Raw genomic sequence first — 113,135 nt, 5'->3', positions numbered from 1 at the left:
ACCTCGATCTTGTCGATCGACGGGCTGTTGAGCGGGAACGTGCGCTCCACGCCAACGCTGTAGCTCACCTTGCGGACCGTGAACGTCTCGCGGGCGCCGCCGCCCTGGCGCCGGATCACAACGCCCTGGAAGACCTGGATACGGCTGCGGCTTCCCTCGGTCACGCGCACGTGAACCTTGAGCGTGTCACCCGGGCGAAAGTCCGGTACATCCGACCGCTTCGCGGCGTTCTCGATCTCCTGGATCAGGGTGTGCATGACTGAGGTTCCTCGTGTTGGACACGCGCGCGGCACACGGTGCCACAACGCGATGGGGTCTTCTGGGAAGTCTGGGCGCGCCCAGCATGAAGCCGGGCCGACATCTCAGTGTGCCATATGTTCGCCGTCGATCGGAAAACCGGCGTCCGCCAGGGTACTCCGATCGGCGTCGTCCAGGGTGTTGCGGGCGATCAGATCGGGTCTCGTGGCGGCCGTACGGCGCAGGGCCTGGTCGCGCCGCCACCGGGCGATCGCGCCGTGGTTGCCCGACATGAGCACCGGGGGTACCTCGCGTCCGCGCCAGGTCGGAGGCTTGGTGTACACCGGGCCTTCGAGCAGCGCCGCCATCCGGCCCGGCGCGAAGGAATCGTCGCTGACCGAGTCGGCGTTGCCCAGCACGCCCGGCAGGAGCCGCGTCACCGCCTCGACGATGACGAGTACGGCCGACTCGCCTCCCGCGAGGACGTAGTCGCCGATGCTCACCTCGTCGACCGGCATCCGCGACCGCGCGTCCTCGATCACCCGGGCGTCGATGCCCTCATAGCGACCGCACGCGAACACCAGCCACGGCTCCCCCGCGTACGCGACGGCCGTCTCCTGGGTGAACGGGCGCCCGCTCGGGGTGGGCACGACCAGCCGCGGCGTCGCCCCGGCCGGGGCGATCGCGTCGAGGGCCTCGCCCCACGGCTCGGGTTTCATCACCATGCCGGGGCCGCCGCCGTACGGGGTGTCGTCCACCGTACGGTGCCGGTCGTGGGCCCAGCCGCGCAGATCGTGTACGTGGACGTCGACGTCGCCGCGCTGCCGGGCCTTGCCCAGCAGGGAGACGCCGAGCGGCGCGAAGTAGTCGGGGAAGATCGTGATGATGTCGAGTCGCATGGGGGTCTTCTCTAGTCGAGCAGACCGGCCGGCGGGTCGAGGACGACGCGGCCGGCGGGGACGTCGACGGTCGGGACGATCGCGCTGACGAACGGCACCAGCGCCTCGTCGCCACTCGGGCGGCGCAGGACCAGCAGGTCCTGGCCGTGGTGTTCGACGTCCACGATCTCACCGAGCGCGGTGCCGTCGGTGGCGACGGCGGCCAGGCCGATCAGCTCGTGGTCGTGGAACTCCTCCGGGTCGCCGCTCGGCGGGATCTCGGTGGAGTCGACGAGCAGCAGCAGGCCGCGGAGCTCCTCGGCGGCCGTGCGGTCCTCGATCCCGGCGAACCGCACCAGCAGGCGCCCCGCGTGCGTACGGACCGTCTCCACGGTCAGCGTGCCCGCGTTCTCGGTGCCGAGTGCGGCTCCGGGGGCGAACCGGGCGGCCGGGTCGTCGGTGCGCACGTCGACGCTGACCTCGCCACGGACTCCGTGTGCGCGGCCGATGCGGCCGACGGCGAGCAGCATCAGACCCCGCCTCGTACAGATCGGGCCGCCCCGTCGCGGAAGGAAGCCGAGATCCCCGGCCGCACGGTGGCAGCCGGGGATCGGACGGGCGCGGATCCTTCGCCGGGCCGAAGCGTCGGCGGCCCGGGCGCCGTGGCGCGGGCCGGGGATCCGGAGGACACCGTCAGCGCGCCTCGTTGAGGTCGAGCAGGTCGACGCGGACGTATCGTCCTCCGGCGATGGCGCTCATGACGGTGCGCAGGGCCTTGGCCGTACGGCCGTTGCGCCCGATGACCTTGCCCAGGTCGTCGGGGTGCACGCGTACTTCGAGGACCCTGCCGTTGCGCAGCCGACGTGCCCGCACCCGAACCTCGTCCGGGTGCTCGACGATGCCGCGCACCAGGTGCTCGAGCGCCTCCTCGAGCACGCTACGCCTCGCTCTTGGCTTCGGCGGCGTCCTCGGCCGGCTGCTCCTCCGCCTTCGCCTCGTCCTTCTTGGCCTTCTTCGGCGCGGCCTTCTTGGACTTCGGCTGAGTCGCCTTGCCCTCGGGCTCGTCCGCCGTCTCCTTGAGGGCGGCGGCGAAGACCTCGGCCTTGTCCGGCTTCGGCTCGGCGACCTTCAGCGTGCCCTCGGCACCCGGCTCGCCCTTGAACTTCTGCCAGTCGCCGGTGACCTTGAGGATCGCGAGGACGGGCTCGGTCGGCTGGGCACCGACGCCCAGCCAGTACTGCACCCGCTCGGAGTCGACCTCGATCAGCGAGGGCTCCTCCTTCGGGTGGTACTTGCCGACCTCCTCGATGGCGCGGCCATCGCGCTTGGTGCGGGAGTCGGCAACGACGATCCGGTAGTACGGTGCCCGGATCTTCCCCAGACGCTTGAGCTTGATCTTGACTGCCACGGGTGTGGTGTTCTCCAGATTCGAATGGATGAGCGGACGGGCGCCGGGTGGGGACCTGCGCTGCCACTCGGAAGGACACGGCTCGCCCGGGTTGAGAGAGGGTCCCTGGCTGACCGCGGTTCCAGCCTGCCATTCTGCCAGACGATCGCGGCGAAGTCGCAATCGATCAGGTTCTTGTTTCCCCCGACCAACCGGCCCCGACCGACCGCCCGGTTTCTCCGGCCGCCCTCCCGAGGTCGTTTTCACCGCCGGTCGTGCGGCGAAGCAGACGATCACCGCACGATCAGCGGAATTCGGTTATTTCCCCTTCTTGGGGTCCTGCAGCTTGGACAAGTCCGGCATCTGGAAGCCCGGGGGCAGCTGTCCCGGCAGGCCGCCGCCCAGGCCGGGCGGCAGGCCCTTCGGCAGGGCGTCCTGGCCGGCGCCGCCCTTTCCGGTCGCCTCCTGGGCGCGCTTGCGCGGGTCACCGCTGCGCTGCCGGCCCTTCTTGTTCTTCTTGTTGTTGGCCTTGACCGCCTTGCGACGAGTGCCCGGCATACCGGGAATGCCCATGCCGCCGGCCATCTGGCGCATCATCTTCTGCGCGTCGAAGAAGCGGGTGACGAGGTTGTTGACCTCGGTCACGGAGACGCCGGAACCCTTCGCGATGCGCGCGCGCCGCGAACCGTTGATGATCTTCGGGTTGCGCCGCTCGTCGGGCGTCATCGAGTTGATGATGCCGCCCACCCGGTCGAGATCACGGTCGTCGATCTCGTCGATCTGCTGCCGCATCTGCCCCATTCCGGGCATCATTCCGAGCAGGTTCTTGATCGGCCCGAGCTTGCGGATCATCTGCATCTGCTCGAGGAAGTCCTCCAGGCTGAAGTCCTCGCCCGAAGCGAACTTCGAGGTCATCTTCTCGGCCTGCTCGGCGTCGAACGCCTTTTCGGCCTGCTCGATCAGGGTGAGGATGTCACCCATGTCGAGGATCCGCCCCGCCATCCGGTCGGGGTGGAAGACGTCGAAGTCCTCCAGCTTTTCACCGGTGGAGGCGAACATGATCGGCCGGCCGGTGATGTGGCGCACCGACAGCGCGGCGCCACCGCGCGCGTCGCCGTCGAGCTTGGTGAGCACGACGCCGTCGAAGCCGACGCCGTCGACGAACGCCTGCGCCGTCGTGACCGCGTCCTGACCGATCATCGCGTCGACGACGAAGAGGATCTCGTCCGGCTTCACCGCGTCGCGGATGTCGGCGGCCTGGCGCATCATCTCCTGGTCGATGCCCAGCCGGCCGGCGGTGTCGATGATGACCACGTCGTGCTGCGCGTGCCGTGCGTGCTCGATCGAGCGCCGGGCCACCTCGACCGGGTCGCCGACGCCATTGCCCGGCTCGGGGGCGTACACCGGCGTGCCGGCGCGCTCACCGAGCACCTGCAGCTGCTGGACGGCGTTGGGCCGCTGCAGGTCGGCGGCGACGAGCAGCGGCGCGTGGCCCTCGTTCTTCAGCCAGCGCGACAGCTTGCCCGCCAGCGTCGTCTTACCCGAACCCTGCAGACCCGCCAGCATGATCACGGTCGGTGCCGTCTTGGCGAACCGCACCCGCCGCGTCTCGCCGCCGAGGATGTTGATCAGCTCGTCGTTGACGATCTTGACGACCTGCTGGGCGGGGTTCAGCGCCTGGGACACCTCCGCACCGGCGGCCCGCTCTTTGATCTGCGCGATGAAGTCCTTGACGACGGGCAGCGCCACATCGGCCTCGAGCAGGGCGATGCGGATCTCGCGCGCCGTGGCGTTGATGTCCGACTCGGACAGCTTGCCCTTGCTGCGCAGTGAGGAGAAGACCGTAGTCAGCCGGTCGGAAAGCGTCTCGAACACGTCTTTGGCCAGTCCTAGGAAGCTTCGGGGATCGACCTACCACACTATCCGTTCGACCGGCCTTGGGCATGACGCTCGGCGCGCGACCCTCGTCACCGGCCGCTTCTCAGCGAAGTCCCTGGTAACGCAGCAGCCGCGGCCGCACCGCGCCGCAGGCACAGCGGGTGTACAGGAGCACGCCCTCCGACGTGAGGTGACGTGAGACGACGGTGTACGGGGGTTCCTGCGGGCTGCCGCATCGGTGGCACCGGTTCATGCCCGCCAGTGTCGGCCGCGCCTACAGTTGAGGTCCAGCTCATCTTTTCGCCCATGACCGTGTGAGGAAATCGCATGATCGAGTCGATCGACCTGCGGCGCCTCCAGATGCTGCGCCTCGTGCACCGCCACGGCACGGTCACCGCGGCCGCCGACGTGCTCCACCTCACCCCGTCCGCCGTCTCCCACCAGCTGCGCCAGCTCGCACGCGAGACCGGCGTCGCGCTGCTGGAGCCCGACGGCCGGCGCGTGCGCCTCACACCCGCCGGCCGCGTGCTGGTGGCCCACGCCGACGCCCTGCACGCCGGCTGGGAGCGGGCGCGTGCCGAGCTGGCCGCGTACGCCGACGGCAGCTCCGCGTCTCTGCGCATGTGCGGGTTCCCCTCCGCGGTCGCGGGGCTGCTGGCACCGGCGGCGGCCCGGCTGCGCGCCGCGGACCCCGGGCTGGCCGTCCACGTGGCGGAGGAGGAGCCGGCCGACGCGCTGGACCGGCTGCTGGCCGGGGAGACCGACATCGCCGTGGCCGTCCTGGGCGGGGCGACGCTGCCGCTGGACGACGCGAAGTTCGGCCGCCGCCCGGTGCTGGCCGAGCCGTTCGACCTGATCGTGCCCGCCGGCCACCCGCTGGCGGGGCGGGAGGAGACCGCCCTGGGGGACGCCGCGGACGAGCCCTGGGTACTGGCCGCCGCCGGCAGCTGCGACCTGTACGAAGTCGCCGTCACGGCCTGTTCGTCCGCGGGCTTCACGCCGCGGGTCGCGCACCACGCGCGCGACTACACGGCGGTCTCCGCCCTGGTCGCCTGCGGGCTCGGCGTCGCTCTGATCCCCCGTACGGCCACGGTGCCCACCCGGCACGCGGTCGCCCGGCTCCCGCTGCGCGACGCGCCCACACGCCGCGTCCTGGCGTGCGTCCGGCTCGGCAGCGACCACCGTCCCGCGATCGCGCGGGGCCTGGCCGCGCTGGAGGAGGCCGGCCGGGATCTCGTGTCACTGCCGGAAGGGCCGGATCGGCGGTGAGCCGGCCGGCGGTGACGTACGCCGACGGCGACTCGCGGACCAGGCCTGCCCCGCGGTCCTCCCCTCGGTCCCGGCGCCACGACCCGCCCGACGCGGGTACGGTCCGGACGGCCGTCGGGCACGATCGGCGGAGACCCGTGCGAGGCGGGCCCCGGCGACGCGGTGGTCGTGCCGCCGGGGTCCCGCTCGCGCTGGGCGACGACGGGTCTCAGCACGCCCGGCCGGTGGTGTGCACCTCGGTGAACGGGCGGACCGTCGTGCCGGCCTGGTCGGAACGGCTCAGCCGGTGTAGAGGACCGCGGTCGGCGCGGCCTTGGTCAGCGTGGCCGGGGTCGCGCCGGACAGGAATGACTGCTGCGGCTCGTCGTCACGGCCGAGGAAGAACGCCCGGTTGACCGCCCGCACCTCGATCGTCGAGCCCGGGTCGGCGGCGGAGGTCGGCACCCGGATCGCGGTGATCTCCGCGATGTCCGACGATGTCGTGCCGGGCGGGAGCTGCACGGTCGTGGCCGCCGGCACGTCACGCTGGATCGACCGGTCCGGGAACAGGTGGTCCGAGCGGTACAGCGTCGGGTCGCCCTTCAGCCGTACTCCGATGGACAGGCCCACCCAGTCGGTGGCTCCGTTCGGCGGGTTCGCGGTCACCTTGCGGACGACCAGGTAGAGGTAGTCGCGCGGGTCGGCGATGGACGTCGTGGAGGAGGTCGGCGGGTCCGCCTCCACCTTGCCCTCGCGACGCGACTCCGCGTCGGACACCCAGTACGTCCACGGGTTGCGGTCCATGATCTGCTCACGGGCCTCAGTGGCCGCGTCCAGCGACGCGGACGTGGACAGGAAGAACCGCATCGGGTCGTCCACCGTGTCGCAGATGTTGTTGTTGAGCGTGCAGGTCTGCATCAGCGGGTGGTCGCCCTCGTACGTCCCGCCGAACGGCTGCGTCACGTGGTTCGGCGCCTGGATCACGGCGGTGCCCGGCACGCGGCGGCCCTGCGCGTCGACCTCGACCTGGTAGATCCACTCGATGTCGGTCGTACGGCCCCAGCGTGCCATGAGCTGCGGCGTCGACGTGCCGCCGTCCTCGTTGCTCCAGATGTAGGAGTACGTCAGCAGCCGGTGTCCCGGGACGGCCGCGGGCACGTCCTCGTGCCAGGCGACGAGCGGGGTGTCGGTGTAGGAGTTCTGGAACGGCCCGCCCCAGTCGGCCCCGTTCCGGCCGTACAGGATCGGCGCGTGCGCCAGGTCGAGGTAGGCCTGCCCGCGGCTCACCACGCGGACGGCGGTGCGGGAGACCTGGACGCGCGTGCCGCGCGACCGGTCCGCGGCGAACCGGAGCGTCAGCCGGTGCCGGCCCGCCCGCACGTGCCCGAGCGCGAACTGCCGGGTGATCGGGAACGCGGCCGGCACCACGTCGTCGGTGGCGTACCGGCCGTCGACGTAGAGCGACAGCACCGCCGACTCGTGTCCCTGGTTCGCCCAGGAGACCCCGGGCGCGGCGGCCGTCACGTCGACGAGGGCCTCGCCCGCCCGGTCGGCCCGGAACGTGAGCGTACGGTCGTGACCTCGGTCGACGGTCTTCGTCTCCGCGGCGGCGGCCGGCACGGCGGTCAGAGCGGCGGCGGACGCCGCACCTGCCAGCACGGCGGCATGGACCAGCGAAAATCTTCGCACAGGAGCCTCCCAGGTATCGCGAAACGCAAGAAGCGTCATCGCGGCCCACGGGCGCGGTCAATGATCGCGACGGAGGTTCCCGTGATCTTCACTGGCCGGTCTGGGCCAGGACACCTGTGTCAGGGACTCAGCGCACCGCGTCGAGCACGCCCGCGCGGATCGAGGCGCGCAGGCGCTCGTCGGTGACCGGGCGTCCCTCGGCGTCGACCACGTAGAAGACGTCGACGGCCTCGGCGCCGAGCGTCTCGACGCGCGCCGCGCGTACCTGCAGGCCGAAGGAGCCGAGCACGTGCCCGACGCGCCACAGCAGGCCCGGCCGGTCGTGCGCGCGCACCTCCACCACCGTCGCGGTCGCGGACGCGTCGTCGATCATGGTCACGCGAGGCGGCGGCACCGGCACGCCCTTGCGCGGGCGGTACGAGCGGGCCCGGCGTTCGAGACGTTTCTCGACGTCCAGCCGGCCGGCCAGCACGCGGCGCAGGTCGACCTCCAGCGCGGCGGGGTCCGGCCCGGAGCCGTACTCCGGCACGGCCATGAACTCCAGCAGCGCGGTCGGCCCCTCCGCGCCCTGGCCCCAGGACACCGTGCGAGCGCCGCGCACGGCCAGGCGGTGCAGGGCGAGCACGCCGGCGGCCTGCCAGAGCAGTCCGGGCCGGTCGGGCGCGACGACGGTGATCCGCGACCCGACGACGCGTACGGACCCGCCGCCGTGCCGGGCGAGGGCGAGCTGCTCCGGCGTCGGCTCGGGCGCCACCGGCGGCGGCGCGCCGGCCAGGACGGCGGCGACGCGGCGGGTGAGCTCGGCGACCAGGCCGGCCTTCCACGGCCCCCAGGCGGCCGGTCCGGTGGCCTGGCCGTCGGCGACCGCCAGCGCGGCGAGCGTCTCCAGGACGACGGAGTCGCCGACCGTCTCGGCCACCGTCTCGATCGTCACCGGGTCGTCCAGGTCGCGGCGTGTCGCGGTCTCGGGCAGCAGTAGATGGTGCCGTACGACGGCCTCCAGCACCCGGACGTCACCGTCGGCGAAGCCGAGCCGCTCCCCCAGGTCGCGCGCCATCACCGCACCGGTCTTGGAGTGGTCGCCGGGCCAGCCCTTGCCGATGTCGTGCAGGAGCGCGCCGACCAGCAGCAGGTCGGGGCGGGCGACGTCACGCGTGTGGGCGGCGGCCCGCGTCGCGGTCTCCACGAGGTGGCGGTCGACGGTGAACGTGTGCACCGGGTTGCGCTGCGGGCGGTTGCGCACGCGTTCCCAGTCGGGCAGCAGGCGTTCGATCAGGCCGACCTGGTCGAGCGCCTCCCAGACGCCGATGGCGGGCGATCCGGCGCCGAGCAGTGTCACCAGCGCGTCGCGTGCCTCCGCCGGCCACGGCACCGGCATCGGCGACGTCTCCCGTGCCAGCCGCTCGACCGTCGAGATCGCCAGCGGCAGGCCGGCCTGCGCGGCGGCCGCCGCGGCGCGCAGGACGAGCGTGGGGTCGCGCGGGTCCGCGCCGCGGGCGAGGACGACCTCGGAGTCGTGCTCGACGACCCCGTCGGCGAGGGGCCGGCGCACCGGCCGGCCGGACGGGGAGCAGAAACGGTCCACCGCCCGCCACATGTGGTCCACCGCGAACGTGACCGAACGGGCGGCCTCGACCACCGTGCGCAGGAGCACTTCGGCGTCGAGCAGGCCGAGCGCCTCGGCCACCGCGCCCTGCTCCTGCAGGACGAGGCGGTCCGCCGCGCGGCCGGTCGTCTCGTGCAGCGCGTGCCGGACGTCCAGGAGCAGCGCGTAGGCGTCCTTGACCCGTGCGGACGGCGCCGGGGCGATCCAGGCCGCCGCGACCGCCTGGATGGCGTGCACGTCGCGCAGTCCGCCGCGCGACTCCTTCAGGTCCGGTTCCAGGAGGAACGCCAGCTCGCCGGAGTCGCGCCAGCGGGCGCGGGTCATCTCCCGCAGCTCGGGCAGCCGGCGGCGCGCGTCGGAGCGCCAGTCGGCGAGCACCGTCTCGCGCACCTCGCGGGTGAGGTCCGGGTCGCCCGCGACGTGCCGGGCGGAGATCAGGCCGAGCACGGCCTTGAGGTCCTCGCGCGCGACGGCGCGCGCCTGGGCGGGCGTGCGCACCGAGTGGTCGAGCCGGAGCCCGGAGTCCCAGATCGGATACCAGACGCGGTCGGCCAGGGCCGCGACGTCGGGGCGGTCACGGTGCAGGAGCACCAGGTCGACGTCGCCGCCCGGGGTGAGCTCCTCGCGTCCGTGGCTGCCGACCGCGACCAGCGCGACGTCCGGTTCGGCGCCGACCAGCCGGGCCAGCCGGCGGTCGAGCTCGCCGGCGCGGCGCGCGCGTTCGGCGCGCAGCCGCGCGCGGGCGCCGTCGCCGCCCTGCGCGGCCGGGCCCGGCTGAGTCGTCGCCTCAGCCGGGCCGTGCCTCCCCCCGAGCGTGTCCGTCACCCTTACAGTGCCTCCGGCCCGGTCTCACCGGTGCGCACGCGCACCACGGTGTCGACCGGCACCGACCACACCTTGCCGTCGCCGATCTTGCCGGTCTGCGCGGCCTTCACGATGACGTCGACGATGTCCTCGGCGTCCTCGTCGTCGACGAGCACCTCGACCCGCAGCTTGGGCACGAGGTCGACCTTGTACTCCGCGCCCCGGTAGACCTCGGTGTGACCGCGCTGGCGGCCGTACCCGCTGGCCTCGCTGACCGTGAGGCCGTTGACCCCGAAGGTCTCCAGCGCCGCCTTGACGTCATCGAGCTTGAAGGGCTTGATGACCGCCGTGACGAGTCTCATGCCTCAGCCTCCACCTTCTTGTCGCCCGGCTCCGCCGAGCCCTTGGCGTTGTCCGCCGTCAGTGCGGCAAGGATGCCGTGTCCGCCGCCGGAACCGCCGTGCGACGTGCCGATCTCGTACGCGGTCTCCGCGTGGACGGCCAGGTCGATGCCGGACACCTCGTCCTCTTCGCTGACCCGCAGACCCATGATCTTGTCCAGCACCTTGCCGATGACGAAGGTGAGGACGAAGGAGTACACCGCCACCAGCACCACGCCGATGGCCTGCTTGCCGAGCTGGCCGAACCCGCCGCCGTAGAACAGGCCCGCCGGTCCGTCGCCCTTGGCCGGGGTGAGGATGCCGGTCACCGTCGGGGTGGCCAGGAAGCCGATCAGCAGGGCGCCCGCCGCGCCGCCGACCGCGTGCACGCCGACGACGTCGAGGGAGTCGTCGAAGCCGAATTTGGTCTTCATGCCGACCGCCACGGAGCAGAGCGCGCCGGCGATGAGGCCGAGGATGATCGCGCCGACCGGGTTCACCGAGGCACAGGCGGGGGTGATCGCGACGAGGCCGGCGACCGCGCCGGAGGCCATGCCCAGGGCGGTGGACTTCCCGTAGCGGAACTTCTCCACGATGATCCAGCCGAGCGCCGCGGCCGCGGTCGCCACCTGGGTGTTGATGAACGCCACGGACGCCTGGGCGTTGGCGGCCAGCGCCGAGCCGGCGTTGAAACCGAACCAGCCGAACCACAGCAGACCGGCGCCGAGCAGCACGAACGGCACGTTGTGCGGGCGCATCGGCTCCTTGGGCCAGCCGACCCGCTTGCCGACCACCAGGGCCAGGGCCAGACCCGCCATACCGGCGTTCAGGTGCACCGCGGTGCCGCCGGCGAAGTCGAGCGCGCCGATGTGGTCGGCCAGGAAACCGCCGTCCTTGGTGGTGGACAGGTCACCGAAGAAGAACACCCAGTGCGCCACCGGGAAGTACACGACCGTGGTCCAGATCGCCACGAACGCGCACCAGCCGCCGAACTTCACCCGGTCCGCGATGGCACCGCTGATCAGCGCGGGGGTGATGATGGCGAACATGAGCTGGAAGGAGACGAACGCCAGTTCGGGCGACGTGCCGGACGCGGAGATCAGCGTGTCCTTCAGCCCGACCCGGCCGAACCCGCCGATGAAACCGTGGTTCCCAACGTCCTTGGCGAATGCCAGTGAGTAGCCATAGAACACCCACAGCACGCTGACGATGCCGATCGTGGCGAAGTTCATCATCAGCATGTTGAGGACGCTCTTCGACCGGGTCATACCGCCGTAGAAGAAGGCGAGACCCGGGGTCATGAGAAGCACGAGAGCAGAGCTCGCCAGCAGCCAGGCGGTGTCGCCTGAATTCAACATCTTGAGAACGTCCGGCGGCATGCGGCGTCCCTTCGGGTGAGGTGGTCGATACTGCTCTGGAGCTTCGAGCAGAGCCGTTTCACCTACGGGGCATGAGTGTTTCGACGGTGTGAAACCCCGCCCGTCCATGTTTCCGACGTGTTTCGAAGTGTTACGCCCTGCTTCGTAGGCGTTCGCGGTCGGTAGCGCCGGCGTCGTGGGCCGCGCACACCGCCGGACGTACAGTGTGAGGACAAGTTCCCAGGTCATCCCTACCAGGACGGGGACCGGCAACGGTGTCTGCGGTGTCGCACCCCTCCGCCCGGTGGCGCACGCGCGGGCTGCCCGCGGAGGTGACGAGCTTCGTCGGACGTCGGCGTGAGGTGGCCGACGTCAAGCGTCTGCTGCCCGGCTCCCGGCTGGTGACGCTCACGGGTGTGGGCGGGGTGGGCAAGACCCGGCTGGCGTACCGGGTCGCCGCGGAGCTGTGCCGCGCGTTCCCCGACGGCGTGTGGCCGGTCGAGCTGGCCGAACTGGAGAACCCCGAGCTCCTCGCGCAGGCCGTCTCAGCGGCGCTCGGCATCGAGGACCACTCCGGGCGTCCCCCGCTGGAGGCGCTGACCGAGCACCTGCGGGACATGACCGCGCTGATCGTGCTGGACAACTGCGAGCACCTCCTGCCGGAATGCGCCGTACTCGCCGACGCCCTGCTGCGCGCCTCGTCCTCCGTGCGCGTCCTCGCCACCAGCCGGCAGCTTCTGGGGATCCCGGGCGAGCAGACCCTGGACGTGCAGGCGCTGCCGCTGCCCGGCGCGGATCCGGGATCGGTCGAGGCCTCGACGCGATACGACGCGGTCCGGCTGTTCGTCGACCGGGCGCGGGCCGTACGCCCCGGCTTCGCGCTGACCGAGGACAACCGCCAGGCCGTCGAGCGGCTCTGCCGCCGCCTCGACGGCGTCCCGCTCGCGATCGAGCTGGCGGCCGTACGGTTGCGGGCCCTGTCGGTCCAGCAGCTGCTCGGCCGCCTCGACGACCGGTTCCGTCTGCTCGAACGCCGTTCCTGTACGGCGGTCGAACGGCATCGGACGCTGTGGGCTCTGATCGACTGGAGCCACACGCTCTGCACGCCGGAGGAACGCCTGTTGTGGGCGCGGGCCTCGGTGTTCGTCGGCGGTTTCGACCTGGAGGCGGCCGAGGAGGTCTGCGCCGGCGACGGGATCGCCCGCGAGGAGGTGCTGGACCTCGTGGCCGTGCTCGTGGACAAGTCCGTGCTGATCACCGAGGAGACGCCGTTCGGGGTCCGCTACCGGCTGATGGAGTCGCTGCGAGAGTACGGCCGGGAGCGGCTCGCCGAGTGGGGCGGCACCGACGCCGTGCAGCGGCGGCACCGCGACCACTTCGCCCGGATGTGCGCCGACACGCTCGCGTCGGAGTCGTGCCAGCTGAAACTGCTCAGCCGGGTGAAGCTGGAGACCGCCAACCTGCGCTCGGCCATGGACTACTGCTTCGGCACGGCCGGCGACGCCGGGTACGGCCTGCGCATGGCCGCCGACCTGCGCAACCACTGGCTCAGCGGCTACCTCGGGGAGGGCCGGCAGCGGCTCGCGCAGGGGCTGGCCCTGCACCACGCGGCGGACGAGGCGAGGGGACGGGCCCTGGCGGTGGACGGCTGGCTGGCGGTCGTCGACGGCCGGCCCGACGAGGCGACCCGGTTGTTCGACGAGGCGCGGGAGATCGGCGAGCGCCTGGGGCACGGCGTGATCCTCGCCGACGTCGCCCTCCAGCAGGGGCTGCTGGCGCTGGACCGGGGCGACGCGGAGACCGCGATCACACTCTGCCGCGCGGCCGACGCGCGGCACCGGGCGACCGGCGACATCATGGGCCGCATCCGCGCGTCTCTGTGGCTCGCCGGGGCGCTCACCCTCACCGGCGACCTGGACGCCGCCGTCCGCACCGCGCAGGAGGGCATCGCGCTGTGCGAGGCCCACGCCAAGAGCCTGTACCGCGCCCACCTGCTGACCATGCTCGGCGTGGCGTTCTGGCGCCGGGGCGACACGGGCCGGGCCGGCACGCTGGTGAAGGAGAGCCTCACCTTCCACCGTGAGCTCGGAAACTCCCGTGGCATCGGCCTCAACATGGCGGTCCTCGCGTGGATCACGGCGGCGGACGGCCGGTACGAGCGGGCGGCGCGGCTGCTGGGGATCTTCGAGAGGTTCTCGCGGGAGCCGCGGTCACGGCAGGCGATCGGCGCCCAGGTGGCCGGATACCGGCATCTGCGCCCCTACCAGGAGGAGTGCGTGGCGGAGATCCGGCGCGCGCTCGGCGAGACGGACTTCGAGGCGAAGGTACGCGGGAGCGCCCGGCTCGACGTGGACCAGGCCCTCGCCTACGCGCTGGAGGAGAGCGCCGGGGACGACGTCGCGGAGGCGGCGGGACCGCCGGCCGGCGCGTGCTCGACGCCCCTGACCCGGCGTCAGACCGAGGTGGCCCGGCTCATCGGCCGCGGGCTGACCAACCGCGACATCGCCGCCGAGCTGGTGATCTCCCAGCGCACCGCCGAGGGCCACGTGGAGCAGATCATGCACCGGCTCGGCTTCGGGTCGCGCTCGCAGATCGCGGTGTGGATCAGTGAGCACGACGGCCGGAACGGCACCGAGGTGGAGCACCGGGACCGGCACCTGCGATGACGGGTGCCGGCCCCGGTGTACCTGCGATGCGGGTCCAGGGCCCGCATCGCCGGGGCGGCGTCGCGGGGGGCACGACACCGGCGTGTGGCGCTGGGGGATGGCACCACCGTTTCCCAGGGGAGTTGGACGGGACGAAGGGTGTCCCGGCGAGAGACCGGCGCCCGGCCGGCGGGCGTACGGCCTTCATTGACGACCATGCCACCGGAGCAGGCCGGGCGAACGGGGAGAAATACCCGTATAGGTACCTATTCCACCGAGCCGGTGGGTAGAGCGGCGCCGATCGGGGTACCCGCCGTGCCCCGCCGGGGCGGAGCGTCGCTCAGTCGCCGAGGATCGCCTCGACGAAGGCCTCCGGCTCGAACGGGGCCAGGTCGTCGGGGCCCTCACCCAGGCCGACGAGCTTGACCGGCACGCCCAGCTCGCGCTGGACCGCGATGACGATGCCGCCCTTCGCTGTGCCGTCGAGCTTGGTCAGCGCGATGCCGGTCACGTCGACGACCTCGGCGAAGACGCGGGCCTGCTGGAGACCGTTCTGGCCCGTGGTCGCGTCGAGGACCAGGATCACCTCGTCGACCTGCGCCTGCTTCTCGATCACCCGCTTGACCTTGCCGAGCTCGTCCATCAGCCCGGTCTTGGTGTGCAGGCGGCCGGCCGTGTCGACGATCACCGTGTCGACGCCGGCCGCGATGCCCTGCTTGACCGCCTCGAAGGCGACGCTCGCCGGGTCGGTGCCCTCGTCCCGGCGTACGACCTCCGCGCCGACCCGTGACCCCCACGTCTGGAGCTGGTCGGCCGCGGCGGCGCGGAACGTGTCGGCGGCGCCGAGCAGCACCGTACGGCCGTCGCCCACGATGACCCGCGCGAGCTTGCCGCACGTGGTCGTCTTGCCGGTGCCGTTGACGCCCACGACGAGGACGACGGCCGGCTGGGCGCCGTGCGGCTCGGTGCGCAGGGAGCGTTCCCAGTCCTTGCCGATCTGGCCCAGCAGCTCTTCCTTGAGCAGCGCGCGCACCTCGGCGGGGTCGCGGGAGCCCAGCACCTTGACCTTGGTGCGCAGGTCCTCGACGATCTGCCGGGAGGGCGCCACGCCGACGTCCGCGGTCACGAGGGTGTCCTCGATCTCCTCCCACGCCTCGTCGTCGAGCGCGTCGCGGGACAGCAGCACCAGCAGGCTGCGTCCCAGGGCGTTCTGCGACCGGGACAGCCGCGCGCGCAGGCGTACGAGACGGCCCGCGGACGGCGGCGGAAGCTCGATCTCCGGCGCCGGCGGTGCCGGGACCTCCACCGGAGGCGCCTCGACGGTCGCGGTGTCCTCTTCCAGGACGGCGGTGCCGCCCGGCGAGACGCCGCTCTCCGGCGGGGCCGGCGGAGCCTGCGGTGGCGGAGCCGTACGGCCGCGCCCACGCAGCAGGAACAGGCCGCCCGCGACGACGGCGACCACGACGATCGCGATGGCGAGGATCAGGTATTCCATAGCGTGTCCCAGTGTCGCAGAGGCTGGAGTCGGTCACCGCAATCGGGGCGGCGGGGCGGGCAGCGCGTCGTGCCCGCAATGCTCCCGCTCGACGGCCGGGCGGCGATGATGTTCCGAACCAGCAGACCAGAATCATCGGCGGTTGGTGACACCCTCAACCCACCGCTCGCTGATTCGGGGTCAGAGCGGGGCACGAACACGTAGCCGGTGAACGAACTCCCCGACGTCCGGTTCGCTGCGAATATGGTGGGACGGCAACCCCAACATGGCGAGCCGGTTCAGTGCGGCCATGACCATTTCCCCGGGCCCACAGACGAATGTGGCGGGGAAGTCCAGCACGTCGAGGGGCCCGACCACATCGGCGGCGGTCTGAGACGGCAGGTGGGAAGGATCAGCCGACACCGCGGTGATGAGACGGAGTCTCCCCGGCCCCGATGCCAGGCGTACCAGGTCGGCGCCGTCGTAGAGTTCCTGTTGCAGCCGCACACCGTGCACCAGGGTGATGTCAGGGTTTCGCGAAGTCCGCAGTGTCTCCTCGATGATCGCCTTGAGAGGGGCGAGTCCGGTGCCGCCCGCCACGCACAGCAGCCTGTTCGGCCGTGGCGCGGGCAGCGTCATCACCCCGCGCGGCGGGCCGAGGAGCAGTTGGTCCCCCACGGACGTCCGGTGGACCAGCGTGGTGCTCACCCAACCACCCGGCACGACGCGCACGTGGAACGTCAGCAGGTTGTCCCGCCGGGGGGCGTTGGCGATCGAGTACGGCCTCCAGACCCGCGGCCAGCGGCTGGTCTGGATTGTCGCGTACTGACCTGGGTCGTACGGGTAGGGCTGGTCGGGCTCGACCGTGAGAACCGCGATGTCGTGCGTTCTCTGCTCGTGGGCGACGACCCGCGCGCCCCAGTAGGGCGGTGATGTGGCCGCGTCCACTTCGGCGGCCTGAATCATGACACCGGCGATCAGATCGTAGGCCGCCAGCCACGCCTCGTCGTACTCCGGCTTCCACGCATCTCGGGCGTTGGCTCGCATCGACGCGACCAGGCATCGGCCGATGGCGGGATAATGCTCCGGCCGCACGTCGAACTTGCGGTGATCCCTCGCGAGATCGCGGAGGTACCTGGTCACCGTCGTCATGTCGTCGACGTGGAGCACAACGTAGGTGAGAGCGTTGAGCAGCCGGTCCCGCTGCGCATCCATCATCGCCGGGAACAGCGCGCGGATCGCGGGGTACCTCGAGAAGAGCAGGCCATAGAACTCCGACGCCACCTTGTCGGAGACGTCCGAGACGAGTGCCCAGCTTTCTCGGAGGACAGCGACATCCACTGTCACAGGGGCGGCGCCTGCGTACTCGAAATCGGCCTCCCCTGGGGAACGGGTGTCCGCGGAAGCGCCGGCCGATCCGGAATCGGTTCGCTGGGACTCTGCGTGCCAGCCGTCGACCTCTCCGAGGACGGCTCCAGAGCGCTCTTCGTTTTCTCCCCGGTGAAATAGCCGGAGCCAGCCGGACGGACGGACCGGTCGGCGATTTTCGCTCTGCGGTCCTCCTTCATCAGCAGCGGGATGTTCTTCGCGCAATGGATGTAAGCCTCCTCGACCCTCACGGCGATCCAACGTTCGACACGGCGCGGCGCGGTCTGCTCGTGGGGCAGGTCCCACCCCGCCGCCTCCGCGTCGCCGAGAATCTGAGCACGTCCGTTGACGTGCAGACCGACCAGGTCCTCGAAAAAATCGACCATCAATATCCCGACGTGGCCGTTCTCCACGATGTTGCCCATGCTCGCCATGACGCCATTGCCGTGATATTCGGGATAAGCGAGTGTTCGGTCATCGATGACACAGATAAAACCCGGTGGGCCGGCACGGAAAGTGCAGTCGCACTCACCATGGCCATCGGCGGTCGCGATGAATGCCATTTCCTGGCGAGCGATGAAATCCCGCATACGCGGGTTGAGATGGTCGAGTACTTGCTTGTCATAAAAAGCGGCGGCCCGAGCATCGCTGCCGAGTAGCCGCTGGAGCAGATGCTCTCCACGCGATCCAGGCCGATCTGGACCGAAGACGTGTGCCGGGTTGGCCATCACGGCACTCCTTGTCGGAACTCCCCTGACCGGGCCGGGACGCGCCCCGGCCCGGTCAGGGGTACTTGGCTGGGGCGTGCCGTGACTGACGTTCCTTGTGTGACGCCTGCAACAAACGGCCCCGACGATACCCCATTTGCCACGTTTCGGAACATTTTGTCGGCATTGTGGCCGCTTGGAGGAAAAAATCACCTTTTGGAGCACGGTAACGACGGACGGTAGTTCTCAGTGGTCCGAGCACGGAAAGCAGCCGCCTTCCCCCGGTTTCCCCGTCACGGAACGACTGTCCGTAACCGTGAGATCGCACGCGTGCTACGGCAAACAGGGGCAGCACCGACGGCCGATCCCCCTAAGAGCCTGCTTACCAGCCCTGGCGCTCTGCTCCGCGGACAGGCTCCCCGGCTCCGTGATTCCACCTTTCGCTACTCTCCGCAAGCACCCGGACCGGTTCCGCGCCTCCGCCGGCGTTCGAATTCCTGGTCAGTAGCGACCCGGCCGAATCTCGTCGGCGAGCGCCGGTTCAGGCCGGCTCGGGTTCGCGCAGGCGCTGGCTGATCACCTGGGTGACGCCGTCGCCTCGCATGCTCACGCCGTAGAGCGCGTCCGCGCCCTCCATCGTGCGTTTCTGGTGGGTGATGACGATCAGCTGCGACGACTCGCGCAGTTCTTCGAAGATGCCCAGCAGGCGCTGGGTGTTCGTGTCGTCGAGTGCCGCCTCGACCTCGTCGAGGACGTAGAACGGCGACGGCCGCGCCTTGAAGATCGCGACGAGGAACGCGATCGCGACCAGGGAACGCTCGCCGCCGGACAGCAGCGACAGCCGTTTGACCTTCTTGCCCGGCGGCCGTGCCTCCACCTCGATTCCGGTGGTCAGCATGTCCTCCGGCTCGGTCAGCGACAGACGCCCGTCACCGCCGGGGAACAGCCGCGAGAAGATCCCCTCGAACTCCCGCGCGGTGTCCTCGTACGCGGACGTGAAGACCTGCTCGACCCGTTCGTCGACCTCCTTGACGACCGTGAGCAGGTCGCGCCGGGTCTTCTTCAGATCCTCCAGCTGGGAGGTCAGGAAGGCGTGCCGCTCCTCCAGGGCGGCGAACTCCTCCAGTGCCAGCGGGTTGACCTTGCCGAGCTGGGTGAGCTGGCGTTCGGCCTGCTTGGCGCGCTTCTCCTGCGTGGCACGGTCGTACGGCTGGGGCTCGGCGTCCTCGGGGGCGTCGGGCGCCGGCGGGATGAGCTGGTCGGGGCCGTACTCGGCGATCAGTACGTCCACCTCCAGCCCGAACTCCTCCATCGCCCGCTCCTCCATCTGCTCCAGGCGGAGCCGGCGTTCGGCGCGGGCGACCTCGCTGCCGTGGGCGACGTTGACGAGCCGTTCGTGCTCGCCGGTCAGCTCGCGCACGCGCGTACGGACGGCCTTCAGCTCCTCCTCGCGGGCGGCGCGCGCCTGCTCGGCGGCCTCGCGCTCGGCGACGGCCGCGGCGATCGACACCTCGATGCGGCCCAGGGCCCGGTGCGCGCCGACGACGACGGCCTGCGCGACGCGGGCGTCACGGACGCGGCGCTCGCGGCGGTCGGCGGCGCGGGCCCGCTCGGCCCGCTCCTCCGCGGCCGCCCGCAACAGCGCGTCGGCGCGGCCGGTGATGGCGGTGACCCGCTCCTCGGCGGTACGGACGTTGAGCCGCGCCTCCATCTCCGCGGAACGCAGCTCCTGGCACCGGTCGGCGAGCTCGTCGCGGCGGAACGACGCCTCGTCGTCCTCCTCGACCGGCTCGGACTCGGCGGCCTCCAGCCGCTCGCGCAGCCGGACGCGTTCTTCGGCGTCACGCTCACGTGCCTCCTCCGCGGCCCGTACGGACGCGGAGAGACGCTCGGCCTCCTGCCGGGCGGCCTTGGCCGCCGCCTGGAGCCCGGCGATGTGCTTGGCCTCCTGCGCGGCCTCGGCGGCCACCTCGCGGAGCCGGGCGCGTACGCGGTCGAGGGCCGCCTGGGCGCGGTTGACGCCCGTCTGCGCCTCACCGACGGCGGCCTGGGCCGCCTCCAGCACCGCCTGGGCCCGCTGTTCGGCCTCCACGGCCTCGTCGAGCGCCTCGGCGGTCCCCTCGGCCTTCTCGCGGGCCGCCGCGAGCCGCTCGGCGGCCTCGTCGCGGGCGGCGCGCATCTGCAGCGCGCTCTGCCGGCCGCCTCCCCCGCCCAGCGCCCAGTGCGCGCCGAGCAGGTCGCCGTCACGCGTGACCGCCCGCAGCTCCGGCGCCCGGCGTACGAGCGCGGTGGCGGCGGCCAGGTCCTCGACGACCACGACGTCGGCGAGGAGGTGGTGCACGGCGGAGCGTACGGAATCGGCGGCGGTGATCAGGTCGGTGGCACGCCGGGCGCCGTCGGGCAGCGGGCCGCCCGCCGGCTCGGCGGCGGGGCCGTCGCCGACCACGAGGCCGGCCTGGCCGGCGTCGTCGGCGCGCAGCCGGGTCAGCGCGGACTCGGCGGTGTCGAGCGAGTCGACCGCGACGGCCTCGGTCGCGGCGCCCAGGGCGGCGGCGATCGCGACCTCGGCGCCGGGCTCGACGGACAGGAGGGAGGCGAGTGTGCCCAGGACGCCGTCGATACCGGCGGCGAGCAGCGCCTCTCCCCCGTCGGCCGCGCTGCCGAGGGTCAGGTCGAGCGCCTCGACCCGCGCCTGCAGCGCGGTGGCCTCCTTCTGCGCGGCCTGGTCGGCGCCCCGCGCCGCGCCGACGCGCTCGTGCGCCTCGCGTACGGCGCGACGAGGCTCCTCGACGGCCTCGCGGGCCTGTTCGGCGGACTCCTTGGCCTGTTCGAGGACCTCTTGGGCGCGCTCGTGCTCGGCCGCCAGCTCGGGGTCCTCGGCCGCCTGGGTGTTCTGGGAGGAGTACTCCTCTTCGGCGATCCGCGCGCGCTCCTCCGCGGCGGCCCGTGCCTCCGTCAGCCGGCCGATCTCCGCCTCGGTGGCCTGCGTCTTGCTTTCGAGCGCGCCGACCTGCCCGCGCAGCCGGGCCAGGCCCTCCCGCCGGTCGGCGGCGGCCCGCGCGGCGGCCTGCAGGCGGCGCTCCTCCATCTCCAGCGCGGACTCGGCCTCCGACCGCTCCCGTACGGCCTCGGCGAGCACCTCCTCGACCGCCTCCAGCCGCTCGGCGAGGACCTCTTCCTGCTCGGCGATCTCCGCGGCCTCGCGCTCCATGTCCTCCGGGTCGCGGCCCCGGCGGTCCTCCTCCTGCGCCTCGGTGGCGTGGCGGTGACGCTCGGCGGCGACCTCCCCGACGCCGCGCAGCCGCTCGCGCAGCGACGACAGGGAGTACCAGGTCTCCTGGGCACGGGTCAGCACGGGCGCCTGCGCGGCCGCCTCGGCCTCCAGCTCCGCCTCGCGCTGCTGGGAGGCGGCGAGGGCCTCCTCGACGGCGATGTGCCGCTCGCGTACGGCGGCCTCGTCGACGGCCTCCTGCTTGAGCCGCGTGCTGAGCGTCACCAGGTCGTCGGCCAGCAGGCGTACGCGCGCGTCGCGCAGGTCGGACTGGATGACGGCGGCCCGGCGCGCGATCTCGGCCTGGCGTCCCAGGGGTTTCAGCTGGCGCCGCAACTCGGTGGTGAGGTCCTGGACGCGCGTGAGGTTGGCCTGCATCGCGTCGAGCTTGCGGAGGGCCTTCTCCTTGCGCTTGCGGTGCTTGAGGACGCCGGCCGCCTCCTCGACCATGGAGCGGCGGCCCTCCGGCCCGGAGTGCAGCACACGGTCGAGCTGGCCCTGACCGATGATCACGTGCATCTCGCGGCCGATGCCGGAGTCCGACAGCAGTTCCTGGACGTCGAGCAGGCGGCAGGTGTCGCCGTTGATGGAGTACTCGCTCTGCCCCGACCGGAACATCAGCCGGCTGATCGTGACCTCGGTGTAGTCGATCGGCAGGGCACCGTCGGTGTTGTCGATCGTGAGGAGGACCTCGGCACGGCCGAGCGGCGGGCGCGACGAGGTGCCCGCGAAGATCACGTCCTCCATCTTGCCGCCGCGCAGCGACTTGGCGCCCTGCTCGCCCATCACCCAGGCGAGCGCGTCGACGACGTTCGACTTCCCCGAGCCGTTGGGCCCGACGACGGCGGTGATGCCCGGTTCGAGACGCAGCGTGGTCGAGGACGCGAAGGACTTGAAGCCGCGCAGCGTGAGGCTCTTCAAGTACAAACGTCCACCGATCCTTTCCCCGACCGACTCGGCACGGCCCGGGAGTTCTGCGAGGGGTTCACCGGGCCCGGCTTCTGCGCACCATACCGGCCGGAAGCCGTCTCACCGGCATCTGACATCCCCAAATGTGCCATGAACCCTCGTGGTTCGCGGGGCTCTGCGGGAAACCGCCGCGCCGCCACGGGCCCCGGGTTCTCGGGGGCTGTCGCGGTACGGCCCCTTGGGGGCCGCGCCGGACATCTTCGTCGCGTGCCGTGGATCGGGCCGAAATGGTGCGATCTTTGCCCGGACGCCTTATCCCGGCGCCACATTTCCCTTGCCGTACGGCGTCAGGTCGAATTCACCCGACCGTCGAACAGGGTCCTGACCTGGGGAGATCGTGATCGGGCATACATTTCCGAACTGATTGCCTCCCCGTACGAGACGAGGAAGAAGCTTGGGGCGAGCGCGGCCGCCGACAATTTCCGGGCAACAAAAAGGGACGTCACGATCGACGTCCCTTTTACGGAGCGGCCTGACCCCCTAGGTCAGCGCCGGTTCGCGGTCGTTGGCGCTCAGCGCCATGACTTCGTTGTCAGCGACCGCCGCGAGCGCGTCGTTCTCGGTCTGGAGCCGTACGAGTTCGGCCTCCAGGTCACGGACACGTTGCTGAAGGCGCCGCATCTCCGCAACCATGCGGGGGTCCGGACCGCCGACGTGGCCGAGTAGAGCCTTCGCCATGATTAAGGGTCCTCCACGCTGAGTGACCAGCAGGAATGATCGCGCACATGAGAGCCGAATAGATGCGCGTAACAACTAGGGTCGCACCGGCGCGAGAGCCGGTCAAGACGGATGTCACAGACGCGTAACAACCTGTCTATACGAGTTTAGCAGACTTCCGGGGACGATCAGCGTTCGATGAACCCGTTAAGATCCCCACGGGGTTCGCTCCACCGTTCGGCGACGCCTGTGACCATTCCCGGAGTGCCGCCGCCGCGCAACAGCGCGAGCAGATCGTCACAGGCCGTGCGCGCCCCTTCGGCGATCACTTCGACGCGCCCGTCGGCCAGATTGCTCGCCGAGCCGGCGAGGCCCAGCTCAAGCGCCCTGGAACGTACCCACCAACGGAACCCGACGCCCTGGACGCGACCGCGGACCCACGCGGTCAGCCGTGTCTGCTCATCCACCCTCCGGGATCCTAGTCACGTCGACGGAGCCGATCACGCACGGACGCCCACGGGGCGCGAGAGCGGATTGGAACGATCCCGTACAGCCGCCTGACCGGCGATTTCGCCGACTGTAAGCGGGGTTTCGTCCGGACCGCCGGCCAGGACGGGCCGTCGATTAGCACTCCGGGCGAAACCCGGCAACCCGTCCGGCCGATGCCCCGTGACCGGACCCGGACGCCCGTACCGGGCCGCCCGGAAACCGCTTCTTGATCGACGACACTGGTTCCGGCGGTTGTGGGCCGAAGGCTCAGTAGCGGGCTCGGCGGGGGCGGGGCTGGCAGGTGGGGCAGGTGTAGGAGGAGCGGTTCATGAACGCGTCGCGGCGGATCGGGTCGCCGCAGCGTGGGCATGGCTCGTCCTCGCGGCCGTACGCGTTGAGTGATCGTTCGAAGTAGCCGCTCTCGCCGTTGACGTTGACGTACAGGCTGTCGAAGGACGTGCCGCCCGCCAGGAGGGCGGCCTCCATGACCTCGCGGGCGGCCGCCAGCACGCGCATGGCCTCCGAGCGGTTCAGGGTCTCCGTCGGCCGGGCCCAGTGCAGCCGGGCCCGCCACAGCGCCTCATCGGCGTAGATGTTGCCGACGCCGCTGATCAGTGACTGGTCGAGCAACGCGCGTTTGATGCCCGTGCGGCGTCTCCGCAGCGCGCGGAAGAACGCCTCCTCGTCGAACGCCTTCTCCAGAGGGTCCGGGGCGATGTGCGCGATCGGCAGGGGCACGCCGTCGGTCGTCTCGGTCAGCATGAGGTGGCCGAACGTGCGCTGGTCGATGAACCGCAGGTCCGCCCCGCCGTCGGTGAAGGTGAACCGCGCGCGCAGGTGCTTCTCGTACGGCCGGTCCGACTCGCCGACGATCAGCTGGCCGCTCATGCCCAGGTGGGCCAGGAGCGACTCGTCGTCGCCGACCGGCAGCCAGAGGTACTTGCCGCGCCGGCACGCGCCGGAGACCACGCGGCCGGTCAGGCGGGCGGCGAGGTCGGAGGGGCCCTCGGCGTGGCGCCGGGCCGCGCGCGGGTGCAGGACCGTGGCGGACTCGATGGTCCGCCCCGCCACCCAGCGTTCGACGCCCCGGCGTACGACCTCGACCTCGGGCAGCTCGGGCAACGACGGCCTCCTATTCGGGGCGGGTCGCGGACTGCTCGCGGATCGCCGTCCACGCCGCCTCGGCCGCCTGCTGCTCGGCCTCCTTCTTCGAACGTCCCTCGCCACGGCCGTACTCCACGCCGCCGACCGAGACGACGGCACGGAAGCTCTTCTGGTGGTCCGGGCCGCTCTCCTCGACGTGGTATTCGGGCACGCCGAGTTCTTCGGTGGCGGTCAGCTCCTGCAGAGAGGTCTTCCAGTCGAGTCCGGCGCCGAGGCTGGCCGAGCGGGTGATCAGGGCGTCGAAGAGCCGGTGGACGAGCGCGTCGGCGGCCTTCAGGCCCTGGTCGAGGTAGACAGCGCCGATCACGGCCTCGAGCGTGTCGGCGAGGATCGACGCCTTGTCGCGGCCTCCGGTGCCCTCTTCGCCGCGGCCGAGGCGGATGTAGGCGCCGAGGTCGAGCTGGCGGGCGACGCCGGCGAGCGCCCGCATGTTGACCACGGCGGCCCGCAGCTTGGCGAGCTGGCCCTCCGGCAGGTCCGGGTGGCCGCGGAACAGGGTGTCGGTGACGATGAGGCCGAGCACCGAGTCGCCGAGGAACTCCAGGCGCTCGTTGGTCGGCAGGCCGCCGTTCTCGTACGCGAACGAGCGGTGTGTGAGAGCGCGTTCGAGCAGCGCGGGGTCGGGGGCCACGCCGAGGGCGGCCTCGAGTGCGCTGCGGTCGGTCACCGAGTGATCGGACTTCATGCTGTCCTCCCCGGCTGGGAGGCGCCATTGACGGGATTCACGATGTTTCCTCCGCGGAAGGTTCCGCGAGGGCGAGGTGCACGCCGGGTCATCCCCCGGCGTCCGCCACGGCCTCGGGCGAGTCTTCGTCGCGAGACGGGCGGGGGCGGCTCGCCGCCGCCCCCGAGAACGTCGTCAGAGACTGTCAGAGGCCTCGTGAAGAGGCCCGGACAGGCTCTCAGGCCACGTCGATGACCTGACGGCGGTTGTAGGTGCCGCAGGTCGGGCACGCGGTGTGCGGCAGCTTCTCGTCGCGGCACTGCGGGCAGCGCACGAGCGTGGGCGCCTGAGTCTTCCACTGCGAGCGACGGTGCCGCGTGTTGCTGCGCGACTTCTTCCGCTTGGGTACGGCCACGTCAGCCCTCCTGGTCTTCTTGTCGTTGATCCAACATGCCCTGCAATGCCGCCCACCGGGGGTCGACGGCGTCGTGGTGGTGATCCGGCTCGGCGTCGGCCAGCCGGACCCCGCAGTCCGAGCACAGTCCGGGACAGTCGTCCCGGCACAGTGGGGACAGCGGCAGTGCGAGCACCATCGCGTCCCGGACGACCGGCTCGAGATCGATCAGATCTCCCTCGAGACGGCGTTCGTCGTCTCCGGCGTTCTCGCCGGAGCGAGTGTCGTCGTAGACGTAGAGCTCCTGGAACTCGACCTCGATCGACGAGGTGAGCGGATCCAGGCAGCGCGCGCACTCTCCGGAGAGAGCGGCCCGCGCCGTACCCGTGATGAGTACGCCCTCCAACACCGCCTCGAGCCGGATGTCCAGCTCGACGTCGGCGCCCTCGGGAACACCGACCATCTCGACGCCGAGATCCGCCGGAGCCGGCACGGTGTAGGAGTCCTTGCGCATCGATCCCGGCCGGCGCCCCAGCGTGCGCGTGTCGATCACGAAGGGGTCGCGGGGATCGATGCGTGTCAGGTCGTTCCTGCTTCCGTGAGGCATGGCGCATCACCGCCGTCGGGCAAGGTCGATTGGTTAGGTTACCGAACGCGGGCCCGCATCCCCAACTCGGCGGTGGTTCAGCCGCCGGTCAGGACTCCGCGAAACGGCGGGCGAGCCGCTGCTGCACGGACTCGGGCACCAGTCCGGACACGTCTCCACCGTACTGCGCTATCTCCTTGACGAGGCTGGATGACAGGAAGGAGTAAAGCGGATTGGTGGCCATGAACATCGTCTCGACGCCGGCCATCTGGTGGTTCATCTGGGCGATCTGCAGCTCGTAGTCGAAGTCGCTGACCGCGCGCAGGCCACGGACGATCACCGGGATGCCGCGCTCGCGGCAGAAGTCGACGGTCAGCCCGTGGAACTTCTCGACGGTGACGTTGCCGTACTCCTTCGTGACCTCGCCGATCATGTCGACGCGCTCTTCGACGGTGAAGAGACTCTTCTTGGAGATGTTGATGAGTACGGCGACGACGACCTCGTCGTAGAGGCGCGACGCGCGGCTGATGATGTCGAGATGCCCATTGGTGACGGGGTCATAGGAACCCGGACAGACAACACGGCGCACGAGGTGAGTCCCCTCTGCAGGAAGTCGTCAGTGGCCTGCGGCGTGACCGTACCAAAGCGTGCCCTCACCGTAACGACGGGCCCTGCTCTCGGTATACCCGGACGGCCAGGTGACAGGCGCGCCCCGGGTGGCGCGTTCGACGGCGACGAGGGCGCCGGGCGCGAGCCAGCCGTTGTCGCGCAGCGCCTCGAGCACGAGCGTCACGGTGTCGTCGGCCACGGCGTACGGCGGGTCCGCGAAGACCAGGTCGTACGGCTCCGCCGGAGGCTGCCGCAGCACCCGCTCGACGCGGTCGGCGACCACTTCGGCGCCGGGCAGGCCGAGGGCCTCGACGTTGGCCCTGATCACCCTGGCTGCGCGCGGCGACGACTCGACGAGGAGGACGTGGGCGGCGCCGCGGGACAGCGCCTCCAGACCGACCGCGCCGGACCCGGCGTACAGGTCGGCCGCCCGCAGGCCGTCGAGGTCGCCGAGCAGCGAGTGGACGGTCGCGAACAGTCCTTCCCGCGCGCGGTCGCTGGTCGGCCTGGTGTCGCGGCCGGTGGGCACGGTGAGCCGCCGGCCGCCGGCGGTTCCTGCGATGACTCGGGTCACGCACTCAGTGTGGCCCAGCGGGCCGGCCTCCCGGTTCACCCGCCGACCACGGAGCGCTGTGAATTATTGACAGATCGCCGTCAAAGCAATTTTAAAAAGCTACTTGTCGTGACAAACTAATCGCTGACCGTACGGCAGGCGCTCCTCGGGCCTCCCTCCCGAGACATGCGGTGATGGGGGCGTCACCTCCGCGGACGGCCCTCCCGACCTGGAGATCCCTGTATGCGAAAACGCACGAGACTGGCCACGACCGCCGGTGTGACGGTCCTGGGCTTCACCGCCATGAGCGGCATGGCCCAGGCCGAGACCGGCGGGCCGAACCTCTCCCTCGATCTGCCCGGCCCGCTGGGCAAGACCGTCGACGGCGTGACCAAGACCGTCGACGGGGTGGTCAAGCAGACGACGTCCGGCACGCGGAGCTCCGCGAAGCCTGCCCTCCGGGTGGACCTTCCGGTGCGCGTACGGCTGGGCGCCCCGCAGCGGTCCGGCGGCGGCGACAAGCCCGGCCACTCCGGCCCCGAGCTGAAGGCGGGCCTGAAGACGTCGGTCAAGGCGTCGACCGACGGCGTCCGGGCGAACGTGAGCCTCCACCTGTGCGCCCACCCGCCGCAGCAGTGCGGGCCGGTGCCGGCTCCGCCGAGCCCGATCCCGCCCGGTCCGCCGACGCCGCCGCCGGCCCCGCCGGTCGGCAACCCCACGCCGCCGGAGGCGGCCCCGCCCGGCGCCGCCGCTCCCGCGACGAACGCCCTGACGGTCGTCGGCGGCTCCCTGCCGTTCACCGGCGGCCCGATCGGGGCGCTCGCGCTGCTCGGCGCCACCGCCGTGCTGACCGGAGCGGCCGGCGTCGCCGGCTCCCGCTTCCGGTTCGGCCGCGACGCCTGACTCAAGCCCTGAGACAGGCCCTGAGGGCGTCCCCGCATGCGACGGGGGCGCCCTTCGGCGTTCTCGGCGGCCTTAGGTGTACTCGCGCTCGATGCCGTCGAGCAGCCAGCGCAGCCCCTGTTCGAAGTCGGACTCGGCGGCCTGGACGTCGCCCCGGAGCAACGGCGCGATGCTCGTGAACTCGCCGCTGTCGATCAGCTCCCGCAGGTACGGCTGGAAGGCCGACCAGCGGTCGGCCTCGTCGGGGCCGGCGCGACGCGTGATCTCGCGTTCGCGTGCCTCGCGGGCGGTGAAGCCGAACATGTAGTCGTCGACGGCCTCCATGACCTTGAGGGCCTCGCGCGGTTCGAGCTTGAGGCCGGCCAGGGCCCCGAGCGCCTGGTCCAGGTGACGTAGGAGGTTGGGCCCGACCATGGCGTGCGCCCGGTGTTTCGCCATGTCGACGATCCAGGGATGCCGGAGGCCGACCTCTCGCTCGCGCCGGGCGATCACGGTGATCGCCTCCCGCCAGCCGGAGGGCAGCTCGTCGGTGATCAGCACCTCGCCGGCCACCTGGTCGGCCATGAGGTCGAACAGGTCGTTCTTGCTGTCGATGTAGGTGTAGAGGCTCATCGTGCGCGCGCCGAGCGCGGCCGCGACCCGGCGGATCGACACGGCGTCGGCGCCCTCGGCGTCGGCGATCTCCATGGCCGCCTCGACGATCGCCTCACGGGTGAGGGTGCTCGCTCGCCGCCCGCGCTGACGTGCCCAGATCGGCACGTGCTCGTCGTCGCGCTCCCCTTGCTCACCGGTTCCGGATGTCACGCTCGGGATCGTACCCGTACGCCGTAGCACCTCTTCGATACGCCGTACGAATAACCGATACGCCGTACGGCCAAGGTGCTACGGTGTACGGAGAATCGATACGCCGTACGGACCTCATGGAGGCGGGATGACGGCACGATCCGGCCGGCCGGCGGAGACCGGCCTCGATCCGGAACTGCGGCGGCTGGCGGTCGTGGTCGTGCTCGGCGCGATCATGACGATCCTCGACTCGACGATCGTCAACGTCGCGGTCAACACGCTCGGCCGCGACTTCCACACGTCGCTGTCCACGATCCAGTGGGTGCTCACCGCGTACACGCTGGCTCTCGCCGTGACGATCCCCGTCACCGGCTGGGCGGTCCGGCGCTTCGGCGGCCGGACCATGTGGATCGCCTCGCTGGTGCTCTTCATCACCGGCTCGGTGCTGTGCGGGGCCGCCTGGTCCGTGGGCAGCCTGATCGCGTTCCGGGTGGTCCAGGCCGTCGGGGGCGGCATGCTGATGCCGGTCGGGCAGACGATGCTGGCCGCCAAGGCGGGCCCGCGGCGGATGGGCCGGGTGATGAGCGTCGTCGCGGTGCCGGCGATGCTCGGCCCGGTGGTCGGGCCGGTGCTCGGCGGGATCCTGGTCGACGACCTCGCGTGGCGCTGGATGTTCTTCATCAACGTCCCGGTCTGCGCGGTCGCCCTCGCCGCGGCGTTCGCCTGGCTTCCCGCCGACACCGAGCGTGTACGGGACGCGCGCCTCGACATGCTCGGGCTCGTGCTGCTCTCCCCCGGTCTGGCCGCGCTGGTGTACGGGCTCGCGCAGGCCGGCGGCGGGCACGGGGTGAGCGACCCTCGCGTGTACGGGTGGGTGGCGGCGGGCGCCGCGCTGATCGCCGCGTTCGCCGCTCACGCGCTGCGGCGACGCGAGCGCGCGCTGGTGGACCTGGGGCTGTTCCGCGACCGTGCCTTCACGACGTCCGTCACGGCGATGTTCGTCTACGTCGCCGCGGTGTTCGGCGTGATGTTCACCTCACCGGTGTTCTTCCAGGCCGTGCGCGGCGACACGCCGCTGCGCGCCGGGCTCCTGCTCGCCCCGATGGGCATCGGCGCGATGATCACGATGCCGGTCGCCGGACGCCTGACCGACCGCGCCGGGTCCCGGCTGCCCGCCCTGGCCGGACTGGTCCTCGTCCTGGCCGGGCTGGCCTTCTTCACCCGGCTCGACGCGCACACCGGCACGCTCGCGCCGGCTCTCGCGATCTTCGTGGTCGGGCTGGGACAGGGCACGATGATGCCCTCGCTGATGGCCGCGGCGTACCAGCGGCTCGATCGCGCGGCGGTCCCGGCCGCCACGGCGGCGAGCAACATCGTGGTCCGCGTGGGCAGTTCGTTCGGCGTCGCGGCGCTGGCGGTCGCCCTGCAGATCTACCTCCGGCGCGGGTTCCCGGCCACGGGCGGCAGCGTCGCGTCGGCCGCCGCGGTCCGTACGCCGGACGCCCTCACGCGCCTGGCGCACGCCTTCGCGCACGGCTTCTGGTGGGCCCTGGCCATCGCGGCGGTCGCGCTCGTCCCGATCGCGCTGATCCCCGGCCGCCCCCGCGACGGTCTCTCAGTAGTCGAGGGCGACGGCGCCGTCGCTGAGCCGCTCGACGACCGCGTCTAGGTCCTCGGCGTGGATGAGGGCGCCGCGCAGCCCGTACACGAACGCGGCGCCCTCGAACCGCTCGGCGGTCCGGCGCATGCGCTCGGCCTTGCCGGGGTCGTCGCCGATGAGGTCCTCCGCGCCGGGCACGTCCACGACCAGGAAGGGCCGGGGTCCTTCGTCGGCGATGCGCAGCCGCGCCACGCGCTCCCAGGGGACGAAGACGTCGTAGCCACGGCGGGCGAAGACCCGCAGCCGCAGGCCGTCGGCGGTGAAGACGGGCGGGTCGCGCAACAGCCGGAACTCACCGCGGGCGAGCACCGCCATCACGGCCGCGGAGGCGAGCAGTCCGAAGGCGAGCACGGGGAAGAAGACGAACACGATCGTGGTGGAGGGTTCGCGGGAGAGCCGGTTCATCGTGGCCACGAGGTACCCCACCATGACCAGGACGACGAGGGCCCCTGCGGCCGAGACGGCCGCGACCGTGGCGGTCAGGTACGCGGGCGCGGCGGCGACGGGAAGCCGGAAGTCGCTCTTCTGCTCCACTGCGGGAGGGTATCGGCAACCGTCCGTTCCCTGCCATGCCCCGCGCCGACGATCACTGAATCGGTAGCCGGCTCAGCGCGAGGAAGCGTTCGACGAGAGCGTCGGTGAACTCCTCCGGCACCGGATGCCCGGTCACCAGCACGCGGTAGTACAGCGGGCCGACGAGCTGGTCGACGGCGAAGTCGAGGTCGGTGTCCGGGGGGAGCTCGCCGCGCTCGACGGCCCGCTCCAGGGGCAGGCGGTCGAGGGCCCGCTGCGGGCCCAGGCACTCGGCGCGGAACCGGGCGGCCACCTCCGGGTCGTGCTGGGCCTGCCCGGCCAGCGCGCGGAAGACGGCGCCCGGGGCGGTCCGGGTCAGGAAGCGCGCCGACCGGCTGAGGTGGGTGCGCAGCCGGTGTTCGAGGTCGCCCTCGTCGGACGGCGTCAGATACTGGGCCATGTCGTCGACGAACGCCTCGATCAGGACGTCGACCTTGGAGGACCACCAGCGGTAGATGGTCTGCTTGGCCACGCCGGCCCGTGCCGCGATGCCCTCGATCGTGACGCCCGCGAACCCGCGTTCGACCAGCAGGTCGTCGGCCGCCTCCAGCACGGCCTGGCGCGCCTGCTCGCTGCGTCCGTGCCGGTTGCCATGGTGTGCCGTACGGGACGGCCCGCCCTCGCTCATGTCCGTACTCTAACGAACGCTAGACAAGACGCACCGTCGCGTCTACTCTAGCCGCCATGACGATCACCCTTCACACACCACGGGTCGACAAGACGCTCGACCGGCTGTTCGCCGAGGCGAGCCGCGACGACGAGCGCCCGGTCGGCCGCACGTCCGGCACCGCGCAGGAGCTCGCCGACGCACGCGAGGAGCTCTACATGCCGATCTCGCGGCCGGGCGGCGAGCTCCTCTACGCGCTCGTCCGGGCCTGCCGACCGGAAACCGTCGTGGAGTTCGGCACGTCGTTCGGGATCTCCACGATCTGCCTCGCCGCCGCCGTCGCCGACAACGGCGCCGGGCGGGTCTTCGGCACCGAGATGAGCGCGGCCAAGGTCGCCGCCGCGCGCGCCAACCTGGAGGAGGCGGGGCTCTCCGGCGCGACGACCGTCCTCACCGGAGACGCCCTCGAAACGCTGGCGGACGTGCCCGGGCCGATCGGCGTCGTCCTGCTCGACGGCTGGAAGGACCTGTGCCTGCCGGTGCTGCGGCTGCTCGAACCCCGGCTCGCACCCGGCGCACTGGTCGTGGCGGACGACATCGACCAGGCGAGCATGGCCGGCTACCTCGCGTACGTGCGGGATCCGGCGAACGGCTACGTCAGCGTGGCCTTCCCGGTGGAGGACGGCATGGAGGTCAGCTGCCGGGCGGCCTGACCGCCCCGGCGGCGGACCGTCAGGCCAGGGCCCAGCGCGCCTCGGCGCGCACGCCCGCGTCCGGGTCCTTCAGGGCGGCGGTCAGCGCCGTACGGGCGTAGTGGCGGTCCGCCGCCCAGGTGCCCAGCGCCCGCACCGCGCTCCGGCGGACGGACACGATCTCATCTTCCAGCACGCTCGTCAGCGGGCCGATCGCCTCACGGCTGTCCAGGCCGCCGAGCGCGGTCACGGCCCGCCGGCGCACGCGCCAGTCGGGGTCGGTCAGCGCCACCTCGCCCAGTTCGGCGGCGGCGCGGAGCGCTGCGAGGCCGCGGACGGTCTGCGCCCGTGCGGCGTCCTCACGGCTCAGGGCCCGGGCGTAGATCTCCCAGGCGGCGGCACGCATGGCGCGGACGAGTTCGGCGGCGACGGCGCGGACGTACGGGTCGGGGCCGTCGGACTCGGCGGCGACGAGGGCGCGGACGCCCTCTTCGCCGATCAGCACCTCGGTCTCGTCGATGAGGGCGTCGGCGGCGGCGCGGCGTACGCCGGCGTCCGTGTCGGTGAGGGCGTGGGCCAGCCGGTTGCCGGCCTCCTCGCCGAGTGCATGACCCACGGGCAGGTCGACGACGGTCACATGATCCTCCGGAGCGGATGTGGCGATCGGGCGCGGGGCGATCAGCGGCGACACAGCGAGCTGGCCTGCCGTCGGAGGTCGACGTGGAGGCGTGCGATCAGCGGATCTCTCCGGTACACATCCTCGATCGTGAACCAGGAAACCTCTAATGTCAATCGAATTGGTAGGGAACTCAGGCCTTCTCGAGGTACTCCGCGCGCTCCTCGTCGACGAGCGTGGCCAGCTCGGCCGCCAGCGCGGGATGGTCGCGCAGCTCCGGATCGGCCTCCACGAGCGTGGTCGCCTCGGCGCGGGCCTCCTTGATGATCTCCTCGTCGCGCAGCAGCGTGAGCAGCCGCAGGCTCGACCGCCGGCCGGACTGGCTCTCGCCGAGCACGTCGCCCTCGCGCCGCTGCTCCAGGTCGATGCGGGACAGCTCGAACCCGTCGAGCGTCGAGGCGACCGCGTCGAGGCGCTCGCGGGCCTTGGACTCCTCCACCGCGTCGGTGACCAGCAGGCACAGGCCCGCGTGCCGGCCGCGCCCGACCCGGCCGCGCAGCTGGTGAAGCTGGGAGACCCCGAACCGGTCGGCGTCCATGACGACCATGACCGTGGCGTTGGGCACGTCGACGCCGACCTCGATCACCGTGGTGGCGACCAGGACGTCCAGCTCGCCCGCCGCGAACCGGCGCATCACCGCGTCCTTCTCGTCCGGGTGCATCCGGCCGTGGAGCACGTCGAGCCGCAGGCCGTGCAGCGGGCCCTCGGTCAGCTTGGGCGCGACGTCGAGCACCGCCAGGGGCGGCCGCCGTGCGCCGTCGTCCTCCGGGCCGTCTTCGGGGACGTCGTCCGGTGAGGAGGAGGAGGAGGAGGGCTCCTCGTCGCCGATGCGCGGGCACACGACGTACGCCTGGCGCCCCTTGGCCGCCTCCTCGCGGATGCGCTCCCAGGCGCGGTCCCAGTAGGCGCGGTTGCCGGACGGCACGACGTGCGTGGCGATCGGCGAACGGCCGGCGGGCAGCTGGGTCAGCGCCGAGGTGTCCAGGTCGCCGTAGACGGTCATCGCGACCGTGCGCGGGATCGGCGTCGCGGTCATGACGAGGACGTGCGGGCGGCCGCCGGTGGCCTTCTCGCGCAGCGCGTCGCGCTGCTCGACGCCGAAGCGGTGCTGCTCGTCGATCACGACGAGACCCAGGTCGGCGAACTGCACGTGCTCCTGGAGCAACGCGTGCGTGCCGACGACGATGCCGGCCGAGCCCGAGGCCGCGTCGAGCAGGCCCGCACGGCGCGCCTTGGCGCCCTGGGAGCCGGTCAGCAGGGCGACGCGCGTGGCGTGCTCGGCGCCGCCGAGCTGCCCCGCCTGGGCGAGCGGCCCGAGCATCGCGACGATCGAGCGGTGGTGCTGCTGGGCCAGCACCTCGGTCGGCGCGAGCAGCGCCGCCTGCCCGCCGGCGTCCACCACCTGCAGCATCGCGCGCAGGCCCACGACCGTCTTGCCCGCGCCGACGTCGCCCTGGAGCAGCCGGTGCATCGGGTGGGTGCGGGCCAGGTCGGCCGCGATCTCGTCGCCGACGGCGCGCTGGCCCTCGGTCAGATCGAACGGCAGCCGCGCGTCGAACGCGGCGAGCAGCCCCCCGGCGGCCGGCGGCCGGGGCGTCGCGGCCAGCTCGGCCGCCGCGCGCCTCCGCCGGGCCAGCGCGGTCTGCAGCACGAACGCCTCGTCCCACTTGAGCCGCTTGCGCGCCCGCCCCGCCTCGGCCATGTCCCGCGGCCGGTGGATGCCCTGGTATGCCTCGGACAGCCCGATGAGCCGGTGGCGTCTGCGCACGTGCTCGGGCAGGGCGTCGTCGCCGAGGTCGGCGGCGTCGAGGAGGATGCGCACGCAGTCGGCGATCTGCCAGGAGGTCACTCCCTTGGCCGCCGGGTAGACGGGGATCAGCTCCTCGGCGAACTCGCGGGCCGCGCCGGTGAGGTCACCGCCGGCGAGCGGTTTGTACTCCGGGTGGACGAGCTGCCGCTTGAGGTGGCGGCCAGAGCCGAAGAACGACACCTTTCCGGCGAACAGCCCGTGGGTGCCCGGCGGCAGCTCGCGCTCGGGTATGTAGGCGCCCTTGCCGAAGAACGTGAGGGTGAGCAGGCCGCGGCCGTCGGTGACGGTGACCTCGAGCAGGTATCCGGGCCGCTTGCTGATCTTGCGTCCCTGGATCTTCTCGACCTCGGCCAGGACCGTGACGTACTCGCCCTCGGCGAGGCTGTCGAGGTCGGTCAGCTCACCGCGCTGGGCATAGCGCCGCGGATAGTGGCGCAGCAGATCACCGGCGGTCTCCAGGTCGAGGGCGGCGAGCCTCTTGGCCGCCTTGGCCCCCACCGCCTTGACCAGTGGCTGCTCGAAAATCGTCACGGAACCCTTCCTCCAGCCATCCAACAGCCAGGTACCGACAGTTCTACCGGCTCCCGGGCCGTGACGTTCCCGAACCGCCCCCGAGTCACTCGACGCCGATGAGCAGCGGGTAGCGCTCCTGCCCGCCCTCGTACACGACGATCTCCACCTCGGGCCTGCGCAGGTGCTCCCGTACGGCGTCGGCGAGGCCGCCGGCCGCCTCCCCGGTGATCAGTGTGACGAGCTCTCCGCCCCCGGACAGCATCCGCTCCAGGACCCGCGTCGCCACGTCCGCCGGGTCAGCGCCGATCACGGCCACGTCGTCGTCGATGAGCCCGAGTGTGTCGCCCGCACGGCAGATGCCCGCGCTCGTGACGGCCTCCTCCTCCGCCGTCTCGAGGCGGCCGAACCGCGTCGCGCCCGCCGCGCTCGTCATCGCGATCACGTCGTCGTCGAAGCGCCGCAGCGGGTCGTGCACGGCGAGCGCGGCGAGCCCCTGGACCGACGCGCGCGACGGGACGACCGCGACGCGAACGCCGTCCTCCCGTGCGCGCTGCGCCGCCGCCTCGGCGACCGCGAGGACCGCCCGGTCGCCCGGCAGCACGGCGACCTCGTCACCGGCCTGGACGATCGCGGCGGTCAGCTCGGCCGGCGACGGCAGGCCGCCGGCCTCACGGCGTACGGCACGGGCGCCGTGCTGCTCGAACAGGGCGGTCAGCCCCGCACCGAGGGTCACCGCCACGACGCCGCGCCCGGCGGTGCGCGCGTGCCGGTCCACGTGGGCCTGCAGGTAGGTCACGCGGATCCCGTGGGGACGGCCCGCGCGGACGGCCGCCTCGATCGCCGGGCCCGCGTCGTCGGTGTGCACGTGGACGTTCCACAGGCCGTCGCCGCCGACCACGACGAGGGAGTCGCCGAGCCGGTCGAGCTCGGCGCGCAGTTCGGTGACCTCCTGGTCGCCGGCGTCGAGGAGGAACATCACCTCGTAGGCGCCGCCGTCCGGCGCGCTCCCGGGCTCGCAGGACGCCGTCTCCCGGGGAGCCGTGCGGCGCGGCACCGCGTACGACTGGGGGAACTCCTCGCTGGCGACGGCGGCGAGCGTCTCGAGGATGACGCAGAGCCCGGCCGCGCCCGCGTCCACCACCCCGCTGCGGGCCAGCACGTCGAGCTGCCCGGTCGTCTCCTTGAGCGCGGCGCGCGCGTGCTCGGCGACGGCCCAGGCGACCGCGCCCGGCGCGCCGTCGTCCGGGCAGGCGTCCGCGGCCGCGCGGAGCACGCTGAGAATCGTGCCCTCGACCGGGTGGGCGACCGCCCGGTCGGCCAGCCGGGAGGCGTGCCGCAGCGCCTCGGCCGGCCGGCCTCCGCCGCCCAGGATCTCGGCCAGGCCGCGCAGGATCTGGCTGAGGATCACCCCGGAGTTGCCCCGCGCGCCGATCAGCGCCCCGTCGGCGAGGGCGCGCCAGGCCGAGGCGGCGTCCGCGTCTTCGGGCAGCCGCTCGACCGCCTCGGAGGCCGCCAGCACGGTCAGGTGGAGGTTGGTGCCGGTGTCACCGTCCGGCACCGGGAAGACGTTGAGCGCGTCGATCTCCGCGCGGGTACGGCCGAGGGCGTCCGCCGCGAGCCGGCTCCACCGCCGTACGCCCGCGGCGTCGAGAAGGTCTGCCACGCCACCTCCCATGGTCATCGTCGGCCACACGGGTGTCGGGTGGAACTCCGTCCGGCCGCGTGGCGGCCCCTAGACTTACCGGACTCCGGGCGGCTTGGGTAACCCGGCGATTCGCACCCACGGGGCGAGGTCGGCTATCCTCTACCGAAGGCTCGGTCCGGGCCTCCTTTGACGAGCGCCCGATCCCGGGCCATCCCACTCGAACCTTTGGAGCGCATCCATGGCTTCCGTCTGCGACGTCTGCGGCAAGGGGCCGGGGTTCGGCATGCAGGTCTCTCACTCGCACCGCCGCACCCCTCGCCGCTGGAACCCGAACATCCAGCGGGTGCGTGCGGTCGTCGGCCGCACCACCAAGCGCATCAACGCGTGCACGTCCTGCATCAAGGCAGGCAAGGTCACCCGCCCCACGGCGCGCTGACACCACGTTCGTCGGCGCCCCTGCGCCACCACGGACTCTGCTCTCACCGGGCAGTTGCGAACGGCCGGCCCTCCACACGGGCCGGCCGTTCGGCATTGTGTCCGAGCTCTCGACAGAACCGTTAGCCGGCCTTACCGCGGGCGATGTAGAGGTTCATGCCGGTGAAGTCGAGGGTGACGTTGTAAGGCTTGTAGAAGCAGTGGGACAAGTGGGCCCAGATGTCGATCCCCCAGGGCTGGGTGAGCGCCATTTGCGAGGTCACGTTGCAGTAGGCCTCCTTGGCGGTGGCGTCACCTAGGCGGACCTCCTTCGGGTAACAGGGGTAGGCGACGACCGGGTGGCTGTGGGCGGCGGTCTCGAGCGGGCGGTCCTCGTCGGTGCGGATTCCGAACTGCTCGGCCGTTTCCCCGGGCATGCCCGCGGCGATCTCGCCGTTCCCGCCGAGGTTCACGGCCATCACCCGTGTTCCGGAGCCGTCGATGCTGCCCGTGCTGTGCACCATGTGATCGAACGCCAGCCACAGCGGCAGGGGGGCGGCGCCCGCTCGCTTGGCCTTGGCACGTACCTTCTTGGCCGTCGCGGGGGTCGGGCGGCGCAGGATCAGCGACCGGCCCGCGTAGTCGAAAGTGGTCAGGTAGTGGTAGAAGAACCACGTGCCGATCATGCCGTCGTTGGTCACCGGGGGGACGTCTCCGCCCGACTCCAACTCCGACCACGCCACCGGCACGTTCCGCACTTCGATGTCGCCCAGCTTGATCGAGTCCAGCACTCCGTAGGACTGCCAGATGCTCTGGCCTTCGAAGTCGCTCTTCTGCTTGTACACGGGGGTCGGCCCGGCCTCCTTGGCGGTCGTCGCCGTCATCTGCAGCCACGGGGAGCCGGTGTAGAACGAGAAGTTCTTCGTCGGTCCGCCGTTGACCGAGACCTCTACCAGCGGTTCCGGGTCCATCTGCTGAAATGGCAGCTGCGCGAGGTCGCCGTTGATCTGATAAGTCTCGCCGCTGAGTGCCCCGAACCATTTGGCGTAGCCCTCGTCGCCGGTCGCTTGCCAGCATGGTGCGGCGAGGGAGTACTTGTCCTGCCGGATGTAGCAGTCGCCCAGGAGCTTGTTGGTCTGCTTGTCGCCGGGCTCCAGCTTGAGGGCCATCGTCAGGTACTTCTCGGCCTCGGGGAACCGGTTGCTCAGTAGCCCGACATAGCCGCGCTGGCGGGCCGCGTTCAGGTTCGTGGGGTCGGTTTTCAGGATCTCCTCGTACGCGCGGCCGGCTTCCTCGAACTTCCCGGCCTTGAACAGCGCGTCCGCATCACTGCTGCTGGCGGCTCGCGCCGGGGCCGCATTGCCCAGCAGCGGCGCCGCTGCGGCGGCACCGGCCACCACGGCGGCGCCCCGAAGCAGCGAACGCCGGTCCCATTCTCCGTCCTTGGCCACGGCCTTCTCCTTCTCGTGAACGCATCTTCGAAGCCGGGGCCCGATGCCATCGGCACGGACCGCTGTGGTCCGTGCGTCCACTGAAATCGGAAGAGTGTTGCGGTGGCATATGCGATTTTCGATACGCCCGCGATACAGGTGATCCCCGGCAACGCGCGGATGGCGAACGCCGGTGATCTTCCAGGTCCCGGGTCGATGGTTCCGTTCGCACGGGGCAGGATGGGAGCGTGAGAGTGGTGGCGATCTCCGACACGCACGCACCCCGGCGGTGGCGGGAATGTCCGCCCGCGGTGGCCGAGCACCTCCGTGGTGCGGACCTGATTCTGCACGCCGGTGACGTGTGCGTTCCCTCGGTGCTCGACGAGCTGGCCGCGTACGCCCCGGTGAAGGTCGTGCTGGGGAACAACGACGGTCCGGAGGTCGCCGCCTGGGGTGCGCCGGAGACCCTGGAGTTCGACCTCGACGGGCTGCCGACGGCGATGATCCACGACAGCGGCCCGGCCGCCCGGCGCACCGCGCGGATGCATCGCCGCTTTCCCGAGGCCGCGCTGGTCGTCTTCGGGCACTCCCACATTCCGCTGGACGAGACCGGCGACGGCGTCCGCGTCTTCAACCCCGGCTCCCCCACCGACCGCCGCCGGCAGCCGCACGGCACGATCGGCCTGCTCCACGTCGAGGACGGCCGCCTCCTCGATGCCGAGATCGTGCCGGTGACCTGAGCGTCGCTCGGGGCGGGGTGCGCGGTCCGGTCGTCCCCGGAGTCGTGCGTGGCCGGGCGAATCCGACCACGCGGGACCGCACGGCGTGACCGGATGACCACAGGAGGTCTCCGGGTCAGCGGCGCTGGAGCCAGCCGTGGTCGACCGGGCCGATGCCGGCGCCGAGGGGGAAGCCGTGCTCGATCGCCCCGGTGACGTACTCCTTGGCCCGCCCCACCGCGCTCACCACGTCCTGGCCGAGGGCGAGGTGGGAGGCGATGGCCGAGGCGAGCGTGCAGCCGGTGCCGTGCGTGTGCCGGTTGTCGTGCCGTTCCGCCGCGAACCGGTATTCGCGCGTGCCATCGAACAGCAGGTCCACCGGCTCTCCGGGCAGGTGACCGCCCTTGATGAGCGCCCATCGCGGTCCGAGCGCGCGTACGGCCTCGGCCGCCTCGCGCAGCCCGCTCTCGGCGACGACCTTGACTCCGGTGAGCTGCTCGACCTCCCAGAGGTTCGGGGTGACGACCGTCGCGAGCGGGAGAAGCTCCGTGCGGACCGCGCCCAGCGCTCCGGGGTCCAGCAGTGCGTCACCGTGTTTCGAGACGCCCACGGGGTCGACGACGACCGGTGCGGTCACCTCCGACAGCACGGCTGCGACCGTCTCGACCAGAACGGCCGAGGCGAGCATCCCGGTCTTCACGGCCTGGACGCCGATGTCGGAGAGCACGGAGTCGAGCTGGGCGCGCACGGCCTCCGGAGGGAGTTCCCAGTAGCCCTGGACACCGAGGGAGTTCTGGGCGGTGACCGCCGCGATGACGCTCATGCCGTGCACGCCGAGGGCGAGCATCGTCTTGAGGTCGGCCTGGATGCCCGCTCCGCCGCCCGAGTCGGATCCGGCGATCGTCAGCACGCGAGGAGGAGTCATGGGCCAAGCGTACGGCCGGGTCAGCAGGAGCTTCCGTTGAAGGAGCAGCCGGACGGCCGGGCCGCCGCACCGGTGGCGACGAAGGACACCTTGACCGACTTTCCGGGCGCGATGTAGGGATGGCCGGCGGGGTTGTCCGCGACGAGGGTGTTGCCCCGGCGGACCACCTTCACGTCCCACGCGGACAGGATCTGGGCCTGCGGGTAGCGCAGGATGAGCGTCCATCCCCTGACCGGTGCGCTCGCGTGATTGGTGATCGTCACCTGGCCGCGGAACCCGGTCGCCCCCGTCGTGAGGGTGCGGTAGGCGACGGTGACGGTCCTACGCCCGCTCCCCCGGCTCGCCCGCGGGCTGCCGCCCGCGCGCGGGATCAGCGACGAGTCGCCGTCGCGCGCCGTGCGGCGGCTGCGGCCCAGAGGCGAGGGCGAGTCGCTGACCTGCGGCTGCGTCGACTGGTCGCCCGGCGGTGGCGGCCCGCCGGCGAAGTTCAGTGAGATCTGCTGCGTGCTGATCGCGGATACGATCGCACCGATCGCCACGACACCGGTGACCGCCGGCAGGAGCGGCACCTTGCCGACCCTCCCGTGCCTGTGAGGGCCGTCCTCCTCAGGAACGTCGTCTTCCACGTCTTTGGTGTGTCGTCCCATCCCGTCCCTCTCCGGTCTCGGGATGTATACCAAAAGCACACCAGTCATGCCTACCAGACGAGGGGCGTCAACAGGGAGAACTGTTCCATCTGGTTAAAGAAAGTGGTCCCATCCGCCGGTCCCGTACGGCCGCCCGTCCACCGTGACGCCCGCAGGTCCGGCGACCGCACGTCCGATGACCTGCCATTCCGCGGGCAGCGCCGTCTCCTGCGGAAATGTCGCCGCGAAAGCGTGATCTTCACCACCGGTGAGCGCCAGCCGCCGCGCGTCCGGCACCGGCGGGCCGGGTACGGCGTCGCCGCTCAGCTCGATCCGGACGCCGCTCGCGTCGGCGATGTGCCCGAGGTCCTGGACGAGACCGTCGCTGACGTCGAGCATCGCGGTGGCCCCGAGGTCACGGGCGCGCAGGCCCGCCGCGTACGGCGGGCGCGGGCGGCGATGGGCGTCGACGAGGCCGGCCGGCTCCCGCAGCCCGCGTTCGAGCAGTTCGACGCCGGCCTGTGCGTGGCCGAGCCGGCCGCAGACCGCGACGACGTCGCCGGGACGGGCGCCCGCGCGGGTCAGCGGCGGGCCGTCCAGCGCGCCCAGGGCGGTCACGGAGATCAGCACGGTGTCGGAGCGGACGATGTCGCCGCCCGCGATCGACGCCTCGACCTCCGCCGACTCGTCGCGCATCCCGTCGCACAGGGCCTCCACCCAGGCGACGTCGGTCTCCGGAGGAACGCCGAGGCCCACGAGCAGCGCCGTCGGCCGGGCGCCCATCGCGACCACGTCGGCGAGGTTCTGCGCGGCGGCCTTGCGGCCGATGTCGTACGGCGGCGACCAGTCGCGGCGGAAGTGGCGCCCCTCGACCAGCACGTCGGTGGTCGCGACCACCCGTCCGCCGGGCGCGGCGACGATCGCGGCGTCGTCTCCCGGTCCCAGCTCGACGGTGGGGCCGGGTGCGAGACGCGCGGTGATCCGTGCGATGATTCCGAACTCGCCGAGTTCGCCGACGGTGATGACCCACCTCCAGTGAAGACACGGTACGGTGACCGTCAGATTGGCAGTCCCAGGGAGGACGTGATGGTGCAGGCCTACATCCTCATCCAGACCGAGGTCGGCAAGGCCGCCGAGGTGGCCGGTGAGATCTCCGGCATCCCGGGCGTGACCCTGGCCGAAGACGTCACCGGCCCGTACGATGTCATCGTCCGCGCCGAGGCGAACAACGTCGATGAGCTGGGCAAACTCGTCGTCGCGTCGATCCAGTCGGTGGAGGGGATCACGCGCACACTGACCTGCCCCATCGTCCACATCTGACCGGTGTCCCTCCCGCCGTCAGTCTGCACCATGAGACGAACCCTGGCGGCGGGCGGTGTGCTGGCCCTGCTCGCCGGATGCGGCGCCGGCACCGTCGAGGTCCCCGTGCCGGGGCCGCCCGCGGCGATCGCGTCCGTGTGCCGGAGTCTGCATGACCGGCTGCCCGCGAAGGTCCACGGCAAGGCGCGGCGCGCGACGTCGCCGAAGTCGCCGCTCGTCACCGCGTGGGGCTCGCCCGCGATCGTGGTGCGGTGCGGCGTGCCCCGGCCCACCGCGCTGAAGCCCACCTCGCAGCTGGCGGTGATCAACGGCGTCAACTGGCTGGCCGTGCCGCCGGGCCGCCCGGTCACCTTCACCGCCGTCGGGCGCCGGGCCTACATCGAGGTGACCGTGCCGGGGGCGTACGAGCCGCCGGGCGACGTGCTGATCGAGCTGGCCGGCGCGATCAAGGCGGCGGTCCCCGCCAACCCCGACGGCTCCCTTTGATCACTCGCCGCGGCGCCGGGGCACGCGCCCACGCGGCTGCGTGGGCGTGGGCCGGATCGGCGGCGGCGTCACCGGGCGGCTGACCGCTCCGCCGTCCAGCGGCACGCGCTCGCCGTCGTGGGTGATCTCCAGCGGGTCGCCGTCGAGCAGCTCGTACACGGCCTGGTGCGCGGTGACGGTGACCTTCAGCCGGCGTCCGCGGTACCGCAGCCGGAAGGCCAGCCGCGTGATGCCGCCGGGCAGCCGCGGGGTGAACCCGAGCGTGTCGTCCTCCACTCGCATCCCGCCCAGGCCGGCGACCAGCGCGGTCCAGGCACCGGCGAGCGAGGCGATGTGCAGCCCGTCGCGCGTGTTGTGCTCCAGGTCGTCCAGGTCCATCAGCGCGGCCTCGCCCAGGTAGTCGTGGGCCAGGTCGAGGTGGCCGGTCTCGGCCGCCATCACCGCCTGGGTGCAGGCCGACAGTGACGAGTCGCGGACCGTCAGCGCCTCGTAGTAGGCGAAGTTGCGCGCCTTCTGCTCCGGGGTGAAGGCGTCACCGCGCAGGTGCATGGCCAGGACGAGGTCCGCCTGCTTGACGACCTGCTTGCGGTAAATGTCGAAGTAGGGGAAGTTCAGCATCAACGGGTACTGGTCCGCCCCGGTGGACTCGAAGTCCCACGGCGCGTGCTCGGTGAAGCCCTCGCTCTGCGGGTGCACGTGGAGCCGCCGGTCGTACGGGATGTACATGTCGGCCGCCGCGTCGCGCCACGACGCCGTCTCCTCGTCGGTGACGCCGAGCTGCTCGGCCTGCTCCGGGTGGCGTTCGGCCAGGTCGGCGGCGGCCTGGAGGTTCCGCTGCGCCATGAGGTTGGTGTAGACGTTGTTGTCGGCCAGCGCGCTGTACTCGTCCGGCCCGGTCACGCCGTCGATGCGGAAGCGCCCGTGGGCGTCGTGGTGGCCGAGACTGCGCCACAGCCGGGCGGTCTCCACGAGCAGTTCGAGGCCGTAGTCGCGGGCGAACGCCTCGTCTCCGGTGGCCGACAGGTAGCGCACGACCGCGTAGGCGATGTCGGCGCCGATGTGGAACGCCGCCGTGCCGGCCGGCCAGTACCCCGAGCACTCGTCGCCCTGGATGGTGCGCCACGGGAAGGCGGCGCCCTCCAGGCCGAGCTGCCGGGCACGCGCCCTGGCGTTGTCGAGCGTCGAGTGCCGCCACCGCAGCGCGTCCGCGACGGCGCGCGGCTGGGTGTAGGTGAGCACGGGCAGCACGAACGACTCGGTGTCCCAGAACGTGTGGCCGTCGTACCCGGGCCCGGTCAGGCCCTTGGCGGAGATGGGCCGGCGCTCACCTCGTGCCCCGGCCTGCAGGACGTGGAACAGCGCGAAGCGCACCGCCTGCTGCACCTCGGCGTCGCCGTCGACCTCGACGTCGGCGCCCGCCCAGAAGTCGTCGAGGTACTCCCGCTGCTCGCGCAGCAGCCCCTCCCAGCCGGTGAGCTTCGCCGCCGCCAGGGCGGCGATGACCTGGTCGTGCAGGGCCGGCCGCGACCGCTGGCTGGACCAGCCGTAGGCGAGGTACTTGATGATGCGCAACCGCTGGCCCGGCTCGAGGCGCGTGGCGACGGTGACGCGGCCGACGTCGTCGCGGACCTCGGTGTCGATCGCGCCGTCGGGGCTGTCGATCTCGTGGCCCATCGCCGCGCCGACCCGCAGCCCGCTCTCCCGGGTGCAGTGCACCATGACGACGCTCTGGTCGGTGCCCACGCACTCCTCGGCGACGAGGGGCGCCTCCAGCGACGCCGCGGCGCGCGGGTCCTTGCCCGCGGTCGGCAGCGACTCGTTGGCCACGAGCTCCGACTGCACGACGATGCGCACCGGCTGGTCGACCGCCTCGACCTCGTAGCAGATCGCCGCGACGGCGCGCTGAACGAGGGAGACGAGCCGGACCGAGGAGACGCGTACGGTGTCGTCGGCCGGGGAGGTCCATTCGGCCTTGCGCGTCAGCGTGCCGGCCCGCAGGTCCAGCAGGCGCTCGTGCGAACGCAGCTCGCCGTACCGGACGTCGAACGGCTCGTCGTTGACCAGCAGCCGGAACAGCTTGCCGTTGGTCACGTTGATGATCGTCTGCCCGGACTCGGGATAGCCGTACCCGGCCTCGGCGTACGGCAGCGGCCGCAGCTCGTACACGGAGTTGAGGTAGGTGCCCGGCAGCCCGTGCGGCTCGCCCTCGTCGAGGTTGCCGCGCAGGCCGACGTGCCCGTTGGACAGGGCGAACACCGACTCGCTCTGCGCGAGCATGTCGAGGTTCAGCCGCTGCTCGCGGACGCACCACGGCTCGACGGCGTACGCGGCCTGCTTGATCAAAGCAGCTCCTCCAGATCCTTGACGACGACGTCCGCCCCGTGACGCTTCAGCGCGTCCGCCTGGCCGACGCGGTCCACGCCGACCACGCACGCGAAGCCGCCCGCCCGGCCGGCCTCCACGCCCGCCAGGGCGTCCTCGAACACCACGGCCGCCGACGCCTCCACGCCCAGGGCCGCCGCGCCGGCGAGGAACATGTCGGGCGCCGGCTTTCCGGCCAGGCCACGCTCCTTGGCGGTCAGGCCGTCGACGCGCGCGTCGAACAGATCGGCGATGTCCGCGGCGTCGAGTATCTGCGCGGTGTTGGCGCTGGAGGAGACCACCGCGGTCCGGAGCCCGGCGTCCCGCGCGGCGCGGACGTAGCGGACCGACCCGGAGTAGACCTCCACGCCGTGCTCGCGCAGCTTCTCCAGCACCAGCGCGTTCTTGCGCTCGCTCAGCCCGTTGATCGTGGGCGCGCCCGGCGGATCGTCCGGCGACCCCTCCGGCAGCTCGATGCCGCGCGACTTCAGGAACGAGCGGGTGCCGTCCTCACGCCGCTTGCCGTCCACGTACTCGTCGTAGTCGGCGACCGGGTCGAACGGCGTGAACGCGTCGCCCTCCCGCTCCCGTAGGAAGTCGTCGAACATCTGCTTCCACGCCGCGGCGTGGACGGTGGCGGTACGGGTCAGCACCCCGTCCATGTCGAACAGGCACGCCGTCGCGGCGTCCGGCAGTCCGAGCACGTGTTCCTCCCCGGGATCGGTGAACGACACATGCTTACCCCATCGCGCCGTCTCAACCGTCCGGACCCCGGGGGGCCGTGAAAGGCGTCCTCAGGTCGGCAGGCCGACCGCCCGCTCTCCGCTACGGCGCTGCTGGATGATGACCGCGACGACCAGGAGCGCGCCCTGGGCGACGTTCTGCCAGAACGTGTTGACGCCCACGACGTTGAGGCCGTTGTTGAGGGCGCCGAGGAGCAGCACCGCCAGCAATGTGCCGCCGATGCCGCCCTTGCCGCCCTTCAGCGCGCAGCCGCCCAGAGCCGCGGCGGTGATCGACTGGAGTTCCAGCCCCTCACTGCCGCTGGTCGGCTGGCCCGATCCGGTACGCGCGGTCAGGACGATGCCGGCCACCGCCGAGACGATGCCCGCGAGTGCGTACACCGCGATGAGGTACTTGTTGATGTTGATCCCGGCCAGGCGCGCGGCGGTGTCGTTGCCGCCGATGGCGTAGATGTTGCGCCCGATGTCGGTGTACTTCAGCATCAGGTGGACCAGGACGGCGACCACGATCAGGATCCAGACCTGCACCGGGATGCCGGCGATCCGGCCGCGGGCGATGAAGATGAACAGGTCGTCACCCAGGACGAAGCCCTGTGCCCGGCCGCCGGAGATCAGCTGGGCGATGCCCTTGTAGGCGGCGAGGCCGGCCAGCGTCGCGATGACCGGGTTGACGCGGCCGTACACGATGATCAGACCGTTCGCCACGCCGATCACGACGCCCAGCCCGACCGCGGCGGCCATGCCGAGGAACGGGTTGTGGCCGGTCGACATGAAGGCCATCGCGGAGATGACCGAGGCCACGCCGGTCTGCGAGCCGACGGAGATGTCCATCGCGCCGCAGATGATCACCACCGTCTGGACCACGGCCAGCAGCCCGGCCACGGTCGCGGCCTCACCGATCACCTGGACGTTGTCCCAGGTGAGGTAGCCGGAGTTCAGCCAGGTGAAGATCGCGACGACGACGATGAGCGCGCCGATGAGGCTGAGGTTCTGCGGCCCGACCATGCTCAGGACGCGGCGCGGCGCCGGGTCCTTCGGCGGCGTGTCCACGGGCTCGCGGGTGGCGGTTGTCATTGCTGTCCCTCCGATAGCGACGTGGTCAGGTCCTCGGCCATGGCGAGGCCGAGAATGGCCTCCTCGGAGGCGTCGGCCCGGTCGAGTTCGCCGGTGATGCGACCGTTCTGCATGACGATGACGCGGTCGGCCAGTCCGAGCACCTCGGGGAGCTCGGACGAGATGACGAGGACGGCCACGCCCGAACGGGCGAGGTCGTCGATGAGGTGGTAGATCTCGGCCTTGGCGCCCACGTCGATGCCGCGGGTGGGCTCGTCGAGGATGAGCACCTTCGGCTTGCGGGCCAGCCAGCGGGCGAGCACCACCTTCTGCTGGTTGCCGCCGGACAGCTTGCGCACCTCGTGCTCGATGTCCGGGGTGCGCACGTTGAGCCGGTCGACGTACTCCCGGGTCAGCCTGCGCTCTTCGGCGCGTCTGACGAAGCGGAAGCGGCGCAGCCGGTCCAGCACCACGAGGGAGGTGTTGTCGCGCACCGAGCGCTCGAGCAGCAGCGCCTGGGCCTTGCGTTCCTCCGGGGCGTAGCCCATGCCGGCCCGTACGGCGTCGCTCGGCTGCCGCAGCCGTACGCGCCGGCCCTCGACACGTACCTCCCCGGAGCGGATCGGCAGGTCGCCCACCAGCGCCCCCGCCAGTTCCGAGCGGCCCGCGCCGACCAGGCCGGCGAGGGCCACCACCTCGCCGGCGTGCACGGTGAGGCTGATGTCCCGCACATCGTCGCTGGTGAGGTGGTCGACCTCCAGCACGACGTCGCCGGTGGCGGAGTGCTCGCGGGAGAACATGGCCGACAGGTCGCGGCCGACCATCATCCGCACGATCTCGTTCTCGTCGGTCTCGGCCGCGTCGCGCACCCCCACCAATCCGCCGTCGCGCAGCACCGCGATGCGGTCGGCGAGCTGGAAGATCTCCTGCATCCGGTGCGAGACGTAGATGACGGCCAGACCGTCCTCGCGCAGCCGTTGGATCAGCGCGAACAGCGCGTCGACCTCGTGCTCCGACAGCGACGACGTCGGCTCGTCGAACGCGATCACCTTGGCGTCGGTGGTCAGCGCCCGCAGGATCTCCACGAGCTGGCGCTGCGCGGGCGTGAGGCGCGAGCCGAGCGTGTCCGGGTCGATGACGCGCTCGAAGCCGAGGCGTTCGAGGTCGGCGCGCACGCGCCGGTTGAGCGTGGCCCGGTCGAGGGCGCGGCCGGCCCGGCGGGGCAGCGCGCCGAGGTAAACGTTCTCGGCCACCGAGACGTGCGGCACGATCTCGGGCTCCTGCGGGATGACACGGATGCCGGCCTGCCGCGCGTCCGCCGGTGAGTGCAGGCCGAGCGGCCGGCCGTCGAGGACGATCTCACCCTCGTCCGGCAGGTAGTCACCGTTGATGATTTTGATGAGGGTGGACTTCCCGGCACCGTTCTCGCCCATGAGGGCGGTCACCGCCCCGCTGGGGAAGTCCAGCGTGACGTCGTTCAGCGCCCGTACGCCGGCGAACCGCTTGGAGATCCCTGCGACGCTCAACTCTGTCATGAGTCCTCCTTCGTCGGTGGGCGTGACCACCGAGACGCGCCTACGATTCCCTCGCTTCGCTCGGTCATGGCAAGCCTTCGGGTAGTGGCGGGGCGGCCGGTGAGCCGCCCCGCCGGTGAATCAGGTGCAGGTGAGCCGGGCGTCGGCCCAGTCCGCGTGGTCGCTGTCGTTGCCGTTCCCGCCGTCGGTGACGACGAGGCGGACGAACGTCGCCCCGCCGACGTCGGCGGTGAGGTGCCTGGCCGGATCGGCGGTCGTGAGCAGGCCGCTGTCGGCGACCTTGGTGCCGTCCGCCCAGACCTCGAAGGTCACCGAGCCCTTGGCCGTCTTCTCGTCGTCCACGCCGACGTCGGCCGTTACGGAGGTGCACTTCTTGGCCGTGTAGTACTCGACGGTGCTCGGAGCGTGCGCGCCGAGCCCCTTCTTGTAGACGGTGCCGTTGATGGTGATCGGGTGGCCGTCGCCGGCCGCCGTCTCGCCGTTGCTGGTGTCCTTCTCGACCGGCCCCCAGCCGTTGTCGCTGCGAAGCCAGGGGATGTCGCTGAGGTAGGACGTGCCGGACGGCGGCGGCGTCGCGTTCAGGACGTCGACCTGGACGGTGCTCCGGGCCGCCGTGGAGTCCGGCTCGTAGGTCGCGGTGGTGGTCAGGTCGTACGTGCCGGGCTTCGCGCCGGCCGGCACCTGGACGGTCCACGTCGTCGCGAAGCTCTTGCCCGAGCCCACGAGCGCGGTGGACCTGCGCGACGTGGCCTGGACGGTCCAGCCGTCGGGGACGGCGAGGCCGTTGCGCAGCAGCAGCGCGGGCAGTCTGCCGGAGTTCGTCGCGGTCGTCGTCACGGTGACGGACCTGCCGGGCTCGACGAACGGCCGCGCGCCCGGGTACGCCACCGGCACGTCGGTGGCGGCGTCCACCGACGGCGGGTACACCGCCCAGCGCGGGTCACGCGCGACGCGCAGCATCACGGTGCCGTGCGCCGGGACCATGGCGGTGAGGGTGCCGGCGGTCTCGTGATCGGTGTGCGCCCACAGGTCCCGGACGCGGTACGCCGGAGCGGAGGGCATCCCGATCGCCTTGGCCGACGTGGTGATCCGCTGCGGCCCGTCCGACTCGTTGAACAGGGTGACGGCCTTGTCCCCGTTCGCGAGCGGCTTGACGAAGACGTCCCGGCCGCCGTCGGTGGAGATCGGCGCGCCCTGGACGCCGAGCTTGTCCTGGTCGACCGCGATGACGTCCTTGTTGGTGAGGATCTTCATCGTCTCGGGCGAGGCCTTGCGCAGGTCGGTGCCGATCAGCAGCGGCGCCGCCATCTCGGCCCAGAGGCTGAAGTGCGACCGGTACTCGGTGTCGGTCATGCCGCCGTTGCCGACCTCCAGCATGTCCGGGTCGTTCCAGTGGCCGGGCCCGGCGTACTGCGCCAGGGCCATGTTCTGGTGGACGATGCCGAGCATGCTGGAGTAGCCGTCGCTGATGTCGCCCGTGGTGCGCCAGGAGTTGCCGACGTCCTTGGCCCACAGCCACGGCTTGTTCTCGCCCCACTCGCACATCGAGAACAGGATGGGGCGGCCGGTCGCCTTCAGCGCGTCGCGCATCGCGGTGTACCGCTGGACGGCGTCGACGCCCTGGTTGTTGCAGTTGTCGTACTTCAGGTAGTCCACTCCCCAGGACGCGAACAGCCGGGCGTCCTGCTGCTCGTGGCCGAGCGAGCCGGGCATCGTCTGGGCGCAGGTCATGGTGCCGGCGCTGGTGTAGATGCCGAACTTCAGGCCCTTGGAGTGCACGTAGTCGGCGACGGCCTTGATGCCGTTCGGGAACCGCGTCTTGTTCGGGACGTAGTCGCCGTTCGCGTCGCGGTCGTGCTCGGCCCAGCAGTCGTCGAGGTTGACGTACTGGTATCCGGCGTCTTTCAGTCCGGAGGAGACGAACAGGTCGGCGATGCTCTTGACCATGGCCTCGTTGAAGTCCGAGCCACAGTGCGTCGCGTTCCAGTTGTTGAAGCCCATCTGCGGGGTCAGGGCGAGGCCGTTGTCGAGGGCGGCGGCCGGCGGGGCCGATGCGAGGGTGATGGTGGCGGCGCCGGCGACGCTCGCCGCGGTGGCGACGAGTGCCGATGCCAGGACACGGAGGGTGCGCATGTGCTGCTCCTGCGTTCGGGGATTAGCGCACTGCTGGGACCGGCGCGGTGTATCGGGCACCGCGTCGTTCCCGGGGGTGATGCGACCGGCGGGCGGCGGAGGGGTGCGCACCGGTCGCGATCGTCGGCGTAGCGCCGGGGCACCGGTACCCGAGGCGGCGGGTACCGGCGCCGGCCGGGGAGAACGCCGTGCTCCCCGGCCGGTTGGCTCAGGTCAGGTGCACTTGACGCCTTCCTGCTTCCAGTTGGAGGCGTCCACCATCTTGGTCGGCGCGAACGCCTCCTGCGGCATGGGCTTGCCGTTGCGCAGGTTGTCCACGATCGTCTGGACGGCGAGACCGCCGACGTCGTAGCCGTTGATGAACAGCGCGGCCTTCATGCCGGTCGCCTTGCCCGAGTTCCAGTCCTTGCAGGCCAGGTACGCGCCGAGGCCGACACCGTCGATGTCACCGGCCTTGTAGCCGGCGTTCTGCAACGCGGTGACCGCGCCGGAGACGTTCTCGTCGTTGCAGCCCCACACGACCCAGTGCTTGACGGAGCGGTGGCCCGAGACGACGGCGCCGGTCTTGGACTGGGCGTCGGTCGGGGTGTTGTCGGTGCCGACCTTGATGACCTGCACCTTGGTGCCGGCGGCCTGCTCGAACGCGGCCTGGGCGGCGACCACGCGGTCGGTGCACACGGTCACGTCCTGCTTCCAGGCCGAGATCACCGCGGTGTCGGAGGCCTTCCAGCCCGCCTTCTTGAACTCCTCACCCGCGCGCTGGCCGACCTGCTGGCCCATCTGGCTGCCGGAGAAGCCGACGCGCTGGACGAGCTGGTCCTTGGCGCACTTGGACGGGTCCGGTCCGTTCTTGCAGACCTGGTCGTCGCTGGTCAGCAGCGTCACCTTCGCGGCGGCGGCGGTCTGCACGATCTGCGGACCGACGGCCGGGTCCGGCGGCACGATGATGACGCCGTTGACCTTCTGGGCGACGGCCGCCTGCGTCTCCGACACCGCCTTGTTGGTGTCGTTGCCGAGGTTGACGACCTTGATGTCGACGTTGCCGAGCTGCTTCGCCTTGTCCTTGGCGCCCTGTGCCTCGTCGATGAAGTACTGCTGGTCGCCCTGCTTCTGCAGGTACGCGAGGGAGATCTTGCCCGACACCTTCTTGCCTGAGCTCGTGTCGGTGCTCTCCTTGCCTGATGAACAGGCGGAGAGGCTGAGGGCGATCGCGACGCCGAGCGCGACGACCGCGGCTCCGGGCCTGCGTATCCGGGCCATGCTCTGCCTTCCTTCTGACGACTGCCGGCTGGTGATGGTCCTGGTCCCGTTACCCCGATGTTTCCGCTGAGTTACCAGGCGATGTGCGCATTCCTACCATTGCCAACACAAACCAACAAGACCTGGCGCATCACGATGTTCGGCTGTGTTGACATATGTCGTTTCTGCGGGCACGCTGCACGCGGTGACGGTCACCGAGAGGAGGTGACGATGCTCGCCCCACAGCGGCAGCAGGCGATCCTGGACCGCGTCCAGCAGCACGGCGGCGTCCGGGTCGCCGACCTGGTACGCGAGTTCGGTGTCTCCGACATGACGATCCGGCGCGACCTTGAGGTGCTGGCCGACCGCGGCCTGGTCTCCAAGGTGCACGGCGGCGCGACGACGGTCGGCGCGGGTTCCACGGAAGAGCCCGGCTTCGCCGCCAAGTCCGTACGCCAGCGCGAGGAGAAGGAGGCCATCGCCCGCCGCGCCGCCCGGCTCGTACGGCCCGGCACCGCGGTCGCCGTCTCGGCCGGCACCACCACGTGGACGCTCGCCCATCACCTGACCGACGTTCCGGAGCTGACCGTTGTCACGAACTCCATCCAGATCGCCGATGTGTTCTACCGGGCCAGCCGCGCGGACCAGACGATCGTGCTCACCGGCGGCATCCGCACTCCCTCCGACGCCCTGGTCGGGCCCGTCGCGGTCAACGCGGTCCGCGCGCTCAACGTCGACCTGCTGCTGCTCGGCGTGCACGGCATGAGTACGCGCGCCGGCTTCACCACGCCGAACCTCATGGAGGCCGAGACCGACCGGGCGATGGTCGGCGCGGCCCGCCGTCTCGTCGTCCTGGCCGACCACACCAAGTGGGGCACGGTCGGCCTCAGCACGATCGCGCGGCTGTCCGACGCCGACGTGCTCGTCACCGACTCCGGCCTCGGCGACGAGGCCCGCAAGCAGCTGGCCGACGAGGTCGGCGAACTGATCGCCGTCGATCCCGACGAGGCGGACGAGTGAAACGCACGGTCACCCATCTCGCCGACGGACGCGAACTCATCTACTTCGACCGGCACGACGACGCCGACCGGTCCGCCGTCGACACCCGTACGCTGCCGCCGCCTCCGCGGGCGTCCGAGCTGCGCCGCGACCGGCTGCTCGGCGAGTGGGTGACCATCGCCGCGCACCGCCAGGACCGCACCTACCTGCCGCCGAGCGACCAGTGCCCGCTCTGCCCCTCCACGCCCGGCCGGCCCACCGAGATCCCCGCCGCCGACTACGAGGTGGCGGTCTTCGAGAACCGGTTCCCGTCCTACTCCGGCCGCGTGCCCGAGCAGCTGGACGGCGTCGTCCCGGGACTGGGCCGCTGCGAGGTGGTGTGCTTCTCCCCCGACCACGACGCGTCGTTCGCGACGCTCGACCTGGCCCAGGTCGGCACGGTCATGGAGGCGTGGGCCGACCGTACGGCCGAGCTGTCCACGCTGCCCGGTGTCGGGCAGGTCTTCTGCTTCGAGAACCGCGGCGCGGAGATCGGCGTCACGCTCGCCCACCCGCACGGGCAGATCTACGCCTATCCCTTCGTGACGCCGCGGACCGAGCGGATGCTCCAGGTCGCCCGCGCCCACCGGGATGAGACCGGCGGCGACCTGTTCGCCGACGTGCTCGCGGCCGAGCGCGCCACCGAGGTACGCGTGGTCGCCACGAACGACCTGTGGACGGCGTTCGTGCCGGAGGCGGCCCGCTGGCCGTTCGAGGTGCACGTGTTCCCCCACCGGAAGGTGCCGGACCTGAGCGCCCTGTCGGCGGAGGAGCGCGCCGCGTTCGCCCCGCTGTACGTGGACGTGCTGCAGCGGCTGGACCGCCTGTTCGGCGTGCCGATGCCGTACGTCTCCGCGTGGCACCAGGCACCGGTCGCGGTCGATCGCGACCTCGCGTACCTGCACCTGCAGCTGTTCAGCAGCCGTCGCGCGGCGAACAAGCTGAAGTACCTCGCCGGGTCGGAGGCCGCCATGGGCGCCTTCGTGAACGACGTCTACCCCGAGGACGCCGCCCGGCGCCTGCGCGAGGCCTAATGGATCCGCCGGGCGCCGCGGCGCCCGGCGCGGTTCGCCAGGGCGACGGCGAAGTCCAGTAGCGCGCGCCTTAGCGGAGCGGCACTCATCCCCGTACGGTATCGGTGTCTCCTGCACTTGCATCTGGTTTAAGTTTCAACTAAGCTCCCGCACATTGTTGAAGGTTCAAGCAATGGAGGCTTCCATGTCCGCCCTCGCCAGTGAGCTCGGGATCACGCCCGGCACGTACAACATCGACCCCGCACACAGCGAGGTCACCTTCGTGATCCGGCACCTGATGAGCAAGGTCCGCGGCTCCTTCACGGAGTTCTCCGGTTCGTTCGAGATCGCCGAGAACGTCCTCGAGTCCTCGACCTCCGTCGAGATCCAGATCAAGTCGATCGACACCCGCAACGCCGACCGCGACAACCACATCCGGTCCGCCGAGATCCTCGACCTGGACAACCACCCGGCCATCCGGTTCGTCAGCACGGGCGTCCGCGAGAACGGCGACAAGTACTTCCTGGACGGCGACCTGACGATCCGCGACGTCACCCGTCCGGTGACCCTCGACCTGGAGTTCAACGGCTCCGGTCAGGACCCCTGGGGCGGCACGCGCGTCGGCTTCAGCGCCTCGACCTCGATCAGCCGCAAGGAGTACGGCATCGAGTTCAACATCCCGCTCGGCGGCGACAAGGCGCTCCTGGGCGACAACGTCGACATCCAGCTCGAGGTCCAGGCCACGCACGCCTGAGGCCCCTGCCTGCACCGCGTGACGAAGAGCACCCCGGCCGGGTGCTCTTCTCCGTGTTGGCGAAGCCGACATTCGGGGTATCGCGGAACAGCAAAGGGGAGATCGGCGTTGATCCATACGGGATCCGACGTGAGAGCGAGGTGGCCCATGGCGGCGACCACGAACAGCGGCAGGCGTATCAGGCGGCCAGGACGTGCCGCCGATGGCGACCTGCTCGGCGCCTACCTGGATGAGATCGCCGCGACACCACTGCTCACGGCCGAACAGGAGATCGAGCTCGCCCTGGCCATGGAGGCCGGGCTGCTGGCGCACAACCATCTCGACGGCGGCACCCGTCCCGACGGCGCCACCGTCGAGGAGCTGGAGGAGGTCGCCGCGCGCGGCGACGCGGCCAAGGATCGGTTCATCCTGGCCAACCTCCGCCTGGTCGTCTCGGTCGCGCGCCGCTACCCCACCGACGGCATGAGCCTGCTGGACCTGATCCAGGAGGGCACGATCGGCCTGATCCGGGCAGTCGAGGGATTCGATCCGCGCCGTGGTTTCAAGTTCTCCACCTACGCCACCTGGTGGATCCGGCAGGCGATCGGCCGCGCCCTGGCCAACTCGTCCCGGTCCGTACGCCTGCCCGGCGCGGTGCACACCGACGTCAACCGGCTGCGCAAGGCCCGCCGCGAGCTGGTCCTGCTCACCGGCTCCGAGCCCACCGACGAGGAGTTGGCCGCGGAGCTGGACCTGCCGGTCGAGCGGATCGGCGAGCTGGACCGCTGGGACCGTACGCCCGCGAGCCTGGACGCCGTGGTCGGCGAGGACGAGGAGACCTCGCTGGGCGACCTGCTGGCCGACGAGGACGCGCCCTCGCCCGAGGACGAGGCGATGGCCGGCGCCCAGCTCGAGATCATCGACGGCATGCTCGACCGGCTGGAGCCGCGCGAGGCGGTGGTCCTGCGGGCGCGTTACGGCCTGGAGGACGGCACCGAGCACAGCCGCCGGGAGATCGCGATGCGTCTGGGCGTGTCCGCGGAGCGGGTGCGGCAGATGGAGCTGGCGGCGCTGCGGCGGATGCGGGAGATGGCGCAGCGGCTGGACGCGCCGCTCGCCGCCTGAGAGCCGCCCGCACGGCACATCGGGGGCCTCACGCGCCGAACCACCGCAGAAAGTCCTCGTGACCGAACATCCGGGCCGTTTCCACGGCCGAGGGGGTGCCGGCCTGAGGGTCGGCGCCCGCGTCGAGCAGGGCGCGTACGACGTCGGCCTCTTTCTTGAACACCGCGCCGGCCAGCGGTGTCTGGCCGCGGTCGTTGGCCCGCCCCGGGTCGGCGCCGCGTTCGAGCAGCGCCCGTACGGTGTCGGCGTGCCCGTGGTAGGCGGCCAGCATCAGCAGGGTGTCCCCCGCGTCGTTGCCGAGATCGGCCGGCACGCCCGCGTCGATGTACGCGGCGAGCGTCTCGGTGCGGCCTTGGCGGGCGAGGCCGAAAAGCCTGGTCGCGAACTCCACCAGCTCAGAATCGTCCATCGGTTCCAGCATGCCACGGAGACACGGAGAGACGCCGAGGAGTGCGGGAGACGAGTGCGCACTCCTCGGCGAGGTGCCTCCTGACGGTTGGGTGCTCCCCTAGGCGTTCACCTCCTCAGCCCTATTTCGGGCTTCTCGGCGCCTTCCGGCGCGGCCTCAGGCGACTCCGACGGTCAGGCCGGCGACCGTCGCGTCGAGGGAACTGGTCGTGATCGGCATGAGCACCGGCTCGGTGACATGGAACCGCTCCATGCCGCGCTTGGTCAGATGCATCCGCAGGTCGAGCCAGCCGTCCTCGGTCCGGCAGCCACCCTCGTCGGGGAAGTGCAGGTGCCCGGCTGACACGCGGGCGCCCGGGACGTGCACCGGCAGCAGGATCTGGGCGCGCGGTGCCAGGGCCCGGCACGAGCCGTGCACCGGCGAGGCGCTCGCCGCGACCCGCGCGTGGTCGGCGGACGAGGGCGCGATGCGTCCGAGCAGCGCTCCGTCCGGGGCACCGGCGATGTCGCCGAGCATGGCGTGCGAGGGCGCGCAGCCGAGGATGCCCGGGTGGCCCGCGGGCGAGAAGCATCCGTCCAGGCGGCCGATGCCCAGGACCTCGACCATGAGGAGGTCGCCCGGCTCGGCGCCGACGACCCCGATCGGCCCGCACAGGACCTCATCGCCCTGGCAGTTCAGCCGGATCGAGCCTCCGGCGATCACCTCGGCGACGGGCGGGATGTCGGGATGCCAGCGGTTGTGACCGGGAATGTACTGCACCGTCCGGAGCGGCGCGGCGGGCGTGAACAGCAAGTGCCGGTCCCTTCTCTCGTCAGCGGACCTTCCGCGGATCTGATGGGTCAATCCTGCACGTCAGGCTGTTTCGGCTCGGTTTCGCGGCTTTTACCGGCCCGTCAATTGCGTTTCACCGGAACCGGGCGCGGCCGGTCCGCGTCGAAGTCCCATGGGCTCCGATTCGCGTTCGGGCGCCCGGCCGATCCTCGCGGTCGCGGTCGCCGGATTGATCATCGCTGGCTGCGGCGCGGGCGGCGCCGCCACCCACGTACGACCGGGTTCGTCGATTCGCCTGGTCGCCTACGACGACTGCGGCGAGCTCCTCGGCGGCCTCCGCAAGGCCACCGCGGCGCATGTCGGCCCCTACGGCCTGGGGGGCGACCCCGTGATGCGGCCGCTCGCCGGCGGGCGCGTCCCGGGAGACATGAAGGCCGGGCAGCAGACCGCGACACCGCACTCCGACACGAACGTGCAGGAGCCGGGCGTCGACGAGCCCGACCAGGTCAAGACCGACGGCCGCCGGATCGTGACGGTGGCGCGCGGGCGGCTGATCGTGGTCGACACGGCGTCGCGCAGGCGGACCGGCTCGCTCGACCTGCGGGCGGGCGGCGCCTGGTCCGCCGGTGAGCTGATGCTGTACGGCGACCGGGCCCTCGTCGTGCTGCACCCGGCGATCACCTTCGCACGCGAGGGCATCGTCGACGTGCCGGGGACCGCTCCCGGCGGATCGGGCCCCCGGCTGGTCCTGGTCGATCTGCGCGGCACGCCACGGGTGGTGAGCTCGATGCAGGTCGACGGCTCCTACGTTGACGCCCGCCGTACCGGGCCGACGGCGCGGATCGTCGTACGGTCGGCGCCCAGGATCGCCTTCCCTCAGCGGCACGGCGGCACCGACGCCGAGGCCACCGCGGCGAACCGCAGGGCCGTGCGGAGCGCGCCTCTGGACGCCTGGCTGCCGCGCTACAGCGTCACGCGAGGCGGCCGCACCACGGCCGATAAGGTGCCGTGCGACCAGGTCAGCCACCCGGCGTCCTACACCGGGCTGTCGATGGTGTCGGTACTGTCGGTGGACCTGTCCGGCGACATGGCCGACGCCTCCCCCGTCGCCGTCGTGGCCGGCGGCGAGACGGTGTACGGATCGAGCACCGGCCTGTACGTCACCGACCGCCCGTCCGGCGCGGCGGACCGGACCGACATCTACCGGTTCGACGCGGGGAGCTCGGGCCCGCCCCGCTTCGCGGCCTCCGGCTCGGTGCCCGGCACCCCGGTCGGCCGGTACGCCCTGTCCGAGTACGCCGGGAACCTGCGGGTCGCCACGACCTCCGGAGGCACCGTGACGTCCCCGGGCACGTCGCAGAGCGCCGTGTACGTCCTGGCGCGGCACGGCACACGCTTGGAGCAGGTGGGCGAGGCCGGCGGGCTCGGTCGCGGTGAGCGGCTCTACGCCGTGCGCTTCGCCGGCCCGGCCGGGTACGTCGCCACCTTCCGCCAGACCGACCCGCTGTACGTCCTTGACCTGCGCGACCCCGCCCGGCCCCGCGTCACCGGCGAGTTGAAGATCAGCGGCTACTCGGCCTACCTGCACCCGGCCGGCGACGGGCGGCTCATCGGCGTCGGGCAGCAGGCCGACGCGGACGGGCACGTCAAGGGCGCGCAGGTGTCGCTGTTCGACGTGAGCGACCCGGCCGCGCCGCGGAGGCTGAGCGGGTACACGCTGCCGTCCTCATGGTCGACGGTCGAGGGCGACCCGCGCGCGTTCCTCTACTGGCCGGCCACCGGCCTGACGGTCGTCCCGATGGGCGGCCGGGACGGCGCCCTCGTGCTGTCGGCCGGTGCGTCGAGCGTGCGGCGTCTGGGCGGAGTACGGCCACCGGACGCGGCGGGGCCGGTCCAGCGGGCGCTGCTGGTCGGCGGCACGCTGTGGACGCTGTCGGCGTCCGGCCTCCAGGCGAACGACGCGACGACGCTCGCCAAGACGGCCTGGCTGCCGTTCTAGGGCCTAACGCAGGCCGATGGGGCGCCGCATCGCGGTGCGGATCCAGCGGTCCACGAGTGCCGGGTAGTCCAGGCCGGTCGCCGCCCACATCTTTGGGAACGCCGACGCGGGCGTGCATCCGGGCATCGTGTTGATCTCGTTGACGATGACCCGGCCGTCGGGCGTGTAGAAGAAGTCGACCCGGGCGAGGCCCTCGCAGCCGACCGCCTCGAAGGCCTGCACCGACAGCCTCCGGACCTCGTCGACGACGGTGGCCGGCAGGTCCGGCGGGATGTCGAGCCGCAGCCCCTCGTCGAGGTACTTGGCCTCGAAGTCGTAGTAGTCGTGGCCGTCGCCGACGTGCACCTCGGCGGGGAGGCTCGCCTCCGGCGGGCCGTCGTCCAGTCCCTCGAGGACGCCGCACTCGATCTCGCGGCCCTCGACCGCCGCCTCGACGATCACCTTGGGGTCGTGCTCGCGCGCCGCCTCGACCGCGGCCTCCAGCTCCGGTTCGGCGTCGACGCGGGAGATGCCCATGCTCGACCCGGCGCGCGCGGGCTTGACGAACACCGGCCAGCCGAGCTCCTTCACGTCGTCCACCACACGCTTGCGCTCGCGCCGCCAGCGGCGGTCGCCGACGACCACGTACGGGCCGACGGGCAGTCCGGCGTCCCGCAGGATGACCTTCATGAAGGCCTTGTCCATGCTGGCGGCGCTGGCGAACACCCCGGCGCCGACGTAGCGGACCCCGGCGAGTTCGAGCAGGCCCTGGATCGTGCCGTCCTCGCCGTACGGGCCGTGCAGGAGGGGCAGCACCACGTCCACCTCGCCCAGCGCGCGCGGCACCTCGCCCGGCTCCACGACCATCAGGCCGCCGCCCGGCCGGTCGAACGGGAGGGCGAGCGGCGCGCCGTCGGCCGCCACCTCGGGCAGGCGTCCGCCCTCGACCGCGAGCCGCTGCCCGGAGGCGAGCACCCAGCTGCCGTCGCGGGCGATGCCCACCGGGACGACCTCGTAGCGGTCCGGGTCGATCGCCGCGATGATGCTGCCCGCGGTGAGACAGGAGATCGCATGTTCCGAGCTGCGTCCGCCGAAAACGACGGCGACACGGATCCTGCTCATGCCTCCACCCCTTCTCACCTGCGTCAACACTCGCGGGCCTCGACCCTACACGGCCTTTTTCCCTGGCCGGTGGCGCGAATCGGCCTGACCGGCTCAGGAGTTGAATGCCCCGTCGCGCTCCCCGATCCGCCCCAGAGCGGTCAAGGCGTTGTTGACGTCATGGATCAGGTCGTCGGCGTCCTCGAGGCCGACGGAGAAACGGACGGCCGCCGGGCCGATGCCCGCGGCGGCCAGCGCCTGCTCGTCCAGCTGCCGGTGCGTCGTGGAGGCGATGTGCCCGGCCAGCGTGTGGGTGCCGCCCAGCGACGTGGCCACCTTCGCCAGGCGGAGGCCGTCCGCGAGGGCCATGCCGGCCTCGGGGCCGCCGTGCGGCGTGATCGTCACGATCGCCCCGAACCGCGTGCCCTCCGGCCCGGCGTCGAACAGCCGGACGGCCGTCTCGCGGCCGGGGTGGTCCGGCAGCCCCGGGTAGTCGACCCGGGCGACCGCGGGGTGCCGGGCGGCGGCGGCCGCCAGCAGCGCGGCGGTGTCGCACTGGCGGCGCACCCGCAGCGGCAGCGTCTCCAGCCCGCGGCGCAGCAGGAAGGCCTCGTCCGGCGCCAGCGCTCCCCCGGTGTGGAGACGCACCGCGCGGACCGGCCCGAGCACGCCGGGACGGCCGACGACGACACCGCCGGTGGCGTCGCTGTGCCCGCCGATGTACTTGGTCGCCGAGTGGACGACGAGGTCCGCGCCGTGCTCCAGCGGGCGGCAGACGACCGGGGTCGCGAACGTCGAGTCGACGACCAGCAGCGCCCCCGCCTCGTGCGCCGCCTCCGCCAGCGCGGGCAGGTCGGCCACGGCCATGGTCGGGTTCGCCAGGGTCTCGGCCCACACCAGCCGCGTCTCGGGCCGGATCGCCGCGCGCACCCGCGCCGGGTCGGTCATGTCGACGAAGTCGGTCGTCACCCCGAACCGCGACAGCAGCTCCGACATCAGCCCGTACGTGCCGCCGTACGCCGCCGCCGGGGCGACGACGTGCGCGCCCGCGTGGGTGTACGCCAGGAGCACCCCGGTGATCGCCGCCATGCCCGACGCGAACGCCTCGCCCGTCACGCCGCCGACGCGCGCGCCCTCCAGGGCGGCGACCGCCGCCGCGAACCCGTCGGAGGTCGGGTTGTCGATCCGGCTGTAGGTGTAGCCCGGCATGCGCTCGCCCAGCACGTCGGCGTACTCCTGCGACGTCGGGAAGGCGTAGGTGGCCGAGCGCCACACGGGCGTGCCGAGCGGCTCCTGCCGGGGCACGGGGGCCGGCGGGAGGTGGACGGCGCGGGTGTTCTCCCCAAGGGGCTGTTCGCTCATGTTCTTCAAACTCCGTAGCGTTCCGGCTTCGGCGTGCGCGACATCAGCAGCCGTCCGGCCTCGACCGGGCTCAGGCCGCCGTGCATGACGGCCACGATGCCCTCGGTGATCGGCATCTCGACGTGGTGGCGCCGCGCGAGCTCCAGCACGGCGTCGCAGGACTTGACGCCCTCGGCGGTCTGTTTCGTGACGGCGATGACCTCGTCGAGGCTCATGCCGCGCCCGAGGTTCTCCCCGAACGTCCGGTTGCGCGACAGCGGCGAGCCGCAGGTCGCGACGAGGTCGCCCATGCCCGCCAGCCCGGCGAAGGTGTGCTGGTCGGCGCCGAGCGCCGCGCCGAGCCGGGCGATCTCGGCGAGTCCCCGCGTCATCAGCAGGGCGCGGACGTTGTCGCCCATGCCCATGCCGACCGAGATGCCGACGGCCAGGGCGATGACGTTCTTGACCGCGCCGCCCAGCTCGCAGCCGACCACGTCCGGGTTGGTGTACGCGCGGAAGTAGGGCGTCATGCAGGCGAGCTGGAGCTTCTGCGCGGTCGGCTCGTCGGTGCAGGCGACGACGGCGGCCGACGGCTGCTCCAGCGCGATCTCGCGGGCGAGGTTCGGCCCGCTGATCACCGCGACCCGCTCCTCCGGCACCCTGGCGACCTCGCGGATCACCTCGCTCATCCGCTTGCACGTGCCGAGCTCGATGCCCTTCATCAGGCTGACCAGCACGGCGTCGCCGCCGATCAGCGGCCGCCACTCCTCCAGGTTGGCGCGCAGCGTCTGGGCGGGCACGGCCAGGACGATGTACGGCGCGCCGTCGAGGGCCTCGGCGACGTCCGTGGTGGCGCTCAGGCGCTCGGGCAGCGTGGTGTCCGGGAGATAGTCCGGATTGCGGCGGGTCTGGTTGATCGCGTCGACGACGTCCGTACGGCGTCCCCACATCGTGACGTCGCCGCCCGCGTCGGCGAGCACCTTGGCGAAGACGGTCCCCCAGGACCCTGCTCCCAGTACCGCGATCTTCAAGAGGCCTTGGCCTCCTCGTTCTCGCCGTCCGTGTCGTCCGTGCCGTCCTTGTCGTTCTCGTCGGCGGCCCGCTTGGCCGCGCGGGCGGCGCGCGTCGCCGCGCGGTGGTCATAGAGCGTCTCGGGCGGCGTCTCACCGCGCAGCTCGCCCAGCAGGGCGGCGATGGCGGCCATGATGTCGGCGGTGGCGGCGGTGAGGGTCTCGGCGTCGAGCGGCCTGCCCTCGTACTTCGACAGGTCCACGGGCGGCCCGGCGACGACGTGCATCGTCTTGCGCGGGAACAGCCGGATCTTCTTCGTGCCGTACCGCAACAGCTCGTGCGCGCCCCAGTGCGCGACCGGGACCACCGGGACACCGGTGGTCAGGGCGACGCGGGCCGCGCCGGTCTTGCCGGTCATCGGCCACAGGTCCGGGTCGCGGGTGCAGGTGCCCTCGGGGTAGAAGATCACGCTTTCGCCGGAGCGCAGGCCCTTCTCCGCGTCGCGGAGCGCCAGGCCCGCGTCGGAGCGGTCGCGGTAGACCGGGATCTGGCCGGTACGGCGGAGGATGTGGCCGAGGACCCGGCTCTTGAACACCGAGTCCTTGGCCAGGTACACCGGGAAACGGCCGGCGGTGTAGACGAAGTGGGCCAGCGCCAGCGGGTCGGACTCGGACAGGTGGTTGGGCGCGATGACCACACCGCCCGTGCGCGGGATGTTCTCCTGCCCCTTCCAGTCGCGTTTGAGCAGGGTGAACAGCAACGGCCGCAGGATCCCCACGACGATCGTGCGCCACACGGGCGAATATTTCATTGCCCATCTCCTAGGTTCGTCCCCGCCAACTGCGGGGTCCGGTCAAGTCTCGCGGTTGGTTCCGCATAGTGTCGACCCACGATGCCTCGTACCCACCGTCTCACCTGGACGCTCGTCGTGCCGGTCAAGCTGCTGGCACGGGCGAAGTCGCGCCTGTCCGGACCCGCCGGGCCGCACCGCGAGCGACTCGCGCTCGCGATCGCGACCGACACGGTATCGGCCGTACTCCGATCATCGCGGGTGGAGGGGGTCGTCGTGGTCACCGACGACCCGGTCGCGGCGCCGGAGCTGGCCGCCCTCGGCGCCATCATCGTGCCCGACGAACCCGACGACGGCCTGAACCCGGCGCTGGTGCACGGCGCCGCCGAGGCCCGGCGCCTGGCCCCCGAACGCGCCGTCGGCGCGCTGAGCGCCGACCTGCCGTCGCTGCGCCCCGGCGAGCTGACGCGGGTGCTGGACGCCGCAGGGGCGGTGCCGAACGCCTTCGTCCCGGACGCGGCGGGTGTCGGCACCACGCTCTACACCGCCCGGCCGGACGCGGTCTTCGCCCCGGCGTTCGGCCTGGACTCCCGGGCCCGCCACCGCGACGGCGGCGCGCGTGAACTGGCGCTCGACGGCATCCCGAGCGTGCGCCGCGACGTCGACACGATCGACGACCTGCGAGCCGCCCTCGAACTCGGCGTCGGCCCCCGCACGGCCGCCGTCGCCCCGCTCCTGCCGTCCGCGCGCCACTAAGCTCTGCGGTTATGCAGGCGACGGTGAAGGCGTTCGATCGCGAGACGCGCAGTGGAAGCGTGCTGCTGGACGACGGGAGCGAGCTGCCGTTCGGCGCGCTGGCGTTCGACGCCGGCGGCCTGCGGCTGCTGCGGCTCGGTCAGCGGGTCAACATCGCCGTCCAGGACGACTGGATCACCGCGATCACCCTCTCGACGTTCCCGCTGCCCTGAGGCTGCAACGCCGACGGCGCCCGGGAGACGGGATGTCTCTCCGGGCGCCGTGACCGTACGCATCGGTTCTTCAGGCGTTACTTCTTCTTGGGACCGGCCACCTGGCCCTTGAAATCGGCGCCGGCCTTGAACTTCGGGACCGACGTCGCCGGAACCTTGATGGTGGCGCCGGTCGCCGGGTTGCGGGCCTCACGGGCCGGCCGATCGGCCTTTTCGAAGGAGCCGAAGCCGGTGATGGCGACCTTCTCCCCCTTGGCGACGGTGTCCTGGATGGTGTCCAGAATCGCGTCGACGGCCTCTCCCGCGATCTTCTTACTGCCAACTCGTTCGGCGACAGCGTCGACGAGCTCACGCTTGTTCATGGGTTACTCCTCTTCCCCCTTGCTCGCTTGAAACTAGGGGACTCGCAGCATCTACACAATCACCCATGGCCGAGGTTTTCGGCTGTGTCGCAGGCGGAAGTGCCGATCAGGGAACGTTTTCATCGCCATCGAGATCGCCGAGGAATGATTCGAGGCGTCTCAGGGCGAGCGCGGCATCCCGTTTCGCGAGGTCGGTGATCACCAACAAATGCCTGGTCATCTGGGGTCTGACCAGCGGAGACAGGTCCGCGACCCGGGCATGCGCGATCCGGAGTCCCTCCGCCAAGGCGTCGAGCTCCGGATCGTTCCAGCCTCCGCGCGATGCGTTCATAATCACACCCGTTTTTTCGGTGGCGTCGGCGCGGCGAGTCCGCCGGCGGGCGCGACGGGCGCCCGCCGGCGTACGCGGGTGGGTCAGGCGGTCACCGGCAGCCACGGCTGCCGGCTCTTCTCGAAGACGGTGATGTCGTCGGCGTGCCGCAGGGTGAGGCCGATGTCGTCGAGCCCCTCCGTCAAACGCCAGCGGGTGTAGTCGTCGATCTCGAAGGACCGCACGCCGCCCTCGTCGCAGCGCAGCTCGCGGGCGGGCAGGTCGATGGTGAACTCCTTGGCCGGGTTCGCCTCGATCTTGTCCTGCAGGCCCTCGATGTAGTCCTCGGGCAGCTCGATCGGCAGCAGGCCCATCTTGGTGGCGTTGTTGCGGAAGATGTCGCCGAAGCGGGCCGAGATGACGGCGCGGAAGCCGTACTGCTGCAGGGCCCAGACGGCGTGCTCGCGCGAGGATCCGGTGCCGAAGTCCGGCCCGGCGACCAGGATCGACGCCCCGGCGTACTCCGGACGGTTCAGCACGAACTCCGGGTCCTCCCGCCAGGCGGAGAACAGGCCCTTCTCGAAGCCGGTACGGCTGACCTGCTTGAGCCAGACGGCCGGGATGATCTGGTCGGTGTCGACGTTGCTGCGCCGCAGCGGCACGGCGCGCCCGGTGTGCACGGTGAAGGCTTCCATGTCTGCTGGGTCCCCTCGTTACAGGTCGGCGGGAGCGGCCAGGTGGCCGGTGACGGCGGTGGCGGCGGCGACGGCGGGCGAGACCAGGTGGGTACGGCCGCCCTTGCCCTGCCGGCCCTCGAAGTTGCGGTTGGAGGTCGAGGCGCTGCGCTCCCCCGGCTTGAGCTGGTCGGGGTTCATGCCGAGGCACATCGAGCAGCCCGCCTCGCGCCACTCGGCGCCGGCCTCGGTGAACACGGCGTCGAGGCCCTCTTCCTGCGCCTGCGCCTTGACCTTCATCGAACCCGGGACGACCAGCATGCGGACGCCGTCGGCGACCTTGCGGCCCTTGACGACCGCGGCCGCGGCGCGCAGGTCCTCGATGCGGCCGTTGGTGCAGGAGCCGACGAACACGGTGTCGACGGCGATGTCGCGCAGCGGGGTGCCGGCGGTCAGGCCCATGTACTGCAGGGCTCGCTCGGCGGCGCTGCGGCGGGTCGGGTCCTCGAACTCGGCCGGGTCGGGGACGTTCGCCGACAGCGGCGCGCCCTGGCCCGGGTTGGTGCCCCAGGTCACGAACGGGGTCAGCGTCGAGGCGTCGATCACGACCTCGCGGTCGAAGACGGCGTCGTCGTCGCTGCGCAGCGAACGCCAGTACTCCTTGGCCGCCTCCCACTCGGCGCCCGCCGGGGCGTGCGGACGGCCCTCGAGGTAGGCGAAGGTCGTCTCGTCCGGCGCGATCATGCCGGCGCGGGCGCCCGCCTCGATGGACATGTTGCAGACCGTCATGCGGCCCTCCATCGAGAGCGCGCGGATCGCCTCGCCGCGGTACTCGATGATGTGGCCCTGGCCGCCGCCGGTGCCGATGCGGGCGATGATCGCCAGGATCAGGTCCTTGGCGGTCACGCCGTAGGGCAGCTCACCGTTCACGGTGACCGCCATCATCTTGGGCTTCTTCTGCGACAGCGTCTGCGTCGCCAGGACGTGCTCGACCTCGCTCGTGCCGATGCCGAACGCCAGCGCGCCGAACGCGCCGTGCGTCGAGGTGTGTGAGTCACCGCAGACGACCGTCATGCCCGGCTGGGTCAGCCCGAGCTGCGGGCCGATCACGTGCACGATGCCCTGGCCCGCGTCGCCCATCGGGTGCAGGCGTACGCCGAACTCGGCGCAGTTCTTGCGCAGGGTCTCCACCTGGGTCCGCGAGACCGGGTCGGCGATCGGGGCCAGGATGTCGGTGGTCGGGACGTTGTGGTCCTCGGTGGCGATCGTCAGGTCCGGCCTGCGGATCTTGCGGCCCGCCATGCGCAGGCCGTCGAAGGCCTGCGGGCTCGTCACCTCGTGGACGAGGTGAAGATCGATGTAGAGGACGTCCGGCTCGCCCTCAGCGCTGCGCACGACGTGCGCGTCATAAACCTTGTCCGCCAGTGTCCGGCCCATCACTTCACCTCTTCTTGGTCCTGGGCTCCTTTGCTCACGACTTGCATCTCAGATTGCGAGACGGCAGTATCGAGGCATGGACAACTCTAGCGGAGTCGGCGTACTTGACAAAGCGGTACTCGTCTTGAACGCCCTGGAGGCCGGCCCCGCCTCGCTGGCCCAGCTCGTGCAGACGACCGGCCTGGCCCGCCCGACCGCCCACCGCCTCGCCGTCGCGCTGGAGCACCACCGGCTGGTCCACCGCGACACCCAGGGCCGGTTCATCCTCGGCCCCCGGCTGGCCGAACTCGCCGCCGCGGCCGGCGAGGACCGGCTGCTGGCCGTCGCCCAGCCCATCCTCACCCAGCTGCGCGACCTGACCGGAGAGAGCGCCCAGCTCTACCGCCGCCAGGGCGACGCACGCGTCTGCGTGGCGGCCGCCGAGCGGATGAGCGGCCTGCGCGACACCGTGCCGGTCGGCAGCTCGCTGCCGATGACGGCCGGGTCGGCGGCCCAGATCCTGCTCGCCTGGGAGGAGCCGGACCGCCTCCACCGGGGCCTGCGCGGCGCGAAGTTCACCGCGACGACGCTGGCCTCCGTCCGCCGCCGCGGCTGGGCCCAGAGCATCGGCGAACGCGAGCAGGGCGTGGCGTCGGTGTCCGCGCCGATCCGCGGCACCGGCGCGCGCGTGATCGCCGCGATCTCCGTCTCGGGCCCGATCGAACGCCTGACCCGCTCCCCCGGCCGGATGCACGCCCCGCCGGTCCTCGCCGCGGCCGAGAAGATCTCCGAGTCCATGCGCCGCCCCTAGACCTCAGAAGAGCGGGCGGTAGACCGGGATGCCCCGGGTCTCCAGTTCCTCCCGGAGCGCGAAGTAGGCGTCGCCGAACGGGTCCACTCCGGTCAGCGGCATCAGGCCCCGGCGGATGGCCACGTCGTGCGGGGCCAGGGCGGCGGCCTCGGACAGATGACGGTCCGCCGCCTCCGTACGCCCGCGGCGGGCCAGCCACACCGCGAGACGGGCGTGGGCGCGGGCCCGCTGCTCCTCAGGCGTCGGGACGCGCAGGTGCTCGCCGATCTGCGCGTCCGTGAGGCCGCGATCGCCGTCGACGACCCAGCGCCGCAGCGCCGCCCACGACGCCTCGGAGTCGATGCCGTTCATCGAGCGGAACAGGTCGGTCGCCGTCTGGGTGTCCTGCGGGCGGGCGATCCGGCCCTCCTCGTCCACCCAGACGACGGTCGGCACGTTGACGATGCCGTAGCGCTCGGCGACGATTCCCTCGGCGTCGATCAGCGCGGGATGGGTGAGGTCCCGCTGCCAGGGCCGCGCCTGCTCCGGGTCGCGGTCGCACGCCACGCTGACGACGGTGAGGCCGTACGGCTCCAGCGCCTGGTGACGCTCCTCCCACGCCGGCAGGTCGTACCGGCAGCCGCACCACGACGCCCAGAAGACCAGCGCGACCTTGCGTCCGCGAAAGTCGCTCAGGGACCGGCCGCCGAGGGTGAAGTCCGGCGCCCGCCCGGTCGCGGGCAGCGGGGCGGCGTCGGCGAGGGCGAGCACCCGTTCCTCACGGTCGGCCACGGCGATCTTCCCGGTCAGCGCGGCGAAGGCCATGACGTCGATCCCGCGGTCGGTCTCGGCCTCGCGTACGGCGGCCGCCGGGACACACGAGTCGTCACGGCACCAGCCGTACGGCCTGCGGACCCATCCGAGCACCGGCGCGGTCAGCGGCGCGCACAGGTCGTCGTCAAGGTCGATCCGCTCCTCGCGGCCGTCGGTCAAAAGCGCGTACTCCACGACGCCTCCCATTAGATAGTGACACTCTCCAATATTGGATAGCGCTAGTATCCAAGTCAAGGGGGATGACGCGGATGAAGATCTCCGAACTCAGCGACCGCAGCGGCCTGCCGGTGCAGACGATCAAGTACTACATCCGGGAGGGCCTGCTGCCGAAGGGCGCGGCGACCGCCGCGACCAGGGCGGAGTACGCCGAGGAGCACCTCGAGCGGCTGCGGCTCATCCGCGCGCTCCGGGAGGTCGGCGACCTGCCCGTCGCGTCGGTGAAGCGCATCATCGGCGCCGTCGACGACGAGGCGGTCGGCCTGCACGAGCTGCTCGGCACCGCGGCGTACACACTGAGCCCGGCGGTCGAGCCCCGCCCCGAGGACCCCGACTGGCGCTCCGCCCGTGAGGACGTGGACGCGATCGTCGCCGAACTCGGCTGGCAGGTCTCCACGGACGCGCCGACCCGCGACCTGCTCGCCCAGGCGTTCCTCGCGCTGCGCCGCCTCGGACGCCCCATCGTCTGGACCGACCTGCGGCCCTACATCGAGGCCGCCACGATCATCGCCGAGCACGAGATCGGCGGCATCCCGGTCGAGGGCGAGCGCGGCCAGGCCGTGCAGACGGCGGTCGCCACCAACGTGCTCTACGAGAAGGTGCTGCTCGCCCTGCGGCGCATGGCGCAGGAAAACGTCTCGGCCCGCCGGTTCGGCGACGGGACCGAGGACCGCTGACCGTACGCTTCACGTCCGGCCCGGCGCGGGTAATCATGACGGTGTGGATTTCGACGAGGCCGCCGACGAGCTGTACGGCGTGCTGCCGTCGGAGTTCACGGCCACCCGGAAACGGCTGGCGGGCGAGCTGCCGCGCGACGACGCCCGGCGGCTCACCGCGATGCGCCGCCCGACCGTCCCGGCCTGGGCGGTGAACCTCCTCGTCCGCGACGACGCGGTCGGCCCCGTCCTGGAGCTCGGCGAGCGCATGCGCGCGGCGTGGTCGGAGGGCGGCGACCTGACCGCGCTGGACCGCGAGCGGGCGTCCCTCGTCGAGGACCTGGTCCGGCGCGCCCGCACGCTGGCCGACGAGGCCGGGCGGCCGCTGAGCGACGCCTTCGCCGACGAGGTGGACGAGACGTTGCGCGCCGCGATCGCCGACCCGTCGGCCGCCGACGCCGTACGCGCGGGGCGGCTCGACCATCCGCTGCGGCACACGGGCTTCGGCCCGTTCGGGGCCGCCGCGCCGCCGGCCCGCCCGAAGCCCCCGCCGCGCCCGGCGAAGAAGACCCGCGAGGACGAGGACGCCGCGCGGGCGGAGCGGGAGCGGAAGGATCGAGAGCGGCGCGCGGAGCGGACCCGCGACGCCGAGCGGAAGGCCGAGGAGGCCGAGCGCTCGCTCGCCGAGTGGACGTCCACCCTGGAGGAGGCCCGGGGGCGGCTGGCCGACGCCGAACGCGAGCTCGACGACCTGCGCGAGCGCGTGCGCGACGCCGAGGCCCGGCGGACGGACCTCGCCCGCCGGGCCCAGGTGGCCGAGCGGGAGCACGACCGCGCCGAACGCACCGCGGAGGAGGCGCGCCGCCGCGCCCGCGAGCTCGCCGCGGACCCTTCCTGACACCGAGCGAACGACATCGATACTGGCGTTCTCCTCATGGGTCTAAGATCGGCCCACAACGCCAGAAAGGGTGAGATGTGACCGGCGCGTCGCGGCGGGCACTCGGGGCGTTCGACACGACCCGGCCGAACATCGCCCGCATCAACGATTACTTCCTCGGCGGCAAGGACAATTTCGCCGTCGACCGGCACGCGGCGGAAGAGCTGCTCGCGATCGCCCCGGAGATCAGGGCGATCGCGGCCGAGACCCGGAGCTTCCTCGGCCGGGCCGTGCGCTTCCTCGCCGGGCAGGGGATCCGGCAGTTCCTGGACATCGGGTCCGGCCTTCCCACCCTGCAGAACACGCACGAGGTGGCCCGCTCGGTGCTCCCGGACGCCCGCGTGGTCTACGTCGACAACGACCCGGTGGTGATCTCGCACGGCCACGCCGTCCTCCCCAGCGACGAGCGCACGGCCGTCGTCGAGGGCGACATCCGGAACCCGCGAGAGCTGGTCGAGGACCCAGGGGTGCGCCGCGTCATCGACTTCGAGGAGCCGGTCGCCGTCCTCATCTTCGGCGCGCTGCACGTCGTCCCGAACGCGGACGACCCGTTCCGATGCGTCGCGGCGCTGCGGGACGCGACGGCGCCAGGAAGCCACCTGGCCCTCTCCCACCTCGTCTTCGACACCCGGCCCGAGATTGCCCGCCACATCGAGGAGGTCTACCGGGCCGTCCTCCACCGGCCCGAGGCGCACACCGCGCGCAACCGTGAAGACGTGCTGCGTTTCTTCGACGGCTTCGAGCTGGTCGACCCCGGTCTGGTCTGGCTACGTCAGTGGCGCCCGGACCACCCGCTGCACGCGCGGGCGGCGGAGAAGATCTGGAAGGTCGGCGGCGTCGGCCGCAAACCCTGAACGCACGGAGCGGGCTCGCGCTAGAGCTCGCGCAGGATGCGGTTGAGGGTGTCCTGGATCTTCGAGGCCGGCTCGGCGTCGATACAGAGCCGCTCCATCACCATGTGGTAGTGGTCGACGTCCTCGCGCTTGTCGAGGTAGAGGGAGCTGGTGAGCTGTTCGAGGTAGACCACGTCGGGCAGGTCGCGCTCGGCGAACCGCAGGATGCTGAACGGCCCGCCCGCGGCGGCGTGCCCGCCGAGCGCGAACGGCACCATCTGCAGCGTGACGTTCGGCAGCTCGGTCATCTCCAGCAGGTGCCGCAGCTGGCGGCGCATGGCCTGGACGCCGCCGAGCGGACGCCGCAGCACGGCCTCGTCGACGACCGCCCACAGGTGCGGCGGGTCGTCGGACCGCAGCAGCGACTGCCGCCGCATCCGCAGGCCGACGCGGCGCTCGACCTCGTGGCCCGGGGCCGACGGGTGGCCCAGCAGCGTGACGGCGCGCGCGTAGTCCTCGGTCTGCAGCAGCCCGGGGACGAACTGCACCTCGTACGCGCGGATGCGCGACGCGGCCTCCTCCAGGCCGATGTAGACCTCGAACCAGGCCGGGAGGATGTCGGAGTAGCTGTGCCACCAGCCCGGGGCGTTCGCCTGGTCGGCCAGTGCGAGCATCGCCGCCTTGTCGCTCTCGTCGTCCACGCCGTAGAGCGTCAGCAGGTCGGCGACGTCGCGGCTCCGGAACCGCACGCGGCCCAGCTCCATGCGGCTGATCTTCGAGTGCGAGCCTCGGATCGCCGCCCCGGCCTCCTCGCAGGTGATCTGCCGCTGTTCGCGGAGTCGCCGCAGCTGGGAGCCCAGGACGATGCGCAGCACGGTCGGCCCACCGCGGTGGGGACCGAACACGTCGCGTGCGGCGTCCTCACCGCCGGCATGGGACCCGATCATCTGCTCCCCTAGGACACTGGAATCGGCCCAGTGTCCCACTGGAGCCCGTCGTTGCAAAGCGCCCGCCTCGGGCGGGGCATGGTCCGGCCGCCCTCGGCGAGCGTGAGGTAACCCGCCTCCGGCAGCGTATGGTCGCTCGCCCTCAGGCGAGCATGTGATCGAAGTCGCCGTCCTTCGCTCCCTTGATGAAAGCGTCGATCTCCGCCCGGGTGTACAGCAGCGCGGGGCCGTCCGGGAACCGTGAGTTGCGAATCGCGATCTCGCCGCACGGCAGTTCGGCGAGTTCGACGCAGTTTCCACTCGGATTACTGGCATGGCTCTTCAGCCAGCTGGCCTCCCGCAGGCGGGCTGCCGATATTCCGTTGTAGGCCTGATACATGTCGCCTCCAAGCCATCCAAGACCGCCCGACCGGTGAGCCAAAGGTCGGACCCCTTCCGGGAGCGGCACAACGCTCGTGCACATGCACGTGCATTCGTGCGTGCATGCGTGCTTGCATATGCACGACTTGAGGAGCAAGATAGCGGAACGGCGCATGACGCGCCCCGCGACGTTCACGACTTCCCCCAGGGTCCGCAATGAACTTGCCGCCATCGAGCGAAACCACCGGCTTCTCCCGCCCCGATCAGGGGTGGGACGATTGGCTCCGCCCTTTTGACGGCACCCCTTGGTCGGACGGCGGTCGGCCGCTGGTCGCCGCCCAGGACCTGCCCTCTGAGGCTGCCTCGCCGGGTATAGCCCGGAATGTGACAAAGGACACACTTACTCGCTGGAGTCTCTGCGACTTCTACGACGACGCCGCGGTGGTCGTCTCCGAACTGGTGACCAACGCCATCCGGTACGGCCTGTGTCCCGCCGCCCGCGACCCGCTGCGCCTGGTGCTCGCCCGCTACGAACGCCAGCTCGTCTGCATGGTGACCGACCCGACCGACACCGCGCCCAAGATGCAGGAGCCCGACTGGGTCGCCGAGACCGGCCGCGGACTGCACATCATCGAGGCCATGAGCCGCGCCTGGGGCTGGACCCCGCTCCTCGGCGGCGGCAAGGCGGTCTGGGCGTCCTTCTCGATCAGCTGACGTCCGGCCGGGCCTCGCCGGAGTCGGAGATCCACTCCGCGTGCCCGTGGCCGATCGCCAGCCGCCGGCCCGGCTCACCGCCACGGCGCAGCTCCAGAGCGAACCCCTGCGTCCCCAGGTCACGGGACGCCTCGAACGACAGATGGAACAGGTCGTGCTCCCGCCCGGCGCCCGCGATCGCGGCGTCGAAGGCCTCCCGCCGCTCGGCGGGTACGTGCAGGCGCGTCGCCGAATGAAAGATCACGACCGGCGTCCCGCGCGGCACCCCGGCGACCACCTCCGGCAGCAGCTCGACCGCGTCCCCCGCGTACGTCCGGGGCGGATTCGCCGCCACGGCCCGCAGCGCCTCGTCCTGAAGGGTGGCCTGCGCGGTGTTCTCCGGCCAGATCAGTGCCCGCAGCCAGAGCCGCTCGTCGGGATCGCGGGCGTCGATCGGATTGAGGTCGATGCCCGCTCGATCGGCGATGACGGGCAGCGGGCCGAGGTCGGGCGGCGGTCCTTCTCCGCGCCACTCGGCCGACACCACCACGCGTGAGGACGCCCTCCCCCACGTACGTCCCGCGATGGCGTATCGGTAGTCGTCGAAGCGCAGGTGCACGCCCGCGCTGGACCCCACCTCGATCAGCGTCACCGGCTCGTCCGTCATCGACGCGACCGCCGCCATGCCGAGGCGCAGGACGGCCGAGCGCTTCACGACGTTCGTCTGGACGAGCCGGCGACGCATCAGCGCGACGATCTCTTCTCTCCGGCGCAGGCAGAACGCGGTGAACGCCGGACCGGGGTCGCCCGCCGCGGTCCCCGCGCCGCACGAGGGGTACCAGGCGGCCAGTTCCTGCGCCGGATCGCGGAGCAGCAGGTAGTGCACCGACGCCAGCAGCAGGTTGGAGGGCAGCTGGCCGGAACGCGCGTGCCGGGCGATGGCGAGCAGCCGGTCGTCGGCCGCGACCACCTGGCCGAGCCGCGCGTACAGCGGCGAGCCGGCGAAGTGACGCGGCGAGTCGGCGAAGAGCTCGACGAGAGGGTCCGCGGCGCTCTGGGCGGTGCTCATGCCGGGATCGTCACTCAGCCGATCAATCGTCGTCAATGTTGATTTTGATCAATATTCCGCCGATGCGTCACAATCGACGCCATGGGGTTCGGCATTCTGGGGGCGACAGAGGTACGGTCCGCCGACGGGGTCCCGGTTCCGGTCGGCGGCCCGAGGGTGCGCGCGCTCCTCGCCCTCCTCCTGCTGAACGCCGGGCGGCTGGTCACCACGGAGCGCCTCATCGACGGCCTGTACGGCGACGAGCCGCCCGCGGGCACCGCCAACGCCCTGCAGTCCCAGGTCTCCCGGCTCCGGCGCGGCCTCGCCGCCGCCGGCCTGGCCGCCGGGGTGGTGGAGTTCCACGCGGCCGGTTACCGCCTCGCCGTCGAGCCGGACGACGTCGACGTCCACCGGTTCGAACGCCTCGCCGGGGAGGGGCGGAACGCGCTGGCCGCGGGTGACGCGGCGCGCGCCGTGGGCCTGCTGCGCGAGGCGCTGGAGCTGTGGCGCGGGCCCGCGCTGGCCGACGTGGCCGACGCGCCGTTCGCCGAGGCGCAGGCCGCGCGGCTCGACGAGCTTCGCCTGTCCGCGCTGGAGGATCGCGCCGAGGCCGTGCTGACGCTGGGCCGCGGCCGCGACCTCGTACCGGAGCTTCAGGAACTGGTGGCCGCCCATCCCCTGCGCGAGCGCCCACGCGGCCAGCTGATGCGCGCGCTCCACGGCGCGGGCCGGCAGGCCGAGGCCCTCACCGTGTTCGAGGAGACGCGCCGCGTCCTGGCCGAGGAACTCGGCGCCGACCCGTCGCCCGAGCTGACCGCCGTGCACCTGTCGATCCTGCGCGGCGAGGCGGCCGCACCGCCGGAGACGCCGGGCCCGCGCCGCCCCCTGCCGGCCCAGCTCACCAGCTTCGTCGGACGAGACGAGGAGTTGCAGCGGATCGGCAAGCTGCTCGCCGCCGGACGCCTCGTGACGCTCCTCGGCCCGGGCGGGTCCGGCAAGACGCGCCTGGCCCTCGAGGCCGCCGCGCAGGAGAAGGGCGAGGTGTGCTTCGTCGACCTGGCGCCGGTCGTCGGCGACGCCGCGGGGTCCCGGCACACGGTCGTGCAGGCGGTGGTCGAGGCCCTCGGGCTGCGCGAGTCCGGCCTGTTCGCGCAGCCGGCCGACGCACGGCCCGACCCCGAGGCCCGGCTCGTCGCCGCCCTGTTCGAACGGCCGATCCTGCTCATCCTCGACAACTGTGAGCACGTCGTCGACAGCGCCGCCCGGCTCACGCACCGGCTCCTCGGCGCCTGCCCGGAGCTCCGGGTGCTGGCGACCAGCCGCGAGGCGCTCGGCATCACCGGCGAGGGCCTGTGCCCGCTTCCGCCGCTTCCCCTGCCACCGCCCGCGACGGACGCCCTCGACGCGCTGAACTACCCGGCGATCCGCCTGTTCGCCGACCGCGCCGCCGCCGTGCGCCCGGACCTGGACCCGGCCACCGAGCTCCCCACCATCCAGCGGATCTGCGTCGCGCTCGACGGGCTTCCGCTGGCCATCGAGCTGGCCGCGGCGCGCCTGCGCTCGCTCACCGTGGAGGAGGTCGCCGCCCGCCTGGACGACCGGTTCCGGCTGCTCTCGCGCGGCGACCGCACGAAGGCGCCGCGGCACCGGACCCTGCGCGCGGTGGTCGAGTGGAGCTGGGACCTGCTGGGCGAGGACGAGCGAACCCTGGCGCGGCGGCTGACGGTCTTCGCCGGCGGCGCGACGGCGGCCGCCGCGGCGCGCGTGTGCGCCCTGCCCGCCGAGGACGTCGACGACCTGCTCGCCGACCTCGTGGACAAGTCGCTCGTCGAGGACGTGGGCGGCCGCTACCGCATGCTCGACACGATCCGGGTGTTCTGCGCCGAGCGGCTGGCCGAGGCCGGCGAGGACGAGTCCACGCACGCGGCGCACGCCGCGTACTTCCTCGACCTGGCCGAGACCGCCGAGCCGTACCTGCGCCGGACCGAGCAGGTGGACTGGCTGGCCCGGCTCGACGCCGACCACGGCAACCTCCTGGCGGCGCTGCGGTGGGCCGTGCCCGCCGACCCGGCTCTGGCGCTGCGCCTGCTCACGGCCGTGGGGTCGTACTGGTGGCTGCGCGGGCTACGCAGCGAGGGCGTGCCGATCGCCCTCGAACTGCTCGACGTCATCGGGCCCGAGCCGCCGGCCGGGCTCGAGGAGGAGTACCTCTTCGCCGTCCTGACCGCCGTCGTCGGCGGCGCCCAGGGGCCGCGGGTCCGTGACCTCCAGCGGATCGCCGACGTGCTGGTCGCGAGCCGCTCGGCCGGTGAGCACCGGCCGCTGCGCCCGGTGGTGACCGTGATGTGGGCGCTCGGCATCGGGCCGGCCGAGGCGGACGCCGAGTTGCAGGAGCGGCTGATGAGCCGCGACCCGTGGTCGCTGGCGCTCCGTCACCTCGGATGGGGATACGTCCTGCTCTTCCACGGCGACGTCGACGGCGCCGAGACCGAGTTCGCGACCGGCGCCGAGGGCTTCCGGGCGGTCGGCGACCGCTGGGGGCTGGCCGGGGTCCTGTCCGCGCTGGCCCGCCTGGTGGCCTGGCGCGGCGACGACCGCCGGGCGCTCGCCCTGGCCGATGAGGCGTTCGAACTGGTCCGCCTGCTCGACGCCGCCGAGGACATGGCCGACCTGCTGTGCCTGCGGGCCGAAGGGCTGGGCCGCTCCGGCGACGTCGCGGGAGCGCGCTCCTGCTACGCGCAGGCGGGTGAGGTCGCGCGCCGGTCGGGCTCGCCGGAGCGGGTGGCCCAGGTGCGGCACGGGCTCGCCGAGCTGGCGCGGCTGACCGGTGACCTGGGCGAGGCCCGCCGCCTGGCCGAGGAGGCCTTGAAGGCGTGCACGGCGGAGTCGTTCGGCGTCACCGAGATACGGGGACACGTCCTCGTCAGCCTCGGCCGGATCGCCGAGGCCGAGGGTGACGCCGCCGAGGCCGAGGCGTGGCACCGACGAGCGCTGACGGCCGGCGGTCAGGACGTACGTGCCGCGGCGGACGCGGCCGAGGGGCTCGCCGGGGTCGCCCTGCTCCACGGCGACGGGGAGCGCGCCGCGACGCTGCTCGGCGCGGGCACGGCCCTGCGCGGGATCTCCGTCGCCGGCGACCCGGACGTCGCACGCGTCGCCCGCCGGGCCGGGGAACTGATCGGCGAGAGGGCGTACGAGTCGGCCTTCGCACGCGGCACGGCGATGCCCCGCGAGGAGGCCCTCGCCCTCCTCGCCACCTGACCAACGCGAGCCCAGCCCCAGGCGGAATCCCTGCCCGGCGACCCGGCCCTCGTACGCGGCGCCGCGAGGCCTCTCCTCCTCGTCGGTGGCTGAGGGGCGCGGGCGGCCTGGAGGGGCCGCCCGCGCGGGGTGTCAGCCGCTCTTGATCTTGTCGTAGCGGTAGGCCGTGTAGCCCTTGGTGCTCAGGCTGCTCTTGAGGTGGAGCGCCATGGAGACGTAGCCGGAGCAGTCCGTGCGGCAGTGCCGGCCCTGGGGATCCGGATGGGAGCCCTGTCAGTCGTAGCGGAACTTGTCGCGACGGTCGTACCGGGTATTCGCCCGGGAGATGACCTCGGACCGCTTAATCGCCCCACCGACCTTGTCTGCTTCCAAACATGGATCACGACATATCCGAAACAGGCGGGGAAAAACATCGCCTCAGTGTTCCCTGAGAGGCGAGTGGAGGTGGCTATGACAAAAGGGCTGACCGCCGTTATGGCGATCAGCCCTTCATGCTGTAGTCCCGACCGGATTTGAACCGGCGTTACCGCCTTGAGAGGGCGGCGTCCTAGGCCACTAGACGACGGGACCTCATCCCGCCCGCTTGGTCTCCCTTGCGGGCGACGCCCAGCTTAGCGGACGTTCTCCCGTTGTACGAACCGGGATCTTCGAGGCGCCGAGCCCGCAGATCGGAATCCGCGTTCATCGGCGGGAAAAGCATACCGAGCCTCGGCGACGACAGCCAACCTGAGACACCGGATGTCCGGCGCCGGGGCCGAGCGGACGGGAGGTGATCGTCCCGCCTCCGGCCCCCACCAGGGGATCCCCGGTCCTCCTTCGTCAACGCATCTCAGCGATCGGCCATTCCAAGGGCGGAGCGGATGACGCCGACGGCACGTGCCGCGTTGTCGCCGGACGGCGCTGTCAACCGATTGTGCGTGAAGGCGAAGGAGAAACGGCCGGCCGGGTCCGCGAAGGCGCCGCTTCCGCCGCTCCCCTTCGACCCGAAGGCGCCCGGCGGCATTTCCGGCAGACCGAGGAAGTAGCCGAGGCCTTTCGGGACCGGCCCGCCGAGGACGCGGTCGGCCTCGGCGATCACGACCGTGGCGACGGTGGCGGCGCGTGCGGCGGAGATGAGCCGGACGCCGTCGACCTCACCGATGAGGGCGGCGAACATCCGCGCGAGCGCCTGTGCCGTCATCGTGCCCGCGCAGGGCACGTCGGCGGTGAGGTACTCCGCCCGGTTGCCCAGCTCGGCGTCCGCCTGCAGGGCGGCCGGGGCCGCCTGGAAGAACATCGAGTCTGCGGGCCTGGCGGCCAGGGCGCCGGCCCAGCCGCCGTCCTCCAGCCGCGCGACGCGCGGCAGGTGCTCCTCCGGCACGCCGAAGAACAGCTCGCCGTCGACGCCGAGCGGGGCGGCGACCTCCTCCCGCAGGACCTGGGCGATGGTGCGGCCGGTCGCGCGCCGTACGGTCTCACCGACGATGTGGCCGAAGGTCAGCGCGTGGTAGGCGGTCACGGCGCCGGGCGCCCAGAGCGGCCGCAGATCGGCGACGCCGGCGCACGTGGCGTCCCAGTCGCGCAGGTCGCCGAGAGTCAGGCCGGGCGGTGCGAGCGGCACTCCGGCCGTGTGGGTGAGCACGTGGGCGAGCGTGATGCCGCTCTTGCCGTGGGCGCCGAACTCGGGCCAGTACTCGGCGACGGGAACGTCGTAGCCGAGCCGCCCGTATTCGGCGAGGACGTGCACGACGGTCGCGGCCAGGCCCTTGCCCGTGGACCAGCCGTTGAAGAGCGTGTGCTCGTCGACCGGACGGTCCGCGGTCCGGTCGGTCCGTCCCTGTCGCGCGCGGTGCGGCGGGCCATGCTGTCCCACCGCGACGGCGGGCGGCTGCGGGAGCACATGCACGACCCGTCCGACCAGTGGCCGGGCCTCGAACCGCTGCTGCAGATGATGGAGGAGGCCGGCTTCGCCGTGGAGGACGCCATGTCGGCGATCTTCGCGGTGGGCCACCACATCCTGGGTTCGGTCATCGCCCAGCAGGAGGACCAGGTCCCGCCGGGCGCCGGGAACGCGCGGATCGACGCCCGCCGGTTTCCGCGCGTCGCCCGCGCCGCAGCGCTGCGGGCCGAGGGCCGCGACCACGACCGCGAGTTCGAGTACGGCCTGGCCGTGCTCGTCGCCGGCTGCCGCGCGATGCTCGACCGACGCTAGGCCTCCTCGGGCCAGCGGCCTCCTACGTGGAGGGCGACGAGTGCGGCGTGCGACAGCGGGGTGGACGGGTCGGCGACGTCGCCGTTGGTCGTGTAGTCGAGCAGCACGACGTCGCCGTCGGCGGACATGGCGCGGAGGCGGTCGACCAGGTCGGCCGTCCGGTGCTCCAGCACCCAGCGGTAGGCCGGCAGGTAGATGCGGCGCCGCGCCGTCTCGTACGGCAGCAGCGTCTCCCCCTCGAGCCCGTCGCGATGGCCGCGGACCGGGCCGTACCTGCGCACCGTGCGCTTCAGCCCCCGCATGCGCGCGTTGTCTAGGAGGGCCGGGTCGACGTCCGCGGTGGCGAAGACCTTCAGCGCCTGCCAGATGCCCTCGACCGACTGCGCGGTGACGCCGGGCGAGCGCGGCACCGGGATGCCGCCGTGCGGGTAGAACGGGCTGAGCCGCACCCAGGGCTCCTCGGCCCGCGAGGTCACGTCGATGACGCGCGCTCCCGGATGTGCCTCGGCGAGCCTGGCCGCCGAGCGGCGGCGGCTCGCGACCTGGATCGGCATGCCGGACCCCTCTCCCCTGTGCGGACCGGGTCCAGCATGGCCGACGGCACCGACAGTCTCAGAGGCGCGCCTGGATCAGGCCGTGGGTGCCGCCCGTCCGCCAGTCACCGCCGGACGCGTCGAGGGAGGACAGCGTCGCGGCGTCGACTCCCGTCACGACGTCGGACTTCAGCGTGCGCAGCGCCGCCACCGGGCCGGGGAAGTACGCGGTGACCTCGGCGAACGGCGTCGTGGCCGGCCAGGCGCGGTCGCCCACGAGGCGCCGGTAGTTCAGGTCGCCCTTCATGATCGTGAGCGTGTGACCGCCGAACTCCTCCGCCAGGTCGGCGGGCATGCGGTGGTACGACCACGGCGCGCAGGAGAAGGCATGGGCGCGGAGGCGGAGACGGCCCGCTCCGATCGCCTCGGACAGCCTCCGCTCGACGGCGGCGGCCTCGCCGTCCGCGGCCGCGAGGCGGCGCAGGCAGGCGACCAGGTCGGCCGTTGTCGCGTCGGAGACGTAGTAGGGATGCGGCTTCAGGTGGAGCGTCACCGTCGCGGCCAGGCCGGTGCGGAGCAGGTGGTCGATCAGCAGCAGGTCCGCGAGCAGCTCCCGGCCGGCGTTGTCCGCGACGACGCCCACGTGGTGCGGACCGCCCGCGTCGAGCGCGGACCACACCAGGGCGCCGTCGTCGGCCACCAGGCCGCCGGAGGCGTCCAGGTCTCCGGCGGCCCCGAACAGGAAGCCCAGATCCGCCTGGTTGCCCCACAGCGACGCCCGCAGGAGCGCCTGCCGCTCCTCGGCGGCGGGCACGGCGACCGTCGCGTCCCGGAGCTCCGCGGCCTTCCAGTACTCGAACGGGTCGACCCAGTACCAGGGGCCCGGCGTGAAGAACCCCACCGCGCCCAGGAGCCGCCGGTAGAAGTACGACTCCCACCACAGGAACGGCACGTCGGCCCACGGGCGGCCGAAGTAGGCGGCGCCCCAGCGGTCCCAGCGTGCGCGATCGGGCGCGTCCTCGCCGAGCGGCCGCATCGGGCCGGAGGCGATCTCCTCCCGCAGCGCGTCGAGCGCCCGGCGCTGCTCCGGCCCGTACGGGTGCCGGTCGCGCACCTCGGTGATCAGTTTCGGAGTGCGCTCGCGCAGCACCTTCCAGCCGTAGCCGCTCGGATCGTTGCCGAGCGGCTCCGGCGTGTCGAGATCACCCCGGGGCACCGCCACCTCCCGTCGTTCGCGACGAACGTTACCGCCGGCCGCCGCTCAGCACCCGTTCGAGGCTGATCGGCAGGTGCCGGTGACGTACGCCGGTCGCGTGCCAGACGGCGTTGGCGACGGCGGCCGCGCCGCCGACGATGCCGATCTCGCCGAGGCCCTTGATCCCCGAGGGGTTGTAGGTGTCGTGCTCGTCGATCCAGTCGGCCTCGATGAGGGGGACGTCGGCGTTGGCCGCCACGTGGTAGCCCGCGAGGTCTCCGTTGGCCAGGCCGCCGGAGGCGTCGTCGCGGACGCCCTCCTCGTGCAGCGCCATCGACAGCCCCCACGTCATGCCGCCGATGAACTGGTTGCGCGCGGTCAGCGGGTTGACGACGCGGCCCACGGCGAAGATCCCGAGCATCCGGCGCACGCGGACCTCGCCGCTGGCCGGATCCACCGCGACCTCCGCGAACTGGGCGCCGTACCCGTGGCTCTCGCGCTGTTCACGGGCGGCGAGCAGCTCGGTGGTGTCCGCGTGGGCCGTGACGCCCTCCGGCGGGAGGTCGGCCATGTCGCCGGGCAGGTCGGCCAGCTTCTTGCGCAGTGCCACCGCCGCCTCGTTGATCGCCCAGGCCCAGGACGCGGTGCCCATCGAGCCGCCGGCGAGCCAGGCGAGGCCGAAGTCGCTGTCCGCGATCCGGATCCGTACCGACTCCGGGGACACCTCCAGGGCGTCGGCGGCGATCTGGCCGAGCGCCGTGCGGGCGCCGGTGCCGATGTCGGCGGCGGTGACGCGCACGGTGTACGTGCCGTCCGCCTCGGCAGTGATGGCCGCCGTCGACGCTCCGACGCCGGCCGAGTGCGCGGACGCCGCCACCCCGGTGCCGAGGAGCCAGCGTCCGTCCCGTCGGACGCCCGGACGCGGGTCGCGGTCGGCCCAGCCGAAGCGGCGCGCGCCCTCCTCCAGGCAGGCGACCAGGTTGCGGCTGCTGAACGGCAGCCCGGACACCGGGCCGGTCTCGGGTTCGTTGCGGAGGCGGAGCGCGATCGGATCCACCCCGACCTCGGCGGCGAGCTCGTCCATCGCCGACTCGACGGCGAAGGACCCGGGAGCCCAGCCGGGCGCGCGCATGAACCCCGGCGTCGGCACGTCGAGCGGAACCACCCTGGTGCGCAGGCGGAACGCGTCCGCGGCGTACAGGGTCCGGCTGTGCCGCGTGGACTGCTCGGCGAACTCGTGCACGGTCGAGGTGGGCGACGCGGTCTCGTGCTCGACCACCCGCAGGCGTCCGTCGGCGTCCGCGCCGAGCCGTACGCGCTGCGCGGTCGCGGGTCTGTGCCCGACCAGCGAGAACATCTGCCGGCGGGTGAGCACCACCCGGACCGGCCGGTGAAGGATGGTGGTGGCCATCACCGCGAGCACGGTGTGCGGGAGCCGCAGCCCCTTGGAGCCGAAGCCGCCGCCGACGTGCTCCGACCGCACCCGCACCGTGTCGGCGTCGAGGGAGAACAGCGCGGCCAGCACCTGGGCGACCGCGTAGGAACCCTGGTTGGAGTCGACCACCTCCAGGCGGCCGTTCTCCCAGCGCGCCATGGCGGCGTGGGGCTCCATCGCGTTGTGGAACTCCTCGGGCGTGGTGTACTCACGGTCCACCACGACGGCCGAGGCGGCCAGTTCGGCGTCGGGGTCGCCCTGGTCGACGTCGGGCATGGCGAGAGGGCTCGGCGCCGTCGGGCGCAGGCCGGGGTGGTCGGCCCGGAAGGCGGTGTCGTACGACTCCTCGTCGTAGGTGATGACGAGGGCGTCGGCGCCCGCCCTGGCCTGCTCCTGCGTCTCGGCGACCACGAGGGCGACCGGCCAGCCGACGTGCGGCACCCGGTCGTCCTGCAGGAGCTGGAGGTTCGCGTCGGGTCCCATCAAGCCCGCGCCGGGCGTCAGGCGCAGCGCGTTGCCGGGATGCAGGACGGCGAGCACGCCCGGCATCGCGAGCACGGTGTCGGTGTCGACGGAGCGGATCCGGCCGCGGGCCACGGTCGAGGTCACGAGCCACCCGTGGGCGAGCTCGGCGAACGGGATGTCCCCGGTGTAACGGGCCTCCCCGGTGACCTTGGCGCGGCCCTCCCGCCGGGTGTGCGGCGTTCCGGTCGCGGACGTGCGGGGTGGCGCGGCGGGGGTGGTCATCGAGCGGCCTCCTGAAGCTCGGTGAGCGTCGAGACGACGAGATTCCGGATGAGCGGCACCTTGTACCCGTTGTGCGCGAGCGGCCGGGCCGCGGCCAGCTCGGCGTCGGCCGCGGCGGCGAACGCCTCCGGGGTGGCCGGGCCGCCGATGAGGGCCCGCTCGGCCTCCCGCGCGCGCCAGGGCCGGGAGGCGACCGCGCCGAAGGCGATGCGCACGTCCCGTACGGTGCCGTCCTCGACGTGCAGGGCGGCGGCGATCGAGCCGTTGGCGAAGGCGTAGGAGGCGCGTTCGCGCACCTTGCGGTAGCGGGACCGGGCGGCCACCGGGGCGGCCGGCAGGGTCACCCCGGTGATCAGCGCGCCGTCCGGCAGCGCGGTCTCGCGGTGCGGGGTGTCGCCGACCGGCAGGTAGAAGTCCGCGAGCGGGATCTCGGCGGACCCCTCCGGCGTGAGGACGCGGACGACGGCGTCGAAGGCGGCGAGTGCGACGGCCATGTCCGAGGGGTTCGTGGCCACGCAGTGCTCGGACCACCCGAGGATGGCGTGGTTGTGGTGCTCGCCGTTCAACGCCGAGCAGCCGCTGCCGGGCTCGCGCTTGTTGCAGGGCCGGCTCAGGTCGGTGAAGTAGCCGCAGCGCGTGCGCTGGAGCAGGTTGCCGCCGACCGTGGCCATGTTGCGCAGCTGCCCGGACGCGCCGGCGAGGACGGCCTCGGCGAGCGCCGGGTAGCGGTTCCTGACCTCGGGATGGGCGGCGAGGTCGCTGTTGGTCATCGTCGCGCCGATCGTCAGCGCGCCGTCGCCGGCGACCTCGATCCGGTCCAGCGGAAGGCCGCGCACGTCGACCAGCAGCGCGGGGTTCTCCACGCCGGTCTTCATCAGGTCGACGAGGTTCGTGCCGCCGCCGAGGAAGCGCGCCTCGGGCTCGCCGGAGAGCAGCGCGACCGCCTCGTGCGCGTCGGCGGCACGCCGGTAGTCGAACTCCCTCATGCGTTCACCTGCTCGTTCTTCGCGGCCTGGGTCACGGCACGGACGATGTTGACGTACGCGCCGCAGCGGCAGAGGTTGCCGCTCATGCGTTCGCGGATCTCCTCCTCGCTGACCGCCGGCGGGCGCCGTACGTCATCGGTGGCGGCGCTCGGCCACTCACGGGCGAGCTCCTCGATCACCGCGACCGCCGAGCAGATCTGACCGGGCGTGCAGTAGCCGCACTGGTATCCGTCGAGGTCGACGAACGCCTGCTGGACCGGGTGCAGCTCCTCGCCGTCGGCCAGGCCCTCGATGGTGGTCACCTCGCGCCCCTCGGCGGCGACCGCGAGCTGGAGGCAGGAGTTGACCCGCTGCCTGTCGAGCAGCACCGTGCAGGCGCCGCACTGGCCCTGGTCGCAGCCCTTCTTGGTACCGGTGAGGTCGAGCCGCTCCCGCAAGGCGTCGAGCAGGGTGGTGCGGTTGTCGACCGTGAGGGAGTGGGTCTCGCCGTTGACACGGAGCGAGATCTCCGTGGACCTGGTGGAAGTCATTCAGTCTCCTGGGGGCGGAGTGCCGGCGTCTCGTGGGAGCACGCCGCCGCTCTTCCATAACGCCGTCGGGTATGCCGTGTCCTCACCATGACGCGGTGCGGACAGGTGAAGTCGATCATTCACATCCTGTTCTCGGCGGCGCGACCCGCCGTTGCGCCGCACGTAACCGGAGACTCCTCCGCACCCACCACCCTAAACGGAGGAAACTCCGAATGGCAACCGGGCGGGCACTCACGGGGCGTGCCGGAAACGGCCGCGGCCCGCCCGCGATGACGCGGACGGGCCACGGGTGTCACGCCGGAAGCCGGTCAGGGCCCGGGCGTGCGCCTCAGCGGTGCCAGTGGTGCCACCCGTTGTGCCACCGGTTCCAGCCGTAGCCGTAGCCATAGCCGGGCGCGTACGTGACGGGCGGGTAGTACGTGGTGGGCGGATAGACCTGGACCGGCGCCGGCAGGTAGGTGGAGCACCAGGCCGGCGGGACGTAGCCGGGCGTGGTGATGTAACAGTCGGCCGGGTAGGCGTTCGGGCTGGCAGCAAGACGGTCCGCGTGAGCGGGACCGCCGAGCAGGATGACGCCCGTGGCCGCCCCTGCCAGGATCCCTGTTGCGGTGAGCTTCTTGAGCACTGATTTCCCCCTAAATCGTTACTCTTGATGACCCCGATCACGGGGCCACGACCAAGTGGTATCCGAATACCGACCGGTGACACCGCCACGACTCGACGCGTGATCAATTCGTAATGCTAAGTGTCTGTTATGAACGCTTTTCGGGTGACTCATACTCGCTCTCACCAGCGGAAACATCACTCCGAAATTCCGGAAAAAGTAGATCATCGAGGCGTTGATGAGTGAGAATTATGGAATGGACGGATGTGACCGAGCCGACGAATCATCGGCGTACGCAGCCTGCCTGCGGCGGATATGGTCCGCCCACGGATCGCCGAGCGCAGAACGGATCGCCAGAAGAACCGACGGGACGTTCCTGCCCCTGTCGCCGTCCCAGGTCGAGGAGTACCTGGACGGGAGGGCTCTCCCCGAGACCTCGCTGATGCTCCACATCCTGCTGCGCGGGATCAAGGGTCACGACGGGGCGGCGCCGGGCGACGAGGACGATCCGGCGATCTTCACGCTGTGGCGCAGGGCGAGCGGGCAGCCCGATCCGGCGCCCACCACTCCGCTGCCCCCGGTGCCGCCCTCCGAACACGAGCCCGACTTCGCGCCCCTCCCCGCCACCGGCATGGTGGAGCTGACCGTCCAGGTGGCCGCCTATCTGGGTGCCGCGGGCATCGGGGGCATCATCGGCAACCGGGCCGACTCCGCCGTGGTGCGGACCACCGCGAGGCTCTTCCAGTCCGTACGGGACCGCTGGCGGCACCGAGGAGGGCGCACCGGTGAGCCGCTCAGCGAGGAAGAGGCCGTCGACGCCGCGATCGCCGCGGCGATCGCCCTGGACTACAGCCTGGATCTGCTGCGGGTGACCGGCGCCGACCCGCGATCCGACGGTTCCTGGCGCGTGACTCTGGCCGCGCCGGACGCCACGCTCCGGGCCGTCGTACCGGCCGGCGACCCCGCCGAGGCGACCATCCTGATCATGCCGGGATGACCAGGCTCACCTGAGGCCCACGCTGGACCGGATGTCCGGTGGAACGACCCTCCGCTGGACATCCGGGCCGGTGCGGACGGCGCGATCGTGCTCGACAGTGTCGGAATCCTTCCGATCACATCACCGAGCCGTCCGCATGGAGTCCCGATGCCCGTCCCCGCCTCACGTCCCCCTCGCCGCTACGACCTGCTCGGCGCCCCGTTCGACGGCGGCTCGACGCTCGGCTGGCCGGGGAGCAGGTACGCGCCGGCGCGCGTGCGGCAGGCGATGGAATGGATCCTGCAGCGCCGGGAGAACGGCGAGGTGTACTGCCTCGACCACGCGGCCGTCCACCCGTTCCCGGACGACCTGCTGGAGGACCGCGGCGACGTCCACGTCATCGGCCACGACCTGGAGGCGACCCTGGCGTCGGCCGCCGACGCGGTCGCCGGTTCCGTACGGGCGGGCCGCTCCCCCATCCTGCTGGGCGGCGACGACTCCCTGCTGTACCCGGCGGCGCGCGGCCTGGCCGAGGCGACGGACGGGACGGTGGCGATCGTCCACTTCGACGCGCACCTCGACCTGCTCGACGAGAACGAGCACCAGGGCCGGTACAGCCACTCCTCGGGAATGCGGCGCTCCTGCGAGCTGCCCAACGTGGAGGTGGCCCGGTCGGTCCAGGTCGGTTCGCGGCACTTCAACTTCCCCTCCTCGCTGCGGTTCCGCGAGAGCCGGGGGCTGCGCAACATCCCCGCGGCCGAGGTGCACCGGCGGGGCGCCGAGGCGGTGATCGCGGACGTCGTGGAGCACGTGTCCGGCGCCGACCGGGTGCTGCTGGCGTTCGACATCGACACGATCGACCCGGCGCACGCGCCGGGCGCCGGAGCGCACGAGCCCGGCGGGCTCACCTCCCACCAGGCGCTGGAGGCGGTGCGGTCGCTCGCCCCGTACGTGGACGCCCTGGTGTTGACCGAGGTCAACCCGCTCACCGACGTACGGGACCAGACCGCCAACCTCGCCGCCTATCTGATCGCCCACCACGTCATCCACGGCCGGATCGCCGCATGACGTCGCGTACTGTCTCTGAGAGGTCCCCATGACGGACAAGCTGGTCATCGTCCTGTATTTCGTGGTCATGCTCGGCGCCGGGTACGCGGGCATGCGCCGCAGCCGCGACGCCGAGGACTTCACCGTGGCCGGCCGTCGGCTCAGCCCGTTCATGTACACGAGCGCGATGAGCACGGTCGTGCTGGGCGGCGCCTCCACGGTCGGCGGCGTGAGCCTGGGCTACCAGTACGGGGTCTCCGGCATGGCCCTGGTGCTCGCGCTGGCGTGCGGCATCACCGCGATCGGGCTGCTGATGTCGAAGAAACTGCTGCGGGCCGGCATCTACACGGTCCCGGACCTGATCGGGCGGCGGTTCGGGATCTCCGCCCGCCATCTCGCGTCGGTGATCGTCGTCTTCTACTCGCTCATGGTCGGCGTGAGCCAGATCGTGGCCATCGGCACCGTGCTCAACGTCGTGTTCGGCCTGTCCCCGACGGTCGCGGCGCTGGCCGGCTGGGCGGTGATCACGCTCTACAGCGTCGCCGGCGGCATGTGGTCGATCACCCTCACCGACGTCATCCAGTTCGTGATCAAGACGGTCGGCATCTTCGTGATCCTGCTGCCGCTGTCGCTCCACCGGGCGGGCGGCTTCGGCCACATGCAGGCCCGGCTCCCCCACTCGTTCTTCTCGCCGGTCGGCATCGGGGTCGGCACGATCCTCGCCTACTTCCTGCTCTTCTTCTTCGGCTTCATGATCGACCAGGGCAACTGGCAGCGGCTCTTCACCGCGCGGAGCGAGAAGGTCGCCTTCTACGGCAGCATCGCCTCCGGCGTCTACTGCGCGCTGTACGGCCTGGCCGGCGCGCTCATCGGCACCGGCGCGCGGGTGATCCTCCCGACGCTGGCCAACCCCGACAACGCCTACGCCGAACTGGCCCGCAAGGTGCTCCCGGTGGGCATCTTCGGCCTGGTCATCGCCGCGGCCCTGGCGGCGACGATGTCGTGCGCGAGCGGTCTGCTGATCGGGGCGTCCACCGTGCTGACCAACGACGTGTACCGTCCGCTGCGCGGCGAGCGCACCGTCTCGGTACGCGCCAACCGGATCGCGCTCGGCGCGGTCTGCGTGGTCGCGCTCCTGGTCTCGTTCGCCTCCGGCAGCGTCGTCGGCACGGTCACGGTCGCCGCCGACCTGCTGGCCGCCGCGCTGTTCGTACCGGCGATGGGCGCGCTGTTCTGGTCGCGGGCCTCCCGCACCGCGGCGGTCGCGTCGATGGTCGCCGGAGCCGCGGGCTGTGTCGTGTTCATGGTGGTCGACGGCCTGTACGCCAACGAGCCGGTGATGTACGGCGGGCTGGCGAGCCTGGTGGTGTTCCTGGCCGTCGGCGCGCTCATGCCCGCGGGGTCCCGTACGGACCTGGCGCCGGCGACGGTTCAGCCGGCGTCGGTGGCGAGCGAGTGAGCGCGTAGCGCCAGGGAGAGCTCGAGGCGCAGGTAGGACGAGTCGAGGCTGCGGCCCAGCACCCGTTCCACGGTGTCCATCCGGGCCCGCAGAGTGTGGCGGTGCACCCCCAGCGCCGCCGACGCCTCCCCCCATGATCCGTTGTGGTCGAGGAACACCCGCAGCGACTCGGTCAGCGGGATCCCCCGGTCCTGCTCGACTCGCAGGAGGGGATGCAGCAGCCGGCGTACGAGGACTCCCGCGCCGACGTCGCCGCCCGGTGCCAGCAGCAGCGACACCCCGTCGAAGTCCTCGATCCGCGCCATCCGCCGGTCCTCCTGGGACCCGATGTGCGCCGCCTCCTCGGCCTGGCGGCGCGACGGCGCCAGCGCACCGGCGGTCGCGGGCGCGCCGACGCCGACCCATCCCGGCAGCGCGGCGTCGGCCAGGGCGGCGCACGCGGTGTCGGCGTCGGAGGCCAGCACCAGCACCCGCCGCCGCGCGTCGGTGGTGGCCACCGCGCGGGCGGCGCCCAGCGCGGCCCGGACCCGGTCCAGCAGCCCGTCGTCCCCGCTCTCCGGCAGGACCGCCATGACGATGAGGTCGTCGGGGTCCAGCCCCCACGAGCGGACGTGACGGGCCGCGGCGCCGGCGTCGAGACCGTCGCGCAGCAGTTCGTGCAGGATCGGCTCGTCCACGCGTGACGCGTGGGCCGCCGCGGTCCGGGCGTGCTCCAGCTCGTAGGTGACCAGCGAGGCGGCCGCCGCCACGACCGCCTGCTCGGGCCCCTCCAGAGCGTGGTCCCGGTACACCACGAGATGGCCGTGCTCGGCACCGCGCACCCCGAGCGCCTGCCCGACCAGCTGGCCCGACGGCTCCGACAGGGCCAGCGACCGGACTCCCGGTGCGCGACGAACCTCGGGCACCCGCGCCTCCACCTCGGCCGTCGCGGCCGCCGGTGAGACCGACAGCGGACGGCCGTCCCCGCCGATGATCGCCGCCCACCCGCCGAGCGTCCGCGCCAGCACGGACGGCACACCGCGCACCGCCCCCTGCTCCAGCGCGGCCCGCGTGAGCAGATGGTGGGCGCGCAGGGCGCGCTGCAGGGTGGCCTGCCGCTCCTCGGCGATCCGGCCCGCGACGGCCTGCGAGATCGCGACGAACGGCGTCTCGTACGGGACCTCGAGCACACAGATCGACGCGGCGTCCGCGGCCTCCCGCAACTCCGCGGGCACCTCGTCGAACGCGACGCCGACGGCCAGCCCGATGCCGGCGGCGTCGATCGCGACGAGCCTGCGGGTGAGATCGGCGAGCTCTCCCGGCGCCCGATGGCCCGCGGCGGTGGTGAGCAGCAGCGCTCCGGCCTCCAGCCAGGGAGTGGGGTCGCCGACCTCGCTGGAGTGCACCCAGCTGATCGCGCGGTCCAGGCCCGCCTCTCCGGCCACCACCCGCAGCCCCAGGTCGGCACGCGCGGCGAGCTGGCGAACCGTCAAAGGCATGGCACATCCGATCCTTCCGTGTCCGGTGCGCCCCGCACGGCGGCCACAACCGGATCCCTGGATGCTATGCGACCTGACCTGCGGCATCGCCCGGCGGCGTTTTATTCTGTACCGGTCGTATACCGACGGTGCCTAGAATCACGCGCCATTCCACGGTTGGAACATGAAAGCGAGATGGCGCGATAAACAGACCGGTAAGTCGCGGAACCGGCACCGCGAAGGACACACCGTACGCGGGGCAATGGCTCGTGGCAGGGCTCCTGCTCTCGATCCCCCTCGGCCTCGCCGCGCTGATCGTCGGCAATGAGGCGCCGGGCCTGGGGCTGTACGCCTACCTCGCGGGGGCGGTCGCGGTGCCGATGCTCGTGACCGCGCTGATCGTGGCGGGCGGCAGGCTGCCGAAGGCGTACGGAACGACGACGCTCCGGCTCATCGGGATACCCGCCGCGATCGCGATGATCGTCTGCGGAGCGCTCGTCGTGGTGGCGCTCGAGTCCGTGGCGCTGCGGCACGAGAACGCCTACACCTGGGCGTACGGCCGTCCGGTGAGCATCCGGTTGCCGCGCACCTGCACCCGGCACAGCGGCTCGAACAGCTTCTACGCCACCTGTGACCACGTCACCTGGACGGTCGGCGGCCGAACGGTGCACGGCGGCCTGACGCTCTCACCGTTCGAGTACCGGGGCTCCTCCAGCGGCGTCGTCCAGGCACACGCGCTCGGCACGTCGGCGGTCACCCGCGACATGGCCAAGCGGGTCGGTCCCGAGGTCAGGCTCACTCAGGTACCGGCGTGGATCGGCGTCGTCGGCCTGCTGGGCGAGGCCCTGCTGGTCCCGGCGTTCCTTCTCGGGGCACGGGCCCGCCGTCGGCGCCCGGCCGCGCGGCCATGAGCGGCGAGCCGCCGGTGGAGCCCACCGGTCCACAGATCATCCGGGGACTCCGGTTCGCCAGGCCGATCAACGGGTTCGACGGCGACCGGCCGCTGCCCTGGCAGCCGCGGCCGTGGATCGAGGACGCCGCCGAGCGCGACCAGATCCTCGGCTACCTGCTCGGCGGCGCGGTCGTCCACGATCCGGACACGTTCACGCGCGACCTGTTCGACCGGTCCCGCCCACCGCTCGTCCCCCTGTCCTTCCACACCGACGGGACCTGGATCTGGTCCGGCATCACCACCTACCACCTCAGCGAGAATCGGCTCGCCCCGGAGCCGGACTTCCTGGCCCACATCGTCGCCCACCGCTACCGGTGCCCGGTCGTGGACGAAGACGTCCGGGAGACGGCGAAGGCGGCCTTCCAGGACTGGCTCGACCTCCGGCGCCGCCGGCAGCGGGAGCGAGAGGAGTACGAGCGGGAACAGGAGAAGAACCGCCTGCGGGAACAGACCCCGTTCACCCTGGTCCGCGGCGACCTGTCCAACGAGCCGCCGACCGTGCACCTGGACGAGGACCAGTTCGACGCGATGCTCGAAGGCCGGTACCACCGCTTCTCCCAGCGGGTCGAGGATCATCTGGTCGCCGACGGCTGGATGCCCGGCCGCGACGCCGCCGCCCGCGTCGACCCCTGGCTGGAGGCGTTCTGCGCCCAGCGTGTCGCCGGCCGGCACCACGAGGTGTTCCCCGCGGCCCGCGCGGTCCTGCACGAGTTCGGACTGCTCGACATCGACCTCTTCGGCGTCACCGAGGACGGAGAGGTCATGAGGCCGCTGCACTTCTACCCGATGGACGTCCGGATCGACCCGTGGATCTTCACCAGGATCAGCCACCGCCTGGGGATGCGGATGTTCCCGATCGCGCAGACCATCAATGAGTATCACTGGCTCGTCATGGACGAGGCCGGACGCGTGTACCGCCACCACGAGGAACACGGCTGGCAACTGCTGGGAGACGACATCGACGCGACCCTCGAACTGCTCATCCACGGCCGGTCCCCCACGCCCCTCCGTTTCTGAACCGGTCCGGTGTCGATATCGCCGATGGCCGTTCGTGTAGGGGGTGACGGGGCCGCGGCAGAGCGGCCCGCGGAAGGGAGCAGACCATGCGTTCGATCACGGCCACGATGTTCGTCACCCTCGACGGAGTGGTTCAGGGACTGGGCCGCCCGGACGAGGACACCAGCGGAGGCTTCGCCCACGGCGGCTGGGGTCCGCGGTACAACGACGAGGTGATGGGCCGGGAACTGGCCGAGGGCATGGCCAGGCCGGGAGACATGCTGTTCGGCCGCTCGACCTGGCAGGACTTCACCACCGCGTGGGCACATGCGACCGACGGCAACCCGTTCACCGCGCACCTGAACGCGGCCACGAAGTACGTCGTGTCCAGAACGCTGGAGGACGCGGACGCCTGGCAGAACTCGATCCTGCTGCGCGGCGAGGCCGTCGACACGGTGGCCGAACTGAAGGCCCGGCCGGGCGGCGATCTGTCGATCAACGGCAGCGCGTCGCTGGTCCGGAGCCTGCACGCCGCCGGTCTGATCGACCGTTACACGCTGCTGATCCACCCGCTGACCCTCGGCGGCGGCAAGCGCCTGTTCGACGGCCCCGCCCCGCTGACCGAGTTCGAGCTCACCCGGAGCGTCACGACCACCAAGGGCGTGATCATCGCCCACTACTCCCGACTCTGAGGGGGCGCCGAACGGAACCTCCTGTACGGCAGGGAGCCCTGCCGCACAGGAGTCCGTCGATCAGTCCTGCTTCGCCGTGGCCGTGGCCGGCGAACAGGGCGGCGTGCCGAAGGCCACGCCGTCGATGAAGTTGCCGATGTTCGGGGCCCCGCCGGTGGCCGACACCGATTCGAAGGAGAATCGGGTGGTGGTCTGTCCCGGCGGGACGACGTAGACGCCGGTGTAGTGGCGCCAGGCGGTGTTGTCGTCGGAGATGTCCGGAGACGAGGCCCCGGTCGGGGTCTGTGCCACGGTGGAGCCCGGTGCGCCGATGAGCACCCGCATGACGTCGGTGCCCAGGCGGCCTCGGTGGTACAGCGACCAGGTCAGCCGTGTTCCCGGCACCGTGGGCAGATCCTGGTAGAGCGTGGAGACCTGGCTGGCGTTGAGTTCGGCGAACTGCTGTCCGTCGGCCGACGGGACTCCGTACGCGCCGTTCCGCCAGAACTCCAGTTTGTGGTCGGTGGCGGTGGTGTGCCAGCCGACGCCGGGGTTGGTGGAGGCATCGTCGATGTTCCAGTCGACCGAGGCCACCGGCGGGGCCTCGAAGCTGCCGTTGGCCAGGTTGATCGGCGTGTCGGTGCAGGTGACGTCGACGGTGACCTTGGCGGTACTGCTTCCGCAGGCGGTGTCGATGGTGTAGTCGAACGTGTCGGTGCCGACGAAGCCCGGCGCGGGTGTGTAGACGACGTTGCCGCCGGAGATCGTCGCGGTGCCGGCCGCGGGCTTGGTGACACTGCTGATCGTCGGCGCGTTCGCGGTGTCGTTGGCCAGGACGGGCACGCTGACGGCCTTGCCCTGTGTGGTGGCGGTGTCGTCGACGGCGTTCGTGGGCGAGATGGACTGCCCGCTCACGATCGTGATCGGTGGAGCGGCCGTGTTGTTCCCGAGCTGACCCGGCGCGGAGTTGTTACTCCAGATCCCCACCGGCCGGATGGTCATGGTCCGCCCGACGGTGCCCTGCTTGACCCGGAAGGTGATGACCTGCGCGGGCGCGTCGGCCTTGCCGCCCGGCGAGGAGACCGTCAGGGTCGTGCCGCTGATGGTTCCGCCCCCGGACTGGCCCACGACGTCGGCGTAGGCCAGCAGTGACGACAGGTCCCACGTGGTGCGGTACTGAGAGACCACCAGCGGCCACTGGGTCGTACGGTGTGCCAGCGTGAGGCTGAAGGTGCCGCCCGGCGCGATCTGCCCGCCCCACAAGGAGGGGGAGGTGGTGACCGAGACCGACCCGCTGCCCAGCCGCCAGCCGACGAGGTTCTTCCAGTAGTAGTCGACCGGGTAGGCCGCCTGTCCCGGCCGTACGCAGGGCCCGGAGAGGGTCCGGGCGACGGCCTGCCGCGCGCCGGCGTGCGCGTCGGTGCCGGCCGCCACCTGCATTCCCCCTGCGGCCAGCAGCGCACCGGCCAGTACGGCGAACGCGGACCTGGATCGTTGTGACATGAGTGCTGAACTCCCGCTCTGTCGTGAGGATGTCCTCGTAGATCGACTTCACGGGGGACGTTACTTTACGCATTCGATTGACCACGTTAAGTGATCACCGTGTCGCGGTGTCCTCACGGACGCCAGATCACGACGCGGACCTCTCGTGTCCGCTCGGAGAACCGGCCGCCGTCCGACGCCCGTGTCAGCAGCCGACGCAGGTCCGCCTCGAAGGCCGGCAGTTCGGCGGCGAACAGGTGCGGCGTCGAACCGGAGAGCGAGAACACCGCCGAGACGATGTCGTCGACTCCCCGCTCCACCACCCGGCCACCGCCGACCTCGATCCGGGCCGGGCCGGTGAAGCCGGCCCGTCTCATGATCTCTTCTTCGCCGGCGCGGGTTCCGGTGGGCAACACGCCCCGCCCGGCGCGGCGAACCGGCCCCAGGTACCGGGCGACCAGTTCGTCGATGCGGTCCCAGGGCGGACGCGGGTGCGGCAGCGGATCCTCGCCCGGCACGCCTCGGTGGGTGGTGGCCTGGACATGGACCCAGGCGCCGGCCGGGTCGAGCAGGTCGCGGACCCGGCGGGCGACGAGGGCCTGATCCATCCAGTGGAACGACTGGGCGAACGTGACCACCCGGAAGGTCCCGAGCCCGGCGGGCAGATCCTCGGCACGCAGTCGCCGCCACCGGACATTGGCGACGCCGGCCTCGCCGGCCCGGCGAGACGCCTCGGCGATCATGCCGCGGTCCGCGTCGACGCCGACCGCCTCCTCGAACATGCCCGCGAGCAGCAGCGTCAACGACCCGGGCCCGCAGCCGACGTCCAGCAGCCGGCCGCGGCCGTCGAGACCGAGTTCCTCGCGGACGGCACCGGCGAGGCCGGGCGGGTACGGCATCCGGCCGACGGCGTAATGCGGCGCGCTGTCGGCGTAGAGCGTTTCGTCCCACTGCCATTCCCAGTCCCCGGCCACCCGGGGATGTTAGCGATCAGACGCACACCTGCAACGGGTTCAGCACGGTGGCGAACTCGGCGCGGGCCCCGCTCAGCCCGGCGGCGAACGCGTGCAGGTGGAGCCAGCCCGCGCAGTAGTACGCGCCACCGGCGATCGCGTCGAAGCCCACGCTGATTCGCCGGGACTGGCCCGTCCACTCCTGGATGCCGATGTAGTGCTGGTCGGCCAGGGTCAGGCCGGCGCCGCCGTGGTCGACCCACCGGTTCTCCCGCGCGCCCCAGACCGAGCCGTACATGCCGATGAACGCGTAGCCGTAGCCCGCCAGCAGGGTGAAGACATCGCACCCGGCATTGAAGAACCACTCGGCGTTGAGCGTCGCCCGTCCCGAGACGGCGACATTGAACCAGCACCCGGAGCCCGTGATCTGTTCCTGCTCCCCGTCGATCACGGCGACGACCCGCGGGTGCAGCACCCGAGGTGTGGGCGTGCTGATCGCGGCCGGGTGGACGATGTGGGTCAGCTCGCGCGGATCCCAGGTGTTGCCCCACTGGTTGTACGGCCCGTTACCGGTCACGCAGCTGTTCGCTCGCGGCAGGACGGCGAGGGGCAGTCCCTCGACCAGGGTCTCCGACGGCGGTGGGCTGAGCGGCGCGGCGTCGGCGATCGACTTTTGGATCTGCTCCCGCGCGGAGGCGCCGGACTGCGCGTCGATGAGGCCGCCGGTCAGATCGACCGCGAGCTTGGCGTGGCTCCGCAGCTGGTCGAGCTTGTGCGTCGCGGCCGCCGCGATGTCCGCGTACCGCTGGCCGATCGCATCGCCCAGCTTATCGGCGATCTCCGGACCCCAAAGGTCGGCCGGCTCCAGTACTGGTTCCCAGATGTTGTCCACGCGCCGCTCCTCGGCAGACCCGATATCGGATGAGACCACTTGCCCACAACAAAGGCGAATCCACCAGCCAATCGACCGGAACCGGACGTCGTAACCGTCGGCTTCGGATCACCTGCCCGTTCGGATGCCGCGCGCGGCAGAGGTCTACTCGGGCTGCTTCGCACCCCTTGACCGGTGATCGGGTGAACGGTGAAGGTCTGTTCGACTTCGCTTAGGTAAATCTGGGAGTGCCCGTGAACCGACGCCGACGAGTCCTCACACTGACCGTCGCGGTGCTGCTGGTGTTGCTGGGAACGGTCGGCAACGGCCCGTTGGCGTCGGCGGACAAGGCGCCGTACGGCACTGACGTCGCGCTGGCCTCGGCCGGCGCGGTGGCCTCGTCGTCCGGTCGGGAGGTGACCTACGCCCTCGGCCCGGAGCTGGCCGTCGACGGCGTCTGGGACAGCGACGCGTCGCGGTGGTCGGGGGAGGCCGCGGACAACGGCTGGTTCCAGGTCGAGCTGGCCCAGCCCACGAAGATCGACCACGTGGCCGTCCAGTGGTCCACGTCGTGCCCGGCCCAGTACAAGCTGCAGGTCTCCAACGATGGCACGAGCTGGACCGACGCCACCGGGGTGCGCGGCCCGGCCACCTGCCGGTCGTGGGACACGGCCGACCTGACCGGCCTCGACCAGTCCTACCGGTACGTGCGCATGCAGGGCATCAAGCGCAGGCTGAGCTACGGCTACTCGATCAACGAATTCGAGGTCTGGGACGGCGCCGCCCCGCCGGCCCCGCACGTCACGACCGGCGCCGTCACCGACCTGACGCCGACCTCCGCGACCCTGCACGGCCAGGTCGTCCCGGCCGGCGCCGACACCGCCTACCAGTTCCAGTTCGGTGCCGCCGGCACGGGGCCGTGGGGCACCGGCACGTTCCCCAAGACCCCGGTCGACGTCGGCGCGGACCCGGTCACCCACGACGTCACCGCGACGCTGACCGGGCTGGCTCCGGGCACCACCTACCTGTACCGGCTGGCCACCCGGACCGGGGCCGAGCCGGGCTACGGCACCGAGCTCACGTTCACCACACCGCCGCCCCCGCCGGTGGCCGTGCCCAACGACGTGACGCCGAAGCCCGCGTCGATGACCCAACCCGACCACGCGGCGCCGTTCGTGCTCACCGCCCAGACCCACGTCGTCGCGCGCGGCGCCGTGGTGCCCGTGGCCGCCGCCCTGGCCGAGCGGCTGCGCCGGGCCACCGGGTTCCGGTTGCCGCTGAGCCGGGGCCGGGCGGAACGCGACATCGAGGTCGTGGTCGACCCGCACCTGTCGGTTCCCGGCTTCGCCGGCGACCCCGAGGGCTACACGCTGGACGCCACCGCGGCCGGCGTCCGGGTGGCCGCCCCGAGCGCGGCCGGCGCGTTCTACGGCGTACAGTCCCTTCGCCAGCTGTTCCCCGCGTTCGTCGAGTCGGCCACCCCGGTGGACGCCGCCTGGACCGTGCCGAACGTCCACATCGCCGACGGGCCGCGCTTCGGCTACCGCGGCATCATGCTCGACCTGGCCCGCGACTTCCTGTCGGTCGGCGAGATCAAGCGGTTCATCGACCAGATGTCGTACCTCAAGCTGAACGTCCTGCACCTGCACCTGTCCGACGACCAGGGCTGGCGCGTCCAGATCACCAACGCCGGCCGGGCGCACGGCGACACGATCGACTACGACCGGCTGACCCGGATCAGCGGCGCGACCGCCATCGACGAGGGCGGCACGGACGATCTGCCCGGCCAGACCGGGTTCCTCACGCAGGCGCAGTACCGCCGGGTCATCGCGTACGCGGCGGCGCACTACATCTCGGTGATCCCCGAGATCGACGTACCCGGCCACTCGAGCTCGCTGTTGCACGCCATCCCGCAGCTGAACACCGCGCACTCGGTGCCGCAGCCGCCGCCCGGACAGGACACCATCCCGGCCAACACCACGCAGCAGGTCGGCGAGTCGTCGCTCGACACGCACGCCGAGGTGACCTACACCTTCCTGGCCCACGTGTTCAAGCAGCTCGCGGCGATGACGCCGGGGCGCTACCTCGGGGTCGGCGGCGACGAGGCCTACTCGACGTCCGGACCGGACTTCGACTACTTCATGACCCGGGTGATCGGGCTGGTGCACGCCGTCGGCAAGAACACGACCGGCTGGAACCTCTCCTACGCCAACGAGACGGCCGACCTCGGCTCGCACGACCTGGTCCAGTACTACAACGGCTCGGACGCGGCGACCGCCACCGACGCCAAGAGCAAGGGCACCGGCGTGGTCGTGTCGTACTACCCGTACACCTACCTCGACTACCCGTACTCGGCCGCCGACGTCGACAGGTTCTACAACTGGGATCCCGCCGCCACCGTCCCGGACGTGCCGGCCGGCGCGGTCCGGGGCGTCGAGGATCCGCTGTGGACGGAGACCCTGCGCAGCGACGCCGAGGCCGAGTACCAGACCTGGCCGCGCGCCGCCGCCACCGCCGAGGTCGCCTGGTCTCCGAAGGCCGGCCAGGACTACGCGCGGTTCTCGGCCCGGCTGGCCCAGCTGGGCGACCGCTGGACGCTGCAGCACACCAACTTCCACGCCAGTCCCCGTGTGCCGTGGACCGTCGACGCGGCCGGCGCCGACCAGTGGGTGAAGCACGCCGGCCAGAACCTGACGGTCGGCACCGTGGTCGCTCCGGGCACCGGGCTCAACACGCTGAGCGTGACGATCGACTGGGGCGACGGCACCGCGCCGACGCCGGCCGGCGTCACGCTCGCCAGGCCGGCCGACAACACACACGTCAACGGCGCCTACCGGGTCAGCGGGACGCACGACTACTCGAAGCGCGGCACGTACACCGCCCACCTCCACGTCACGGGCCCGAACGGCTCCGCCGACGCGGCGTTCACCGTCCACGTGACCGGCGGACGTTGACCGGCGTTCGACGAGGCCGCGGAACCGCGTTAATCGTTGGCCTCGCCCGTGTCGGGCCGGTTGACCGCACCTGTGGCTGAGCCGTCCGTTCCCGCCGACCTGACCCGCGTGCTGGCCGGGAGTTGGATCCTGGCCGGCTCCGCGGTGCCGCGAGCACTGCCACAGCCCGCCGTTGACCTGGGTGGTGATGCCGGACGGGCGGTGCCGGCCGGCCGGGCCGGAGACACGTCGCCGGCAGGGGCTCACTCCCCCAGGGCGGAGCGCTGGTCGGAGTGCGGTTGCGACCAGGCACCGTGACCGGGTTGTTCGGGGTGGCGGCCGACGAGGTGCCGCCGGCCGGGGCGCCCATCGAGGTCGGGCGACTGCGGGACGGCGCAGGCGCGGCTCGCGGGCGCGGTGACGCTGGTCCGGGCGCGGGCGGAGCGGTGCCGCGTCGACGAACGGGTGCGTACGGTGCCGGCGGTCATGCACGCGGCGCCGGGTGCTCCGGTGGCTCGGCACGCCGCCGAGGTGGGACTGTCCGAACGGCAGCTCCGGCGCCGATTCGTGGTCGCCGTCGGGCTCCGGCCGAAGTCCTACATCCGGGTGGTTCGACTGCACCACGCGCTGGCGGCCGCGCGGGCCGCGCTGGTGCGCGGCGAAGCTCCGCGACCGTTTTCTCCAAGCGCCCGCAGAACGCGGCTGACACGCTCGCGACATGGGCGATCGCGTCCAAGAGATCCTCGACTGGCACCGAGAGACCGCGCGAGACGGTCTTGCCGGCGACGGCGTACGTTTCCTGGAAGGTTTGGGCGCCTGGGCGGTACACGGCCATGCCGAGGTCAAGCGGGTACTGACCGACCATCAGACGTTCTCCTCCGACGAGCCGCGTTCACCCAGGACCCGGCGCGGCAGGCGGAGTTCCGAACCGCACGGACCGAGCTGGCCGAGTACTTCCGAGAGGTGTTCGCCGACCGTCGCGCCCACCCCTGGGACGACGTCATCAGCGTCCTGCCGGCCGCCGAACCGGACGGCAGCCGGCTCACCGACGACGAGCTGCTCGACTTCTGCACACTGCTGCTCATCAACGGCCACGAGACCACCAAGACGCTGCTGGTCAACGCCGTGCTGTGCCTGTCGGCCCACCCGGACGCGCCGGCCCGGCTGCGCGCCGACCCCGGTCTGGTGCCCGGTGCCATCGAGGAGGTCCTGCGGTTCCTTCCGCCGATCGGTGGCACCGACCGGTTCACCACCGGCCCCGCGCGCATCGCCGGGCACACGATCGACACCGGGCAGCGGGTGATCGCCATGATCGTCTCAGCTGACCGGGACTCCAGAGTGTTCACCGAGCCGGACCGATTCCGACCGGACCGCGCACCCGGCGAACACCTGTCCTTCGGCCACGGCGTGCACTTCTGCCTCGGCGCGCACCTGGCCCGGCACCAGGTCGCGATCGCGGTACGCGCGCTGCTGAACCGGATGCCCGGCCCGTGGTCGGTAAGCCGGATCGACACCGCCCGCACGCCGGTCGGCATCGACGTACTCGACCTCGCGCTGGCCACAGATCCGGCTGTTACCGAATAGGCCACATGAGGCCGTCTCTCGACTCTGCGGCGATGCCCATAACCACAATTCAGACGGTCCAGCGGACGGGAAACGGCCGTTCTTTTTGGCGCGGCAAACCGTGGATCACCCATTTCATCGTGCATACCTCAACAAAGATCACTTGGCGCGGACACCCCTCATCAGCAGGGAGTGGCCTACTGCGGCCAGTCGGAAACTTACCGTAAACGGCCTATTTACATCCATTAGTCGACCAGCCACCCTATGGCCGTGGCCACACCCCCGCCTCGCTGATCAGAGGCCGGCACTGAAAAGATCAGCAAGGTCGTCGACCAATTTCATTGTGATTCGTCACGCGCCACCACGTGAGGAGAGGGCACCCGGGTGGCGCAGTCATAGAAATCCTCCATGGCCGGCGACCCCGAATTAGTTATGGCATAACACCCCGCCAGAAGGAATGACACTGTGAGACTGACGCGAAGATTACGGGCCGCCGTGTGCGTGATGGCGGCCGGTGCGATGCTGTTGGCCGGGGTGGGGACGGCGTCCGCCACGCCCGGGGTCACCCCGGCGGATGTGACGCTGAACCTGAACCCGGGCGAATCGGCGACGATCGCCAAGACCGTGTCCACTCCGGCGATCCCCCCCAAGCCCGATATCACGTTCCTGATCGACACAACGGGGAGCATGGGCGGGGTCATCTCGAACGTGCAGGCCAACGCGAACACCATCCTGTCCAACGTCGCTGCGGCGCAGCCGGACGCGCAGTTCGCGGTCGCCGAGTACCGGGACGTGTCGGCGGACCCGACATCGTTCCGGGTGGCGCAGAACCTCACCGCCAACCAGACCGACGTCGCCAACGGTCTCAACTCGCTGGTCGCGACGGGCGGCGGCGACTTCCCCGAGGACGGCATCAACGGTCTGTTCCAGGTCGCGTCCGGGGCGGTCGATTTCCGGCCGAACAGCTCTCGGATCGTGTTGCTGATCGGGGACGCCCCCAGCCATGACCCCAGCAACGGCCATTCGCTGGCCGATGCGATCAGCGCCCTGCAGGCCGCCCACATCACCGTACTCGCGCTCGACCTGTCCGGGCTGGACTCGACCGGCCAGGCGACCGCGATCACCAACGCCACGGGTGGACAGCTGTTCTCCGGCATCGACGCCTCGCAGGTCAGCAGCACCATCCTGGCGGCCCTGCACAACCTGCCGGTCACGGTCACCCACCAGCTGCGCGACTGCGACCCGAACCTGTCGGTGTCCCTGACCCCGGACAGTCGGACGGTGACCAGCGGCGACAGCGCCAACTTCACCGAGGTCGTCTCCGTCGGCGCCGGAGCCGTACCGGGAAGCACGCTGAACTGCAAGGTGGACTTCCTGCTCAACGGCGTCCTGCAACCAGGCTTCACTGAAACGATCACCGAACACGTCCCGAAGGTGACCCCATCGATCGCCACAACGCCATCGGGCTCGGCGCCCGCGGGCGGGAACGTCTCCGATACGGCGACCCTGACCGGCGGATTCCACCCGACGGGCACCGTCACGTTCCAGCTGTTCGGGCCCGGTGACACCGCCTGCACGACGCCCATCGCGACGCGTACCGGGACGGTGTCGGGCAGCGGCACCGCCACGTCCGGCAACGTCGCCGCGGGCGGGGTGGGCACCTACCGATGGGTGGCCTCCTACAGCGGCGATGACAGCAACAACCCGGTCACCTCCTCGTGCGGCGATGAACAGGTCGTGGTCGTCAAGGCCACTCCGGGCATCGCCACCACCCCGTCGAAGTCCGTGCCGGCCGGCGGCGTCGTGTCCGACACCGCCACCGTCTCCGGCGGGTTCCACCCCTCCGGCACCGTCACGTTCCGGCTCTACGCGCCCGGTGACACCGGCTGCGCGACGCCCATCGCGACGCGCACCGACACGCTGTCCGGCAGCGGCACCGCCGCATCCGGCGACGTCACCATCGGCGCGGCCGGCACCTACCGGTGGACCGCCGCCTACGGCGGCGACGCCAACAACAACGCCGTCACCTCACCGTGCAGCGACGAACAAGTCACCGTCACGCCGCAGCGCCTGACCGGACGGGCCTACGGCCTGACCGCCGACGCCAACCTGGCCGGCATCCAGCTGGTCAACATCGCCCCCACTCCCGACACGGGCCACATCTCCACCACCGCGACCGGCACCACCTCGGTGCCCTGCACCGCCAGCCTCAGCGGACTGATCAGCGCGCACGCCCTGTGCGCCAAGGTCGCCACCACCGAATTCCCCGGCAAATCCGTGGCCACCGCCTCCATCGACGACACCACCGTCGGGATCACCGGCATCCCGGTGATCAGCGTCAAGACCATCAACTCCAGCTCCGCCACCACCTGCACCGGATCCACCGGAGCCACAACGATCGCCTTCCTCAAGGTCGGCAACACGGTGGTCATCTCAGAACCCACCACCATCCAGCCCAACACCACGGTCAACGTCGGCGTCGTCAAGCTCGTCCTCAACGAGCAGACCCCGATCACCACTCCCGACAAGGGCCTGACCGTGAACGCCGTCCACATCACCGTCGACGCCCTCGGCCTGGCCAAGACCAACGTCGTGCTGGCCTCCTCCGAAAGCGACATCGGCAACTGCCCATGACCCGACCCACCTGAACCGATCAACCCCGAGGCCGGACGGAGCACCGTGGCTCCGCCCGGCCTCGGCCGACTTCAGGCCTCCTGGGATCGCTCGGCTCCGTACGGTGGGTGGCCGATTCCGGGCAACCTCGCCGAGCTGTCCTCACAGCGTGCGTGGGCCACCTTCTACGCCGAAGAACCAATGCCGGTCAGTCACGGGCACCGGCGGCAGTTGATCCTGGATCAAATCTTCGATCGCCTCGGCGAGGTCGGCGACCACCTCGCCGTTGACGTGCTCATGTCCACGCAGGAAGTAGGGCTCACCATCGATCACGTAGCGTTGAGCAGCCTGCGCCGACGTGACGATCCCGTACCCGCGCAGCCGGCGGCCCGCCTCCGCGATGATCGAGCGGACGAAGTCCCGTTGCCCGTCATCCCACTCGTCGGCGTCCAGTGGAAAGGCGAAACTGGAGCCGACCTGCACGTGAGTTCGCAGGTCGTCCAACACGGCGTCGGTCCGTGGTGGCCGCTGCCCGGGTGGCGTCTCCCTGGCCACGTGAATGGCTTCCAGGAGCAAGATCCCGAGGCTTACGTCGTAGGCCCAGAACCAACGCCCACCAAACTCGACCGGTACTGTTTTGCTCACTCCATACCCACCCGCCAGTCGCCGATCTCCTACACCCGAGCACGGACGACGGGGTCGCGGGACCACAATGCCTGTCTGCCGGGATGGTACGTGCTTACCACCTGGAAGCGTTGGTGCTCGAGGATCTCGCTCGATTGATGTACCAGGGATAGGCATTCCACGGTGTGACATCGTGAGCGTCGATGCCCGCCTCCGCGAAGGCTGCCACCCGTCCGTGTCGCTTTTGCCGCACGGCGGACACAATGATCGGTGTGACGGGGTTGCTGGACGATGATGCGCTGGAGAGTTCGTCGGTGGTGGCCAACTGCGCGATGAATCGCGAGCGGTCGCTCAGCGGTTCGAACGGTTATGGCCGTGAGCTCGGCTTGGACATCATTGCGGAACTGACCGACCGCAGTGCGGGGGCGGCCTGTGTACGGTGGCTGGACCTGTGCTGTGGGAGTGGGCGCGCTCTGGCAGAGGCCGCCCGACTGCTGACCGGCCGGAATGTGGCGGGACGGGTCGAGATCGTCGGACTTGACCTCGTGGACCACTTCGTGGGGGGTCCCTTTCCGCCGGTATTGCGGCTGGTCACCGGCTCTGTGACCGAGTGGGTTCCCGACGGCCGGTTCGACCTGATCACGTGTGTGCATGGGCTGCACTATGTCGGCGACAAACTCGGCACTCTGGCGCGTGTCGCCTCCTGGCTGACCGAGGACGGGCTCTTCGCCGCCAACTTCGACGCGCACTCGGTCCGCCGCGCCGACGGTGCACCGGCCGGTCGCCGGCTCACCGCCGAACTGCGCCGGCAAGGGTTCGTCTACGACGCCGCTCGCCGCCGGATCTCGCGTCGTGGCGGCGGGGAGATCCGGCTTTCTCACCGCTACCTCGGAGCCGATGACCAAGCCGGTCCGAACTACACCGGCCAGCCCGCCGTCGACTCGTTCTACGAACCGTTCGGCTGCTGACCCGCCGCGATCCGAGTGAAGCCTCGCTGTCGGTAGGCAGAACCGCATGCTGAGACCTTGAGAAGGCCGGCCGCGCCCGGCCCGACGGTGACCTGCGCCGCGGACGCGCTGTTCGTCGTCGTCAGGCATGCCCGTCCACCTGCGGTTCGTCGAGGACGATGTCGTAGGTCGCCTGGGGCGCGACGAAGGCGCACCGCCGTACGGCCTCGGCCAGCAGCGCGTCGCGGTCCGTCCGGCGCAGCTTGGTGAACGGCTTGACGCGCAACGCTCGTTCCCGGATCTGCCAGGACTGCGCACCGCCGCGAGCGGCTCGATCGCGGGACTCGAGGAGACCTCGGTACGTACGCTGGCGAAGCCTGCGGCAGCTGCTGCCCTCGCGGCTGCGCCACCGGGGGCGGCGCCTTCCAGTCCCACGCGCTGCCGATGCCCTCGCGCTGCCCGCAGGTGGACCCCGACGTACTCACCCTGATCGCGGGCGCGTGCCGGGACCATGAACGGCTCCGCTTCGACTACCGGACACACTCCGGTACCGCCGGCCGACGCTCGGTCGAGCCGCGCCCACCCACGGGACCGCGCTTCACACCTCGCCCGCTACCGCCCGACCATGAGGTCGCGGCACGAATCGCGCGCGGTGTCGGCAGGACGCGGACTTCACGATCGTCGACTCCCAGGAGCTGGTGGATGCACTACGCAAGCTGACCGAGCGCTATCAGCACGCGATCGACGCCTCCGGCCAGCCCTCCGGCGATCTCCGGCTGTGACCGGCTTGATGGGCGGCGGCCGGCCGGTGTCAGTCCTCGAGTTCGCGGCTCAGGCGATGCAGCCGCAGCGCCAGCTGCACTTCCAGCGTGTGGTCCGGGCTGTTCCAGTCCACTCCGAGGAGGCGTTTTACCCGGTCGAGGCGCTGGGTGACGGTGTTCGGGTGGATGTGCAGCCGCTTTGCGCTGGCTACGAGGCTCTGCCCGGTGGTGAAGTAGGTGTCGAGCGTCTCCATCAGCATGGTCGACCGCTCTTCGTCGTGCTGCATGACCGGACCCAGGGTCCGTGCCACGAACGCGACGGCGGACGCACTGTCGCCGAGGAGCAGCCCCGTGTACCCGAGGTCGGTGGCCGTCGCGACGGTGCCCGCACGGTCGAGCCGGAGCAGGGCGTGTGCGCAGGCCAGCGCCTCCCTGTAGGCGGCGGGCAGGTCGGCCGGGTCGTCGACCGGCCCGGCGGCGCCGACGGTGACCGGCGCCCCAAGGCGCTTGGTCATCGATCGCGCCGTCCGGCGGCCCGTCAACGACGGGTCGTCGGAGGGAATGACCAGGACCGCGCGGTCGTCCCGTACGGTGCTCAGACCGCCGCGAGCGGCCGCGAGATCGGACGCCACGGACGCGAGGCTCTGCCGGTTCTCCGCCCGGATGTGCGCGACGACGACGGCATGCCGTTTGTGCGGCTGGTAGCCGATCCGCAGGGCGCGCTCGGCGAGCGAGGAGTAGGTGCGGGGGTTGGGCGTGAGGAGGTCGTCGAGCAATTCGCCGCGCACTCGGGCCTCCGCGGCGGCGAGATTGCGGCGGAACAGCTGGAGCAGCGAGGCGACGACGGCCGCCCGTTCGAGCAGCCGCCGGTCCGGGTCGCCGACCTGGCCGGGCGTGGTCGCCGGGGCCCAGGCCAGTGTGCCGAGGGTCTCGGTGCCGGCCACGAGACCGGTGACCCAGTACGTCCCGTCATGGACGCCGCCGGCGGAGCCGGCCGCCGCGGCGGACATCGCCTTCAGGACCTCCTCGGACGTCCCCGGGGTCCAGGCGACGGGCGTCTCGAATTCGTCGAAGATGGCGAGCGCACCGCCGAGCCGTTCCCCGGCGGCGGTCACGACCTCCTGCACGCCGCCGCCCCGAAGGACGATGTCCATACTCTGGTCGTGCACGGCGACCGCTCTCTCCTGCTCGGCCGTGCGCCGGCGAAGGGTTTGGTTGGTATGCCGCAGGGCCTCCAGCGTCCGTTCCCGATCATGCCTCGACCGCGCCTGCTCGATCGCGCTCGTGGCGACCGCGGCGAAGGAGCCGAGGAGAGCGATGGCGTCGTGGGAGAACGGGCCCGCCGTGCGGTTGGAGGCGAAGAGCACCCCGATGACGGCACTGTTGCGCAGCGGCACGCCGACGATCGACACCTGCCGCTCAGCCCTGACCGAGGCGTCGACGGCGGGATCGTGCGTCAGCCGTTCGTCCTTGAAGTAGTCGGGCGTCGAGAACGGCGTGCCGGTTGCGGCGACTCTGCCGCCGACACCGGTTCCGAACGGGATCCGGACATCCTTCCAGGCCGAGGACGTAGCGCCGACCATCACTCGCATGCAGGTCGCGCCGCCTTCGTCGTCGTTCAGGCTGAGGTAGGCCATGTCGCAGCCGAGGAGCCGCTGCGCCTGCCCCACGATCAGGGTCAGGATGGTGTCGGGGTCGCTGCGGTCTTCGGCCAGTTCCTTCGCGCACTCGACCAGCGCACGCTGCTGTTCGTGGCGAGCGCGCTGCTTCTCCAGTGTGTCGCGAAGGTGGAGGGCGAGCGTGTGTTCGGCCTGCAGGTTCTCTGCCTCGGCGGGTGATGCGGCGTCGGCGACCGCGTCGCGCAGGACCTCGTCGTAGAGCGGCAGCGGCGCCCCGTCAACGAGAAGCCGGAGAAAACTGCGCGTTTTCACAACCCTTCGCTCCCGTCAACGCGGGCTCGTCCACCGGTCCTGTCCGAGGATGCCGAACGCGGTCGACCACCGGGCGGCCGCAATGAATAAGCGCATAGTCACTGAGTAGGATGCCTCTGTCAAGGCTCGCCGCGAGCGAAGGCCGGATCGTGCGGCGACGTCCGGTGAGGCACTCGCGAGCGGCATCAGCACCATGTGCCGGACCTGAAGGAGCGAGAGTCGCGGATGGCCAAACGGCAGGCCCGGTTCACCGCACAGGAGTTGGCGGACGATCCGCGGCTGCGGGACCACTCTTCCGCTCTCTGGAGAGAAGAGCTCGGAGACGTACAGCGCGGCCTCCTGACGTCGGCGGTACGGTGCTTCGCCGCGAACGGTTTCCACGCCACGACCACGCGCGACATCGCCGAGGGCGTGGGGCTCAGCCCGGCGGCGCTGTACGTCCACTTCCCGTCGAAGGAACTGGTCCTGTTCGAGATCGTCCGGACCGGGCACGAGCGGGTACTGACGCACCTCCAGGACCCGTCCGTGCTGAGCGCGGGCGGCGACGGTTCGGCGGACCGGCTCCGAGCCGTCATCGCGGCGTACACCTCCTGGCATGCCCGCCACCACGTAGCGGCGCGCGTCTGCCAGCTGGAGCTGGCCGGACTCGCGGCAGGGCACTACGAGGAGATACTGGAGCTGCGCCACCAGACCAACGCGTTCTTCCGCGACGCCATCGCCCGCGGGGCTGCCGACGGGTCGTTCGCGCAGGTGGACGTCAAGCGGGTCACGCGCGCGATGCTGTCGCTCAGCATCGACCTCGTCCGCTGGTACCGGCTCGACGGTTCCGACTCGCCGGAGGAACTCGGCGAGTTCTACGCCGGTCTCGCACTCAAGATGGTCGCCCGGTAGGTCTCGATCCTTCGTGCCTTGTGCTCCACCGGCCGGCGAACGGGGAGGTCGTCACGACCTGGCATGAGGTGGTCAGCCGCGCACGACGGCTCGCGCCGCCCTCGACCTGCTCGACGTGCCCCGTCACGCCCGCGTCGGGACGTTCGGCTGGAACTCCCAGCGACACGTCGAGCTGTACCTCGCGGTACCGAGCGGCGGCCGCGTGCTGCACACCCGCAACCACCGGCTGTTCGCGACGGAACCGACCTACATTCTCAACGACGCGAGCGGATCTGGGTCCTGCCGGCGATCCCCAAGACCGCGACCGGGAAGTTCTCGAAGGTGGCGCTCGGGGAACAGTACGCCGCGCACCGCCGGGCCCAGCGCGGGCCGGCCGCACGGTGCTGAGCCGTCGCGCGAGCGCGTGAGCCGCCCCTGGCCGGCGTGGCGTCCGCCACCCTCGGCGGTCAGGCGGCGGTGCCGGCCGGCTTTCTCGGCTCGGACGCCGTGTCGCCGGACGCTGCGTCCGGGCGCCGCCGGGATGCCAGCAGGTGACGGGCCGTTCCCCAGATGCCCCGGCGGAACAGCAGCACGATCACGATGAAGATCGAGCCGGTGACGATCCCGGTCTCCTCGAACCCGGCGGTCGCCAGGAAGTCCTGGAGCTGGACGACGAGGGCAGCGCCGATGGCACCGCCCCACAGGGTGCCGATGCCACCGAGGACGACCATCATCACCGCCTGCCCGGAGGTGGTCCAGTAGACCCCCTCGAGCGAGGCGAAGCCGTGGCCGATCGCGAACACGCCCCCGGCCGTCCCGGACAGCGCAGCGGACAGGACGAAGGCCAGGAGCCGGTAGCGGTCGACGGGGTAGCCGAGGGCGCGCGCCCGTGCCGGATTGTCGCGGATGGAGACCAGCACCCGGCCGAACGGAGAGCGTACGATCCGCCAGGCCGCGAACAACCCGGCCAGCACGAACGGCAGGCCCGCGTAGTAGAAGTAGAACGGCTCGGACAGGTCAAGGCCGAACAGTTCTCGGGGGATGCCCTGCAGGCCGTTCTCCCCGCCGGTGACGTCCCGCCACTGGTTGGCGATGAAGTAGATCATCTGCGCGAAGGCCAGGGTGACCATGGCGAAGTAGATTCCGGTCAGCCGTACCGACAGGTACCCGATCGGGAGCGCCAGCAGCGCCGCGAACGCCGCGCCGCCCAGGATCGCGACCGGGAAGGGCGTCCCGGTGTGCAGCGCGATCAGGCCGGTGCAGTAGGCCGACCCGCCCCAGAACGCGGCGTGGCCGAACGACAGCAGCCCGGTGAACCCGAGCAGCAGGTCCACGGCCGCGGCGAACAATGCCCAGCAGGCGATGTCGAGCGCCACCGGCGGGTAGATCATCCAGGGCAGCACGAGGGCGACGAAGATTCCGATCACCAAGAGCAGCCGACCGCTCCGGCCTGGGCGGGCCAGCCGGGAAAGGATCACCGCGACGCCTCCTCACGTCCGAACAGCCCGGCCGGGCGCCACAGCAGCACCGCGGCCATGAGGACGAACACCAGCGTCTGCGACAGCGACGGGACGTAGTAGTTGCCGAGGGCCGACACGATCCCGACCGCGAACCCGGCGGCGACCGAGCCGAACACCGAGCCGAGCCCGCCGATCACCACGACGGCGAACACCGTGATGATCAGATCGGAGCCCATCAGCGGGTTGACCGCCCGCATCGGCGCGGCCAGCACCCCGGCGAACGCCGCCAGCGCCACCCCGAAGCCGAAGACCGGGGTCACCCACCGGCCGACGTCGATGCCGAGCGCGCGGGTCAGCTCGGGCCGCTCGGTCGCCGCCCGGATGATCACGCCGACGCGGGTGCGGGCCAGCACCGCCCACACTGCCCCGCACACCACCACCGACACCGCCAGCACGAACACCTGGTAGGCGGGGTAGGTGAACAGCCCCAGGTCGACGGTGCCGCTCAGCGTCGACGGCCTCGGGTAGGGCTGGGAGTTCGCCCCGTACTCCCGCTTCATCAGGTCCTGCAGGATCAGCGCGAGGCCGAAGGTGAACAGGAAGTTGTAGAGCGGGTCCAGCGGCGTCAGCCACCGGACGAACAACCGTTCCACGACGATGCCGGCCACGCCCAACAGCGGCGGGACCAGCACAAGGGCCGCCCAGAAGCTCAGGCCGAACGAATCGAGCGCGATGAACGCCCCGAAGGCGCCGAGCATGTAGAACGCGCCATGAGCGAGATTGACCACGCCCAGCATCCCGAAGATGACGGCCAGGCCGAGGGCGAGCAGGGCGTAGAACGCCCCGCCCACCAGCCCGTTGAACGCTTGCTGGAGCACACCGGCCGCCTACAGGTCACAGGACGGGTCGGGCTGCTGGAACGCCTCCGACGCCGGGATGGTCTTGAGGATCTTCACGTAGTCCCAGGGTTCCTTGACCTCGCTGGACGGCTTCACCTGCGACAGGTACGCGTCGTGCAGCAGAAGATGGTCCTTGGCGCGGATGGTGGCGTCCCGGGCGAAGGCGTCCTCGAACCTGTGGCCCTCCAGCTGCTTCACCACATCGTCGGACTTGTCGGTGCCGCCGCGCTGCACGGCCTCCAGGTACTGCAGTGCGGCCGAGTAGTTGGCGGCCATGTTGGCGGTGGGACGCTTGCCGGTCTTGGCCTGGAACTTGTCGGCCCAGGCGCGGCTCTTGCCGTCGAGGTTCCAGTACCACATGTCGGTGTAGCGGGTCCCGGCCAGGGCGTCCGGGCCGAGCGAGTGGATGTCGCTGAGGGCCAGCAGCCCGACCGCGAGGCCGACGCCCTTGTTACGCAGCTTGTACTCGTTGTACTGCTTCACCAGGTTGACCAGGTCACCGCCCGCCTGCATCGTGCCGAGCACCTGCGGTTTGGGGTTGAGGCCGGGCGCCTTGAGCAGGAAGGTGGAGAAGTTGTCGTTCGGGAACGGCGTCGGGTCACTCTTCACGACGCTGCCGCCGGCCGCCTTCACGGCCGCCGCGAATGTCTTCTGCATGTCCTGCCCGAACGCATAGTCGGGATAGACGATGTACCAGTTCCTCGCCCCGTCCTTGGTCACCTCGGTACCGGTGCCGTGGGCCAGCATGTAGCTGTTGTAGCCGTAGTGGAAGGTGTACTTGTTGCACTGCTTGCCTTCCAGCTCGGTGCTGGCGGCGCCGACGTCGATGAACACCTTCTTCTTGTTCTTGGCGATGGTGGCGACGGCGAACGCGGCGGACGAGGTCGGCACGTCCAGGATCACGTCGGCCTTCTGCCGGTCGTAGAGCTCCTGCGCCTTGGAGTTGGCGATCTCCGGCTTGTTCTGGTGGTCGGCGTCCTTCACCTCGATCTTCTTGGCCACCGCCTTGTCGCCGTACTCGGCCTGGTACTCGGCCACCGCCATCTTGACGGCCTCGATCGTGCTGCGGCCCGAGGTGTCGGCGTAGACGCCCGACTGGTCGTTCAGCACGGCCAGCACCACCTTGCCATCGCTGATCTTCCCTCCGCCGCCACCCGGTCCGCCCGCGCACCCGGCCAGCAGCAGCCCCGCGGCGGCCAGGCCGCCGCTCCAACCCATGATCCTCATTCCGGCGTCTCCTCTGTCACAGATCTCGGCCGCCATCAGATTCCGAGGTAGTCGAGCAGCTCGTCCTCGCGTTCGCGGACCTGGTCGTTGTCCAGCGATTCGACGATCCGGCCCTCGGCGAGCAGGTAGTGGCGGTCGGCCACGGTCGCGGCGAAATGCACGTTCTGCTCGATGAGCAGGACGGTCACGCCGGCCGCCTTGACCTCGCGCAGGATGTCGCCGATCTGCTGGACGATCAGCGGGGACAGTCCCTCGGTGGGCTCGTCGCACAGCAGCAGCCGGGCGCCCGTCCGCAGCGCCCGTGCCAGCGCGAGCATCTGCTGCTCGCCGCCCGACAGCTTCGTCCCGGCGAACCGGCGCCGTTCGCGCAACCGCGGGAACGCCTCGTACACCCGCTCCAGCGGCCACGGGTCGAGTCCGCGCCTCGTCGCCGGCGGGAGCGTCAGGTTCTCCTCCACCGACAGGGTGGCGTAGACGCCGCGGTCGTCCGGGACGAAACCCAGACCGCGGCGAGCCCTGCGATGGGGGGCGAGACCGGTGATGTCCTCGCCGAGCAGCGAGATCGTGCCGACGATCCGGCCGTACGAGCCGTGCAGGCCCATGAGGCAGCGCAGCATCGTGGTCTTGCCCGCGCCGTTGCGTCCGACGAGTGTGACGATCTCGCCGGCGTCGACGTGCAGCGACACCTCACGCAGGGCCTGCGCCTCGCCGTACCAGGCCGACAGGCCCTCAACGCGCAGCATGGG

107 protein-coding genes and 1 tRNA gene (2 of these 108 cut by a window edge) are annotated in these 113,135 nt (G+C 71.6%); 34 read left to right on the top strand and 74 right to left on the bottom strand.

From position 1 onward, the window contains the following. The 7 genes from rplS to ACQEV1_RS16065 all read right to left on the bottom strand — a co-directional run. Positions 1–257 carry the 5' portion of a 50S ribosomal protein L19 gene (rplS, locus tag ACQEV1_RS16095; RefSeq protein WP_285569071.1) on the bottom strand. Its footprint begins 94 nt before the window's first position, so only the first 257 of its 351 coding nucleotides appear in the window; it begins with the start codon at positions 255–257; its stop codon lies off the left edge, out of view. 105 nt (positions 258–362) lie between these two features. Then, on the bottom strand, positions 363–1,136 hold the full coding sequence (gene trmD, locus ACQEV1_RS16090; RefSeq protein WP_433394588.1) for a tRNA (guanosine(37)-N1)-methyltransferase TrmD: 774 nt from the start codon (positions 1,134–1,136) through the stop codon (positions 363–365). A gap of 11 nt (positions 1,137–1,147) precedes the next feature. After that, entirely contained in the window at positions 1,148–1,645 is a 498-nt protein-coding gene (rimM, locus tag ACQEV1_RS16085) for a ribosome maturation factor RimM (RefSeq protein WP_433394587.1), read from the bottom strand. A 163-nt stretch (positions 1,646–1,808) separates the two neighbouring features. After that, positions 1,809–2,051, bottom strand: a complete 243-nt coding sequence (locus ACQEV1_RS16080; protein ID WP_285569079.1) for an RNA-binding protein — start codon at positions 2,049–2,051, stop codon at positions 1,809–1,811. A gap of 1 nt (position 2,052) precedes the next feature. After that, entirely contained in the window at positions 2,053–2,523 is a 471-nt protein-coding gene (gene rpsP, locus ACQEV1_RS16075) for a 30S ribosomal protein S16 (protein WP_285569081.1), read from the bottom strand. Between the two features lie 297 nt (positions 2,524–2,820). Next, positions 2,821–4,377: a signal recognition particle protein gene (ffh, locus tag ACQEV1_RS16070; protein ID WP_285617749.1), complete on the bottom strand. Its 1,557-nt coding sequence runs from the start codon at positions 4,375–4,377 to the stop codon at positions 2,821–2,823. Positions 4,378–4,483: 106 nt separating this feature from the next. Beyond that, positions 4,484–4,633, bottom strand: coding sequence for a hypothetical protein (locus ACQEV1_RS16065; protein WP_285569086.1), 150 nt, complete (start codon positions 4,631–4,633; stop codon positions 4,484–4,486). A gap of 74 nt (positions 4,634–4,707) precedes the next feature. On the opposite strand from ACQEV1_RS16065, the gene ACQEV1_RS16060 reads away from it, so the two are divergent. Then, complete coding sequence (locus ACQEV1_RS16060) at positions 4,708–5,649, top strand: LysR family transcriptional regulator (RefSeq protein ID WP_433394586.1); 942 nt, start codon at positions 4,708–4,710, stop codon at positions 5,647–5,649. 279 nt (positions 5,650–5,928) lie between these two features. Here ACQEV1_RS16060 and ACQEV1_RS16055 read toward each other — a convergent pair whose 3' ends face one another. The 4 genes from ACQEV1_RS16055 to ACQEV1_RS16040 form a co-directional block, all read right to left on the bottom strand. Continuing rightward, on the bottom strand, positions 5,929–7,317 hold the full coding sequence (locus ACQEV1_RS16055; RefSeq protein WP_433394585.1) for a hypothetical protein: 1,389 nt from the start codon (positions 7,315–7,317) through the stop codon (positions 5,929–5,931). 127 nt (positions 7,318–7,444) lie between these two features. Continuing rightward, positions 7,445–9,748, bottom strand: coding sequence for a [protein-PII] uridylyltransferase (locus ACQEV1_RS16050; RefSeq protein ID WP_285617755.1), 2,304 nt, complete (start codon positions 9,746–9,748; stop codon positions 7,445–7,447). 2 nt (positions 9,749–9,750) lie between these two features. Further along, positions 9,751–10,089, bottom strand: coding sequence for a P-II family nitrogen regulator (locus tag ACQEV1_RS16045; protein WP_285569096.1), 339 nt, complete (start codon positions 10,087–10,089; stop codon positions 9,751–9,753). Continuing rightward, positions 10,086–11,486: an ammonium transporter gene (locus ACQEV1_RS16040; protein WP_285617756.1), complete on the bottom strand. Its 1,401-nt coding sequence runs from the start codon at positions 11,484–11,486 to the stop codon at positions 10,086–10,088. Before ACQEV1_RS16040 ends, ACQEV1_RS16045 begins: the two co-directional genes overlap by 4 nt. A 263-nt stretch (positions 11,487–11,749) precedes the next feature. Between ACQEV1_RS16040 and ACQEV1_RS16035 the strand changes: the two genes are divergently transcribed. After that, positions 11,750–14,131 carry an ATP-binding protein gene (locus ACQEV1_RS16035; RefSeq protein WP_433394584.1) on the top strand — a complete coding sequence of 794 codons (2,382 nt, stop codon included), beginning with the start codon at positions 11,750–11,752 and terminating at the stop codon, positions 14,129–14,131. A 319-nt stretch (positions 14,132–14,450) separates the two neighbouring features. Here the strand turns inward: ACQEV1_RS16035 and ftsY are convergent, their stop codons facing one another. From ftsY to rsmD, 12 genes are all read right to left on the bottom strand, one after another. After that, positions 14,451–15,605 (bottom strand): signal recognition particle-docking protein FtsY, encoded by a 1,155-nt coding sequence (ftsY, locus tag ACQEV1_RS16030; RefSeq protein WP_285617760.1) that lies wholly within the window; start codon positions 15,603–15,605, stop codon positions 14,451–14,453. Between the two features lie 180 nt (positions 15,606–15,785). After that, complete coding sequence (locus tag ACQEV1_RS16025; RefSeq protein WP_433394583.1) at positions 15,786–16,868, bottom strand: globin domain-containing protein; 1,083 nt, start codon at positions 16,866–16,868, stop codon at positions 15,786–15,788. Positions 16,869–16,927: 59 nt separating this feature from the next. After that, a complete protein-coding gene (locus ACQEV1_RS16020; RefSeq protein ID WP_433394582.1) occupies positions 16,928–17,680 on the bottom strand; it encodes a pyridoxamine 5'-phosphate oxidase family protein in 753 nt (250 codons plus the stop codon). Positions 17,681–18,200: 520 nt separating this feature from the next. Then, complete coding sequence (gene smc / locus ACQEV1_RS16015) at positions 18,201–21,857, bottom strand: chromosome segregation protein SMC (RefSeq protein ID WP_285617765.1); 3,657 nt, start codon at positions 21,855–21,857, stop codon at positions 18,201–18,203. A gap of 522 nt (positions 21,858–22,379) precedes the next feature. Beyond that, positions 22,380–22,577, bottom strand: a complete 198-nt coding sequence (locus ACQEV1_RS16010) for a hypothetical protein (RefSeq protein ID WP_285569113.1) — start codon at positions 22,575–22,577, stop codon at positions 22,380–22,382. A 167-nt stretch (positions 22,578–22,744) separates the two neighbouring features. Further along, entirely contained in the window at positions 22,745–23,023 is a 279-nt protein-coding gene (locus tag ACQEV1_RS16005; protein ID WP_285569116.1) for an acylphosphatase, read from the bottom strand. A 289-nt stretch (positions 23,024–23,312) separates the two neighbouring features. Continuing rightward, entirely contained in the window at positions 23,313–24,167 is an 855-nt protein-coding gene (gene mutM / locus ACQEV1_RS16000) for a bifunctional DNA-formamidopyrimidine glycosylase/DNA-(apurinic or apyrimidinic site) lyase (protein WP_285617767.1), read from the bottom strand. Between the two features lie 10 nt (positions 24,168–24,177). Continuing rightward, complete coding sequence (rnc, locus tag ACQEV1_RS15995; RefSeq protein WP_285617769.1) at positions 24,178–24,894, bottom strand: ribonuclease III; 717 nt, start codon at positions 24,892–24,894, stop codon at positions 24,178–24,180. A gap of 217 nt (positions 24,895–25,111) precedes the next feature. Further along, positions 25,112–25,288, bottom strand: a complete 177-nt coding sequence (gene rpmF / locus ACQEV1_RS15990; protein ID WP_285569124.1) for a 50S ribosomal protein L32 — start codon at positions 25,286–25,288, stop codon at positions 25,112–25,114. A 1-nt stretch (position 25,289) separates the two neighbouring features. Further along, the gene (locus ACQEV1_RS15985; protein ID WP_285617771.1) at positions 25,290–25,874 is read right to left on the bottom strand and encodes a YceD family protein; all 585 of its coding nucleotides are present in this window, start codon (positions 25,872–25,874) and stop codon (positions 25,290–25,292) included. A gap of 88 nt (positions 25,875–25,962) precedes the next feature. Then, the gene (gene coaD / locus ACQEV1_RS15980) at positions 25,963–26,442 is read right to left on the bottom strand and encodes a pantetheine-phosphate adenylyltransferase (RefSeq protein ID WP_285569128.1); all 480 of its coding nucleotides are present in this window, start codon (positions 26,440–26,442) and stop codon (positions 25,963–25,965) included. A 27-nt stretch (positions 26,443–26,469) separates the two neighbouring features. Next, positions 26,470–27,036 (bottom strand): 16S rRNA (guanine(966)-N(2))-methyltransferase RsmD, encoded by a 567-nt coding sequence (rsmD, locus tag ACQEV1_RS15975; RefSeq protein ID WP_433394581.1) that lies wholly within the window; start codon positions 27,034–27,036, stop codon positions 26,470–26,472. Between the two features lie 222 nt (positions 27,037–27,258). Here rsmD and ACQEV1_RS15970 point away from each other — a divergent pair, with 222 nt between their 5' ends. After that, entirely contained in the window at positions 27,259–27,918 is a 660-nt protein-coding gene (locus tag ACQEV1_RS15970; RefSeq protein WP_285617774.1) for a hypothetical protein, read from the top strand. A gap of 72 nt (positions 27,919–27,990) precedes the next feature. Here the strand turns inward: ACQEV1_RS15970 and ACQEV1_RS15965 are convergent, their stop codons facing one another. Further along, positions 27,991–28,722 (bottom strand): TetR/AcrR family transcriptional regulator, encoded by a 732-nt coding sequence (locus tag ACQEV1_RS15965; RefSeq protein WP_433394580.1) that lies wholly within the window; start codon positions 28,720–28,722, stop codon positions 27,991–27,993. A 127-nt stretch (positions 28,723–28,849) separates the two neighbouring features. Here ACQEV1_RS15965 and ACQEV1_RS15960 point away from each other — a divergent pair, with 127 nt between their 5' ends. After that, positions 28,850–30,370 (top strand): MDR family MFS transporter, encoded by a 1,521-nt coding sequence (locus ACQEV1_RS15960; RefSeq protein WP_433394579.1) that lies wholly within the window; start codon positions 28,850–28,852, stop codon positions 30,368–30,370. Here the strand turns inward: ACQEV1_RS15960 and ACQEV1_RS15955 are convergent. Continuing rightward, on the bottom strand, positions 30,317–30,895 hold the full coding sequence (locus ACQEV1_RS15955; protein ID WP_433394578.1) for a hypothetical protein: 579 nt from the start codon (positions 30,893–30,895) through the stop codon (positions 30,317–30,319). The genes ACQEV1_RS15960 and ACQEV1_RS15955 overlap by 54 nt on opposite strands. A 52-nt stretch (positions 30,896–30,947) precedes the next feature. Beyond that, positions 30,948–31,562, bottom strand: coding sequence for a TetR/AcrR family transcriptional regulator (locus ACQEV1_RS15950; RefSeq protein WP_433394577.1), 615 nt, complete (start codon positions 31,560–31,562; stop codon positions 30,948–30,950). Between the two features lie 56 nt (positions 31,563–31,618). Between ACQEV1_RS15950 and ACQEV1_RS15945 the strand changes: the two genes are divergently transcribed. After that, entirely contained in the window at positions 31,619–32,254 is a 636-nt protein-coding gene (locus ACQEV1_RS15945) for an O-methyltransferase (protein WP_433394576.1), read from the top strand. A 19-nt stretch (positions 32,255–32,273) separates the two neighbouring features. Here the strand turns inward: ACQEV1_RS15945 and ACQEV1_RS15940 are convergent, their stop codons facing one another. The 3 genes from ACQEV1_RS15940 to ACQEV1_RS15930 form a co-directional block, all read right to left on the bottom strand. Next, complete coding sequence (locus ACQEV1_RS15940) at positions 32,274–32,870, bottom strand: HEAT repeat domain-containing protein (protein WP_285617783.1); 597 nt, start codon at positions 32,868–32,870, stop codon at positions 32,274–32,276. A gap of 172 nt (positions 32,871–33,042) precedes the next feature. Beyond that, a complete protein-coding gene (gene recG / locus ACQEV1_RS15935) occupies positions 33,043–35,250 on the bottom strand; it encodes an ATP-dependent DNA helicase RecG (RefSeq protein WP_433394575.1) in 2,208 nt (735 codons plus the stop codon). Between the two features lie 85 nt (positions 35,251–35,335). Further along, positions 35,336–36,895, bottom strand: a complete 1,560-nt coding sequence (locus tag ACQEV1_RS15930) for a DAK2 domain-containing protein (RefSeq protein ID WP_285617786.1) — start codon at positions 36,893–36,895, stop codon at positions 35,336–35,338. A gap of 220 nt (positions 36,896–37,115) precedes the next feature. Here ACQEV1_RS15930 and rpmB point away from each other — a divergent pair, with 220 nt between their 5' ends. Beyond that, positions 37,116–37,313 (top strand): 50S ribosomal protein L28, encoded by a 198-nt coding sequence (gene rpmB / locus ACQEV1_RS15925; RefSeq protein ID WP_285569164.1) that lies wholly within the window; start codon positions 37,116–37,118, stop codon positions 37,311–37,313. Between the two features lie 121 nt (positions 37,314–37,434). Here the strand turns inward: rpmB and ACQEV1_RS15920 are convergent, their stop codons facing one another. Next, positions 37,435–38,742 (bottom strand): tetratricopeptide repeat protein, encoded by a 1,308-nt coding sequence (locus tag ACQEV1_RS15920; RefSeq protein ID WP_433394574.1) that lies wholly within the window; start codon positions 38,740–38,742, stop codon positions 37,435–37,437. A 227-nt stretch (positions 38,743–38,969) separates the two neighbouring features. On the opposite strand from ACQEV1_RS15920, the gene ACQEV1_RS15915 reads away from it, so the two are divergent. Further along, positions 38,970–39,461, top strand: a complete 492-nt coding sequence (locus ACQEV1_RS15915) for a metallophosphoesterase family protein (RefSeq protein ID WP_285617788.1) — start codon at positions 38,970–38,972, stop codon at positions 39,459–39,461. A 115-nt stretch (positions 39,462–39,576) separates the two neighbouring features. Here ACQEV1_RS15915 and thiD read toward each other — a convergent pair whose 3' ends face one another. The 3 genes from thiD to ACQEV1_RS15900 all read right to left on the bottom strand — a co-directional run bounded on the left by thiD (position 39,577) and on the right by ACQEV1_RS15900 (position 42,014). After that, positions 39,577–40,365 carry a bifunctional hydroxymethylpyrimidine kinase/phosphomethylpyrimidine kinase gene (thiD, locus tag ACQEV1_RS15910; protein WP_433394573.1) on the bottom strand — a complete coding sequence of 263 codons (789 nt, stop codon included), beginning with the start codon at positions 40,363–40,365 and terminating at the stop codon, positions 39,577–39,579. Positions 40,366–40,385: 20 nt separating this feature from the next. Next, entirely contained in the window at positions 40,386–40,934 is a 549-nt protein-coding gene (locus ACQEV1_RS15905) for a cellulose binding domain-containing protein (RefSeq protein WP_285617791.1), read from the bottom strand. A 171-nt stretch (positions 40,935–41,105) separates the two neighbouring features. After that, positions 41,106–42,014: a thiamine-phosphate kinase gene (locus ACQEV1_RS15900; RefSeq protein WP_285618882.1), complete on the bottom strand. Its 909-nt coding sequence runs from the start codon at positions 42,012–42,014 to the stop codon at positions 41,106–41,108. Positions 42,015–42,077: 63 nt separating this feature from the next. Here ACQEV1_RS15900 and ACQEV1_RS15895 point away from each other — a divergent pair, with 63 nt between their 5' ends. Both ACQEV1_RS15895 and ACQEV1_RS15890 read left to right on the top strand, forming a co-directional pair. After that, positions 42,078–42,311 (top strand): Lrp/AsnC family transcriptional regulator, encoded by a 234-nt coding sequence (locus ACQEV1_RS15895; RefSeq protein ID WP_285571319.1) that lies wholly within the window; start codon positions 42,078–42,080, stop codon positions 42,309–42,311. 30 nt (positions 42,312–42,341) lie between these two features. Beyond that, a complete protein-coding gene (locus tag ACQEV1_RS15890) occupies positions 42,342–42,797 on the top strand; it encodes a DUF3515 domain-containing protein (RefSeq protein ID WP_433394572.1) in 456 nt (151 codons plus the stop codon). Here ACQEV1_RS15890 and ACQEV1_RS15885 read toward each other — a convergent pair whose 3' ends face one another. From ACQEV1_RS15885 to ACQEV1_RS15860, 6 genes are all read right to left on the bottom strand, one after another. Then, positions 42,798–45,140 (bottom strand): glycoside hydrolase family 65 protein, encoded by a 2,343-nt coding sequence (locus ACQEV1_RS15885; RefSeq protein ID WP_285617794.1) that lies wholly within the window; start codon positions 45,138–45,140, stop codon positions 42,798–42,800. After that, positions 45,137–45,862: an HAD family hydrolase gene (locus tag ACQEV1_RS15880; RefSeq protein ID WP_285617796.1), complete on the bottom strand. Its 726-nt coding sequence runs from the start codon at positions 45,860–45,862 to the stop codon at positions 45,137–45,139. Before ACQEV1_RS15880 ends, ACQEV1_RS15885 begins: the two co-directional genes overlap by 4 nt. A 90-nt stretch (positions 45,863–45,952) precedes the next feature. Next, entirely contained in the window at positions 45,953–46,975 is a 1,023-nt protein-coding gene (locus ACQEV1_RS15875) for an ABC transporter permease (RefSeq protein WP_285617797.1), read from the bottom strand. Continuing rightward, complete coding sequence (locus ACQEV1_RS15870; RefSeq protein WP_285569190.1) at positions 46,972–48,489, bottom strand: sugar ABC transporter ATP-binding protein; 1,518 nt, start codon at positions 48,487–48,489, stop codon at positions 46,972–46,974. The genes ACQEV1_RS15875 and ACQEV1_RS15870 overlap by 4 nt, the downstream gene beginning before the upstream one ends. Before the next feature lie 120 nt (positions 48,490–48,609). Continuing rightward, entirely contained in the window at positions 48,610–50,622 is a 2,013-nt protein-coding gene (locus ACQEV1_RS15865; protein WP_433394571.1) for an NPCBM/NEW2 domain-containing protein, read from the bottom strand. Positions 50,623–50,835: 213 nt separating this feature from the next. Then, positions 50,836–51,882, bottom strand: a complete 1,047-nt coding sequence (locus tag ACQEV1_RS15860) for a substrate-binding domain-containing protein (RefSeq protein ID WP_285569192.1) — start codon at positions 51,880–51,882, stop codon at positions 50,836–50,838. Positions 51,883–52,092: 210 nt separating this feature from the next. Here ACQEV1_RS15860 and ACQEV1_RS15855 point away from each other — a divergent pair, with 210 nt between their 5' ends. The 4 genes from ACQEV1_RS15855 (at position 52,093) to ACQEV1_RS15840 (ending at position 55,770) form a co-directional block, all read left to right on the top strand. Then, on the top strand, positions 52,093–52,881 hold the full coding sequence (locus ACQEV1_RS15855) for a DeoR/GlpR family DNA-binding transcription regulator (protein ID WP_285617799.1): 789 nt from the start codon (positions 52,093–52,095) through the stop codon (positions 52,879–52,881). Further along, positions 52,878–53,933 carry a galactose-1-phosphate uridylyltransferase gene (galT, locus tag ACQEV1_RS15850; protein WP_433394570.1) on the top strand — a complete coding sequence of 352 codons (1,056 nt, stop codon included), beginning with the start codon at positions 52,878–52,880 and terminating at the stop codon, positions 53,931–53,933. The genes ACQEV1_RS15855 and galT overlap by 4 nt, the downstream gene beginning before the upstream one ends. 184 nt (positions 53,934–54,117) lie before the next feature. Then, on the top strand, positions 54,118–54,666 hold the full coding sequence (locus tag ACQEV1_RS15845; protein WP_285617802.1) for a YceI family protein: 549 nt from the start codon (positions 54,118–54,120) through the stop codon (positions 54,664–54,666). 147 nt (positions 54,667–54,813) lie between these two features. Then, positions 54,814–55,770, top strand: coding sequence for a sigma-70 family RNA polymerase sigma factor (locus ACQEV1_RS15840; RefSeq protein ID WP_285569197.1), 957 nt, complete (start codon positions 54,814–54,816; stop codon positions 55,768–55,770). A gap of 28 nt (positions 55,771–55,798) precedes the next feature. Here the strand turns inward: ACQEV1_RS15840 and ACQEV1_RS15835 are convergent, their stop codons facing one another. Together ACQEV1_RS15835 and ACQEV1_RS15830 are read right to left on the bottom strand one after the other, a co-directional pair. Continuing rightward, a complete protein-coding gene (locus tag ACQEV1_RS15835) occupies positions 55,799–56,179 on the bottom strand; it encodes an ankyrin repeat domain-containing protein (RefSeq protein ID WP_433394569.1) in 381 nt (126 codons plus the stop codon). 156 nt (positions 56,180–56,335) lie between these two features. Next, entirely contained in the window at positions 56,336–56,971 is a 636-nt protein-coding gene (locus ACQEV1_RS15830; RefSeq protein WP_285617806.1) for an acetamidase/formamidase family protein, read from the bottom strand. Between the two features lie 151 nt (positions 56,972–57,122). Between ACQEV1_RS15830 and ACQEV1_RS15825 the strand changes: the two genes are divergently transcribed. Further along, entirely contained in the window at positions 57,123–58,949 is a 1,827-nt protein-coding gene (locus tag ACQEV1_RS15825) for a beta-propeller domain-containing protein (RefSeq protein ID WP_433394568.1), read from the top strand. Between the two features lie 3 nt (positions 58,950–58,952). On the opposite strand, the gene ACQEV1_RS15820 is transcribed toward ACQEV1_RS15825, so the two are convergent. The 4 genes from ACQEV1_RS15820 to ACQEV1_RS15805 all read right to left on the bottom strand — a co-directional run bounded on the left by ACQEV1_RS15820 (position 58,953) and on the right by ACQEV1_RS15805 (position 63,192). Continuing rightward, positions 58,953–60,050 (bottom strand): D-alanine--D-alanine ligase family protein, encoded by a 1,098-nt coding sequence (locus tag ACQEV1_RS15820; protein WP_285617809.1) that lies wholly within the window; start codon positions 60,048–60,050, stop codon positions 58,953–58,955. A gap of 93 nt (positions 60,051–60,143) precedes the next feature. Further along, complete coding sequence (locus ACQEV1_RS15815) at positions 60,144–61,391, bottom strand: trans-sulfuration enzyme family protein (protein ID WP_433394567.1); 1,248 nt, start codon at positions 61,389–61,391, stop codon at positions 60,144–60,146. A gap of 5 nt (positions 61,392–61,396) precedes the next feature. Then, on the bottom strand, positions 61,397–62,401 hold the full coding sequence (locus ACQEV1_RS15810; RefSeq protein WP_433394566.1) for an NAD(P)H-dependent glycerol-3-phosphate dehydrogenase: 1,005 nt from the start codon (positions 62,399–62,401) through the stop codon (positions 61,397–61,399). Continuing rightward, a complete protein-coding gene (locus ACQEV1_RS15805) occupies positions 62,398–63,192 on the bottom strand; it encodes a lysophospholipid acyltransferase family protein (RefSeq protein WP_433394565.1) in 795 nt (264 codons plus the stop codon). Before ACQEV1_RS15805 ends, ACQEV1_RS15810 begins: the two co-directional genes overlap by 4 nt. 81 nt (positions 63,193–63,273) lie before the next feature. Between ACQEV1_RS15805 and cofC the strand changes: the two genes are divergently transcribed. Further along, positions 63,274–63,927 (top strand): 2-phospho-L-lactate guanylyltransferase, encoded by a 654-nt coding sequence (gene cofC / locus ACQEV1_RS15800; RefSeq protein WP_285617814.1) that lies wholly within the window; start codon positions 63,274–63,276, stop codon positions 63,925–63,927. A gap of 11 nt (positions 63,928–63,938) precedes the next feature. Continuing rightward, positions 63,939–64,139 carry a cold-shock protein gene (locus ACQEV1_RS15795; protein ID WP_285569219.1) on the top strand — a complete coding sequence of 67 codons (201 nt, stop codon included), beginning with the start codon at positions 63,939–63,941 and terminating at the stop codon, positions 64,137–64,139. A gap of 77 nt (positions 64,140–64,216) precedes the next feature. Here ACQEV1_RS15795 and ACQEV1_RS15790 read toward each other — a convergent pair whose 3' ends face one another. The 4 genes from ACQEV1_RS15790 to leuC form a co-directional block, all read right to left on the bottom strand. After that, a complete protein-coding gene (locus ACQEV1_RS15790; protein WP_285569221.1) occupies positions 64,217–64,501 on the bottom strand; it encodes an HU family DNA-binding protein in 285 nt (94 codons plus the stop codon). A 106-nt stretch (positions 64,502–64,607) separates the two neighbouring features. Then, on the bottom strand, positions 64,608–64,937 hold the full coding sequence (locus ACQEV1_RS15785; protein ID WP_285617816.1) for a hypothetical protein: 330 nt from the start codon (positions 64,935–64,937) through the stop codon (positions 64,608–64,610). After that, positions 64,916–65,506 carry a 3-isopropylmalate dehydratase small subunit gene (leuD, locus tag ACQEV1_RS15780; protein WP_285569225.1) on the bottom strand — a complete coding sequence of 197 codons (591 nt, stop codon included), beginning with the start codon at positions 65,504–65,506 and terminating at the stop codon, positions 64,916–64,918. Before leuD ends, ACQEV1_RS15785 begins: the two co-directional genes overlap by 22 nt. A gap of 18 nt (positions 65,507–65,524) precedes the next feature. Next, a complete protein-coding gene (leuC, locus tag ACQEV1_RS15775) occupies positions 65,525–66,922 on the bottom strand; it encodes a 3-isopropylmalate dehydratase large subunit (protein ID WP_285617818.1) in 1,398 nt (465 codons plus the stop codon). 76 nt (positions 66,923–66,998) lie between these two features. On the opposite strand from leuC, the gene ACQEV1_RS15770 reads away from it, so the two are divergent. Next, entirely contained in the window at positions 66,999–67,712 is a 714-nt protein-coding gene (locus tag ACQEV1_RS15770) for an IclR family transcriptional regulator (RefSeq protein ID WP_285569229.1), read from the top strand. Between the two features lie 3 nt (positions 67,713–67,715). Here ACQEV1_RS15770 and ACQEV1_RS15765 read toward each other — a convergent pair whose 3' ends face one another. Further along, positions 67,716–68,699, bottom strand: coding sequence for a TlpA disulfide reductase family protein (locus ACQEV1_RS15765; RefSeq protein ID WP_349497941.1), 984 nt, complete (start codon positions 68,697–68,699; stop codon positions 67,716–67,718). Positions 68,700–68,773: 74 nt separating this feature from the next. On the opposite strand from ACQEV1_RS15765, the gene ACQEV1_RS15760 reads away from it, so the two are divergent. The 3 genes from ACQEV1_RS15760 (at position 68,774) to ACQEV1_RS15750 (ending at position 71,188) form a co-directional block, all read left to right on the top strand. After that, entirely contained in the window at positions 68,774–69,418 is a 645-nt protein-coding gene (locus ACQEV1_RS15760) for a MerR family transcriptional regulator (RefSeq protein ID WP_285617820.1), read from the top strand. Between the two features lie 43 nt (positions 69,419–69,461). Beyond that, positions 69,462–70,295, top strand: a complete 834-nt coding sequence (locus ACQEV1_RS15755) for a hypothetical protein (protein ID WP_433394564.1) — start codon at positions 69,462–69,464, stop codon at positions 70,293–70,295. A gap of 77 nt (positions 70,296–70,372) precedes the next feature. Continuing rightward, positions 70,373–71,188, top strand: coding sequence for an SAM-dependent methyltransferase (locus tag ACQEV1_RS15750; RefSeq protein ID WP_433394563.1), 816 nt, complete (start codon positions 70,373–70,375; stop codon positions 71,186–71,188). Between the two features lie 20 nt (positions 71,189–71,208). Here ACQEV1_RS15750 and ACQEV1_RS15745 read toward each other — a convergent pair whose 3' ends face one another. Together ACQEV1_RS15745 and ACQEV1_RS15740 are read right to left on the bottom strand one after the other, a co-directional pair. After that, complete coding sequence (locus ACQEV1_RS15745; protein ID WP_285617826.1) at positions 71,209–72,114, bottom strand: helix-turn-helix domain-containing protein; 906 nt, start codon at positions 72,112–72,114, stop codon at positions 71,209–71,211. A 142-nt stretch (positions 72,115–72,256) separates the two neighbouring features. Then, complete coding sequence (locus ACQEV1_RS15740; RefSeq protein WP_285571323.1) at positions 72,257–72,493, bottom strand: DUF397 domain-containing protein; 237 nt, start codon at positions 72,491–72,493, stop codon at positions 72,257–72,259. Positions 72,494–72,858: 365 nt separating this feature from the next. Between ACQEV1_RS15740 and ACQEV1_RS15735 the strand changes: the two genes are divergently transcribed. Then, positions 72,859–73,188, top strand: coding sequence for an ATP-binding protein (locus ACQEV1_RS15735; protein WP_285569246.1), 330 nt, complete (start codon positions 72,859–72,861; stop codon positions 73,186–73,188). Here ACQEV1_RS15735 and ACQEV1_RS15730 read toward each other — a convergent pair. Beyond that, positions 73,181–74,236, bottom strand: coding sequence for a DUF2332 domain-containing protein (locus ACQEV1_RS15730; protein ID WP_285617827.1), 1,056 nt, complete (start codon positions 74,234–74,236; stop codon positions 73,181–73,183). The two genes, ACQEV1_RS15735 and ACQEV1_RS15730, sit on opposite strands and share 8 nt — an antisense overlap. 81 nt (positions 74,237–74,317) lie before the next feature. Between ACQEV1_RS15730 and ACQEV1_RS15725 the strand changes: the two genes are divergently transcribed. After that, on the top strand, positions 74,318–77,476 hold the full coding sequence (locus tag ACQEV1_RS15725) for an ATP-binding protein (RefSeq protein ID WP_433394562.1): 3,159 nt from the start codon (positions 74,318–74,320) through the stop codon (positions 77,474–77,476). Between the two features lie 497 nt (positions 77,477–77,973). On the opposite strand, the gene ACQEV1_RS15720 is transcribed toward ACQEV1_RS15725, so the two are convergent. Both ACQEV1_RS15720 and ACQEV1_RS15715 read right to left on the bottom strand, forming a co-directional pair. Beyond that, positions 77,974–78,046: transfer RNA gene (locus ACQEV1_RS15720), tRNA-Glu, on the bottom strand. A 259-nt stretch (positions 78,047–78,305) separates the two neighbouring features. Continuing rightward, on the bottom strand, positions 78,306–79,328 hold the full coding sequence (locus ACQEV1_RS15715) for a serine hydrolase domain-containing protein (RefSeq protein ID WP_433394561.1): 1,023 nt from the start codon (positions 79,326–79,328) through the stop codon (positions 78,306–78,308). Between ACQEV1_RS15715 and ACQEV1_RS15710 the strand changes: the two genes are divergently transcribed. Continuing rightward, positions 79,317–79,667: a TetR/AcrR family transcriptional regulator C-terminal domain-containing protein gene (locus ACQEV1_RS15710; protein ID WP_433394560.1), complete on the top strand. Its 351-nt coding sequence runs from the start codon at positions 79,317–79,319 to the stop codon at positions 79,665–79,667. The genes ACQEV1_RS15715 and ACQEV1_RS15710 overlap by 12 nt on opposite strands. Here ACQEV1_RS15710 and ACQEV1_RS15705 read toward each other — a convergent pair. The 6 genes from ACQEV1_RS15705 to ACQEV1_RS15680 all read right to left on the bottom strand — a co-directional run bounded on the left by ACQEV1_RS15705 (position 79,664) and on the right by ACQEV1_RS15680 (position 85,718). Then, positions 79,664–80,221 (bottom strand): DUF6939 family protein, encoded by a 558-nt coding sequence (locus ACQEV1_RS15705; RefSeq protein WP_433394559.1) that lies wholly within the window; start codon positions 80,219–80,221, stop codon positions 79,664–79,666. The two genes, ACQEV1_RS15710 and ACQEV1_RS15705, sit on opposite strands and share 4 nt — an antisense overlap. A 58-nt stretch (positions 80,222–80,279) precedes the next feature. Continuing rightward, positions 80,280–81,416, bottom strand: coding sequence for a damage-control phosphatase ARMT1 family protein (locus tag ACQEV1_RS15700; protein WP_285617834.1), 1,137 nt, complete (start codon positions 81,414–81,416; stop codon positions 80,280–80,282). 28 nt (positions 81,417–81,444) lie between these two features. Beyond that, a complete protein-coding gene (locus ACQEV1_RS15695; protein ID WP_433394558.1) occupies positions 81,445–83,577 on the bottom strand; it encodes a xanthine dehydrogenase family protein molybdopterin-binding subunit in 2,133 nt (710 codons plus the stop codon). Further along, positions 83,574–84,563 (bottom strand): FAD binding domain-containing protein, encoded by a 990-nt coding sequence (locus ACQEV1_RS15690; RefSeq protein WP_433394557.1) that lies wholly within the window; start codon positions 84,561–84,563, stop codon positions 83,574–83,576. The genes ACQEV1_RS15695 and ACQEV1_RS15690 overlap by 4 nt, the downstream gene beginning before the upstream one ends. Then, the gene (locus tag ACQEV1_RS15685; RefSeq protein WP_433394556.1) at positions 84,560–85,093 is read right to left on the bottom strand and encodes a (2Fe-2S)-binding protein; all 534 of its coding nucleotides are present in this window, start codon (positions 85,091–85,093) and stop codon (positions 84,560–84,562) included. The genes ACQEV1_RS15690 and ACQEV1_RS15685 overlap by 4 nt, the downstream gene beginning before the upstream one ends. A 328-nt stretch (positions 85,094–85,421) precedes the next feature. Next, the gene (locus tag ACQEV1_RS15680) at positions 85,422–85,718 is read right to left on the bottom strand and encodes a hypothetical protein (RefSeq protein ID WP_285617839.1); all 297 of its coding nucleotides are present in this window, start codon (positions 85,716–85,718) and stop codon (positions 85,422–85,424) included. A 235-nt stretch (positions 85,719–85,953) separates the two neighbouring features. Between ACQEV1_RS15680 and ACQEV1_RS15675 the strand changes: the two genes are divergently transcribed. The 3 genes from ACQEV1_RS15675 (at position 85,954) to ACQEV1_RS15665 (ending at position 89,179) form a co-directional block, all read left to right on the top strand. After that, complete coding sequence (locus ACQEV1_RS15675) at positions 85,954–86,694, top strand: hypothetical protein (protein ID WP_433394555.1); 741 nt, start codon at positions 85,954–85,956, stop codon at positions 86,692–86,694. A 147-nt stretch (positions 86,695–86,841) separates the two neighbouring features. After that, complete coding sequence (locus tag ACQEV1_RS15670; RefSeq protein WP_433394554.1) at positions 86,842–87,741, top strand: agmatinase family protein; 900 nt, start codon at positions 86,842–86,844, stop codon at positions 87,739–87,741. A gap of 28 nt (positions 87,742–87,769) precedes the next feature. Then, positions 87,770–89,179 carry a sodium:solute symporter family transporter gene (locus tag ACQEV1_RS15665; protein WP_433394553.1) on the top strand — a complete coding sequence of 470 codons (1,410 nt, stop codon included), beginning with the start codon at positions 87,770–87,772 and terminating at the stop codon, positions 89,177–89,179. On the opposite strand, the gene ACQEV1_RS15660 is transcribed toward ACQEV1_RS15665, so the two are convergent. Continuing rightward, positions 89,152–90,657, bottom strand: a complete 1,506-nt coding sequence (locus ACQEV1_RS15660; protein WP_433394552.1) for a PucR family transcriptional regulator — start codon at positions 90,655–90,657, stop codon at positions 89,152–89,154. The genes ACQEV1_RS15665 and ACQEV1_RS15660 overlap by 28 nt on opposite strands. Before the next feature lie 248 nt (positions 90,658–90,905). On the opposite strand from ACQEV1_RS15660, the gene ACQEV1_RS15655 reads away from it, so the two are divergent. From ACQEV1_RS15655 to ACQEV1_RS15645, 3 genes are all read left to right on the top strand, one after another. Further along, a complete protein-coding gene (locus ACQEV1_RS15655; RefSeq protein WP_285617849.1) occupies positions 90,906–91,547 on the top strand; it encodes a hypothetical protein in 642 nt (213 codons plus the stop codon). After that, entirely contained in the window at positions 91,544–92,605 is a 1,062-nt protein-coding gene (locus ACQEV1_RS15650; protein WP_433394551.1) for an SUKH-3 domain-containing protein, read from the top strand. The genes ACQEV1_RS15655 and ACQEV1_RS15650 overlap by 4 nt, the downstream gene beginning before the upstream one ends. An 86-nt stretch (positions 92,606–92,691) precedes the next feature. Beyond that, on the top strand, positions 92,692–93,276 hold the full coding sequence (locus ACQEV1_RS15645) for a dihydrofolate reductase family protein (RefSeq protein ID WP_433394550.1): 585 nt from the start codon (positions 92,692–92,694) through the stop codon (positions 93,274–93,276). A gap of 60 nt (positions 93,277–93,336) precedes the next feature. On the opposite strand, the gene ACQEV1_RS15640 is transcribed toward ACQEV1_RS15645, so the two are convergent. The 3 genes from ACQEV1_RS15640 to ACQEV1_RS15630 all read right to left on the bottom strand — a co-directional run bounded on the left by ACQEV1_RS15640 (position 93,337) and on the right by ACQEV1_RS15630 (position 96,582). After that, complete coding sequence (locus ACQEV1_RS15640) at positions 93,337–94,758, bottom strand: Ig-like domain-containing protein (RefSeq protein WP_433394549.1); 1,422 nt, start codon at positions 94,756–94,758, stop codon at positions 93,337–93,339. Between the two features lie 113 nt (positions 94,759–94,871). Then, positions 94,872–95,711, bottom strand: a complete 840-nt coding sequence (locus ACQEV1_RS15635; RefSeq protein WP_433394548.1) for a class I SAM-dependent methyltransferase — start codon at positions 95,709–95,711, stop codon at positions 94,872–94,874. 16 nt (positions 95,712–95,727) lie between these two features. Next, complete coding sequence (locus tag ACQEV1_RS15630) at positions 95,728–96,582, bottom strand: hypothetical protein (protein ID WP_433394547.1); 855 nt, start codon at positions 96,580–96,582, stop codon at positions 95,728–95,730. 233 nt (positions 96,583–96,815) lie between these two features. Between ACQEV1_RS15630 and ACQEV1_RS15625 the strand changes: the two genes are divergently transcribed. Further along, positions 96,816–99,515, top strand: a complete 2,700-nt coding sequence (locus ACQEV1_RS15625) for a family 20 glycosylhydrolase (protein WP_433394546.1) — start codon at positions 96,816–96,818, stop codon at positions 99,513–99,515. A 242-nt stretch (positions 99,516–99,757) separates the two neighbouring features. On the opposite strand, the gene ACQEV1_RS15620 is transcribed toward ACQEV1_RS15625, so the two are convergent. Then, positions 99,758–99,982: a hypothetical protein gene (locus tag ACQEV1_RS15620; protein WP_433394545.1), complete on the bottom strand. Its 225-nt coding sequence runs from the start codon at positions 99,980–99,982 to the stop codon at positions 99,758–99,760. A 475-nt stretch (positions 99,983–100,457) separates the two neighbouring features. Here ACQEV1_RS15620 and ACQEV1_RS15615 point away from each other — a divergent pair, with 475 nt between their 5' ends. Next, the gene (locus ACQEV1_RS15615) at positions 100,458–101,078 is read left to right on the top strand and encodes a cytochrome P450 (RefSeq protein ID WP_433394544.1); all 621 of its coding nucleotides are present in this window, start codon (positions 100,458–100,460) and stop codon (positions 101,076–101,078) included. Between the two features lie 444 nt (positions 101,079–101,522). Beyond that, the gene (locus ACQEV1_RS15610) at positions 101,523–103,691 is read left to right on the top strand and encodes a choice-of-anchor P family protein (RefSeq protein WP_433394543.1); all 2,169 of its coding nucleotides are present in this window, start codon (positions 101,523–101,525) and stop codon (positions 103,689–103,691) included. A 141-nt stretch (positions 103,692–103,832) separates the two neighbouring features. Here ACQEV1_RS15610 and ACQEV1_RS15605 read toward each other — a convergent pair whose 3' ends face one another. Further along, positions 103,833–104,177 carry a hypothetical protein gene (locus ACQEV1_RS15605; RefSeq protein WP_433394542.1) on the bottom strand — a complete coding sequence of 115 codons (345 nt, stop codon included), beginning with the start codon at positions 104,175–104,177 and terminating at the stop codon, positions 103,833–103,835. Between the two features lie 380 nt (positions 104,178–104,557). On the opposite strand from ACQEV1_RS15605, the gene ACQEV1_RS15600 reads away from it, so the two are divergent. Continuing rightward, a complete protein-coding gene (locus ACQEV1_RS15600; protein WP_433394541.1) occupies positions 104,558–105,262 on the top strand; it encodes a class I SAM-dependent methyltransferase in 705 nt (234 codons plus the stop codon). 121 nt (positions 105,263–105,383) lie between these two features. On the opposite strand, the gene ACQEV1_RS15595 is transcribed toward ACQEV1_RS15600, so the two are convergent. Then, positions 105,384–105,527 carry a hypothetical protein gene (locus tag ACQEV1_RS15595; RefSeq protein ID WP_285618906.1) on the bottom strand — a complete coding sequence of 48 codons (144 nt, stop codon included), beginning with the start codon at positions 105,525–105,527 and terminating at the stop codon, positions 105,384–105,386. A gap of 525 nt (positions 105,528–106,052) precedes the next feature. Then, positions 106,053–107,933 carry a helix-turn-helix domain-containing protein gene (locus tag ACQEV1_RS15590; RefSeq protein ID WP_433394540.1) on the bottom strand — a complete coding sequence of 627 codons (1,881 nt, stop codon included), beginning with the start codon at positions 107,931–107,933 and terminating at the stop codon, positions 106,053–106,055. Positions 107,934–108,158: 225 nt separating this feature from the next. Between ACQEV1_RS15590 and ACQEV1_RS15585 the strand changes: the two genes are divergently transcribed. Next, positions 108,159–108,824, top strand: coding sequence for a TetR/AcrR family transcriptional regulator (locus ACQEV1_RS15585; RefSeq protein WP_433394539.1), 666 nt, complete (start codon positions 108,159–108,161; stop codon positions 108,822–108,824). A gap of 446 nt (positions 108,825–109,270) precedes the next feature. On the opposite strand, the gene ACQEV1_RS15580 is transcribed toward ACQEV1_RS15585, so the two are convergent. The 5 genes in view from ACQEV1_RS15580 to ACQEV1_RS15560 are tightly spaced (at most 35 nt apart) and all read right to left on the bottom strand, a layout consistent with a single transcriptional unit that may run on beyond the window. Next, positions 109,271–110,281 (bottom strand): branched-chain amino acid ABC transporter permease, encoded by a 1,011-nt coding sequence (locus tag ACQEV1_RS15580; protein ID WP_433394538.1) that lies wholly within the window; start codon positions 110,279–110,281, stop codon positions 109,271–109,273. Next, on the bottom strand, positions 110,278–111,141 hold the full coding sequence (locus tag ACQEV1_RS15575; protein WP_433394537.1) for a branched-chain amino acid ABC transporter permease: 864 nt from the start codon (positions 111,139–111,141) through the stop codon (positions 110,278–110,280). Before ACQEV1_RS15575 ends, ACQEV1_RS15580 begins: the two co-directional genes overlap by 4 nt. 9 nt (positions 111,142–111,150) lie before the next feature. Beyond that, the gene (locus ACQEV1_RS15570) at positions 111,151–112,389 is read right to left on the bottom strand and encodes an ABC transporter substrate-binding protein (protein WP_285617876.1); all 1,239 of its coding nucleotides are present in this window, start codon (positions 112,387–112,389) and stop codon (positions 111,151–111,153) included. A 35-nt stretch (positions 112,390–112,424) separates the two neighbouring features. Then, positions 112,425–113,132, bottom strand: coding sequence for an ABC transporter ATP-binding protein (locus tag ACQEV1_RS15565; RefSeq protein ID WP_433394536.1), 708 nt, complete (start codon positions 113,130–113,132; stop codon positions 112,425–112,427). After that, positions 113,119–113,135, bottom strand: partial view of an ABC transporter ATP-binding protein gene (locus ACQEV1_RS15560; RefSeq protein WP_433394535.1) — the 3' end only. The gene runs 781 nt beyond the window's last position; the window shows 17 of its 798 coding nt (coding positions 782–798); its start codon lies off the right edge, out of view; the stop codon is at positions 113,119–113,121. The genes ACQEV1_RS15565 and ACQEV1_RS15560 overlap by 14 nt, the downstream gene beginning before the upstream one ends.

This window comes from Actinoallomurus sp. CA-142502, from assembly GCF_050936355.1.
GTDB lineage: Bacteria > Actinomycetota > Actinomycetes > Streptosporangiales > Streptosporangiaceae > Actinoallomurus > Actinoallomurus iriomotensis.
Note: the sequence above shows the minus strand (reverse complement) of the source record. Positions and strands in the feature narration are given on the sequence as shown.

What these genes read in the sequence shown, in the direction of transcription:
- ACQEV1_RS15820 (WP_285617809.1), bottom strand. Translation starts at nt 60,050, where the DNA reads ATGAGCAGGATCCGTGTCGCCGTCGTTTTCGGCGGACGCAGCTCGGAA.
- ACQEV1_RS15650 (WP_433394551.1), top strand. Translation starts at nt 91,544, where the DNA reads ATGAGCGGCGAGCCGCCGGTGGAGCCCACCGGTCCACAGATCATCCGG.
- ftsY (WP_285617760.1), bottom strand. Translation starts at nt 15,605, where the DNA reads ATGGAATACCTGATCCTCGCCATCGCGATCGTCGTGGTCGCCGTCGTC.
- ACQEV1_RS15585 (WP_433394539.1), top strand. Translation starts at nt 108,159, where the DNA reads ATGGCCAAACGGCAGGCCCGGTTCACCGCACAGGAGTTGGCGGACGAT.
- thiD (WP_433394573.1), bottom strand. Translation starts at nt 40,365, where the DNA reads ATGACTCCTCCTCGCGTGCTGACGATCGCCGGATCCGACTCGGGCGGC.
- cofC (WP_285617814.1), top strand. Translation starts at nt 63,274, where the DNA reads ATGCCTCGTACCCACCGTCTCACCTGGACGCTCGTCGTGCCGGTCAAG.
- rpmB (WP_285569164.1), top strand. Translation starts at nt 37,116, where the DNA reads ATGGCTTCCGTCTGCGACGTCTGCGGCAAGGGGCCGGGGTTCGGCATG.
- ACQEV1_RS15860 (WP_285569192.1), bottom strand. Translation starts at nt 51,882, where the DNA reads ATGGCCCGGATACGCAGGCCCGGAGCCGCGGTCGTCGCGCTCGGCGTC.
- ACQEV1_RS15870 (WP_285569190.1), bottom strand. Translation starts at nt 48,489, where the DNA reads ATGACAGAGTTGAGCGTCGCAGGGATCTCCAAGCGGTTCGCCGGCGTA.
- ACQEV1_RS15815 (WP_433394567.1), bottom strand. Translation starts at nt 61,391, where the DNA reads ATGAGCGAACAGCCCCTTGGGGAGAACACCCGCGCCGTCCACCTCCCG.
- ACQEV1_RS15895 (WP_285571319.1), top strand. Translation starts at nt 42,078, where the DNA reads ATGGTGCAGGCCTACATCCTCATCCAGACCGAGGTCGGCAAGGCCGCC.
- ACQEV1_RS15705 (WP_433394559.1), bottom strand. Translation starts at nt 80,221, where the DNA reads ATGCCGATCCAGGTCGCGAGCCGCCGCCGCTCGGCGGCCAGGCTCGCC.
- ACQEV1_RS15805 (WP_433394565.1), bottom strand. Translation starts at nt 63,192, where the DNA reads ATGAAATATTCGCCCGTGTGGCGCACGATCGTCGTGGGGATCCTGCGG.
- ACQEV1_RS15960 (WP_433394579.1), top strand. Translation starts at nt 28,850, where the DNA reads ATGACGGCACGATCCGGCCGGCCGGCGGAGACCGGCCTCGATCCGGAA.
- ACQEV1_RS15795 (WP_285569219.1), top strand. Translation starts at nt 63,939, where the DNA reads ATGCAGGCGACGGTGAAGGCGTTCGATCGCGAGACGCGCAGTGGAAGC.
- ACQEV1_RS15770 (WP_285569229.1), top strand. Translation starts at nt 66,999, where the DNA reads ATGGACAACTCTAGCGGAGTCGGCGTACTTGACAAAGCGGTACTCGTC.
- ACQEV1_RS15665 (WP_433394553.1), top strand. Translation starts at nt 87,770, where the DNA reads ATGACGGACAAGCTGGTCATCGTCCTGTATTTCGTGGTCATGCTCGGC.
- ACQEV1_RS15875 (WP_285617797.1), bottom strand. Translation starts at nt 46,975, where the DNA reads ATGACAACCGCCACCCGCGAGCCCGTGGACACGCCGCCGAAGGACCCG.
- ACQEV1_RS16040 (WP_285617756.1), bottom strand. Translation starts at nt 11,486, where the DNA reads ATGCCGCCGGACGTTCTCAAGATGTTGAATTCAGGCGACACCGCCTGG.
- ACQEV1_RS15690 (WP_433394557.1), bottom strand. Translation starts at nt 84,563, where the DNA reads ATGAGGGAGTTCGACTACCGGCGTGCCGCCGACGCGCACGAGGCGGTC.
- ACQEV1_RS15970 (WP_285617774.1), top strand. Translation starts at nt 27,259, where the DNA reads ATGCGAAAACGCACGAGACTGGCCACGACCGCCGGTGTGACGGTCCTG.
- ACQEV1_RS15620 (WP_433394545.1), bottom strand. Translation starts at nt 99,982, where the DNA reads ATGACCGCCGGCACCGTACGCACCCGTTCGTCGACGCGGCACCGCTCC.
- ACQEV1_RS16065 (WP_285569086.1), bottom strand. Translation starts at nt 4,633, where the DNA reads ATGAACCGGTGCCACCGATGCGGCAGCCCGCAGGAACCCCCGTACACC.
- ACQEV1_RS15945 (WP_433394576.1), top strand. Translation starts at nt 31,619, where the DNA reads ATGACGATCACCCTTCACACACCACGGGTCGACAAGACGCTCGACCGG.
- ACQEV1_RS16010 (WP_285569113.1), bottom strand. Translation starts at nt 22,577, where the DNA reads ATGGCGAAGGCTCTACTCGGCCACGTCGGCGGTCCGGACCCCCGCATG.
- ACQEV1_RS15570 (WP_285617876.1), bottom strand. Translation starts at nt 112,389, where the DNA reads ATGAGGATCATGGGTTGGAGCGGCGGCCTGGCCGCCGCGGGGCTGCTG.
- ACQEV1_RS15670 (WP_433394554.1), top strand. Translation starts at nt 86,842, where the DNA reads ATGCCCGTCCCCGCCTCACGTCCCCCTCGCCGCTACGACCTGCTCGGC.
- trmD (WP_433394588.1), bottom strand. Translation starts at nt 1,136, where the DNA reads ATGCGACTCGACATCATCACGATCTTCCCCGACTACTTCGCGCCGCTC.
- leuC (WP_285617818.1), bottom strand. Translation starts at nt 66,922, where the DNA reads ATGGGCCGGACACTGGCGGACAAGGTTTATGACGCGCACGTCGTGCGC.
- ACQEV1_RS15840 (WP_285569197.1), top strand. Translation starts at nt 54,814, where the DNA reads ATGGCGGCGACCACGAACAGCGGCAGGCGTATCAGGCGGCCAGGACGT.
- ACQEV1_RS15645 (WP_433394550.1), top strand. Translation starts at nt 92,692, where the DNA reads ATGCGTTCGATCACGGCCACGATGTTCGTCACCCTCGACGGAGTGGTT.
- ACQEV1_RS15985 (WP_285617771.1), bottom strand. Translation starts at nt 25,874, where the DNA reads ATGCCTCACGGAAGCAGGAACGACCTGACACGCATCGATCCCCGCGAC.
- ACQEV1_RS15745 (WP_285617826.1), bottom strand. Translation starts at nt 72,114, where the DNA reads ATGATCGGGTCCCATGCCGGCGGTGAGGACGCCGCACGCGACGTGTTC.
- ACQEV1_RS15825 (WP_433394568.1), top strand. Translation starts at nt 57,123, where the DNA reads ATGGGCTCCGATTCGCGTTCGGGCGCCCGGCCGATCCTCGCGGTCGCG.
- ACQEV1_RS15730 (WP_285617827.1), bottom strand. Translation starts at nt 74,236, where the DNA reads ATGAGCACCGCCCAGAGCGCCGCGGACCCTCTCGTCGAGCTCTTCGCC.
- ACQEV1_RS15950 (WP_433394577.1), bottom strand. Translation starts at nt 31,562, where the DNA reads ATGAGCGAGGGCGGGCCGTCCCGTACGGCACACCATGGCAACCGGCAC.
- ACQEV1_RS15600 (WP_433394541.1), top strand. Translation starts at nt 104,558, where the DNA reads ATGATCGGTGTGACGGGGTTGCTGGACGATGATGCGCTGGAGAGTTCG.
- ACQEV1_RS15835 (WP_433394569.1), bottom strand. Translation starts at nt 56,179, where the DNA reads ATGGACGATTCTGAGCTGGTGGAGTTCGCGACCAGGCTTTTCGGCCTC.
- ACQEV1_RS15640 (WP_433394549.1), bottom strand. Translation starts at nt 94,758, where the DNA reads ATGTCACAACGATCCAGGTCCGCGTTCGCCGTACTGGCCGGTGCGCTG.
- ACQEV1_RS15865 (WP_433394571.1), bottom strand. Translation starts at nt 50,622, where the DNA reads ATGCGCACCCTCCGTGTCCTGGCATCGGCACTCGTCGCCACCGCGGCG.
- ACQEV1_RS15740 (WP_285571323.1), bottom strand. Translation starts at nt 72,493, where the DNA reads ATGTATCAGGCCTACAACGGAATATCGGCAGCCCGCCTGCGGGAGGCC.
- ACQEV1_RS15685 (WP_433394556.1), bottom strand. Translation starts at nt 85,093, where the DNA reads ATGACTTCCACCAGGTCCACGGAGATCTCGCTCCGTGTCAACGGCGAG.
- ACQEV1_RS15845 (WP_285617802.1), top strand. Translation starts at nt 54,118, where the DNA reads ATGTCCGCCCTCGCCAGTGAGCTCGGGATCACGCCCGGCACGTACAAC.
- ACQEV1_RS15660 (WP_433394552.1), bottom strand. Translation starts at nt 90,657, where the DNA reads ATGCCTTTGACGGTTCGCCAGCTCGCCGCGCGTGCCGACCTGGGGCTG.
- ACQEV1_RS15725 (WP_433394562.1), top strand. Translation starts at nt 74,318, where the DNA reads ATGGGGTTCGGCATTCTGGGGGCGACAGAGGTACGGTCCGCCGACGGG.
- rnc (WP_285617769.1), bottom strand. Translation starts at nt 24,894, where the DNA reads ATGAAGTCCGATCACTCGGTGACCGACCGCAGCGCACTCGAGGCCGCC.
- ACQEV1_RS15760 (WP_285617820.1), top strand. Translation starts at nt 68,774, where the DNA reads ATGAAGATCTCCGAACTCAGCGACCGCAGCGGCCTGCCGGTGCAGACG.
- ACQEV1_RS15855 (WP_285617799.1), top strand. Translation starts at nt 52,093, where the DNA reads ATGCTCGCCCCACAGCGGCAGCAGGCGATCCTGGACCGCGTCCAGCAG.
- ACQEV1_RS15710 (WP_433394560.1), top strand. Translation starts at nt 79,317, where the DNA reads ATGCTGTCCCACCGCGACGGCGGGCGGCTGCGGGAGCACATGCACGAC.
- ACQEV1_RS15790 (WP_285569221.1), bottom strand. Translation starts at nt 64,501, where the DNA reads ATGAACAAGCGTGAGCTCGTCGACGCTGTCGCCGAACGAGTTGGCAGT.
- ACQEV1_RS15695 (WP_433394558.1), bottom strand. Translation starts at nt 83,577, where the DNA reads ATGACCACCCCCGCCGCGCCACCCCGCACGTCCGCGACCGGAACGCCG.
- ACQEV1_RS16045 (WP_285569096.1), bottom strand. Translation starts at nt 10,089, where the DNA reads ATGAGACTCGTCACGGCGGTCATCAAGCCCTTCAAGCTCGATGACGTC.
- ACQEV1_RS15890 (WP_433394572.1), top strand. Translation starts at nt 42,342, where the DNA reads ATGAGACGAACCCTGGCGGCGGGCGGTGTGCTGGCCCTGCTCGCCGGA.
- ACQEV1_RS15675 (WP_433394555.1), top strand. Translation starts at nt 85,954, where the DNA reads ATGGACGGATGTGACCGAGCCGACGAATCATCGGCGTACGCAGCCTGC.
- ACQEV1_RS16020 (WP_433394582.1), bottom strand. Translation starts at nt 17,680, where the DNA reads ATGGCCAACCCGGCACACGTCTTCGGTCCAGATCGGCCTGGATCGCGT.
- leuD (WP_285569225.1), bottom strand. Translation starts at nt 65,506, where the DNA reads ATGGAAGCCTTCACCGTGCACACCGGGCGCGCCGTGCCGCTGCGGCGC.
- ACQEV1_RS16060 (WP_433394586.1), top strand. Translation starts at nt 4,708, where the DNA reads ATGATCGAGTCGATCGACCTGCGGCGCCTCCAGATGCTGCGCCTCGTG.
- rimM (WP_433394587.1), bottom strand. Translation starts at nt 1,645, where the DNA reads ATGCTGCTCGCCGTCGGCCGCATCGGCCGCGCACACGGAGTCCGTGGC.
- ACQEV1_RS15565 (WP_433394536.1), bottom strand. Translation starts at nt 113,132, where the DNA reads ATGCTGCGCGTTGAGGGCCTGTCGGCCTGGTACGGCGAGGCGCAGGCC.